Below are 97075 nucleotides of genomic sequence, written 5' to 3' on the forward strand. Positions count from 1 at the left end.
AGCGATGAGGCGACAGCGTTCATGGCCCTTGGCGAGAACTATGCCAGGCATGACACTGTGAAGCATTCCAGCCGCGAATATGTTCGTGACGCCGTTCATGTCAATTCGGTCGAAGGTTTCAATGCCCGCGTCCGCCGCACCATTGCCGGYGTCTTTCATCATATCAGCCCGCAGCACGCCGACCTGTATTTCCACGAGATCGGTTTCCGCTGGTCACAGCGCATTGTGACGGGCCAGGCTGTTCGGAAAACCCGAAATGGCAGGGAACGCATGAAAACCATGTGGTCGCGAGTGCCACCGGCGCTGCAATTGCTGCAAATCTTTCGCGCCGCGACCGGCCGTCAGCTGCGCAGAAGTCCGGATGGTGGGATCATCGTCAAATCAGCAGTCGCTGTCTTTGGTTGATAAGGGCCCGATACATTATGCGATCATTTTGGCCCAGAACAGGAACATATTGGCAACAGCGTGCCTCCTGTATACCAGACGAAGAAGAGGACTCTATTTCGTCCAAGTCCCGACGCAGGCGAGGGACGCCAGGACGCGCCGGAGTTCGTCGACACCCGATATCATGGCTTTCCGTTCCAGTTCTACCAGTTTGGTCCGGCGTCCGCGTCAAAGGTTCGAGCAGCACTTGCTCATCCTGGAAGGGCGGATCTACGAAGGCGAAAGGCGCCTTCGATCAATCGGACACAATCCTGTCGGTACGCCCGCAACGGCGAGATCGGTGCGCTTGGCATGACCGGCGTTGAAGGCGTCTAAAAAGTTGTCCCTCGTGGCCATAAAAACTCGGCCATCTGACGGAGATTGTCACTTTCGCGGATGCCGTTTTGGTAAAGGTTCAACAACCGCGCTGCCAGCATCTCGGCTTCATCGCTGGAACGATCCAGCTGACGTGAACGAATTAGTTCGCAAAATACGGGGTCTATGACTGTCCTGAGATCAGGGAGGATTGGGTCGGTTCGGCAACGTGCCATCGCTACCTCCACAAATTGGGTGAAGCGATGATCTTCAGTCGTCGGGGCAACAGAAGAACTCCATCTACCCAAAGGTAGATGGAGCCTCAACCTCGATCCGGAGGGAACCTGGATCATCGGCAACCATGCGAACGCATATGTGGTCGAAAGGTTCCCGCGTTGCGCGGCCGTGGTGCAGAAAATGGCGCGACAGGCGAGATCCAGCAGGTTGTAAAGCATTCAAGGCACGGGCTCAGGGGTGGACCCCAGAGCGCGAGTGGCTGGGACTGGGGCGTGCGCTCTGGGGTTCACTAGCCAATGACGGAGGGCTTCCGGTGCTTGGACCTTTGCGCGAACCCATAAGACCTAGGTCCGGGCACTTGCGCCATAGCCAATCGGGTTCCTAGATTGATCAAGCCCATGCTGTTCCCCAGCCGCCCCCCCTCGCTGGGTACCTTCTGCTATTGCGAAGTGGCCAGAACAGGAGGCTTCGGAAGAACGGTGGCGATCGACCCGCCACTGTCACTCAAAGCACCTCCAATAAGCAGGTAAGCAGTGATCACCACCATTGACAGAAATATGATCCCGACCGGTAGCCCTGTCGTAAATTTCCGCTCTGGCGCGCCGTGTGTGTGTCGTTCGTACATTCGCAAATCCTCAATCCTCCATCGGGCAACGACATCCAAGTGGTCCCTGCGGGCTGCAAGGGGCGCTCCGGCGCCGTTGCCCGCCCAAGGCAGTTAAGGGCTGTGCTGCTTGGGCTAATAAGAAAACTAACGCGACAGTACGGTGCGACAACGAACCTAAGACCTTTACGCTGGCAGTATGGGACTGAGGTCCCATGGCGGAACCTTTTCCTCCGCCCTACGATTTGGATACGCTCTTGATCGTCGACCCGATCGAGGCGCCTCTAGGCCCCGCTGTCATTAGTGTCCCCGCTAGATGTGGGGCCTACCGAGGCCGTTGATGCTCGCAATTCGGCCGGCTAGCAATAGTTGGGAGCCGGTTCGCCTCAGGTCCCGCTTCAGCGGGGCCTTTTTTTGCACGGTTTGAGTTCTAACGTGCGCCAACTCCGCAGATGGGCTGGCGGAGATCATTGCATTTTGGTTGCGGATGCGCGCATTTCACTGGCGGTGAAGTGCCTACTCATTCTGAGGAATCCAAGCGAATTTAGTCGCGGCATAAAGAGCGTCAAGGATGCCCCTTCCCCACGGGGGGAAGGGACAACGTTACCGGCGTTAGTCGATTACCCGAACGATCTTGCGGGTCCCTGGGTCTACCAGCACTGTGCGCTTGTCAATGACGACGTAACGGTACTGCATGTCGGGCGCTTCAATGGTATGCAGTTCCACCGTCTCTGGGATTGCCGAGCCGACATTCAGCTCCACTCCTGGAAGATTGATGGAGGAATTCGGCTTCTTCTTCACATATTCGCGAACGACCGTTTCCTGCTCTGGAGTAACAATGACCGTCTGAGCCAGGGCGAGGCTAGAAGTGCCAAGCACAAACAGCCCTGCGAGGGTTGAGCTTATAAGCTTTTTCATGTTCTTCTCCGGTTCGGATGTTGTTACCCACTCATCAAGGCGGGACTACTACCAACCGCGTTGCGCGATTTTCGTTCCGATGGTCAGACTTCGGTCGCATGGGGTCCGACCTTAGTCCTGTGGACCTTCCGGAAATGTTCCGACGGGACACCCGACGCGTACGACAACCCGATTGGAGCCCGCTATATCCTCAGCGACCCTGCGGATAAACTCGTCCGCGCCGGGGGCACTTAATTGGCCTTCGATCACGACGCTGTTTCCGAGCGCTCTGAAGCAGAGGCCTTGCGTATCAAATGGAGCTTCGGCCGCCAGCGCATACTTTAGGGAGGCGATAAGTCCCGAAGAATCGGCCCCCTGGCCGGCGCGGCAGTCAAATTCAGGTGGGATTAGGATCATCGCCAGAACTCCTTATCGAGTTCCAACCCGTCCATTCGAGCTTTGTTCCCGCGCGTTTGGTCGGCCGTTCGCCTATCGCGACTGCGCAAAGAAATGGCCGGGACCGACTGGGCCAAGCGAGTGTTCTCGAAGGGCTCCGTTGGATGAGAGCGCAAGCTCTCGGAACCGATCATCCGGTGTCGCGAAACACCCGCATAGGAACAACGGCCATCGATACGGAATGTTCGCTATGCATCCGACTGATAGCAACCGCTGGGGGGACATTTGCTCCCGCCACATCGCGTCTTCGAACAGGGCAGTCTCGTCGCTCAAGCCCATGCGGAACTGAGCGGTAATGTACCTGGCCAGACTGTCGGCTCGTTTTCCAGAGCGCGGGATACTACACCAGATGCACACTCGATCGACCCGTTGGAGTACATCGATCTCGTCCTCACTGATCCCGCCATTCACGCCCCTTGCGATCTTGTGCATCGAAACTTCGTGGTAGCTCTCGAGCTTCCGGGGTCACGTCCACCGCAGCCGATTTATAATAACCGATCATGTATTTCAGAGCGCCGCCTTGGTAACAGCTGATAATGCGCCTTGCGATCGCCTCTGCCGCCTCGCAATTCCGTGGCAGGCCAAGTCCACGTAGATCTGTTCGATCTGGTTCATTCATGAGGGAGAAGTACCTTTGAATTGGTCGTCGGAGACATCGCGCGACCTCCTGTATTTGGGGCGAAAGCGTGACGTCTTCCAGTCGTCGGGTCACTAAAAACTGCCCAGCGATAGGTGAAGTATGCGCCAATTAGGCAGCAAATCAGTTTAGACGCTAGCAGTTGCGGCCGTGAGCAGAACGGCGACGAAACCCAGTCTGTAACGGATCAGCGCTTTGAGCACCGGTCGAGGAACTCTGACGATAGATTTGCGGGAGAGAAACAAAACTCTGAAGAATGATCTTCCCTCCCACCTTTATTGATGCGGCGGTCCACTTCAACGCTCCCGGCCGCCCGCTTTCATCAGGCCGCTTTTCACCGCGGGGAGGTTTTGTTGATCGACGTCACAGCCAGGTTGGTGAGCTTGTTGTTGGTCGCCTTCTCCTGGTCGAGGATCTCGCTGAGAAGCTTGTGCGCCTCGTCATGGCCGAGGTCCTTGGCCCATTCACGAAGCGAGCCATAGCGAGCAATCTCGTAGTGTTCGACAGCCTGGCACGTTGCGAGAAGACCGGCGTCCAACGCAGTCCCTTCAGCCTGGTTCATCAAACCGTCGGCCTCCTTGATCAGACCCTCGATGGCGTCGCATTTTTCACCAGATGCCGTCTTGCCGATCGACTTGAAGACCTGCTCCAACTTCTTGATTTGGTCTTTCGTTTCCGAAAGGTGTTCCTCGGCCGCCTTCTTCAGTTCAGCGCTTTTTGCTGCCTTGGCTACCTTTGGAAGAGCTTTCGTGATGGCGGTCTCAGCGAAGTAGATGTCCTGTAGCGTGTGTTCGAAAACTTCAGCCAGCGATTTCATAAACTTTCTCCTTGGTAAACGTGCAGGGGAGAAAGTATCCAGCCGCGGAATCGTTCCAGCCCGCGCCTTTCAAACCCAGTCACGCGGACAATTGACGGTAAGAGATTCCGCATCGCGGTCGCGATCAAGGCGTTGAAAAGCGAAGGTCTTGAGCGACTTGTCCTGGCGTTCGAAGCGCACCTCAACATCGCCCAAAGGCGGGAGAGAGTCTGCGAGCCAGCGAAGAACAATACCGAGCCTTTGTGACAGCAATTTCCGGGGTGATCGACCCGCTCGCACTTGCGCTGCAAGCCTTTGCATTCGGGGTTTCCTTCGCCTCGGTAGCCTAGGCACGGCCTTGATGGCAGATTCGATTGAGCATAACCTGCCTGCCATATCTCGGCTCCTCTCGTGCAATTCGGCAAATCTGCCCGTAGTATTTCGGACGACGCAACCAGGCTTTCGCAAGGGCCAGTCGCCTCGGGATCCGCGCGCCTCAAACGTGCCAACCTTCTGAAAGTTCCTTGAAAAAACTGCTCCTACTTAAGGGAACACATCCCTTGTTGTGCCGTTCGGTCAGCGTAAGAGCCGGTGTATTGCCGGCGAAAGGAGAACAACCATGATCCTGAGATCTGCAGCTACTATCGCCCTTATCGCGGTGTTCGCCGCCCCTGCCGCTGCCCAGACGAATGTCGTGTGTGACGAAGCCTCGATCGTGAAGGCTGAACAGCAGATCGGGCAAATCTCCGACGGCGCAAAGAAGATCGAGTCCGCCAAGGAACTGGCCATGGCAAAAGACGCCATGACTGCCAATGACGTGGAAAAGTGCAAGTCGCACCTCGAAAATGCGATCAAGGGGATGGATGCCATGTAAGCCGGCGATGTGGCTCAATGGCGTCTGTTCTCACCAGTCGCAGCGCCAAGTTTCARAGCCTCCTACCCCGAACGAGTCGACACGTATTTCCTGAGAATTCGAAGGCACTGCGTGAACGGCAAAAACTCAGGAACTAAAAAACTCGAGCAAAGTTTGACCGGTAGTGCCCTCAACGGGCTGAAAACAAGGATGTAGACATTATGAAGAAACTGCTGCTCGCCGCGGTATTCCTCGGCGCATCGACCCTTGGCGCGCTCGCGCAGACTTCTACGCCTCCGGCCACGACCAACGGTGACACGCCGGCCGTCGCGACGCCGGACTCCAACAATCCCACCGCCCCGGTCGCCGGGGCAAACAGCTTCACCGAAGAACAGGCCAAAAAGCGCATCGTTGATGCCGGCTATACCGACGTTGCCGGCCTTAAACTCGATAGCGAGGGCGTCTGGCGAGGCAGCGCCATGAAGGGCGGAAAGTCTGTCCAGATCGCACTCGACTACCAGGGCAACGTGGTCGCCAACTAATCCCAGCAGCGAGGAACCCCCATGAAAACCGTTAGTGGACTTTTTGACGATTACTCCGATGCCCGTGCGGCTGTGAGCGCGCTGGAAGATCGCGGTGTGCCATCCGACGATATTAGCATCGTCTCCAACAATGTCGGTGACCGGTACTCCAAAGACAGCAATGCTGCCGAGGGCGCAGGCACAGGCGCAGGTCTCGGTGCTGCAGTTGGCGGCATCGGTGGTCTCTTGACCGGGCTTGGCGTCATGGCCATCCCCGGTGTCGGACCTGTGGTGGCGGCGGGCTGGCTTGCCGCCACGGCAGCAGGTGCCGCAGCTGGCGCTGTCGCCGGTGGCGCTGCGGGCGGACTGATCGGCGCCATGACCAAATCCGGCGTGCCAGAAGAACATGCCCATGTCTATGCCGAAGGCGTGCGCCGCGGCGGAGCTGTTGTTACCGCCCGGGTTGACGAGAGCCTCTACGCGGACGCCCAGGCCATCCTACACCGGGGCAGTTGGGTAGATCCCGAACAACGCCGCGCGGCTTACCTGGAACAGGGCTGGACACGCTTCGACGAAAAGCTCGCCCCCTACACTCCCGAGGAGATAGAGAAAGAACGTCTCCGCTACAGGCTTTGAAGGGAACCATGGGGCTGCAAAAGCGTTTACCATCCAGCCCCTAGAAACTTGATTTCGGCCCCGCTCGGGGCCGATTTTTATTACTGACTGCTGAGCGACCACTATCCTTTTCAAGCCCAAAATAGCCCATTACACCTGAACTATTCTTTGACCCTTAGAGGTGGCACTGCCAGACCCGGATTCAAAGGACCGGCTCATATCCGGGACCTAGGGGCGATCAACAAACTTGTTGAACCGGCTCAGGCTGCCATCGGCGACTATGTCCTGGTAGAGAAAAAACAATCGGTTGTGATCGAATATCTGGAAAAACTCCTCCCATGAAATTGGCTCCAAGTGGTCATCCCGTTCGCCGAAATCAATCCGTAAAATCCCACCGTCATCGGCGCCCTTCACGCGAGTTGGCCGCCCGTTGCGTGCCTCTGCCCAATGTCTAATCTCGTCATGATCTCGAGTCGTTTCAGCCTTGGTCATCAGCCTTCTCCTCTCGCACTCGTCGCTGTAGCTACCATTTCTTCCCATCCTCAATTTTTCATCCCTTCGACAAACCGCGTTAGTGCCGGCAGGCGCTGCTGCGATAAGCTCGTCTGTTGATCTGGAGTTCCGACAAAGTCGATCAGCACGACGGCTAAGGGGAACCAGAAGAGGAGCTCTGATCGATATTCTCTTGCGAGGCGGACGCTTGCGCTTTTTGGCCCAACGCCGTGCTCAGATCTCTGATTTGCTGCTCATCAAGCTTCTCGATGCCAACGTACATATTCTGGGCCTTCGAGGTCAGAATCAGTTCATCGAGCTTTGCCTGTACTGCCTTTCCATCGCGATTTTGAGAATTTTGAAGAACGAATACCATCAGGAACGTAATGATGGTCGTGCCCGTGTTGATCACGAGTTCCCACGTATCGCTGAAGCCGAAGAATGGCCCGGCCGCCGCCCAAGCGATAACAAGGACAACCGCGGCGGCGAACGTGGCCGGTTTGCCGGAAATATCAGCTACCCAAGTCGCAAATTTCGAAAAGACGCCGCGGTTTTCGCTCATGATCTCCCTCGCATTTTCCCAGCGGCGCAAACCCCGCAAAAGTTCGTCGTGTCTGGTCGCGCTTACCATTCTGGCCCACTTATGAGCGGCGTGGTGTCTTGTTCATAAGCGGCAGAGCGTGTCGCCAATTCCACAGAACCTGTGAGATCCGTTCCGGTTCCATGGGGGGCATCACACGTTCAAAACCACCGATCCATCCGAAGCTGGGAAGAACCGACGGTCCAGGTCGTCAATGGAGGCAGCCACCATGAACATCGTCGGGCAGCAGGTTTTTATCTGATGCGGGCGGCATAGTTGACAGTCGAGTGGGTCGCCGAAGGTGGCGGCGTGATTTCTGTCCGTCTGGAAAGCTCAACGGACAACCTGAGCGTTGAAGCCGCCGTGGCAAAGGCAAAGGCCTTGATGGTGCAGTGGCCACATTCGGAGAGTTCGGGACCCCCAAGGGCCGATAATTGCTGATCATTTATCGGATTGGCTCTTCTCCCGTCTACGCTTTTCAGTTTCTCTTTTCGATCGGGCTTGGCGACGCGCTGGTCGCAATTCTTCAAGTGTCGGAAACCACCAGCCCCGCTTGAGTTCAAAAGAGGTCGGTGGCGTCCTCTCGGGCCAAGTTCTTACCAATTCCTCGAGCGAACCCCGCCGCCAGGTGACCCAGACAAATTCATCACCAACATGGGAAGGAAAATAGAAATCACTGACCGTTTCGGCATCTGCCAACTCACCGTCGGACGCGGTGAAGAAGACCACTCCGACATGCGTTGCGATCGCGCGGTCGTAGGGCGGTCTGTGATCAAGGGGTATCGGATAGCGCTGCCTCCTTCTTTCCCTCGCCCTTGCCTTTAAATCTTCCTCCTCGTCGCTACCTTTGAGCGCGTCTCGACGGATCTTCCTTGCTTCGGGTTCGCAGCGCTCAGCCTCCGCTTCGATCTCTGGCCACCGTCGACGGAGTTCTGAGAGCGCACGATAGGGAACGGTCCAAAGGCGGCGGTCGGCGTCCCATCGAGCGAAGGGTATCTCGCGGATCTCGTCGATGATGAGCCGTGAAAAAGGCGTGCGGATTTCCAACGCCGCGGCGCCGGCCTCAAGATAGCGGCTCTCAATCGGTTCGAAGGTATAGGCGTCCCTGCCTTTTTCGTCGGCGAAAACATCCTGCTCCGCCTCCAACTCGGCGCGCCAGCGTGCGATCCGTCGCTCGGCCGTGCGGCCCGGTACAAACCAGGCCTTCAGTCGGTCGCTCCAGCGCGCACGCGGAAACGCCTCGCGAAACCGATCGACTGTGATGCGATCGTGTGGCAGGTCAGTAGTCGCACCCAACCGCGGGTCTGGCGACGCTTTGTCCTTCGTATCATGTTCAGCGTTCATGATGAATCACGCTGCTCGACTGAGCTTTCCGAGACGCTTAATTGCTTGTTCAAGGGAGCGCTCTCTGTCGCAGTAATCCTTCCATGCAGTGGTTTTCGCAAGCAGCGCCGGCACTGTGCGCACGGTGAATCGCATAGGGTCGAGATCGGATTTTACCTGTGTCCAGCCAAGAGGCATCGAGACCGGCGCGTCCGGCCGAACCCGCGGCGATAATGGAGCGACTGCCGTGGCCATCCGATCGTTTCGCAGATAGTCGAGAAAAATGTGCCGTTTTCGAAGGCTCTTCGTCATCTTGATCAGATAGAGATCAGGATTGTCTTCAGACATCTTCTGGCAAACGTCATGGGTGAACCCCTTGGCCTCGGCCCATGTGAGGGATATTGCGTCCTGGGATCTTGCATTGTCAGGCGATCGGTCATTGGAAATCCTCATATGACGATTACCCGTTAAACTCGCCGGTTGGTTTCAGGTTCCGGTTCAGAGCCTAGTTGTTGGAACAACGGTCATCCTCTGCGGTTGAATGGAACCAGGAGGACGAAGCCATGACGGATCAGACACAGGATGAAAGTGTTGATGAAGCACTGTCGTTATCCGGCACATCACTTGACCGGACTGATCGCGCGACCACGGACGGCGCCGATGTCCAACCCTACGAGGTCATCCGAGACGCCCAATTAGAGGCTTTGCGGACGGATCTGGTTCGGCTTCGCGCGGAACTCGCCGCCATCGCAGCCGCTAGTTCAAGGTTGGTCGTGCTAGAGGCAAACGCCACCGTCCAAGCGATCGAGAACAAGATCGGACGCCACATCGTTCCCGCAATCGTTGTGGCTGGTGTTGTCGGGTATCTCTGGACCGCGTTCGTGCGGCCCCGTTGAGCCATCGGGGTCGCACTGCACTGGCCAAAGCGGTTTTCGGCGCATCCATTTCGCGTGGCAAACGTTAGAAAGGAAAAGCGAGGGAAGTTGTCGATGGCCTTAAAGTCTACCGATCGGCAAATCGCCATCAGCGTTTGTGCGATCGCCGTGATTAGTCTATGCCTGCTCCGGTCAAACGAGCGCATTCTGCGCGCGAGACACGACGAACCTCAGAATCCCGGCGAAGGTGCCGACCAGGCTCGCGGCCGTGACGCCGATGTTCCCGAGGAAATCCCTCCAAAGGGGCTCTATGACGTGGCTTGCCGCGTCGTACACGAGGTGTCCAGTGACCGGGTCGCGTTCGTCGCGGCCGGGGTCACGTTTTATCTGCTTCTTGCGCTGTTTCCAGCATTGGGCGCGATCGTGGCCCTTTACGGATTGCTCGCCGATCCTGTCGATATAGCGCAGCACTTGAGAACGCTCGCCTATGTCCTTCCGCCGGGCGCCTTCGATATCGTCGCGGCCCAGGTCCGCGCACTCGTGCAGATGCGTGACTCGGCCTTGAGCCTTGCCTTTTTCATCAGCTTCGCGATTGCCATTTGGGGTGCCCGAAATGGTACTCTCGCGCTTTTCGACGCTATGAATGTCGCGTACCAGGAGGTCGAAAAGCGTGGGTTTGTCAGGCTCAACCTAATTGCCATCGCTTTTACGCTCTGCGCGATGATGGCACTCATCCTGATGATAGTCATCACGGCAGCGCTACCTACACTCATTCGAGGGGCCTTCCTTGATCCGACGAACGAAACCATGGTCCTTATCACTGGTTGGTCCCTCGTGATCGTCGCCGCATTGACGGGAGCGGCGGTCGTTTACCGTGTCGGTCCCAGTCGCCAGCCAGCGAAGCTGCGTTGGCTGACATGGGGATCGGTCTTCGCAACATCCGCGTGGATTGTGATGTCGCTGGGATATGCCTGGTATCTCAACAATCTTGCTGACTACACTGCCAGTTACGGTGCGTTAGGTGGCCTTGTCGGGTTCCTCATATGGCTCTGGTTATCGGTGACCCTGCTGATCGTGGGTGCAGAGCTCAATGCTGAACTTGAGCACCAAACTGCAAAGGACTCGACAACCGGGATGCCGCTTCCCATGGGCCTTCGCGGGGCCTATATGGCCGACACCATCGGCAAAGCAGCTGAATGACGGTTCGTCCTCGCTTCGTTTGTCCGCGCCACTCGGGGCTGAGCTTAACAGCACGCGTCCTTTTCGAGTCTCCCCTCTCGCGGGACAACTGACCTTCAAACAGATTCTTGCCTGGGTACGTGAATGGAGGCAGGTACCGCATGATCATGATTCGACGTCAACTTTCCGTGGCCCCTTGTCGCGGATCAACTTGGGGAGCAGGAAGGCGTTTTGCTTTGTTGCTTCCGGGTCTGGCCTTAAGGCGGGCGATCGGAGGACCGCCCGTTAAAAAGATTACGGATTTCGTTATTTGGCCAGGTGCCAAACCCCACCAACGCCATCGCCGTTGGTGTCACCGGTCTTTTTGTCTTCGGCATATGTGTATAGCGGCTTGCCGCCATAGGCCCACATTTCCTTGCCGTCTGCCGCCTTAACCAGAGACCATTCTCCTTCCGCCTTAGCCTTCGCGGCGGCGTGGAATGCCGGCCATTTCTTCAGGCAATCCTTGTCGCAGTTGGATTTGTCTTTGGCATCCTTGTCGAAAGTGTAGAGGGTCATCCCCTTTTCATTGGCCAAAGCCTTGCCCATCTTGGTGTCGACCATCTTAGCGGGCTCGGCTGCGAACGCAGACCCGCCCAAAACAGACACCAACCCGATCGCGATTAACAACGTTCTCATGACATTCTCCCGTTTCGGGAGTGCCGGCGGAATACCGGTAGCGCCCGATCCAACATAAAAACACCCAGACCTAGAAGAGGTTCCAGGGTGCTACGCACAATCGGAGCGATCGAAACGAGCTACAAGCAGCGTGAGTTATGCGACATGCCGCTTTCGGAGGGTACATTCTATTTCCAAGCGCGACATGCCAATGATTTCAATGGCGTCCCCTTGGAGATTTTGGCATGTCCCGACGCTATTCGCAGCTGAATCTGGCCGATCGACGCCGGCTATTCCATTTTGTTGAACGCAAACTGCCGATCAAAGAAATGGCGCGCGAACTCGGGCGTTGTCGCGGCTTCCGTAGTCGTTTCCTTCTTTGCGACGAATGCCGAACTGCATTCACAGCGCTCCAAACAGGAGAATAGCGCCATGTCAAATCGCCTCGTCTTCTCGCTTCTCATTGTTTCCTTGAGCATCTTGATGGTCTGGGCCTTCAGGCCCGCCCCGACCATCTTCACTGGACATGATGATACCCCCCCCAAAAACAGCCCAAGCCGAAAAAACAAACCGCATACCCAGTGACGCAGTCAAATACTAACCCACTCACCATGCAGTTGGACAGCCGAAGTAACCAGCCGTGGCGTGATAGATTTCCCAAATCGCGATGGTGATCGGAGCGCGCGCCGACAAAAAAGGCCGGGGCGAAACCGCACCGACCTTCCTCATCATCACCCTCTCACCAGTGCCAGTACATCCGTGGTCAAAGGCATCGGGCGATGGCGGCATTCGCGAGCGGCAGAAACTTTCCAGCGCTCATCAGCGATTGCCGATGGAAGGGATATAAGGGGCAATTGCGCTTAAAACAAGTCCAGCGCTCTAGATTCGCAATTTCTCATTGCGGCCTGCAGTAGAAGGGCGCATTGTCCATCCTTCGGTGGTCATTTAAAGGGCGCTGCCGCTCAGGCGATGCCTGGCCCCAAAGAAAGGAGGACATATGTCTTCCGTCCTACTTCCCTATTCATTGCCCGCAGACCTCCGGAAGATCAAAGAGACCCTGGCCTGTTCTGAGCTCATAACCTTGGGGAGCTCCCAGGGGTCTCCAGACGATCGACGCTCCGCGCGCATCATCCGCAACTTTCGCGCCGGGGTCACATATCCCTCGTTCGATAAGAAATAGGAGGCGGCAATGGTCTACTTAGCTCGACAACGTGTAGCCCTACTCCATTTTGCGATACAAGCTTCGCCTACCCTGGCAATAACGTTTATCGTCTACATGACGCTTCGAGATCTCTTCTGAGCCCATCTGGGTAAAGAACTGAAAAGGGCGGCTTCGGCCGCCCTGAACGGTTTAACGCTCCCCCTCGATGCAGTGTGTGTGTGTGTGTGTGTGTGGATGGCAGTCTAGCTAATCTTCCGATACTGGTCGGACTTTCCATCAGGAGCCATCACGTTCGAAAACAGAAAACTCGCCCTGCGGGCGGGTGGCTTGGCGGCGTCCGGTCGCAGTTCTAACGCTGGACTAACCCTACAGGGGTTTTGTCGTTTCGCTCCCGAAACATCCAGTGTCCCCAAAACAATTGGCGCAGGCGACCAGATCTTATCGAGGATCGCGAACAAACGGGGTGAAATGCAAGGGGATTCCACGAATAATGCGGCTGCAAAGCTCCCTCAATCGAAAGGGAGAGAACCCGCGACGGCGGTCTGGCTCTGAGGATTGCGCGAAAGGACCGAGGTGAGACCGTTGAACGGTGGCCCTTCGGGAACCGATGGCGCCGTCATCAGTTTGTCTTGCGCCCCTAACAGGAGATAGAAGCATGGCCAAAGACGACGATCCATATGCGGGCTCCACCGGCACACCCGACGAACCTCTCGCCGGCGTCCGCAAGGCTGCTCAAACGGCTACTGAAGCGGTGAGGCGAGAGACAAGCGCGGTAGCGACTGCAGCGGCAGAACATCCTCACACCGTAACCACTCTGGGAGTGCTTATTGGTGCCCTGGCCTTCACCATCGGCTACGTTTTGGGGAGGTCATCGGCCGATAGCGTACGGAGCTACTGGCGCTAACGGGGCCGGCGCGCGACTTTTAACGCTCGCGGATGCTGGGCGACCCCGGCTCGTCTGTCGCATCTAGCGAACTGGTCTTCGCGCAAAAGTCTGACATTCATTGCTGCACGGGCGGCAGACTACGGACAAGGCTTTGCTGTCCGTGCGCTCTGTCCGACGCCCCCTGAAGCAACAGCATCAACCACAACCTGTTTCGTCAGTGGCCCCGACTACCCTGCAAGCCGGCCGAAACGGTGCTCAGACGTCCGCCGCGATTAGAGCCTTAATGTGCCGCATGTCGGAGCCGCAGCGTCCGCCGACGACGCGCAGCTTGGGGAGCCGCTTTGCCATGTCGGCGCAAAGCGCGCCGAACTGCTGCGGATCGCCGCCATCGAGCTCGGTGGCTTCGTCCAGTTCGGCATGGCTGCGTCCGCGCATTGCATCCCACGTTGGTTGTCATATCATTCGAGCGTTTCAGCATGCGATCCATGGTGTCTGGATGTCGGCGAGTGGTGGCTACGGAGACGGATTTGGCAAGCGCCTTGGTGCGAAAGTAACTCTTCCTTTGGAACCAAAAGCTCACCGGTCGCTTCTTCTGTGGCAATCATTCACGAAGGAGAGTCAGAATGAACTCGCTTGCCGAACTGTTCGAACATACGCTTCAAGACGTTTATTACGCGGAAAACGCCATAACCAAGGCCCTCCCAAAAGTCGCCAAGGCCGCCAGGAGCTCGGAGCTGAAGAAGGCGGCGGAGGAGCATCTTTCCGAAACCGAGGACCAAATCAAGAAGCTCGATCAGGTGTTCAAGTCCATCGGGACGAAGCCCGCCGGCGAAAAGTGCGACGCTATCGAGGGGTTGCTCAAGGAAGCCGACGGACTGATGTCAGAGGCGAAGGGAACCGCGCGCGACGCAGGTCTGCTGGCCGCCTGCCAGGCCGTGGAACACTATGAAATCGCGCGTTACGGGTCGCTTCGTGAATGGGCGAAAGATCTCGGGCACGATGAGGCGCACACGCTCCTTTCCGAGATCCTTGACCAGGAAAAGGCAACGAACAACAAACTCACCAATCTGGCGGTCACAGCCATCAACAAGGGAACGTCCGCCAGAAAGGCTGCATAGGCCGATCTCCAGCCCCATGGCTGACGGAAGACCCGCCGTACGCTTCAGGCGCCTCGGCGGGTCCCAAAAATTGGAACCAGCCATCACGACGATTGCCCTCATGCATGACACCTGGCTTATCCAATCCGAGAGCGGCGTGGACACGGCCCCTTCGACCAAGTGTGTCCCGTGGAGTGGGTAGGGCTCGCGACCGAGAGAGGAGCGCCGCGGAAACGCTAGACGGAGATGCCAGACCCGGGGGATTTTGAGGCAGCAAGCTTTGCCTCGTCGGCGCGGACACGGTTCGCTCGGTTTTTTAACAATCAGAGAAAGCTTCCGGAACGGGGACCGAACATCCACAGGACGAAACGAAAAACTCTACTCAGTGATTAACACGCTCGGGGGAGGAACGAAATGGTGAATGGAAGCCATACTCACTGGCTCAGGCTCTCCACCAGCTGAGAGGCTCTCGCAGGGGGAGCCGGTCAGCCGGCGATGCGATGCACACGTTCTCTGCGAACTTGACAGACGGGCACGAACGGGCTCTTCGCCAACTGGATCATACTACCGAGCTCGACCAGGAGAAAATTGTAATGCAGATGCGCTGGTGGGCCGACCGAAGAGAAACCCTTGGCCATATTGGCAGCCAAGCTCTCGTAGTGCGTGGAGTTCTGTAACCGTTTCAACACCCTCGGCGACGACCTGCTTTCCCAGTGCATTTGCCATATCAAGGATGGCCTTCACAATAGAATGATCGGCTCTCGAGCCGGTCATCGCACGCACGAAGCACCCGTCGATCTTGATCTGGTCGTACGCAAATTCCTTCAGGTGTACGAGTGATGCAAAGCCAGTACCGAAATCGTCAAAAGCCACGATAAAACCGGCTGCACGCAGCGCCTCAAGCTGCGTGCCGATATAGCCGCCCTGCTCCGAAAGCATGACACCTTCCGTGACCTCGATCTGGATACGGCGAGACGACAGTCCTGCCGACCGCGTCGCGCCCAGGATTTCATCGACAAGGCAGCGGCCACCCGGAAACGCGATGAACTGCGACGATGAGACGTTGATCGCGATGTGCCCGAAATCGACGCCGGCCCTCTCCCACGCCGTGGCTTGTGCAACAGCGCACTGCAGCACAAAACTGCCGATGCGCCTGGAGAGTGCCGGGTCGTCCAGCGCCGGGGAAAAGGCAGCCGGACCGATTACCGATCCATCGGGCTTCTGGAGCCTCAGAAGCGCCTCAAAGCCGACCCGCCTTCCCGTATCGAGCGCAATCTTCGGCTGGTAATGGAGCGTGAAGAGCCCCTCCGCCAGCGCCTCTTCCGCGAGTGCTAGCACCGCCCTATCCCCTTTCACGCGATTGAGCCGTGCAGAGTCGAGCCGGGACAACAGATACCGGTCTTCAGATTGCAGGAGGCGTTCCACGGCGCAACGCGCCAGCCGGGCCAGCAAGCCGCGCACGTCGGTTCCGAGCCGTCGCGGCACCTGATCGAGAACACAGAGCGAGCCGAGCCGAATCCCCGGCTCGATCTCCAACGGCACGCCGGCATAAAAGCGGATCCTGGCACCTCCGGTGACGAAAGGGTTTTTGGCAAAGCGGGCATCGCGAGCGGCATCCGGCACGACGAAGGGCCGCGACGACTGGATTGTGTAGTCGCAGAAGGCATCCGCCCTGCGGGATCCGTCCCCTTCGATGCCTCGCTTCGACTTGAACCATTGGCGTTCACCATCAAGCAAGGTGATGAGGCCGATCGGCGTCTCGGCCGCGAGGCAGGCGGCATCGACCAGTGCATCGAGCACCGGATCAGGGCCGCATGACACAATGGACAACTCCCTCAGGCGTTTGAGGCGGGCCCCTTCTTCCAGTGGATAGGGTTCGGCCGCTTCCGCGGAGATCGCCTGACGAACAACGCACTCAAGCATGTGGCTACTCTCACTGTTGTTAGATTTCGCTCAGGCGATAGCCCACACCGCGGATCGTCTTGATGACCTCGCCGCTCGCGGCATCCAATTCCGCAAGTTTGCCGCGCAGCCGGTTGATATAGACGTCGATCGTCTTGTCGCGGGGGTCGTGTTCACGAAAGAGCGCCTGCCTTGCAATGGACGATTTCGGGCAATCCTCACCGGCCCTGTCGTGAAGGACACGCAGTATCCGTCCTTCGAGTGCGGTCAGCGGCCGACTGGCGCCTTCGAAATCCATCGATAGCCGTCCAATGTCGCAATAGATATTGCCGATCTTGAAAGCAAAGCTCTGCCGCGAAGCGTTGCGGCCCATACGCGCTTCGTGCAGGCGATGGACGCGGGCGCGTAGTTCCTTCACGCTGAACGGCTTCATCACGTAATCGTCGGCACCGACACTGATGGCATCCGCCCGGCTATCGGCGTCTCCAGCGCCCGAGATCATGACGATAGGGACATTGGAGCGTGAGCGCGCCTCGCGAAGCACTTCGAGCCCACTTCCGTCTTTCAAGTTGATGTCGATGAGGATGCAGTCATAGGCAGCGAGCTCGTTTGAATGAATGAAGCGGTTTGCCTGCCTCACGGATGCAAGGCAATCTAGCTGGTCCCGAGAATCCGACCAGTTCAGCCGCAACATATCAACGACGTCTCGCTGATCTTCGATGATCATAATATTCATGGTCTCTTCGAATGTTTGGTGGGGTGGCCCAAGCCTCCTTCCTGTGCGCCAGAGAGCGGGGATGGCATTGGGCGCAGCATTGGCTGCACGTTTCTGCAAACTTATATGGTTTCCGGGTTGAGACTTTCCAAGGTGGAAAACGGGGAGCTCATGCGTGCCAGCCGATTGACGAAGTTCGGCCTCAATTGTTTTACAAAGCAAAGATGTAGGTGCCCCGGATCGCGCTGAACGACGATACTGCCGATCACGACATCAAACCTGCCGAATACAAGGTAAGCGTGATCTGGAATCAGCGACTTTCCTATGCGCACCGTGGCTCCCCCCTCGCTGATCTCCACAATGAGGCAGCGAACGATCTGCGCCTTGCGCATCCATTTTCCGGTAAAGAACAGGTTGCAGAAGAGCGTGACGCTTCGCCGGTACCACTTGCGGCTGAAGTACTCGGATTCGACACGGCTGAGATAGGTCGTTCTCTTTGTCGGCTTCACAGGGCGACCTCGATGCTTGCCGCGATCCCCCTCCTCCGTCGGGATGCAGGAAACGCGGCAGTTGGATGCATCGATTAAAGCGACACACCGTTAAGCGACCGCGGCGCCAAATTTAAATAAGGTAAAAGTTAGCGACCGCTCATGGATTAGTGCAACGCTTGAGACTATCGAGGTTGAAATCAACGGCGGCTGAGGATGATGCAAATCATGCGATGGGAAAATGCAGATGCTGGCAAAGGCTTTCGCATCCTAATGACTGGCCTCAGGCAATGTGCAACGGATCGGTTTTCCGCTGGAGTGCTGGTTGGCGGCATCTCCGCTTTCGTCGTCGCCTGGCTCCCGGCAACGGCATGGCTCTGGGTCGTCGGCGCAACGCTGATCATCGCGTGGCGACTCGGTCAAGATGAGACCCTGCCTCGCGACGCACGCCGACAGTCGCAAGATCTCTATGGGAACCAGGCTCTGCTCGAGATCGCCGGCAAAGCAGCGAAGCTCGGCGGATGGGTTGTGCACCTGCCCGATCGGAGGATTGAATTGTCGGATGAAACCTGGGCGATCCACGACAGACCAAGCGGCAAGACCATCACCTTCGAGGAGGGGGTCGGCTATTTTGCGCCGGAATGGCGAGATGCCATCCTGCGGCACTTCGAAACCTGCGTTGCAACCGGTCTACCCTACGATATCGAGGTGAAGATCATCGATGGCACGGGCCGGCGGAAATGGGTTCGCGCAATCGGCGTGGCGATCCGCGACGGCATGGGCCACATCTCGCAAATACAGGGCGCCCTCCAGGATATCGATGAGCGTAAGCGGCTGGAGAATACCGCCAGGGATCTTGAGCGGCGCCTGGCCGAGTCGATGGAGAACATCAGCGATGCGTTTTTCCAGCTCGATACCGATTGGCGCTTCACCTACCTCAACCATCAGGCCGAACGTCTGCTCGCGCGCCCGCGATCGGCGCTTATGGGCCGCCTGATCTGGCAGGAGTTCCCAGAGGCCTCCTCGGGGATCATCCGGCAGCACTACGAGCGTGCCGTCCGCGAAAGCGAGACAGCCGATTTCGAAGTCCTTTACGAGTCCCTGAATGCCTGGTTCTCGGTCATCGCCTATCCGGGGCCGGGAGGGCTGACCGTCTATTTCCGGGATGTGACCAAGCGGCATGTGGCCGATCAGCACTTGCATCTGCTGGAAATGGCGATCTCGAGAATCGAGGACTTCGTCATGATAACGAAGGCCGCATCTCAGCCCGGGGGTGGGCAAACGATCGTCTACGTCAACGACGCCTTCGTCAGGATCACGGGCTATTCACGCCCTGACGCACTCGGCCGATCTCCCGGCTTTCTTCAGGGCCCCCGGACCGAACGCGCCACCATTGAAGCGATTGATCGCGCGATCACGCGGTCAAGGGCGATCCGCACTGAACTTCTGAACTACGCCAAGGACGGTCGCGAATACTGGGTGGACATGAGCATCGCACCCATTGTCGGTTCCGACGGATGCGCGAGCCATTTCGTCGCAACCGGTCGCGACATCACCGACAAAAAGCGAGCAGCGGAGCGGCTGACAGAAAGCGAGGAACGCTTCGCAATTGTCGCCAGGATGACGACGGACGCGGTCTGGGACTGGGACATTGCCACTGGCCGTGTGCAATGGAACAGCAACATCAAATCCGTCTTCGGGCACGACGACGTGCCGATCGAGGATGGTTTTCGGGAATGGGAATCCAAGATCCACCCGGACGACCGCGCACGTGTCGTGTCCACCGTGCTTGCCGCAATTGAAGATGGGGTCGACAAATGGCTGGAAGAGTACCGCTTCCGTCGCGGAACGGGGACATATGCCGAGGTTCTCGATCAGGGGCACATCATCCGCAATCCCGCAGGCATGGCAACCCGAATGGTCGGTGGTGTCCGCGATGTCACTGAGACACGGCTGAACGAGGCAAAACGGCTGCAGGCACAGCGGCTTGAAGCCATAGGCCAACTGACGGGCGGCGTCGCCCATGATTTCAACAACCTGTTGACAGTCATCATCGGGACAGCGGAGACGTTGGCCGACGAAGTCGCCGATCCGCGACTTTCTGCAATCGCACAGTTGAACCACAAGGCCTCGCGGCAAGGCGCTGCCCTCACACGCCAGCTCCTCAGTTTCGCGGGACGCCAACCACTCGAACCGGCGTCCCTGAACATCAACGGGACCATCCGGGCCATGGAGGGATTGCTGTCGACGGCTCTTGGCGAAACCATCATCCTCCACCTCGCGCTTGATCCGGCGGCAGGTCACGTCAGAGCGGATGCTGCGCAACTAGAAGCGTCCATCGTGAACATCTGCATCAACGCACGCGACGCAATGCCCGATGGCGGCAGGGTGACAATCTCGACGGCTCAAAGCGATGACGACGCGATGATCCGAATCTCCGATAACGGGTTCGGGATGGACGCGGAGACGCGGGCAAAGGCCTTTGAGCCGTTCTTCACAACGAAGCCCTTCGGCAAGGGCAGCGGGTTAGGTCTCAGCATGGTGTATGGCTTCGTGCGGCAATCAGGGGGCCGGATCGAAATTGAATCGGAAGCGGGCATGGGAACAACCATTTTCATGTCCTTTCCTCGACTGGCGTCTACGGAAATACCCGCGGAGCCTGTCTCGAACGGAGTGCTGGAGGGTGGCAGTGAGCGCATTCTCGTCGTGGAGGATGATCCAATGGTCCGTGAATTCGCCGCGGGCACACTCGTTTCGCTCGGTTATTCCGTCACATGCGCGGACGACGCAACGGAAGCATTGCAGCTACTCAAGACAGACGGACCGTTCGATTTGGTTTTCTCCGATGTGGTAATGCCCGGCCCAATTGACGGCGACGCTATGGCGGCCAAGATCATGAGGCTCTATCCGAACGTCCCGGTTGTCCTGGCGACCGGCTACGCGGATGTCGAACGCATCGGCGCCACGTCACGATTAAGGCCGCTTGCAAAACCCTATACGCGACGGCAGCTTGCTGAGACCTTGCGGGAGACGATCGGCGCGTCGCAAGACAATCGATGAGCGCCTGTGTCGCAGATTAGCCGAATGAAGAACGACCAAGGCCGTTTCGCAGGCAGCGCTGATTGCCGACCTCGTCAGGCGCAATCCGATCACCTGTTCCCCGTGGGCTCCGCCGGCAGCAGCCGCCATATGTCGATCGGTTTTGCCAGCAAGCGGTCGATCTGGCTTTTGAGCGGCTTCAAGTGCGGCATTTCCATGTGCGCGTCGAGATCTTCCTGGCTCTTCCAGTTCTCACAGAACGCGAAGACGCAAGGATCGATCGCATCAACATGAAGGTTGTAGTCTATGCAGCCGTGTTCGGCCCGGGTTGGCTCGACCTGATCGACGAGAAGCCGGAACAGTTCTTCTCGCATTTCCGGGCGGCCTGTCAGCGTTGCAATGAGCGAAACGGTCATGGCATCAGTTCCGCTTCTGGCTGAGCGCGACGGCGAGAATGATGATGCCGCCGCGGGCGATCAGTTGCTGGCTGAATTCGAGCCCCATCAGGATGAGACCGTTATTGATGAGACCGATCATCAGGGCGCCTACGATGGTGCCGATCACCGTTCCCTTGCCGCCGAAGAGGCTCGTGCCGCCAAGCACCGCGGCCGCGATAACCGAGAGTTCGTCGCCCTCGCCTAGCTGGAAACGGCCGGATTGCAGACGCCCCGCATAGAGCATGCCGGCGAGCGCTGCCGCGAGCGATGAGATGACCAGCACCTTGAACTTGATCGCCTTCGTGTCGATGCCGGAATAGCGCGCCGCCGTCTCGCCACCACCGGTCGCCAGCACCCGTCGGCCGAACCCCGAGCGCCGCAGCGCCACATGGCCGATGCCGCCGAGCAACGCCATCCAGAAGAGCAGCACTGGCACTGGCCCGAGATTGCCGCCGCCGAAGAGCCAGGAATAGCCGGGCGACAGGATCGGTACCGCCGCCGTCGCGGATATCCACATGGCAACGCCTTTGGCGATACCCATCATGGCAAGCGTGGTGAGGAAAGAGGGAATGCCAATGCGGGTGGTCAGCCATCCGTTGAACATGCCGACCGCAAGACCCGTGGCGATGCCGGCCCCGACGCCGACCACCGGCCCTCCGGCGGCGATCGCCATGGCCACGGTGACGGTCGAAAGGCCCGCGACTGCGCCGACGGAAAGGTCGATCTCACCGGCTGAGAGAACGAAGGTCATGGCGATCGCCATGACTGCGATCATCGCCGTCTGCCGTACGATGTTGAGCAGGTTGTTGGGATTGAGAAACCCCTTGTCGGCCAGCGTCACTGCGAAGACGAGGAAGATGACGACGAAGCCGATATAGATGATATTCTGGCGCCAGTTGGCGAAGAAGGCATTAGCCATTGGATACCTCTTGAACCGCAAGGGCTTTCTGGATTTCGATCTGCAGCCGCTGTTCGGCCGCCTGAAGACGGTGCTCAAGGTCATCAAAGGGTACCGCAGGGTCTTCCAGCGCCTCGCGCGCCAGGTCCTGGCGCACGCGCCCCTCGGACATGACGAGAATGCGATCGCAGGCGGTCAGGAGCTCCGAGAGTTCGGACGAGATCATGATGATGCCCTTGCCGGCGGCGGCAAGTTCGCGAACCAGACGGATGATCTCGGATTTCGAACCGATATCGATGCCTGCCGTCGGCTCGTCGAGGATGAGAATGTCCGGATTGGTCGCGAGCCACTTACCTATGACCACCTTCTGCTGGTTGCCGCCAGAAAGCGTCGAGACGGCGTGGTCGCGGCTCGCGGTTTTCACGCGCAGGCGCTCGATTTGCGCGTCGGTCAGGTCGTTTGCAGCCTTCGTATCAACGAGGCCGCCCGTGGAAAGCCGATCGATGACGGCGAGGATCATGTTGGAGGCAACCGAATGGGCGGGGATGATGCCCTGCGTGGCACGCGCCTCCGGTACCAGCGCGACGCCCGCGGCAATCGCGTCGCCCGGTCTACGGATCGAGACGGCGCGACCCTTGATGTATATCTCGCCATTGACGGCCGGATCGATGCCGGCGATCACCCGCGCAAGCGACGAACGGCCTGAGCCGAGCAGCCCTGCGAGCCCCAGGATTTCGCCGCGATGCAGCGTTAGGGAAATATTCTCCGGCTTTTGAAGGCCGCTGACATTCGCGAGTTCCAGCAGCACTTCGCCTTTGACGGTCTCGCCGCGCTCGACGTCCGACAGGCCTTTCGAGCGCCGGCCGACGATATGCTCGATCATCGTGTCGATCGGCAATTCATCAAGCGGGGCCGTGATGACGTGACGACCGTCGCGCAGGATCGTCGCGCGGTCGGCGATGCGAGCTATCTCGTCCATGCGGTGGCTGACATAGATGATCGCCACCCCCTTCCCCTTCAGTTTGCGCAGGAAACCGAAGAGCCGCTCGACATCGGAAACGGCAAGCGCCGTCGATGGTTCGTCCAAAATCAGCACCTTGGCGTCCTGCGAGATCGCCTTGGCGATCTCCGTCAACTGCTTCTGGCCGGCGCCGAGATCGCCGACCACGGCTTTCGGATCGACGAAGACGTCGAGCAGCGCGAAAATGTCCGCCGCGCGCCGCTCGGCTTCCCGGTCATCGATGAACCCCGTGCCATCACGGCATTCGCGCGTCAGGAAGATGTTCTGGGCGACCGTCAACGTCGGGACCAGGCTCATTTCCTGGTAGTTCATCGCGATGCCGGCAGCCCGCGACGCCTCCGGCGTATGCCTCGTCAGAGGCAGGCCGCCGACCTCGATTGCGCCCTGGTCGGGGCGATGCACGCCGTTCAGCACCTTGAGGATCGTCGACTTGCCGGCGCCATTGCCGCCAAGCAGCGCATGGACCTCGCCGGGCAGGACCTCCAAGGATACGCCGTCCAGCGCGCGTACCCCCCCGAAAGCCTTGGAAATGCCGGTCATGCGGACGGCAGCGACGCTTGCAATCATCCCACCTTCTCCCATTGTCCCGTCTCACCGGAGCGGATAAGGGCGTCAGCGACGAGTTCGGTCAAAAAGCCATCTTCGAAGTTGGGGCTCGGCTGCCGGTTCTTCGCGATAGCCGAGAAGAAATCGTAGCACTCGACGATCTTCGTCTCTGAATAACCGATGCCGAGACCGGGGATCGGCCAGAGGCCATCGCCATAGGGGTGCGCCGGGCCGGTGTAGACGGTGCGGAAGCCACGCGCATCTGCCGGATCGTCGGCAAACATCACCTGTAGCTCGTCGCGGCGCTCGTAGTTGAAGTGGATCGATCCCTTGGTGCCGTGAATTTCCAGGGTGATGAAGTTGTTGCGACCATAGGCGTTGCGGGTTGCTTCAAGGCTTCCGATCGCGCCGCCCTCGAACTTCAGCATCGAGACGACCTCGTCGTCGACATCCACCTCGCCGCGCTCGGCATCCGTGGCTTTTTCCGCCGCGCCAAGTTTGTCGATGCCTCCCTGCTGGAGCGGCCGCGTCTTGTTGTAGGTCGTGGTCAGGGCGTTTACCTCGGCGATCGGGCCGACGAGAAAGTGCGCAAGATCGACCACATGAGTGGCGATGTCGCCGATCGAGCCGGACCCGGCGATCTTCTTCTGGAAGCGCCAGGAGAGCGGTGAATCCGGGTCTGCCGACCAGTCCTGCAGATAGGTGCCGCGGAAATTCAGGATCCGGCCGATGCGCCCCTCTTCGATGTACTTCCTGGCAAGCGCCACCGCCGGCGTGCGGCGATAGTTGAAGGCGACCATGTGGATGACGCCCGCGGCCTTCACCGCATCGAGCATCGCCTTCGCCTCCTCGACGGTGCGGGCAAGCGGTTTCTCGCAGATGATGTGCTTGCCAGCCTTCGCCGCCTCGATGGCAATCTCGGCATGCACATTGTTCGGTGTGCAGATATCGACGACGTCGATGTCCGGCCGATTGACGACGGCCCGCCAGTCCGAGGACGCTTCCTCAAAGCCGTAACGCCGGCGCGCTTCCTCCGCCATGCCGTCTGTCACGTCGACGACGACCTTGCGATAGGGAATGGCCGGTGCGGGCCAGAAGAACATCGGCATGGAGGCATAGGCCATGGCATGCGCCTTGCCCATGAAGCCGCCGCCGATCATGGCGACGTTCATCACTTTGGTCATCAGTTGTCTCCTGAAAGAGGTCGGCTGCAGCGAGCCGCGTTCCATCTGCCGGCAGAAGCCGGATCATGTCGTTCGGCGCGGAGCACGGGGGTCGCGCCCCGCGCCTGTTCGGTCACTGTGCGAGGCTTGACTTGATGTTGTCCGTCGCCTCGGTGGAATAGACCGCCTTCCAGCCGTCGAGCAGCGTCTCCCGCGTCACCGGTAGAGCCGGCAGTGCGACGAAGGCGGGCGCCTGCTTACCAAGCAGCGCATAACCGGCAAGCTTGGCTTCCACCACACCGGCGTCGTAGGGCCGCTGCGCGCCGAGCCCCTTGACGAAACCGCCCTGCGCCATCGAGATCGCCACGTTCTCGCCGAGGTCGATCGTGGTAATGGCAAGATCGTCGCGGCCGGCAACGCGCGCTGCCGAGATCACGCCTTCGGCTGGCACGTCCCAAACCGCCCAGATGCCGTTAATGGCCGGGTTGGAGGTGAGGATGGCGGACGCCGCCTTTTCCGCGTCACCCGAGAAGTCCGGTCCGCCGATACCCTGCTCGGCCACAATCTTGATATTGGGGTAGTCGGACGCGATCGTTGCCTTGAACCCGTCGTAGCGCTGCCTGGTGACGAAGAAGTCGGCAGCATGGAAGACAACTCCGATATCCCCCTTCCCGTTCAGCGCCTTCGCCATGAGATGCGCCGCGGCGACGCCATTGCCGTAGTTGTCCGCCGACACGACTGAAACGTAGTCCTTCCCGGCCACAAAACCGCTCGGAACGTTGTCCATGAAGACGAGCTTGGTGCCAGCCTCTGCCGCTGCCCTATAGGCACCGGCGGTCGCTGTCGGGTCGGTCGGGATCGACACGATTATGCTCGGCTTCTGGGCCATAATGGTCTCGATGTCGGAGACCTGCTTTTCCGGCTTGAAGCCGGCATCGGTCACAGCCAGGACCTTGATGCCCATCGCGGCAAACTGCGTTTGCAGGCCGTTGATCTGAGCGCGCGACCAGTCGTTGCCGCCGTAGTGCATGACGATCGCAGCCGTTGCGTTCATCGCCTTGATCTTCGCCAACTCCTCCTCGGTCAGCGTCACATCGGAGGCGGGCGACGGGTCTTCACCTGAGGGCCCCTTGGACAGAACGGTCTTTTGAAGGTCAGCCAGAGCGGTGTCCGGATCGGCGAGGGCCGATCCGGCATGGGCAAGGGCGAACGCCAGTACGGCGGCCGTGCCCAACAGAATTCGTCTTTTCATCATCACTTTCTCCTCCCGAAAGTGGGGCTCCCGCCCCGGTGCCGGCCGTCAGGCCGATTTAAGATAGGCCATGCTCGCCTTTGCTCCCTCAAGCGGATCAGGCCAGGAATCGAGTTCGGTACAAACCCAGCCGGAAAAGCCGGCCTCCCGAAGGGCCGCGATGATGCCGTCCGTTGGAACGTCGCCACGGTCTATCGGTGTGAAGGCGAAGGGCTCTTTCTGGAACCCCTTCAGATGGACATAGGAGATGCGCGCCGCATGCTCGCGGACAAGCGCCGCCGGATCGCCGCCAGCAGCCGCGAGATGGGCCGTGTCCGGGCAGAAATCGATACCGGTAAGCGCGAAAATCTTGCGCACTTCCGCCGGTCCCTCGACAATCGTCGAAAGATGGGGGTGGTAGTGGGCGGTAAGGCCCCGCGCTTCGGCGATCTCCTTCACCCGGTCGAGCGCTGCCGCCAGCTTGTGATAGTCCGCCTCGCGGATGCCGTCGAAGCGCTTTGCACCCCCGCCGACGACGAGATGCGGCGCGCCCAGTTCGGCGGCGCGATCGGCAGCACGGACGACCCGGGCAAGCTCCTCCGGCAGAATATCGTCGAAGATGAAATTGCCACCGGCATAGGTCGCGACAAGCGCGAGACCGTTGTCGGCAAGCAGGGAACGCAAGTCCTCGATGCTGAAATCGAGAAGGTTGCCGTCGAAAAGCTCGACACCCTCGTAGCCCGCCTCCGCTATGTCGGCAAAGGCGCGGCTCATGTCGCCAAACGTCCGGTAGGCGAGATTGGTGATCGACGTGACGCCGACCGCGTCCCCGCCCAGGCTGCCCCAGCAATTCGCATGATAGGCGAGCTTGAAATCCGACATCGGCGCTTCCTCCCAGTGACCGTCGTTGCAGCTGGTCTTACGCCGAAGAAAATTCGATGTCAAATATTTACAGGCATAACTTGAATATCTTTTGCTGATTTAATGCAAAAGTATGATGTTGCCAGTCGAAAGAAGCCGCTTTATCAAGGGATGGAAGGCAAATTTGCCAGAAAGGAAGAGCCATGCCGACGACGGCGAGCGTGCAAACTGATGGGCATCCGCGCCGCAAAGGGCGACCGCGCGTCTCCGAAACCGCTGCACCCAGCCTTGTCGATATCCTCAACCTCGTCCGCACCGAACAGGCCACCACCCGCCAGGAGATCGAGCGGCGCAGCGAGCTTGGACGCGCCGTCGTCGCTGATCGGCTCGGAACGCTGTTGGAGCTCGGCCTCGTCGATGAAAGCGAGCTCGGTACCGCCACGGGTGGCCGGGCGCCGCGCCTTGTGCGGTTTTCGGCGGACCGCGGACGCATTCTTGTCGCCACGCTCGATCAGACCGCACTTGGCGTGGGCGTTGCCGATCTTGCCGGATCGCTGCTCATGGAACATCACGAAGCGACCGAACTCACCCAGCCGGTCTCAGCCCTTGCCGAACGGTTGGTGACACTCTTCCGCTGGATTCTCGAGCGGCAGTCAAATCCTCAACTTTACGGGATTTCCATTTCCGTCCCCGGCGCCGTGTCCGACGGCGGCGAGACACTCTTCCAGCGCGCCACACCTGGTGTCCTGCCGGGTTGGGAGAGCTTTCCGCTGGTCGAGACACTGGTGGCTGCCTTCAATGCTCCAGTCTGGCTTCGCTCCAGCGTCGAAACGATGACGATGGGCGAACTTCACGCCGGCGCCGGACGCAATCAGCGCACGATGCTGCTGGTGAAGGTCGGCAAACGCATCGGCGCCGGGCTGGCAAGCGACGGGACGCTGTTTCGCGGCGCTCAAGGCACCGTCGGCCTCATCGGCTCCATACCGGTGACGATAGGCGACAGGACCGGCACGCTGGAAGCAATGGCGGGATCGGACCACATCGCCCAGGATGGCAGGCTTGCGGCGGAGAACGGAGCGAGCCCGGTCCTCGCCGAGCTTGCGCGGCGCGGCGGCGACATCACGGCGCTGGAAGTCGCCCAGGCCGCACAGATGGGTGATGCCGCGGCAATCGAGATCCTGTCGCAGAGTGGCCGGCTGATCGGCCAGGTGGTCGCGACGCTCGCCAACATGCTCAATCCGGCGCTGATCGTTCTGTGTGGCTCGATCGCCCAGACCAACGACATTCTTCTCGCCTCGGCGCGCGAGGCAATTTACGGCGCCTGCCATCCGCTCGTCAGCCGCGATCTGCAGATCATCCGCTCCCAGATGGGTAGTTCATCGGGGCTCGTCGGGGCCGCCATCGTCGCGACCGAAGGCCTGTTCGCAGCCCCCATGCTGCGAGACTGGATCATGTCGGGCCATCCCCAGGCGCATCCGCTGTTCCAGCAGATGAAAAACGAAATCGCCCGACGGACGGTCATCAAGGGAGACAGTGTCCGGCCGCCGGACATGTGAGGAGGATGGAATGGCGATTACTGGTCTTGGCCCTCACGGCGAGCGCGCAGCAGCACCCGAACGGGTTCTGCTTCTGCCCGAGGACATGGAGCGGGCGCGCGCCGGCGGCTTCCGCGTCGCGATCGTGCTCCACACGCTTGAGAGCGACTGGGCCAAGCAGCAGCTTTCGGGCATCGTCGGCACGCTCGGCAATTGCGGGATCGCCGTCATCGACGTGGTCGATTGCGCCTTCGACCCGCAGGCGCAGATCGAAGCCCTTGAGCGCCTGATCCTCGAGGCGCCGGATGCAATCATATCGCTGCCCGTCGCCAACTCGAAAGTCGCGGGCTCGCATGCGCGCGTGTCGTCGGCCGGCATCAAGCTCGTCCTGCTCGACAACGTGCCGACCGGCCTGCTTCCGGGCAAGGACTATATCTCGCTGGTCTCGGCGGACAATTTCGGCCTCGGAAAGATCGCGGCCGAAGGATTGTCGCCGCATCTGCGCGAGGGTGCCGAGGTCGGCGTGCTCGGCTATGACGCCGATTTCTTCGCGACCAACGAACGCGAGATCGCTTTCGTGAAATGGATGCAGGTCAATCGCCCAGACGTTTCGCTGCGCGTGCAGCGTTTTCCGGCGCTGTCGGCGGTCACAGCAACCACGCGGACGCTTGCCGAAGCCCATCCGGAACTTGCCGGCCTCTTTGTCGTCTGGGATACGCCGGCAATGACCGCAGCCCGCGTCCTCGAAACAATGGGCCGTAAAATTTCGATGGCGACCGTGGATCTTGGCCAGGAGGCCACAATCGGGCTTGCGGCCAACGAGCCGCTTGTGGCCATTGCCGCCCAGCAGCCGTTCCGCCAGGGCGAAACCGCCGCGTCCATCACCGTCACCGCCCTCCTCGGCCGGCTTGCCCCGGCCTGGGTCGCCCTTCCAGGCCTCGCCGTGACCGCGCGCAATGTCGTGGAGTGCTTTCAGACCGTATGGCGCATGCCTGCGCCGCATGAAGTTCTCCGCACGCTCAGTCTCGTCGGCCGGAAGCGATCGGACCGGCATCGACCTTGAGAGCTTGCCCCTTGAAGGGTTGCAGTTTCCGGGAAAGGAACAATATTTAAGCGATGTCGAATGCTCTGCGCATCGCACGTGGCCGCTTCGGGAGAGTGGTGCTGCTGGATATGGATCGGCCCCTGGTGCGGCACGCGCACCCGCATTGCCATGTCCTGCTGAAGGTCGAGGGGGCCGACACGCAGTTTTCGGTGCGCGATCGGCTCGTCCCGCTGACAGACGAAAGTGCGGTTCTCATCAACGCCTGGGAACCGCACGCCTATGCGCACGACCAGATGCGTCCGAAGACGGTGATCCTTGCGCTTTACATCGAACCGCAGTGGCTCGGCCATTTCCGGCCGAATTGGGCGACGAGCCATGCCCCCGACTTCTTCGCCTCCAATGTGGGTTCGATCAGCCCCAATATCCGTTCGCGCACGCACGCGCTTTCGCAATCCATGGTGCACGAGCCCAACAGCGCCGAGGTCCACGAGGTGCTTCTGGGCGAACTGATGATCGCCGTTATCGAGCGTTTCGCCGACTGGCGCGCACTACCGAATTCGATCCGTGACCTCGCTTCGCGCCCGATGCTCGACTTCCGCATCCGCAAGGCCGTCGAGCGCATGAAGGCGACACCGGGCGAGATCTCCGATCTCGACCGTCTGGCGATCGACGTCGGCCTGTCGCGGGCGCATTTTTTCCGGCTGTTCGAAACATCGATGGGGGTGACGCCGCGCGTGTTCCTCAACGTGCAGCGGCTCGAGCGGGCGGTTACGGCCGTCGCCGACGGACCGCAGAGCTTCGCGGCGATCGGCGACCAGCTCGGCTTTTCCGTGCCGGCGCATTTTTCACGCTTCTTCCACGATCACGCCGGGTCGTCGCCCAGCATCTTTCGCAATGTCACCCGCCTCTCGGCCCCAGAATTTGAGACTCCTCGGTAAGACCTGATACGCCTCGGTATCGCCTGATCGCGCACCCACCTCCACTCTTTGCTCCACGGCACCTTCCACCAACGGGTGCGGGAGGAGAAAATGACGAGATTGGAAACGACGGGAGGCCTGATCGGCCGGACCGTCGAACGTGTCGAGGATGCCGGACTTCTGACCGGCCGCGGCCGCTACATCGACGACCTGCCGGTCCGGCGTGACACCGCGCATCTGGCGATCCTGCGCTCGCCCCATGGCCATGCCGGGATCAGTGCCATCAATACGCATGCCGCCCGCGCGCTGCCAGGCGTCATCGCCGTCATGACCGGCGCGGACGTGGCAAGGCTCACCCGCAGCATGACGGTCGGAGTAAAGGCCAATGTCGAATGCTGGCCGATTGCCCGCGATCGGGTGCGCTATGTCGGGGAGCCCGTTGCCCTTGTCGTCGCCGAAAACCGCTATGTCGCCGAAGACGCGCTCGACCTGATCGAGGTCGATTACGAGACGCTGGCCGCCGTCATCGATCCCGAGAAGGCGCTAGCGGCGGACGCACCGGTGCTGCATCCGTCGCTCGGCACCAACCTTATCAACGAGCGCGCCTTTCGTTATGGCGACCCGGAAAAAGCGTTCGCCGCGGCCGCCCACCGCGTTTCCATCCGCATCGACTATCCGCGCAATTCCTGCACGCCGATCGAGACCTACGGCGTCATCGCGGAATATGATCCAGGCGAGGACGCCTATGACGTCACGGCGAATTTTCAGGGGCCGTTCTCGATCCATGCGGTGATTTCCCGCGCCCTGAACGTGCCCGGCAACCGTATGCGACTGCGCACGCCGCCCGATTCCGGCGGCTCCTTCGGCATCAAGCAGGGCGTGTTTCCCTATGTCATCCTCGCGGCCGTTGCCGCACGCGTCTCCGCGCGGCCGGTAAAATGGATCGAGGACCGGCTCGAACACCTGACGGCATCCGTATCGGCGACCAACCGCGTCACGACGCTGGAGGCGGCCATCGCCGCCGATGGCCGCATCACCGCGCTTTCCTGGGATCAACTCGAAGACTGCGGCGCCCATCTGCGCGCGCCAGAGCCGGCAACGCTCTACCGCATGCACGGCAATATGACCGGCGCCTATGCGATCGAAAATGTCGCCATTCGCAACCGCGTCGTGCTCACCAACAAGACGCCGACCGGGCTGAACCGTGGTTTCGGCGGGCCGCAGATCTATTTCGCGCTTGAACGGCTGGTGCACAAGATCGGCGACGAACTACTCCTTGACCCGCTCGACGTCATTCGCCGCAACCTCGTACCGGCGGACGCCTTCCCTTACCGCACCGCGACCGGCGGGCTGCTCGATTCGGGCGACTACCGGGCAGCGCTCGATCGCGCCACCGCGGAAGGCGGCCTCGATGCGTTGCGGCGGCAGCGGGACGCAGCGCGCGCCGAAGGGCGGCTCTACGGCATCGGCTATGCGGCGGTGGTCGAGCCGAGCGTCTCCAACATGGGTTACATCACGACCGTGCTGACGCCTGAGGAGCGGGCAAAGGCCGGGCCGAAGAACGGCGCGCAGGCCGTCGCGACGGTCGCCATCGATCCGCTCGGTTCCGTCACCGTCAAGGTGGCCTCCGTGCCACAGGGACAGGGTCACCGCACCGTTCTGGCGCAGGTGGTTGCCGAGCGGCTCGGGCTTGCCATGGATAAGGTGCGCGTCAACACGGAACTCGACACGGAGCGCGACGCCTGGTCGATCGCGTCCGGCAATTATGCAAGCCGCTTCGCTCCCGCCGTCGCGGGCGCTGCAGCACTTGCGGCCGACCGCATCCGTGCCCGGCTCTCCACGATCGCAGCTCGCCAGCTCAACATCACGCCTGACCGCGTGGACTTCAGGGCCGGAACGCTGCTGGACCGCGACAATCCGGACAATTCGGTCTCCTTCGGGCGCGTCGCAGCCGCAAGCCACTGGGCGCCCGGCACCCTGCCCGAAGGTACCGACCAGACGATCCGCGAGACGGTCTTCTGGACACCGGACGAGCTTCAGGCCCCGACGGCTGCGGACGGCATCAACTCGTCGCTCTGTCACGGCTTCATCTTCGACTTCTGCGGCGTGGAAATCGACCGGAAGACCGGCCAGGTGCGTATCGACCGCTATGTGACGATGCACGACTGCGGCCGCGTCCTGCATCCTGGCATGGTCGACGGCCAGGTTCGCGGCGGCTTTGCGCAGGCAGTCGGCGCCGCGCTCTACGAGGAGTATGCCTATGGCGGCGACGGAAGCTTCCTGACCGGAACGCTCGCCGACTACCTGATCCCGACCGTCTTGGAGACGCCGGAACCGCTGATCCTCCATTACGAGACGCCCTCGCCCTTCACACCGCTCGGGGCCAAAGGCGTCGGCGAGGGCAATTGCATGTCGACGCCCGTCTGCATCGCCAACGCCGTCGCCGATGCGCTCGGCGTCGAGGACATCCGGCTGCCACTGTCACCAAGCCGGGTCAGCGAATGGCTCTATGGCGAAGAGCGACCGCCGTCGAAGCCGCTAGATCAGACCCCGGTCGCCACCGGCGCCTCAGGCGAGCGGATGCTGACCGGTTCGGGTTCGGCTGAGGTTACCGCCACCCGCGAATCGGTCTGGGCGATGCTGCTCGACCCGAACACGCTGAAGGCGATCATCCCCGGTGCGCACGAGGTCCGGAAAGTTTCCGACACGCATTTCCGCGCCGAGGTCACACTCGGCATCGGGCCGGTCAAGGGCCGCTACCGCGCCGACATCCGCCTGTCGGACATGGTCGAGCCGGAAACCGTTACGCTCTCCGGCGGCACGGAAGGCGCACTCGGCTCCGGCCGCGGTACGGGTCGCGTCACGCTGACCGAAACCACCACCGGCACCCGCATCGACTATCGCTACGAGGCGGCGATCGGCGGCAAGGTCGCCTCGGTCGGCGGGCGCCTACTCGACGGCGCGGCGCGCGTGGTGATCGGCCAGTTCTTCCAGGCGCTCGCCCGTCATGCCGGCGGGGGCGCGCCTCCCAGCGCCGCCGCCGGCTTCATCCAGCGACTCTTCAACCTCTGGAGGCGCCGATGAAACCCGCATCCTTCGATTTCCTCTGCCCGGAAACAACAGAGGAAGTACTTGCCGCGCTCGCCGAAGGTGGCGGCGAAGCGCGCGTGATCGCCGGCGGACAGTCGCTGGTGCCGATGCTCAATATGCGGCTCGCCCGCCCTGCCCTGCTCGTCGACATCATGCGACTTGAAGCATTGCACCGGATCGAGACATCGGGCGACGAAATCGTCGTCGGCGCGGCCGTGCGGCAGGCAGAACTGGAAGCTTGGCCAAGCCTTCTGCTCGACCTGCCGCTTCTGGCCGCCGCCTTCCCGTGGCTCGGGCATGTGCAGACGCGGGCTCGCGGCACGGTCTGCGGCTCGATCGCCCATGCCGACCCGAGCGCGGAGCTGCCGCTTTCCCTGGTGACGCTCGGCGGCGCGGTCAGCCTGCGCAGCCGCAAACAGAAGCGCAGGGTCAAGGCGGACGACTTCTTCGTCGGTATGATGGCCACCGACCTCGCCGAGGGCGAGATGATCGAAGCCGTACATTTCCCGAAGGCCCGGCGCGGCAGCGGCTACGCCTTCCGCGAGGTCGGCCGCCGGCATGGCGATTTCGCCATCGTCGCCTGCGCGGCCGTCGCCGATGACAGGGGCTCGCGGCTCGGCATTGCCGGCGTCGACGACCGGCCTCGCGTCTTCCCGCTGCCAGCGCTCGACGACGACCAGTTCGACGATGCCATCAACGACATCGCCTGGTCGCTGAACGCCCGCGACGACATTCACGCAAGCGCGCGCTACCGGCGCGAACTGGTCCGCAGCCTTGGCCGCGAGACCCTGAAGGAGGCAAGCCGATGCCGCGAATGAACGCTGCCCGGAAGCACCCGGTCGACTTCACCCTGAATGGCCGAACCGTCCGTGCAGAGGCTGAAAATCGCATGCTGCTCTCGGACCTGCTGCGCCACGAGATCGGGTTGACCGGCACCCACGTGGGCTGCGAACACGGCGTCTGCGGGGCCTGCACCGTGCAGATCGACGGAAGGCCGGCCCGCGCCTGCCTGACGCTCGCCCAGCAGGTGCGCGGCAGCGATGTGCGGACTGTGGAAGCGCTTTCGCCCGACCCGGCCGAACTCTCGCCGCTTCAGGCGGCCTTTCGCCGCCACCACGGCCTGCAATGCGGCTTCTGCACACCCGGCATCCTGATGTCGCTCGACGTCCTTTTGCGTGAGCGTCCCGACGCGGGCCGGGAAGACATTCGCGAGCACCTCTCCGGCCATCTCTGCCGGTGCACGGGCTACGCGACCATCGTCGAGGCGGCGCTCGCCGCCGCGGAGGAACAACGGAAGGAGGAGAAACCGAATGTTTGATCTTGGAACGAGCTTCCTCGCAAGCGTCGAGCGCGACCCGGACCGGCTCGCGATCGTCGACGGGGCGATGCGATTGAGCTATCGCGACTGGTACGGCAAGGTCTCGGCGCTTGCCGCAGCCCTCAACGAGACCGGCCTGAAGCGGGGCGACCATGTGCTCACCGTCATGCAGAACCGTTGGGAGAACGCGTCGCTGCACTGGGCCTGCCAATTCCTCGGCCTGATCGTCACGCCGCTCAACTGGCGGGCCAAGGCCGACGAGATCGACTTCGGCATCGCGGATGCCAGCGCAAAGGCCGTGTTCTACGAGGCCGCGACGGAAGAGGCCGTGCGCCTGTCGCGCCTCGCGCGGGACCTGCCGCAATTCTCCGCCGATGCGCTCGCCGGCATCATGGAAGGCAGCGCCCGCGATGCTGTGCCGATGGCGGACGCCGCGGACTGGTCGCTGATGCTCTATACATCAGGCACGACGTCGAAGCCGAAGGGGGTGCCTCGACGGCATCGGGCCGAGCGCGCCGGCGCCCTGGCCCACGTCGCGCAGAACCTCTACCGGCATGGCGAGCGCACACTTGGCGTCATGCCGCTGTATCACACGATGGGCGTGCGTTCGCTGATCGCGTCCGCGCTGATCGGCGGGACCTTCGTCTGCCTGCCGCGCTTCGACGTGGGAAAGGCGCTCGATCTCATCGATCGCGAGAAGATCACCAACCTCTATCTGGTGCCGACGCTCTACCACGATCTCGTGCATCACGAAGCCTTTTCGCCCGAGCGCGTCGCCTCCGTCCGCAAGCTCGGTTATGCCGGCGCTTCGATGACCGACGGGCTCCTGAAGAGACTTGATCAGACTTTCAAGCCCGAACTTTTCGTCAATCATTACGGCTCGTCGGAGATCTACACCTTCACGATCGAACAGATGGCGGCCGGCAAGCCCGGCTCGGCCGGTCGCGCCGGCATCAACCAGATGATCCGCGTCGTCAAACTGGGCAGCCGCAACCCGGACGAGCGGGCGGCCGTTGGCGAAGAAGGTGAAATCATTGCACTGATGAAGAGCGACGAGGCCTTCGAAGGCTACTGGAACCGGCCGGACGCGGATGCCAAGGCGCTTCACGGTGGCTGGTATTTCACCGGCGACACCGGCTTTGTCGACCCGGATGGCGATCTCTTCGTCACCGGGCGGGCGGACGACATGATCATCACCGGCGGCGAGAACGTTTCGCCGGTCGAGGTCGAAAGCTGTCTGTCGCTGCATGAGGGCGTTGCCGAAGTCGCCGTCGCCGGCCTGCCGGACGAGCGTTGGGGCAAGATCGTCGTCGCCTTCGTCAAGCGGCGCGGCACTGTTACGGCTGAGGAACTCGATCGCCATTGCCGCGAATCCGGCCTTGCCAACTTCCGCCGGCCGCGCCGGTTCGTCTTCGTCGAGGCTATCCCGAAATCCCCTGTCGGCAAGCTGCTGCGCCGCCTTCTGGTGGCCGGTGAGTACACCGAAGAACGCATTCCCGAACATCAGTGAGCGGCCAGAACGCCCCCAGACCCACGAAAGGAAAATCCATGACTGAACAAGCCGCATTCCAGGACCCACGCCTCGCAGAGCTCGACGGATTCACCGTCACGATCGATGCGGCGCGCCAGCGCGCCGACATCACGCTCGACCGCCCGCCCTACAACGTCGTCTCCATGGTGGCGCGCGATCAGTTGCGCCTGGTCTTCGAGGCCCTCGAGGAGGACGATCGCGTGCGCATCATCGTCGTTGCCGGCAAGGGCGAGCACTTCTCGTCCGGCGGCAACATCAAGGGCTTCCTCGAGGCAAGCCCGGAGCACGTCTCCCACCTCGCCTGGAACATCGCGGCACCGGCCCGCTGCTCCAAGCCGGTGATCGCTGCAAACCGCGGCTATTGCTTCGGCGTCGGCTTCGAACTGTCGCTCGCCTGCGACTTTCGCATTGCGACGGATACCACGCGCTACGCGCTGCCTGAGCAGAAGCTCGGTCAGATCCCGGGTTCCGGCGGCTCGGCCCGCTTGCAGAAGATGGTGGGCGTCACCCGCACCAAGAACATCGTGATGCGTTCGAAGCGGATCACCGGCCAGGAGGCTTACGACTGGGGCATCGCCTCGGAAATCGTTGCGGATGCCAATCTTGAAAAAGCCGTGGATGCGCTCGTCGAGGAACTGATCGGCTTTTCGCCGCTTGCCCAGCGCACCGCCAAGAAGCTCCTGAACGACACCGACGACGCGCTGCTGTCGACGGCCATCGAACTCGAGGGCCACTGCTACAGCCGGCTTCGCACATCGGAGGATTTCCGCGAAGGTGTGCTCGCCTTCCACGAAAAGCGCGCGCCGGCCTTCGTCGGGCGCTGAGGTATCGGCCGGGCGGGAACCCGACTGCATTTTCCGCGAGGAGGGAGCGGCCTCGGATCCGCTTCGGGAGGATTGAAAATGGACACGATACAGCAGACCACACAGGAAAGACGCCTTGTCGAACGGGGACCCGGCCTTGCGTCGGGTCTGCGCGACCTGCCGAAGCATCTCGGCATCAAGACGATGAGCGCAGGCCTCGTCGCCGCCATCTTCGGCTGCTCCGGCCCGGCTCTGATCGTCATCGGCGCAGCCGAGGCAGGCCATCTGTCCAATGGGCAGACTGTGGCCTGGCTCTTTGCGATCTACGTGCTTGGCGGGATCATCAGCCTTCTGCTTGCACTCTACTACAAGCTGCCGGTCAACGGCGCGTATTCGATCCCGGGGGCGGCCCTCGTCGCCGGATCGCTTGCGACCATTCCGTTCAACGAGGCTGTCGGCGCCTTCATCCTTGCGGGCGCGCTTGTCCTGCTGCTGGGTGTCACCGGGCTCATCGGCAAGGTGATGCGTTGGCTGCCGATGCCCATCGTCATGGCGATGATCGCCGGCGCCTTGATCCGCTTTGCGACAGGCGCCGTGACCGCGCTCGGCACGGCGCCGCTGATTGCCGGCTCAGCGATCCTCGCCTTCTTCGTCTCCATGCGTCTGTCGAAGACCATTCCGCCGGTGCTGGCGGCTCTCGTCGCCGGCCTGATCGCGGCGCTCGCGACCGGTGCGGTCGGAGGCGGGGCGGCCAACATCGCCTTCGCGGCGCCTGAATTCACGATGCCGGTGTTCTCCGTCGATGCCTTCTTCGCCATCGCCATCCCGCTCGCCCTCCTCGTGATTGGCGCCGAAAACGCGCAGGCGACCGGCGTGCTGATGGCCGAAGGCTACCGACCGCCAGTCAACGCGATGACCATCATTTCCGGCATCGGCGGTGTGGCGGCTGGCTTCCTCGGCGGCCACAATGCCAATATCGCGGGCCCGATGACAGCCATATGCTCGTCCGAGCAGGCCGGCGAGAACAAGGAGGGGCGCTATGCCGCGACGGTTGTCAACGGCGTGCTCTTCGCCGCCTTCGGCCTCCTTGCCGGCACCGCCGTTCCGATCGTGCTCAGCCTACCGTCGGCCCTCATCGGCACCGTCGCCGGCCTTGCGATGATCGGCGTGCTCCTGTCCGCCTTCCAGAACGCTTTCGGCAAGTCGCTCGGCAATCAGACCGGCGCGTTCGTGGCGCTTGCAGTCGCCATGTCGAACGTCTCGCTTCTCGGTATCAGCGCGCCCTTCTGGGCACTCGTCGCCGGCGTTATCATATCGGCCCTGGTCGAGGCCGGAACGCTCAAGGCAAAACAGGCTGCGTGACACCCATAGGTGAGCGGTCGCACGGAAAACACTGCCCCGGTGCATCCGCACTGGACCTTCCGGGGCAGTCCAATCTCGGCCATTGAGTGGGTTCTGACTGTTTAGTCCCGAGAGGACATCGACGAACGGGCCGCGCCGGCAGCATGCTCGCACGCCTAGCGGTCCAAGTCGCCTGAGCCTGTCCATTATGACGGCGAGGATTGCTGACCGCATCCCCAAGGGTTACGTTGGGCGTTGCTGGAACCATCGGACGATGATCGGGTCGGCAGTAGAACTGCAGGGTCAAGGCGGTAGTTCCAACCGCCGACATGATCGATGGCCCTGTGCGCAGCAGCGCCGTTCGAAACACGCAGGCGTTCCTATGTGCAACGAGTACGAGCAACAAATCGGCTACACCGAATACTGCAAGGTGATGCAGGATCTCGCACTTGGCATCCCGACGCATCAAACACAACTGGATATGCCGTCGGCCAACGGAATCAAGCCGGGCGATATGGCGCCCGTTATCAGAGCTGCGGGCGATCATATAGTGGAGCTGACGCAGATGAAATTCGGGTTTCCCCGAACCCGCACGCGCGGCCCCTTGTTCAACCTTCGATCGAAGGGAAAGCATTTCAGCGACAGCCATCGGTGTCTCGTTCCAGCCAGCGCGTTCTTTGAACATGCGGGGAGGAAACACCCGACGGCCAAACACCGTTTCACGCTGGTGAGCGCGCCGTTCATGGCGATTGCCGCAATCTGGAAGCCCAGCCAGAAGGGCCAGCCCGCAGCATTCACGATGTTGACAACGCAGCCGGGGCCGGATGTGGAGCCTTTTCACAATCGCCAGGTCGTTGTTCTTCATCCGATCGATTGGCAGGCATGGATCAACCTCACCAAACCTGAGGAAGAATTGTTGTGCCCACTCCCGGTCGGCTCGCTGAGGGTGGAGACCCGCGGGAACGGGTTGACTGGCTAGCTGCGCTCGAAGGAAATGAGCCGTGTGTCAGTACCGGAACGATACTCCCGTCTTAGTGCGGTTCAAATCTCCCCCGGTTTGCGCGTTCTAGCCAGTCTTTCGGGGCGCAACCCGAAAGACCAGCGGCGCGTCGTCATCGATACTTCTTTCGAGGGTCGGAAGGGGATTTCGGTAATCAGACTGAGGGATACGCTCGCGGTATGACCCATGACTTTGACCGTGCGCCAGACTTTCGAAGCCTTGAAATTCACTCCGGTGGCGCCAATATCCAACGTACTTCTTTTTCATCCGGTTTGAATGCGAAAGGAGGACATCATGATCAACCCGGAACTCGTTTGGATGACGCCGGTTACCGTCCAGTTGAAGGACGGAACGCGACAAATCTTCGCTTGTGTCAATGACGCACTAGATTTCCTCGAAGGCGATTGGACCATTGACCGAGGCAGAAAATTTAACCGAGCCGCTCAATCTTGCCGTCGCGCACTCAACCGTGCAACACCGGTCGCAATCGCGCGCGACGCCTTCATAGACGCTTGTCGAGACGCGGGCATGTCTGCGGATACCGCCGACCTGTTCGATAAGCAGGCCGGTACTGGCGGTCAACGCTCACTTGCCTAGATGGTTTTGGCCGGGGCAAACCCTGCCCCGGCCTTGGCACCGCGCCGCGCAACTGCAATCCCTCACCGCGGTTTCTCCCACTTTTGACCACCAGGGCAGCGTAGCGTTTGGCATTCGGACGATCCTGACAGGCGACATGCCTCGACAAGCGATTAGAGAAATATTCCCAGACACCGACGCGTCCATACCTTCAAGATGATTTGTCCCGAAACTATCGTTTCGCTCAGCGTACCACGTACGCGGACATTTGACTCTTGATCAGGATTCATTCGCGGCGGTTGTGATGCCACAAGAACTGCTGAAGGCGAGAAACCGCAAGAGTGGCCCGCACTGGTTCTTGCCGTGGCCCTTTTGTCGCCGAAACCGTGGCGAGCCTTGTTCTGGGTTTATGGCTGGCGGTGTCGCCTTAGATTTCGCTATCACGGCGAGCATCAGTCCATATGGACCCACGGTGTCCTCGGCCCGCCGGCCGCCGGAGTGTMGGTCCGGGCATACTGGGACAACCAGAAAAATCCGCACGCGCATATAGGGTCAATAGCAGGCAGTCATTGCCCGCCGCGCCGGCGGCGGGCAGGTCACCAATCTGCCAGGAGGATTCCGCTCGGTCCCGACGCTTCGGCGCAAGGCGATGTCGGCTCCTGGCATGGGAAGGCGGTTTGAACTTTATCGGCCCATCATACCGCTAAGGCCCTCTCGCGAACATCAGCGGTCAAGGGCGCAGCATGAACGCGATCCGACATTCCTCGCAGAGAACAAAAGGTCCGCTTAACGAAACGCCGGTCCTTGTCGCCGGTTTCCGGTTTGCTACCCTCCTTTCTTCTCTTTCGCTCTGGATTAGGCCGCTTTGCCGCCTTCGATCTGCTTCGAAGCCGGTTTCGTCGTCTCCGGCTGGATAGCGATCCGCCGCGGCTTCATCTGTTCGGGAACTTCCTTCTTGAGATCGATGACGAGCAGCCCGTTCTCGAGCTTTGCGCTTTCGACGATGACATGATCTGCGAGTTCAAAGCGGCGCACAAACGGCCTCAGAGCAACGCCTTGATGGAGGTACTGAGCCTCCCCGTTTTCCGTTTTCGCACCGTTGATCACCAGCTTGTTCGTCTCATGCGTGACCGTTAGCTCGTCCTCGGCAAAACCGGCGACCACGATTGCGATGCGGTACGCAGCCTCACCAAGCTTGACGATGTTGTAGGGCGGCCAATTGTCCGTATTCAGGCTGCTGTTCTCGAGCAGGTCGAAGATACGGTCGAAGCCGATGCTCGACCTAGCGAAGGGGGAAAAGTTCGTTCTCATAGCTACATCCTCAATAGAGCAACATAGGTACGAGGGAGCGCCAAGAAGCTTGGGCTCCCTGACTGGGATCGACCCACTGGGCGTCGACGATGATGAATTGGTGTTCGCGGCGCGGCGCGTCAAGAGGCGGCCAGTTCCGTGAGGTTTAAATAGTTCCATCAATTCATGCCGATAGCACTCGTAGGTGAAAGCGCCAGAAAACTGCGCTCCGCCTATCAAAACCAAAAAACAGTATGATGCTCTGTAGATTTCCGGGATCAATTTAAACTCAGGTCGATCCTCGCCCTTTGCCAACCGCAGGGAGACGACTTGTTTAAGACACATTCGGTCGATAGGCATTGCTGCATCGATCTTTGCTTGTTGAGCTTTGTTTTCTCGCTCTCTGCGTTCAAGCCGACCTTCCCTCTCAAAATCGATCTATCTGCCTCAGTAGTCATTTTGTCGGCAGGTGAACTCAATCCAAGATTTTGAAAAGGAATTGTCATGAACACTGGAACCGTAAAGTTTTTCAACAGCATCAAGGGCTTTGGTTTTATCGAACTGGAGAACGGCGGTTCGGACGTATTCGTCCATGCGTCTGCAGTCGAGCGGGCTGGCTTGCGTTCCCTCGTGGAAGGCCAGAAGGTTACCTTCGACATCGTTCGGGATGCGCGTTCGGGTAAGAACGCTGCCGACAACCTCGCAACTGCCTAACTCGCTTCTGGCCGTTGACCACGGATGTACTGGCAGTGGCCATTGAGGCGGTACTATGTAAGAAGGTCGGCTCCGCCCGGCCTTTTTCGTTGATTACACCGATTTTACAGAGCCATCTTGGCCTGACTGCGGCGAGGAAGGCGGTTCGACTGCACTGATCATGCGCTGGGCCAGCCGTGCCTCGCTGTGCCCAAGGCGCGATGTCGCTCCTCGCATACTCGCGAGCTCTCGGCCGCCTTGGCTCGGTGGAGCGCTGTCTTCAGACGCGCCTCGACGGGCGTACACGAGCGGCGCTGAATTGCTTGATCTAAACTCCCCCGCGCCCGCCTGCATTGCCTCTGCTCGCCTGGCAAGCAGTTCTTCAAGAAATCCTCCGCCCCATATTCGGATCGACGCCGGGCCGTGCCAGCTTGTGGCGGGCGTCACGCGCGAAACGACTTGGTTTCTGCCAGCATCCGCCTCGGAAAAGTCGCCGGGTTATGCGGCTCCCGTCGCGCGCCGATTAAATCTCGGTGCCCGCACATCGCCGCGCCGCACCATATGACAGCAGGCTGTCGCACCACGTTGCGGACCTGCAGCTGGTTCGCCTTTCTCACACCCAGCGGCGCATCCAGCACGACAAGCCTGGCGGAGGGAGCTATACCGAAAATCGAAGCTGTTACCCAGCCGTTTGAGGAACGGCATTTTGCCGATTTGAAGTGACCCCCTGCTAAGTTCGACGGGCCGCCTGATATCGAGACCGCCCGTCGTAACGCCAGCAAGGCGTGAGAGAGGAGGGATATAGCCCCCTCAGGTATCGTACCGCAAATCGAGCTCTCCCAGGGCAGACCGAACCTCATCGATCGAAACCGGCTCCGGCGTTCCCGGAACATGACGAAGAGCTGGCTTCGAATCTATCGCGTAGAAGTCCGAAGCCCATGCGGCGAGAATGGTTCTTTTGTCATCGACAGAAAGTACAGGATCCTTCACCACATCCATTGGACGTCGAAACGGCGACCAGTGAGAGGCGAGAACGTTCGGTCCGTTGTTCACGGCAGATGCGGCAATCTGCTCAAACATGTTATCCATGCTCGGTCACCTCAGCTCACGTGTGGATCCCGACTCCACCGCGGCTTACTCGCGATGATGGGGTCGGTTTCCGGCGCCAGCAGGTCGTGCTTTCGCGCGAAGGCAGCAAACAACCCACGCGCGGTCTCAGCTTCGATCTCGCCGCTCAGGGCAGCTCGACACGCCTTGAGCGCAACCGAATGCGGACCATCCCTTAACGATATCGGCCACTCGACCAGATGGCGGTAAGCGTCCATCACGCTTCGAACCTCCGTCGGAAATCCAAGGCCGACGAGAATACGAACAGGTGTCTCGAACATATCGGGTTTCATAACGCTCTCCTTTCCAACCCGGTGTGCTCATGGGCGCCATCGAAACGGCGCCCGTCTCCAATGTTTCGCTTAGGCGGCGCTCTGGGCTTCGATCTGCGGCGCTATGTCCGGGCGTCCAAGCGCGGAACCGTCAATGCTGACCTTGCGCGGTTTCAATGCCTCCGGGATTTCCCGAACGAGATCGATGGTCAGCAGGCCATTGCTTAATCCCGCTCCACTCACCCTGACATGGTCGGCAAGCTCGAAACGATGCTCGAACGGGCGCCCGGCGATACCGCGGTGCAGATAGGTTTCGGACGGAGAATCCTGCTTCTTGCCAATAACGGTGAGAAGATTGGTCTGGAACGTTATGTCGAGGTCGCCCTCCGCGAAGCCAGCAACCGCAATCGAGATGCGGTAGCTGTCGTCACCCGTCTTGACAATGTCATAGGGCGGCCAGTCGCTGGTCGAACGGTCGCGCTGGGCGTTTTCCAGAAGATTGAAGAGCCGGTCGAAGCCTACGCTCGATCGAAAGAGAGGCGTGTAGTCGTAAGATGTTGCCATAGCCATATCCTCCTGAAAGCAACATGGGTATGGAGCGCCGAAAGACGGCGCCCTCAGCATTGCCAGCCCTGTTGGTCAGCCGCTGGCGGCAAAAGATCTGGTATCTGAAAAATCCGGCTTCAAGTGCTGCCCTGAAGATTTTTTTGCAAATCTCAGTTCAGCTTGAACTCACCTTCAATGCGCCGCCATTCGTTCGGCCGGATCAGGTGCTGATGCGTATAGCGAACGGAATGCAGCGGTCCGTCGAGATTGGCCTGCCAGAAATCGAGGAATTTCTGCATTTCAGGAAAGTCGGGAGCGAGATCGTAATCCTGCCAGACATAGGTCTGTAACACGGATTCGAAATCGGGAATTCGGTAGAGAATATGCGCGGTGGTCAGTCCGTAGCCGCTTATTTGACGCTCGCAATCCGGTGAATATCGCATGCTTCATCTCCGTTTCTCAACAACGCTAAGGTGGCGCAATTGTTCACGATCAGCAACGGGATTTTAAACGTCTAGCATGGGTTTGTTGTTCGTTTACAGTATGTTAGCAGCCGCGCAATGCGAGTGCTGATTTTTTTGACTTCACCCCTTGAATTCGAAAAACCTCAAAACCAGATGATTTCGCGCAAGACGCTCGTTTGAGGTCTTGTACCCGTCCAGACTGGTCATCCGGTCCGGTGATGGGGAACATCGTCACTACTGTTTGTCCATTGGAGGAAAACATGTCTTTCCGACCGCTGCATGATCGCATTCTCGTCCGTCGGGTTGAATCGGAAGAAAAGACCAGGGGTGGGATCATCATCCCCGATACGGCGAAAGAGAAACCGCAGGAGGGCGAAGTTGTCGCTGTCGGCGCCGGCGCCCGCAACGATGCGGGTCAGATCCAGGCCCTCGACGTCAAGGCGGGCGACCGCATCCTGTTCGGCAAATGGTCCGGTACCGAGATCAAGGTCAACGGGGAAGATTTGCTGATCATGAAAGAAAGCGATGTCCTCGGTGTCATTGAAGCTCCGGCCGTGCGCAAGCAGGCGGCCTGAACCAACCAGCGACAAGTCCATCAGTCAGATAGCTGCCTATTGAGGAGTTACAGAAATGGCTGCGAAAGAAGTCAAATTCCACCTCGACGCCCGGGAACGCATGTTGCGTGGGGTCGATGTCCTTGCAAACGCCGTCAAGGTCACGCTCGGACCGAAGGGGCGCAATGTGGTCATCGACAAGTCGTTCGGCGCCCCGCGCATCACCAAAGATGGCGTGTCGGTTGCCAAGGAAATCGAGCTCGAAGACAAGTTCGAGAATATGGGTGCGCAGATGCTGCGCGAAGTCGCCTCCAAAACCAACGATCTCGCCGGTGACGGGACGACCACGGCCACCGTGCTGGCGCAGGCGATCGTCAAGGAAGGTGCCAAGGCGGTTGCTTCAGGCATGAACCCGATGGATCTGAAGCGGGGCATCGATCTTGCCGTTGACGCGATCGTGAATGAACTGAAGACCAACGCGCGAAAGATCTCCAACAACTCTGAGATTGCTCAAGTCGGGACGATCTCGGCAAACGGCGACGAAGAAATCGGCCGATATCTCGCCGAGGCGATGCAGAAGGTCGGCAATGAAGGCGTCATTACCGTCGAGGAGGCCAAGACGGCAGAGACCGAACTCGAGGTCGTCGAAGGCATGCAGTTCGACCGGGGATATCTTAGCCCCTATTTCGTGACGAATGCCGACAAGATGCGGACCGAGTTTGACGATCCTTACATCCTCATTCACGAGAAGAAGCTTTCCAACCTTCAGGCGATGCTGCCAGTGCTCGAAGCGGTAGTTCAGTCCAGCAAGCCGCTCCTCATCATCGCTGAAGATGTGGAGGGCGAAGCGCTCGCGACCCTCGTCGTCAACAAGCTGCGCGGCGGTCTGAAGGTCGCTGCGGTCAAGGCACCAGGCTTCGGTGATCGGCGCAAGGCCATGCTGGAGGACATCGCCGTTCTCACAGGAGGCACCGTTGTCTCTGACGACGTCGGCATCAAGCTCGAGAACGTCACTCTCGACATGCTCGGCCGGGCAAAGAAAGTTGCAATCGAGAAGGAGAACACGACCATCATCGACGGCGTCGGCGCCAAGGCCGATATCGACGGGCGCATCGCGCAGATCCGCGCCCAGATTGAAGAGACCACGTCCGACTACGACCGCGAAAAGCTGCAGGAGCGTCTTGCCAAGCTCGCCGGCGGCGTTGCGGTCATTCGCGTGGGCGGGTCGACTGAGGTGGAAGTGAAAGAAAAGAAAGACCGCGTCGACGATGCACTGCATGCCACCCGGGCAGCCGTTGAGGAAGGTATTCTTCCAGGCGGCGGTGTCGCGCTGCTGCGTTCCATCAAGGCGCTGGATCATGTGGAGACGGCCAATCAGGACCAAAAGGTCGGCATCGAGATTGTCCGGCGCGCCGTCGAGGCACCGGTTCGCCAGATCGCCGAGAATGCCGGTGCTGAAGGCTCCATCGTCGTCGGCAAGCTTCGCGAGAAGACGGACTTCTCCTACGGCTGGAACGCCCAGACGGGAGAATACGGTGACCTCTATGCTCAAGGGGTCATCGACCCGGCCAAGGTCGTTCGCACCGCACTTCAGGATGCGGCCTCTGTCGCAGGTCTCCTGGTGACGACCGAAGCCATGATCGCCGAGAAACCGAAGAAGGATACGTCTCCGCCTCTGCCCGCCGGACCAGGCATGGACTTCTAACGCGATTGTTCAGGCCCGTTCTCCCAAGGACGGGCCGGACGGGCTCCACCGATCGGCCCCGCCGGCTGGCAGGCTACCTAGCTCACAGGTTGGTGTTGGTGCCGCAGCTATTCAGTGAGGTAGATATGCACACGAAGATGTTTGACCGGCCAGTTTACCTGCGTGAAAGGAAGGATCTGGTCCTCGAAATCACGAACCTGGACGATGCGATCGATTTCCTTGAGGAACGGTCTAAAGGAGATCGCGACATCATCCACGACGCAACCCTGAAGACGTGCTACCTGGCGCATGACGGTCACAAGCCAGTCGAAGTTGCGCGAGATGCGCTTCGCTCCTTCGCGAAAAGGAAGGGCATACTCGTGAAGGCCCCCGCGGTGCTCCCCTGGATGATCAAGGCAAGGTCCGGTGGCGGTCGGATCTCACCGTGAACTAACCTTCCCGCGAGAGGCTGCGTTTGTGGCCTCTCACTGGCGTTTCCCGACGATGCCATTATACGACCCCAACCGCACAAACCGGAACTCGGCCGTCATCGATCGACCATCGATCCTGTCCGGCGCAATACGTCTACTTCCAACGGTTAGTGACGATATCTGCAGAGCAGCGTCAGCCTTTGAGGAAACGTGCGCGCACGCCCATTGCGCGAACTGGTGATGGAGCCACACAGACCCCTAAGCCCGCCGGAATGGCGGTAGTCCTCATGCCATTCAGCACCCGCCGGTCATCGACATGGCGGACACCTCGTGACTTGTTGGGAAAAAGCGGCTTAATCACGCGCCACTCGAAGTCGGTAGGCCGTATCGGCTCATGCAAAACCTGAATCACGTTTTCAACACTAACGGAGGGTGAGCGGTGCTCGATTATGAACATGGCTGCTAGACGAGGGGTCACAAGATCATCGAGCAGAAAGCCTCATTCCTCTCTGGCCCCTCGTGCCCAACTTATCTATAGCCTTTGGGCTGCGGACTACGGAATGCGCAACGCGGGCGATCTTACGACTGCCGCCAACCTTCATCCTACGATCTTGGTTGATGGACAATCCGCCGCGCGGGAACTCAGGCTCCCTCAAGCGACGGCAGCTTTTTCACTCACATCTGAGGAGCTTGAACGACTGTATTTCGATCATTCGACTACATCATCGCTGATGATCAGGGCCGTCTGACCAGCACCGTTAATGGGTTCACGGCGTAGTTTTTTGATGTGCGACTTTCTCGGCGTTTGGTTGTAGTTCCGAAATACTCCTACCGGCCGGCATAGCAAGATTTCCGAGCCGGCCGGCACTGATCGGTTCAATGGTCGGCCTATTCCCGTCTCTGTGATGTGGCGCAACGGTCGTGACTGACAGCGTCGGCAGCGTCGAACTGACCCTCGGCTTCTGGGCCCGTATCGTCGCTTGGTCCTGTTCTCAGTTCAGCGTTGCCTCGGCGCTGTCGCTTCGCGACACCTCGGCGAGTAGAACCAGTTCATCCACTTCTTCGAGAATATCGCCATGGCCGGCGGTCTGCTGCAGGTTGCCGCGTTCGGCGCAGCCACTGGGGCCGGCTGAACAAGCCTCACAGTATACATAGATAAAATTCGACCTCTCGCATCCGGATTCTTCGTAAAGCTTTGGCAATGCAGCTTGTCGCGAAGCAAAACACTTTATGTTAGGATTTCAACATGTCTGTTTGGCGTGGGAGGAAAATTTGTACGTCAAGACTTCCGTCAGATTTCATCGGGGTCTAGTGCTCGAATATCGGACATTCCGTGGATAGCAAGGGCCGCCCAATCTCCTAACTGCGATAATGGTCGCGCAGGCGGCATTAAGCTATTCTTTCCTGATTTCTGAGTGGCCGGCCATGAGTATCGGGCAGCACTGGCATAACCAGGGGCCGAAGAAGTGACTACCGATGGAGAACGCAGGCTGGCGGCAATTTTCATTGCCGATGTCGTGGCTACTCACGACTTGTAGAACTTAATGAGGCGGCAACGCTCGCGGCGGTCAAAGATTTGCGTCGAGCCTTGTTGGAGCTCTTGATCCACGAGATAATGCCGCCAGTGAACTACGCCCGAACATAAGCTTCGAAGTCCTCCTGAAAAAGGCTGCCATCGCAGATCCGGCTCTGCAGGCCATTTCGGAGATCGTGCACGACATCGACCTGAAGGACGCGAAGTTCGCCCGCAAAGAGACACACGGCATCGCCAACCTGATCGCCAGGATTTGCGCCGCCAACACTCAGGACGAGCAACGGATAGCCCAGGGCGGCCCGGTGTTCGACAACCTCTATCAGTACTTCCGCGCCACACGCGCATAGCACGGACATGAGCAGATGCGTGATACCCAAGCTCTCCACCATAGAGAGGCGATGCCGGCCGAGCTGCCCGCGCTTCGCTCGGACGCAGCAGGAGTCCGAAAACGTCAGGCGCAGATATGCCTAAGGCGCGAGACATTCCTCGCATATGCCACAAGCGTCGACGTCCATACGTGAGGCTGGGAACTGCTTTTGACAACACAGGCACGTCGCGGTGCTCCGTTCGTCACGCTTTATGGGCTTAGGCGGAATGATTTCGATTAGACGATCGGTAGGAAGTTTCAGTACCACTTGGTCCATCTCGAGGCTCCATGTCGAGGATGGAATATGAGATAGGAAGCACCGGAGCTTGTGCAAGAGACTCCTCTCAAAGAGTCTTCACTGACGCTTTCATCGGTCATCCACCAGTGAAAGGCTGATGCCAATCACAAGCCGAAGCACCCAGCGCGTTGGCGACCGTCTCGACGTTGATGACGCGGGCACGGTTCACTTCCCGAACAAAGCTGGCTATGTAATCGTCTGCCAGGTTCATCACGATGTCCTGCCCCGTGCCCTGTTGCACAACTTCCCCATCCCAGTAGCGCGCCACGGTCCCGGACGAGCGACAGACGTCGACGTGAGCGGCCAAAAGCTCACGAAATCCAAACAATATCGGGTAGCAGAAATGATCCAACCCCACCTCCTGCTCGTATCGAATGCTGATAAAAACAACGAGAGCAAACGAACCAGCCATGTTCCGAACTGCAATAACAATCGCAGCTTTGTTCGCGGCTACTGCTTCAGAGGCTGCCGCGGAGCGATACAAAGCAAACGAGATCGGGGGAGAGATCGTCGGCCGGCGTATCTTCCTTGAAGCCCCCCTCGGTGGGGAATTCCCGCTCAACTATCGAAGGAGCGGCAGTGTCGACGGTGACGGCGAAGCTTTAGGCCTCGGTAGGTTCGTCAAACCCAAAGACACCGGCACTTGGTGGATACAGTCTGACCGCCTCTGCCAGAGATTTCGCACCTGGTACGACGGGCGCTCCATGTGTTTCGAGCTATATCGCGTCGATGGAGAGAGACTGAAGTGGATCCGCGACGACGGAAAGACCGGCATAGCCCGAATAGGTCCTGAACTTTGAAGTGGCACCGGATACGGGAAATGGAATGGATGCTTATGCTTTGCAACGGATTTGAGAGAGGAGAAGCATGCACACCTTCAGTGTTTTTCTCACGGCAGTCGCTATGAACCTCGCATTTATCAAACCAGCGGCCGCCGAATCCTTTTCGCTTGAGGGTTTCTTTACGGGCAAGTCGATCGCGGAAGGTAGCTTTCACAGCATCACCGGGGTCAAGAAGTCATTCCAGGCTCAGTTGCTGGGCAAATGGGATGGTCGAACCCTGACGCTTAGGGAAGATTTCACGTTCGATGACGGCACTCGCGATCGCAAGACGTGGCGGTTCATCAAAGATGGACCCGGCACGTATTGGGGTATGCGCGAGGACGTGATCGGAAAGACCGAGGTGCGGATTAAGGATAACGTCGCACGCTTCAGCTATCTGGTCTTCCTGGACCCGGAAAACCGCAAGAACAAGGTGCGCTTTCACGACACAATGAGATTAAACAATGATGGCCGGGTACTCAACACCGCCTACGTGACGAAGATCGGACTTCCGGTTGCCTGGACACGTGTAGAGTTCAGGAGGCGGTGACGGATGGGCGGAGCATTTTGCAGAAGCGAATCCAGGTCATCCACCTCGACGCTCATCCTCTATGCGCTACCAGCGTTTCCGCTGGCGGCGCTCGCCTTGCCGCTTTTCGTGATTGTCCCAACGTTTTACTCCGAAGTGATCGGACTTCCTATCGCGGCGGTTGGCGGCGCACTTTTTGCCATTCGTGTTCTTGATGCGGCCAGCGATCCGATGTTCGGGTGGCTCGCCGACCGTTGGCCTGGGGCCTGCGGTCGCCGTCGCGGCTTTTTTGTGGCGTCGATCCCGCTGACTGCAAGTGCCGCGTTCATGCTTTTCTGGCCGCCCCAATCGGTCGGACTGGGCTATCTGGTTCTATGGGGCGGGCTTTTGTCACTTGGCTTTACCTGGACATCTCTTCCGTACACTGCCTGGGGCGCAGAACTTTCAAGCGACTATGCCGAGCGAACACGCATCGCCGCTTTCCGCGAAGGGACGACACTGATCGGCACCTTAGCGGCCATAAGCCTCCCTTTCGTTTTCAGGCCGACAGCCCGCACTGGTGCGGAGGGGCTAGAGACGATAGCCATCCTGGTCGCGGTGATGCTCCCGATCACAGGTCTTGCGGCGTTCGCCTTCGTTCCTGAACCGTTTAATCGGTCGAGGCGGGAGCCTGGATTGGTGCAAAGCCTCGTTTTCATGTCGAAGAACAGGCCCTTCCTGCGTCTCATCGCAGCTTTTCTTTTGAACGGCTTTGCCAACGCAATCCCAGCTACTTTGTTTCTTTACTTCGTCTCAGAGCGTCTCGGCGCACCGGATTGGCGCGGCCCGCTTCTCCTTCTCTACTTCGCATGCGCTGTCATCGGCGTACCGATCGCGTTGAAGACCGCAAGGCGGTGGGGCAAGCACAAGGCGTGGAGCAGCGCCATGATAGCGACGTGCGCCATATTCGCGCTATCTGGATTTCTCGGAGACGGCGATCTGGTTGCCTTCGGTGCGATATGCGTTTGTACCGGCCTTTTGCTCGGCTTCGACCTGGTCTTGCCGCCGTCCATGCAGGCAGACGTAATCGACAATGACACAGCAGTCACCGGCTCTCAGCGGACGGGCATGTATTTCGCCGCGTGGGCGCTTGCCACAAAGCTCTCGCTCGCGGCAGCCGTGGGGGCGGTATTTCCGTTGCTGAGTGTGTTTGACTTCGATCCAGCTCAAGAACGTTCGTCGCCCCACGCGCTCGAGGGACTTTCGATGCTTTACGCCTGGTTACCGATCGTTCCGAAACTCGCAGCAATCGGCCTCATGTGGCGTTTTCCGATCGATCGCGTGGCCCAACGAGACCTTCTTGGCCGCATTTGACGGTATTGAGCTCGTCTACGGCTGCCAGGTTGATGACACGTTTTCCCTATCGCCCACTGAGGTAGGTTTCCATGACTATCGGTCGCGATTTAATCAACAATCACGCCTTCCACGAGACGGATCGTCGAAAGGTGGCGTGGGTTACCGGCGCAAGCTCCGGGATCGGTAAATCGCTTGCAATTCGGTTGGCACTCGATGAGTGGACCGTAGCCGTGAGCGCACGCAACACCGCTGGGCTTGAGATGCTCGCAAAATCGCTGGAGAACAAGGTCCATTCTTTTCCCCTCGATGTGACCGACCGCGAAGCGACTGAAATCGCCGTACGCGACATTGAAATGCGCCTAGGGCCTATTTCCTTGGCGGTTTTCGGCGCGGGCACGTACCGGCGCGATAGCCTGTCGACCTTCGACGCCGCGGCCATCGGAGATATGGTCGGGCTCAACATCATGGGAACCGTGAACTGTTTGCAGGCAATTATGCCAGCGATGACAGCGCGCCGGTCGGGGCGGATCGCAGTAATGGCGTCCGTCGCGGGCTACACGGGCCTTCCTGGGGCCGCAGGCTACGGCGCGACGAAAGCCGCGTTGATCAACATGTGCGAAGCACTTTATCCCGAACTGGAAAGGCAGGGCGTTCAGATAACAATCATCAATCCAGGATTTGTCGATACGCCTTTGACCCGCCGGAATGACTTCCCAATGCCCTTCCTGATCTCGTCGGAAAGTGCGGCGGAATACATCAAGCGCGGGCTTGAGCGAGGACAGTTCGAGATCGCATTCCCTTGGAGGATGAAAGTGGTCTTGAAGCTATTGAAGGCCCTCCCTCCAAGCCTGCGGTTCGCCTTGACGCGCCGAATGTTGCGTCAGGACGAAACCTGACATCCGTCACTTGGATTCCAGCCGGAACTGGTAGACATCGATGGTACCGTTGCGAAAGCCGGCGGCGCAGTAGTGAAGGTAGTAGAGCCACAAGCGCTTGAATCGTTCGTCGAATGCAGCGGATTTAATTTTGTGCCAACTCTTGAGGAAAGCACCTTCCCACATGAGCAGGGTTTTTTCGTAGTCACGGCCGAAGGAAAATGCGTCCCGCACCAGCAAGCCAGAGAATACAGCCTCCCGCCTGAAAGCTGCCGCAGAAGGCAGCAAGCCACCGGGAAACACATGTGTTTGGATAAAGTCGGCGTTGCGCCGGTAACGCTCAAACCTTCTCTCATCGATCGTAATCACCTGGATCAGCGCTTGTCCGCCTGGAGCGAGGTTTGCTCGGAGCTGAGCGAAGTAAACCGGCCAATTCTCCTCTCCGACGGCTTCGAACATCTCTATGGAGACGATCTTGGTGAAGCATCCTTTGCAATCTCTATAGTCCTGCAGCCGCACCTCGGCCAACGGAGACAATCCCTTGTCTGCCAGCCGAGCTCTTGCAAAGTCGTCCTGTTCCTTCGACAAAGTCAGCCCGGTAATGCGACACCCCGTGCGCGAGGCAGCGTACTCCATAAACCCACCCCAGCCGCAACCGATCTCAAGAACATGGTCTTGCGGACCGATTCGAAGCTCTTTTAGGATCCTGTCGTACTTAGATTGCTGGGCCTCACCAAGTGACTGCCCTTCCCGCTCAAAGATAGCGGCAGAATACGTCATCGTCTCATCGAGCCATGCGCCGTAAAAACCGTTCCCGAGGTCGTAATGGAACGCGATATTTCGGCGGCTCCCGGCGCGGGAGTTTCGTCTGAACAGATGCCGGAGGTAAGCGAGGCGGCTTAGTAACGGGCGAGACGCGAGCGCGGGCTTGATGGTCTCGTCGTTGGCAAGCGCCAGATCCATGAGCGCGCCCAGGTCTGGCGTCTCCCAGTCCCCATCGAGATAGGATCGCGAAAACCCCAGGCTGCCGCTGGTTAGCATACGCCAGACCGGTCTTGCGTTCCTGAAGACGATCGCTGCAGTCGGACCAGGGACGTTCCCCTTGATCAAATGCACCGCCCCGCACGGGAACTCCGCGCGTAACTGCCCGCTTTTGATACGGGCAAGCCAACCGCATACTATTCTCTGCCACAGCGGGCGACCCGATATTGGCAACGCCGCACCCCGATCAAGCTCGCTCATGCCAAGGTGTCTTTCTGTTCAAAGCGGGAGACAATCGTTGTAGCGACCAGCAGGTCCGCCGGTTGATGACGATGCACGGGCATGCCCTTTAGCCAGATTTTGAGCGCCTCCCAATGGATCGCACCCATTACTTTTACAGTCATGAGGGGGTGTTTTAGGAACGTTAGAAAAAGCCTCTTATCCGAGATCTCTTCCCTTTCACCGGAAAATACAGCCGTGAGAAGTCGCCCGTCACGATCGTTTTCGGTTATGCCGACGAACACGGTTTCCCCCGGCGGCCTGAGGTTGAACTCGTAGCGGCAATCCATGGGTACAAACGGAGAAACGTAAAGTTCTTTGACGCACGACTGCCGGATCGCTCCGCCTTGGTCGTCGCTCACCGGAATGACATAGGTATGACGTTCGTGGAACGTGTTGCAGACCTCATAGAGAACGGCCCGGACTTGGCCATCGCTTGCCTCACAGTAAAAGACGGTCAAAGGGTTGAAGACGTAGCCGAGAATGCGGGGGTAACATAGTACACGGATACGCAGCTGCTTCGCGTCCACCCCGGCCTCAGAAAGCTGGCGTTCGACCCAACTGCGAAGCGCGCCTGCTTCACCATTGCCGTGATCGCTGTCGCGAAAGCTGAAAAGAGCCCAGCGATTATGGCTGAAAAGGCGCAGCTTGCGGTCTAAGGACTCCAACTCATCCAGATCGAGGAGCAGCGAAAAGACCCTGTAGGAAAGCCTATGCCGGCGGGGCCGAAACCGAACGTGCCACACTTGCCCGCTGTAAAGAGCCGACCTTGACATCATTGAGCCGCCGCGTAACCGATCTCCGAGGGGATCCGGTCAGAATCGTCACGGACCGCCCACGGACGCCGCATGCCGGAGATCGCCTCGGCAACCGCAAGCCCGGACTGCAAGCCGTCCTCATGGAATCCACTGCCGAAGTGCGCCCCGCAAAACCAGACACCGCCGCGTCCCTGGAGACGCCAAAGCTCCTTTTGAGACACCAAGGCTCGATGATCGAACAGAGGATGGTCATAATCGAATGTCGCGATTATCCGCTCACTGGCTATCTTTTGATGCGGGTTCAGCGTCACAAAAAGCGGTGTCGCCGGATCGATGCCTTGCAATCGGTTCATCCAATAGGTCACACAAAGCTGGCGCTCACCGCAATCGTCCGACGCGCCAATGTAGTTCCAGCTCGACCACACGTTTCGCCGTTTGGGCATCAATGAGGTATCTGTGTGCAGAACCACCTTATTGCTCGTGTAACCGATCGCCGACAACAGCTCTCTTTCACGTGCGTTAGGTTCCGCAAGCATCGCCAAAGCCCGGTCGGCGTGAGTTGCGATGACAACATCCGTGAACGTGTCACGATTGCCATCACGATCGGTTATGACCACGGTCCCCACCTCGCGGCGGATCTCCCGGACTGCCTTTCTTGTTCGAAGCTCGCCGGAATAGTCCGACATTAGCCTGTTAACATATTCTCGGCTTCCGCCGGTCACGGTTCGCCAGCGAGGCCTGTCCGTTAATGCAAGCAAACCATGACTGTCGCAGAACCGAATGAAGGCATGCAGGGGATAATCTCGCATGCGTGTGGTGGTTGTAGACCAAATCGCAGCGCCCATGGGAAGGAGATGATCGGTAATGAAAGCCTGGCTATAGCCATTCTCGTCAAGATACTGACCCAGTGTCTTGCCAGCCAGATTCCGGCAATTGAGGGCCTTGGGAGCGGCGCGATAGAAGCGCAAAATGTCTGACAATATTCTCCAAAAGCGCGGACGAAGTGCGTTCAACGGCTGAGCAAACAAGCCTGTCAATCCAGAGCCCGAGTATTCGAATGCCCCGCCATCCAACGACGCGGAGAACGACATGTTGGAGGCTTGGGTCGGGACGTTGAGGTGGTCGAACAGCGCTACGAGGTTGGGATAGTTGCGATCGTTATAAACAATGAACCCTGCGTCGACGGGAACCGGCCCAAAAGCCGTGGGGGCCACAACTGTATTGGCATGACCTCCGGGCTTGTCGCCGGCCTCGTATAGCACCACCTCCAAGCTCTTACCGAGTAGCCAGGCCGCGGACATCCCCGAAATACCGGCGCCAATCACAGCGACACGCCGTTGCCCGAATTCACCCCTCATACCCCGATCAAACCGCATGTCGTCCCTCATTTTGACCAACACCCACGAACGCACTACGAAAAAATCTCCCGATCGGATTGATCACCTTGCAAAATCTTGAGCAACAATGATCCAAGAAGCGGGAGGCATCGTAACTGGTGCCATGGAGACAATTCTTGCGATTTCGGCTACCGCTGTTCCAGATATCCCATTTGTTCGACCTGGGCATGAGCGCCTGGTCGGACTTGGGAGGGATAAGAAGCGTGGACGCATGATAGAGCCGGCCGAGGAACTGACTAAAGATCAAGCCTGCTCTCTGCTTGAGGCAGTTGGTCGCAAGCGAGATATCGAATCTTTCGAGGCGCTGTTCCGCTATTACGGCCCGCGCGTTAAGGCCTATATGGCGCGCCTGACGCGTGATCCAAACGTTGCAGAGGAATTGATGCAGGAAGTGATGATCACCGTTTGGAACAAGGCAGGCCAGTTCGAAGCGACACGTGGTAACGCAGGTACGTGGATCTTCACGATTGCCCGTAACCTTCGTATCGACGCCTACCGCAAGAACCGGAGGCCGGATTTCGACGTCAATGACCCCGCATTTGTGCCGGACGATGCAAAAAGCGCGGAGAACGAGCTGGCGGAACGCCAGGATGCGACCCGGTTGAAGGACGCCATGAAGGACTTGCCTCAGGAACAGATCCAATTATTGACGCTGTCGTTCTTCGACGATTGTTCTCACAGTGCGATTGCCACCAAGCTGAACCTGCCGCTGGGAACGGTGAAATCGAGAATCCGACTTGCCTTTGCGAGGCTTCGGACTGCGCTGGAGGACGGAAAATGAATATCCGTCATCATGTGAGCGACGAATTGCTGGTGGGATATGCATCCGGCACGCTTGAAGAGGGTTGGAGGCTTGCTGTTGCTACGCATCTTGCCCTGTGCCCGAACTGCCGTGCAAGGCTGACGCTGATGGAAGACGCCGCCGGAGAGCTGTTTGAGAGCATATCGCCAGTGCCAATCGAGGTCTCGTCGTTCAATCGGTTGAAAGAGCGCATACGAGCCGGGGAAGAAAACCGTAGCGTCTCGCCGAGGGAGCCAACGAAAGTAGTCAAAGTCGTTTCGCCACCAACCATCCCGGAGCCATTGAGATCCTATCTTGGAGGAGATCTGGCGGAGCTGAAATGGAAGTCCCTGGGACGTGGCGCGTATCATATTCCGATCGAGCTCGCCGATCGGTCGACAGCGGCGCGTCTGCTTCGCATACCTGCTGGAAAACCGGTGCCTGAACACAGTCACGGAGGTCGCGAGTTGACACTGGTGCTCAGTGGCAGTTTCAGTGACGGAGAGCTCTTGTTCGCCCGCGGCGATATTGAGGAGGCAGACACGAGCGTTCGACACCAGCCCCTGGCAACGCCTGAGCAAGATTGTATCTGTCTGGCAGTAACCGACGCGCCGCTCAGGTTCTCGAGCTGGTTCATGCGTTTGCTGCAGCCCGTGCTTCGGATCTGATCGGAGCGACCGATGACCTACGCGATATCCTACGTGGCGACAGCGATCGTGTTCCTCGGTTTGGACTTTTTGTGGCTGACTGGGTCGTCGAATTTCTATCGCAGCCGAATTGGAGAGCTTCTGCTCGGCCATCCAAATCTCATTGCCGCCGCTGCATTTTACCTCATTTATGTCACCGGTGTTTCATATTTTGCCGTCATACCTGCGCTCAGCTCCGGACGTTGGACGATGGCGCTTGTATCGGGCGCTCTGCTCGGCCTTGTCGCTTTCGGCACTTACGACATGACCAATCTGGCGACGATCAAGGGGTGGTCGTTGCAAGTCAGCTTGGTGGACATGGTGTGGGGCGTCTTCTTAACCACGGCATCCGCTCTCGCCGGATATTTTTCCGTTTCGACGGTACAAAAGTTGATGTGACCGACTTCTCCAGACCACTCTACCTCGGAGATTGAGGCGGCCAGAGCGGGATCAACTCATATCGCGCGAAGATAGAAAGCTTCGAAGACGTTCGGAACTCGGATTGCTCAAAACATCGCGAGGATCGCCCTGCTCTTCGATCACACCCTGGCTCAGAAAGATGACATGATTGCCAACGTCGCGGGCAAACGCCATTTCGTGGGTTACGACGATCATCGTTCTTCCCTCCTCGGCCAATCGCCGCATCACCCGAAGCACCTCGCCGACAAGTTCGGGATCAAGCGCCGAGGTTGGCTCGTCGAAAAGCATGATCTCCGGTTCCATTGCGAGCGCCCGGGCGATTGCTACTCGTTGCTGTTCTCCCCCTGAGAGAAAGGCCGGAAAGGCGTCCCGGCGATGCGATACACCGACTTTTTCCAAGTACGCATCGGCTCGCTCAGCGGCCTCGGCGCGGTTTATCCCCTGCACGCGCATTGGCCCCAGCATCACGTTCTCCTTCGCCGTCATGTGGCTCCACAGGTTAAACTGCTGAAAAACCATCGACAAACGGGAGCGCATCGAAGCGAGCCTCTTGGCGTCATGTACCATCAGGTCACCATTCGACGCCTTCCTCAGGTCAAGTTTTTCTCCCTGAAACCGGTAGCTGCCCTCGGACGGGTGCTCCAGGAAATTGAGGCATCGCAAGAACGTGCTTTTGCCGGAACCGGACGCGCCGATCATGGAAATCACATCTCCACGCCTCGCGCTGAGCGAGATGCCTTTGAGCACCTCGACAGTCCCGAACCTCTTTCGGATGTTGGTCACTTCGAGCATCGCCGTCATAGTCTGTCTCCGTGTCTTGGCGCTCATGGGCTTAAAAGTGGACCGTTGCGGAACACATCGTTGCCGGCGATCTTGCCGAGACGTTTGCCTCGCTCGGCAATGCGGCTGTCAGCGCGTGCGTAGAACACGCCTGATGTCTGGGCCTTTACGGCTGTCACCGTGCCTGAAAGCGGGTCGATGATCTCAGCGATCACATCACCAGCGCTTACGTGATGGCCAAGGTCGAGTGCGTAGCTCACCACCCCCGCAGACGGTGAAATGACAGCTTCTGAACCGGCAAGGGGCGTGGGCTCGCACAGTCTGGCGGGCGCTTTCCCCGCCGAACCCTTGACGACCCCTAGATCGCGAAGGAACTCGACGATCGCTTGCGCGTCGCTGCGGGCACGTCGCCTATCGACATCGCTTCGACCGCGCTGATGGCCGGCAACACGGAGCAGTCGGCACTTGCGGGGTAGACAAGCAGAGATCTGGCAGGCTTGATGAGGACAGGATAACGGGAGGCCGCGCGTACATGAACATAACCCTGCGGCAACTCAGGGCCTTCATCGCGGTGGCCGAACTCGGACAGTTCAACGTCGCCGCACGCAACCTCCATCTCACCCAGTCTGCGGTCAGCATCCTCATTCGGGATCTGGAACGGGAGATAGGCGTGCGGCTGTTCGACCGGCACACGCGCATGGTCTCCCTCACCCTGGTCGGCCAGGAGTTCCTGCCGCAGGCGCGCAAGATCATGAAGGACCTCGAGCTTGCCGTTGGCGACGTGCGCGACAACGCCTCCCTGAAGCGCGGCCAGGTGACGATCGCCGCTGCGATCGTGCTTGCCGCAACGGTGGTACCGCCGATCATCGCCAGGTTCCTGAACAAATATCCGGAAATCTCCGTCAACATTCGCGACATGCCTGAAGAGCAGATCACGCCGGCGCTCAAGCGCCATGAGGTCGATATCGCCGTCGGCACCCTTTCGGAGGAAGATCCCGAAATCGCCGCAACCCCGCTGCTGCGCGACAAGTTGATGCTCGTCTGTCGGGAAGATCACCGGTTTGCCAAGCGCAAATCCGTGCGCTGGGCCGAGCTCAAGGACGAGGCCCTCATCACGCTTGCCGCCTCCAATCCACTACGCAACATCGTTGAGCACAATCTTATCCGCGTCGTTCCGAACTACCGGCCAAAGTACGAAGTGCGCTTTTCGACGGCCGCCATCAGCATGATCGCCGCCGGAATGGGTGTCTCGATCCTACCGGAGAATTCCGGACAACTCGCCTCGGCCGTGGGCGTGACCACGGTCGATCTCATTGACCCGATCGTCATGCGCGACGTCTCGCTGCTTCAACGGCGCCATCACAGCCTTTCGCCCGCTGCCGAGCATCTGAAGGCGGCTTTCATTGCCAGCGTTGTAAGAGACGTGTGAGCGTCTCGACAAGGCTCGGGGACGCTCTACCAGCAATCTGAGCTGGGGGTCTTCTCATGTTTTAACCAATGCGAAAATCCGAACGCTGCTGCGAGGCTTACTTCATTGGATCGACTTTCGCATTCTCCACGGTGTCCGTTGCTCAAGGGCTGAGCGAGAAGGAGCGGGAGTAGCCGGGGCAGATTTGGTGGCGGCCCTTCCGGAGCCATCTAAGCCTGCGCATATGCGGGCGATGTGAGCCGTCGGCGATGGGTCAAGGATTCCGCCGTGGGCGCAAATCAGATTCGTTTCGGTCATGCCAAAGAAGCGCCTGCCCTCAGCCGAGCACGCCGACACGCTATCGCTGAATGCGTTGCGCTCGCTTGTGACGGGCCTGGTCAGTGAGGTCAGGGAGCTCTCCGCAGAAGTCACGAAGCTTCGCCCCGAGAACGCGGAGTTTCGCCAAGAGAATGCAGCACTGCGCCAGGAAAACACCCGCACGAAGGTGGAGAAGCAGCTCTTGCGCGACGAGATTGCCATACTGAAGAGCCTGCCGCCGCGGCCGCCGTTTCGCCCATCGGGCATGGAGAAGGCAACGGTTTTCAAACTGGATGATCCGCCGGCACCGGCCGAGTGTTGGCTGACACCGGACGGCAAGATGCTGCTTGCGCCGTTGCCTGCAGGAATTGAGCGTAAGCGCTCGAAACGCCGAACTCCCGGATGATGCGCTCCATCAGACTGGAGCCCTGTTGGGGTGCTGTATCCTTCGCGGCGACGCGGCATTCCACGCTCGCATGAGCAGATTAACGCAGAGGAAGGAGGATGGGTGCGACCGCCACTATGCAGGTAGTGGTGGGCCTGGCGTGCGACTGGACATCATTCCAGTCGATACATTCTGCGATCCTTCTGTAACGGGCGTCTCGTCAATCCCTTGTGCGCGTAATCCCTCGCCGAGTGCTTGCTTCTGTCGGCAGTCGGAGCTTTGCCGCTGCTCTATGGGGTCTGCTGAGGACCGGTTGGCCAATCTAAAACGGCGCAGTCACCGCGTGCTGCTGATCGCATAACGGCCTAACCCATCCATCGTCCCGGCGAAGGGACCTTGCTGCGGAGGGCTGATGGCTGCCCGTCCGAATACCTGTCTTGTCGTCTCCTGCGGTCAACCCGGCAGGGCGGACGCTCCCTTATGAGCAATGAAGTTGGTTCTGTCCCTGAGCATGCAATGCAACACCACCGCCAGCTTGCGCGCCAGCGCCACGCGCGCCTTTCTCGGACCGGCACGTCTGGCGACCGCCAGTGCCCAGCTCTTCAGGTCGGAACCTTTGACCGGTCGCGTCAGGATGACGTTGGCCGCCTCGTAGAGCACGGTTCGCACGCTGCCATCGCCGATCTTCGAAATGCGGCCGCTCTGATCGGTCTCGCCCGATTGATATTTCTTCGGCGTCAATCCGAAGTGTGGCCCGACCGCCCGCGAGGAGCGGAATCGCTCCGGTGCATCGACGGCCGCGACAAATGTCAGCGCCACCAGGACGCCAACGCCGGGCGTCGTCATCAACCGAAGTGCGTTGTCATCCTGGCGGGCGATGGCACGCAGCTTGCGCTCAAACCCTGCGAATTCGTGCACAAGCGCGTCGCGCACTTTGAGCAGTGCCGTAGCGATCGCTTCCAAGGTCGAATGGCCGGCAATCAGCGCGCGGATGCGCCCCGCGTAAGTGCGCCGCGTCGTCGGCCCTACCTTGAGGCCGAAGCCGCGCAGGATGCCCCGGATGCTCATCTCGATGTCGTGAAGCTTGCCCTGAATGAGCTTGCGCGCGGTCAGCAGCGCACGCACCTCCTGGGCGGCAAGCGATTTGCAGTGGACCGGTCGGAACCAGCCCAGCCGCATCAACTGCGCGATGCCGCGGGCGTCCTTCTTGTCGGTCTTGACCGGCATCGTCTTGAAGGCTGCACGCACGTGGCGCGTCTCGATCAGCTCGACGGAAAGACCTGCCTTCACCATCCCGGCATGGAGCCACTGCGACAACGGGCCGGCCTCCAGACCAATGCGCTCCATCGCCACGCCGTGCGCGCCGAACTAGGCGATTAGCGCATCGGGTTCGCTGAGCACCTTTGCTTCCCGCACAATGCGGCCATCCGCATCCACCACGCACACGCTTGAGTATTCCAATGATACGTCGATGCCGGCATACTCTTTCATGGTCGTCTCTCCGTGCTGCTATGGAGCAGGCCACTCCTGACTCCGCGACACCATCATTGTGAGGGACGACCACCCGCCCTTCAAACCTGGCGAGCCGAGTTCCGCCCGTTACACCATCTACTTGGCCCCGACCGTGAACATGCGCGCAACGAGCCTTTCCCAGGTTGATCTGCCTTTCGACTTTACGGTTGCTTCATGGGAGTTCGGTTGCATTTCTAGGGCATCAATGTTCCGGCGCAAGACGCTGTCGAACCGACGGTTGCCAGGATGGGTTCCCGTCTTTTCCGGAACGCCATGCGATGCGCTATTTTGCTTGCGGGAACAATTCTTTTAGGAACCACGCGGGGTCGCCTCTTTGGCTGCGCGCAAGCCCGACAAAGCGACACTTCACCTTTTCGAATAGGGCTGGAGGCAACGGGCCGTGGTAGCCGCTATCGGTGTCGAGCGGCCGGACGGCCGGGTCGGAGGGTGGCGTATGCGTGATCGGGAGGACGCGGACCACAGGCGTCACCGGAGAATCGAGAGCCGAAAACGGCAGGACGGTCTGAGCCGCCAACCACCGGGTCGTCATCCACAATCATCCACGCGAAATGCAGGCTAGTCCTGGTGAAACCCGGCACAGCAGTGATGATCTTCGGCGCGGCTAGGCGCGACATGCGTGCCGGATCGTGTCAGCGGGTTTCTGGGTCCGTCAGCGGCAGCAAGTGCGGCCTCCTGATCATTATGCCAAAGCCATCTCCGTCGCAGATGAAGTCTATCCCAGCCGCTTCAAATACCTGTCGCATCCGGTCTAAAGTGCGCGTTCGCAGCTGTTCACCTCGTTCTAAGCGACTTACTGTCTGGCTCGAAACGCCGGCAGCAGCGGCCAAATCCCGAATACCCCACCCCATGGCGGCTCGAGCGAGTCTGCACTGAACAGCATTCATTTCACAGCACTGCTGTGATTTGGCTTGCCCATCCCGCTCGACAACGATACCCTCCTAAGCTGCAATCGGCTGGCCCACGTGTTGGAGCACGCGAGACCAGCCTAACCACAATCTAGCTTATTGGAGCTTGGATCATGGCTGATTCTGAGACTAGCAGAACTTTGCCTGCAATTAAGCGTAGAAATAAGTGCGCGGACGATGGCGCCCCAAAAAACCTGCCCTACCGGATCGATCGTCGCAACCTTCTGTCTGTTGCCGGACAGCTGCTGAGCGCGCGTATTGCAGAACTTGACGGGCGCAGGGAGAACGGTCCGACGCCAGTTCGGGAACTGTGGCCTCGCTGGTACGCCTACCATCATCATTACGCCCGATCCGCGCGTCTCAGAAAAAGGCTTGCTTCGGACATGCTGCAAGCAGTCGGCGATTTGCCGATTTCTGAACTGGAAAGCGTTGACGACGGCTCCGTCGCGGTTCGGTCTTTGGCCGCCCTCCGTCGCTTTGCGCAGGTGGATGTCGGGCCCGGACAAACCGGCCTGTACGAGCGCCAGAAACGGTGGAAGGAAGCTGACCGACGCCTTGGTTACAGTCCAGTCGCCGCTCTGGAACAGGAACTTGCAGAACAGGCCGGGGTCCTGGGGCGGGTGCTGTTGATCGCGCCGGTCTCCTCGGCGCTCGAAGTCGCTGCAAAGCTTCACTGCCTGATCGTTTCACAGGATCCGGGCCTCAAACTCGAGGATGCCCCCTGGCCACAGCTCCGGACCCTGTTGAAGGACCTCATCCGGATCAACGGTGCGCGAGACGATCAGCACCTGTCACGAACGACTGACGACGCGGTCGGAACCCAGCCCGCAGTTTCACTCTGACGGGGAGATCTAGCAAAATGGACCTCGGCAAATCAACGGATGTGCGAGACGTTTTGAACCTGGCGACGCAATACAAAGCCGCCGCCGTCAAGCTGGGTGAGGCCCCATCCAGTCCCAACCATCTTCCGCAAAGGCTGCTGGCTCTTCATGCCATCGAGCTTTATCTCGATGCTCTTCTTCAGGCGAAAGGCCTCGATGGCGAGCCGATCCACAACTTCCAACATGACCTTGGCGAGCGGGCCCGAATAGCGGGGGCCGCAGGACTTGTCTTGCGCCAGCGCACGCTGGCGCACCTGGCAACGCTCTCCTCAGCTAAAGAGTATCTCATCGTCCGATATGCTCCTGAGCTGACGTCCACGCTCTCGCAGGTGAACCGGGTTCTGACGACGCTTGAGGAGGTTTCGCGGAAGGTCCCAAAAATGGTGAAGGCGACCAGGCCCCATAAGTGAACTTGATCGCTGGCGGCCAAAGGGATAGCGCGTTTTCCGAGTTGGACCCGCACTCGAAGGTATGTCAGACAGTGCTGCCCGAGATTTGCATTCATCGTTGACTGGATCTTATCAAAGAATGACTCGGAACAAATTCCCAAACTGGGAACTTTATGCTTGTTTCCAAATTGGGAATTCGTTAAATAGGGACTCAAGTGAACGTTATCGCTAAATCTGCGCTGGTCAGCTTTTGGAATAGCTTGCCGAAAGGCGTCCCCAGAGAGACCGCGCGAGCCGCAATGACGGAATGGTATACTACCGCATCGAAGGCGAGCTGGAATAATTTCAGCGAGTTAAAGAAGACATTTAACTCAGCTGATCTGGTGGCCGGCAACAAGGTTATCTTCGACGTCGGCGGCAACAAGTACCGCATTGTGGGGCTGGTCGCATTTCGGTCTAAGCGGATTTTCGTCCTGTTTGTCGGGACGCACGCCCAGTACGATGCGATCGACGTCAAAGAACTCTGACGTGAAAGGAAGTCGACATGTTGGATTTGAAAGGTTTTCGGACGCTTCAGAGTGAGGCCGAGTACAACGCCGCACTGAAGGAAGTTCGGCCATATTTCGAAGTCGAACCCGAAGAAGGCTCTGAGGAAGCTGCGCACTTTGACGCGCTCGTCCTTCTGATCGAACAGTACGAGGGCAAGCACTATCCAATCCCGACGGCGAGCCCCGTTGAGGTGGTCAAGTCGGTGATGGCTGCGAACAACTACACGCGCGCCGATCTCGTGGCGGTTATTGGTTCGAAAGCGCGGGCGGCCGATCTTCTGAACGGAAAACGGGAAATTAATCTGGATCAGATTAGAAAGCTCAGCAAAGAATGGAACATTCCGGCTGGTTCACTGATCGGCGAAGTCGCGGCCTAAGGATCTCGGCTAAGCTCGACCCATCAGCTCGATCGACCGGGCGAGCAACGTCGTTGATGCGCTCGATTACGACCCGAATCATTCACCCCCGACGATCGAATTCGCTCTTTCAGGTTCGAGTCAGGCCGGGCACCGTCCCGATCGCCAAACGCCTGGTGTCGGAGGTCTTGAAAACCAATTCAGCATTCCCAGATGATTTTCCATCTTCTTTCATCCGGTTAGATAGGAAGGAGGGAAACATGTATCTTCCGGAGATGCCATGGTCTGTGCCGTTGGAGGTAACATTCCAGAACGGCACCAATTGCAACTTTTCATCGGTCTTCGACGCGCTCGTTTTCCTGGAGAATGAGTGGCCGCGACGTCGCGGACGGCGCTACGAGCAAGCCGTCGAAGTCTGTCGGCGAGCCCTTAACCGAAGGACGCCGGTCGCGGTCGCGTGAAGCTTTCGTCGCTGCGTGTCTGGAGGCGGGCCGCCCAGCGAATGAGCTAGCCCACCTCACCAGGCCGGGAGGCAATGATAGGCGCGCTGCCGCATAATCTGGAGGGTGGATGCTCCGATGCTTGACCCCTTGGAAAGTGCCTGGACAAGCCCGACCGAGTTGAACTTTCTGCAAGCGGTCTTCGACCGGGTTTGCATATGGTGCCAGATTGATCGGCCCAGTGAGCGTGACGACCGCCTCGCGAATTACCTGCTGCATGAATATCGGGCTGGTAGTCGCGACGAAACAGCCCTTTTTGAAGCAGCAATGTGGCGCGAGGCGGGCCGTTCAAAGGCCGGCCCTATGCATGAGCACGACAAAGGGCTTATCGCGTACCTCAGCGGGCCGCCGCCGGCTCCGGTATCCTCCTCAGAACCCGAGGCCGCGGTTTCCTGCTAGCTCGGTAGATACTCACCACTCCAGGTCTCGCTGATCGTATCTGAGGCGATCAGCCGGTCGATCTCGGCGTCGGTGTAGTTCAGGGACCGGAGAACGGCGCGCGTGGACGCTCCGTACTTCTCCGCCGGCGCGACAGCGGTGACCTTGCCGACGGCTGGACGGATGGCGAATGGGTCGAGCTGTGTGACGGTGTGTCCGCTCGGATGCTTCGGGAAGATCGAGAAGGAATAGCTACCCCGGTCGATCCCGGGCGTGCCGTCAGCAATACGGGCACTGCGGCTGCGGATCGTTTCGATGTTCTCGCAGAGCGATACGCCGATATCGGCTTCGTGTAGGCGCTGCTGCCAGGCTTCCGCCGGCGCGGTCAGGAAAGCCCCTGCGAGATAGGCCTCGCGATCGGATACCGCCAATTTGACAATCCCACTGAGACCCTCGACCTTGCCGAAGCGCGGAAGGTCGGCTTCCGAGGCGCACAAAAGAAGGTGATCCCCCGATGCCGTCTCGTAGAGCCGCGACAGGGCATGATATCCCTTGGTCTCGCGGCCGGACGGCTCATCGAAGGGGCCACGCCCGGCATAATCGTAGCAGAAGGGTATCTGTGCGAGGCCGGTCAGCGCCGACAGCGAGGTGCGCGGGCGGCCGACGATCCCGGTTCGGGATTTCCGGTAGAGGGCGGCGGCAATGCCGAGCGCCGCGCCGAAGCCGCACATGACGTCGATGGTGCCGACATGGGCATGCTCCTCCGGCGTCTCCATCGAGCCGCCGAAACGCAGCATGATGCCGGTCGCCGACTGCACGAGGTCGTCATAGCCGAGATAGTCGGTGCGCGGGCCAGTGCGCACGCCGCCGAAGCAATCGAGCTGGCAGAAGATCGCTTGGCGGTTGAGCGCCCTCAGGCTTTCGGCATCGAGCCCCATCGCCTTGACCTGACGGTCAGTGGCATTCCAGACCACGACATCGACAGAGCGCACCAGTTCTTCGAAGATGACGCGGCCATCGGGCGAGCCGATGTTCAGCAACACGGACTGCTTTCCACGCATGTGCGACATGCCGAAGATCACGGTGTTCCAGCAGTCATAAAGTGGCTTGGCCGGGTCGATCTTGATAACCTCCGCACCGAAGCGGGCAAGATAGGCGACCGAATGTGGACCCGCGATCACGTTGCACAGATCGAGAACTTTTACGCCGTCCAGCCAGCCGCCGGGGGCGTCGGCCGTTGGCGCCGGCAATGACGGCCGCTCTATACCCGAAAGCATCGCCAGCGCGTCCTTAAAGGTCCCCCAGCGCCGCGGGTGCGGTGTCAGCATGGCTTCGGCGCTCTCTTGCAGCCAGGCCATCGGCCCCGGCTGGGTCATGCGACCGAGGATCGGATCGTCCACCTCAATCATGAGGCCGGCGGCCTTGGCATGATCGTCTGCGATCCATTCCTTCAACCAGCGCTGTGGCGCGCCCGGAAACAGCCCTTCCCCAAAGACACGTTCCCATTCGGCCGCCGTCTTGGTCAGGAAAACTTCCTTCATGCGGGCTGCGATCTTGTCGGCCCAGAATTTCGGGAGCGGATAGACGCCAAGCGAAACGTCCGACGACCATTGCGAGACCGGAAGATACGTATCTTCCTCCTCGCGCAGTCCCTCGGCCACCAGTTCATCGTATAGACCCAGGGCTTGCAGGCAGCGCTTCGCGTGGTTCTTGTGGCTGGGGCAGACGACATAGAACATCCGCCCGTCGGCGCACACATAGCTGCGATAGAAGGGATCGAGGAACTCCTGGAGCTCGTGATAGGACATGTCCATCGGCAGGCCCTCGCCGCGCCGGCGCTCGATCTCCCGCTCGCGCTGGGTCTGGTAGCGCAGCGGATAATCGTCAATCAGGATCGAATTGTAGGAGAGGCCTTCCATGACGGCGCTTGCCAGCGGCACTTCGATATGATCGCCGTGTCCCGTGCGCTCGCGCGCCTGAAGCGCCAGCACCGTTGCGGACGCCGCAAGCATCGTGCCATAGGCCGAAGAGAGCGGAAGCGGCGAGAAAGACGGGTTGATGCCCATCAGCACGCGATTGAGGCCCATATCCGTGAAGACGCCGGAGGACGCCGCAATTACCGGCTCGAAAGCCCTCCAGTCACGGCGAAGCTGATCGTCGGAGGCAAAGCCGGGGATCGACAGGGTGATTAGCTCCGGCCGCGCCTTGCGGAGCGCCGCAAAATCGATTCCGAGCCGGGCGAGCACGCCGGGGCGGAAGTTCTCAACGACAATATCTGCCTCGGCCACCAGCGCTTTTGCCTCATCCAGCCCCTCCTCCGTTTTGAGATCGAGGGTAACGATCAGCTTGTTGCGGTTGAGTATGGCGTTAGCGGGATTGTCCCAGAGCGGACCGCCGGGCGGGTCGACATGCACGACGGTCGCGCCCAGATCACCAAGGATCATGGCCACGGCCGGGCCGGCAATATATTGCCCGAAATCAACCACCCGAACGCCGGAAAGCGGAAGCGCGGAACGCGCGATCGATGTCATTGCTCTTTTCTCCCCAAGATTTTTCTATGCGCGCCGATCGGCGACGATCCAGCCGGCCGCCTTTTCGGCGATCATCAGCGTCGGCGCGTTGGTGTTACCGCTGGTGATCTTCGGCATGATGCCCGCATCGACGACGCGCAGGCCCTCAATGCCCCGCACCCTGAGGTGGCTGTCCACCACGGCCATCGGATCGTCGTCGCGGCCCATCTTCGTCGTCCCGACCGGATGAAAGATGGTGTTGGCGATATCGCCCGCGAGCCGCGCCAGTTCCTCGTCGCTCTGGAACTGCAAGCCGGGCTTCCATTCCTGCGGCTGGTATTTCGCGAGCTTCGGCTGCGATACGATCTTGCGCACTTGCCGGAGACTCTCGGCAGCGATGCGGCGATCCTCTTCGGTGCTGAGGTAGTTCGGCGCGATCGCCGGTGCGTCCGACACCTTGCCGGAACGAATGCGCACGCTTCCCACGCTGGTCGGATTAAGGTTGCAGACGCTTGCGGTGAAGGCGGGAATGCTGTGCAACGGCTCACCGAAGGCGTCGAGGCTGAGCGGCTGGACGTGATATTCCAGATTGGCATGGGCCTGGCCATCGTCCGACCGGGTGAAAGCTCCGAGCTGCGAGGGCGACATGCTCATCGGACCGCTGCGCTTCAGCACATATTCGAGCCCGATCCTAGCCTTGCCGAACAGGCTGTTGGCGAGCGTGTTCAGCGTCTTGGCATTGCCGACCTTGAAGACCGCGCGAATCTGCAGATGGTCCTGAAGATTTTCCCCGACACCTGGCAGGTCGTGCGCGACCTCGACACCATGGCGCTTCAGGAGAGGACCTGGCCCGATGCCCGACAATTGCAGGATCTGCGGCGAACCGATCGCGCCGGCGGAGAGGATGACCTCCCTGCGCGCACGAACCTGCGCACTGCGTCCCTGCCGCTGAAGCGTAACGCCAACGCAACGCTTGCGACCGGAACCCTCGGTTTCAAGAACCAGCCTTTCGACATGGGATTGCGTCCAAATCGTCAGGTTCGGGCGGTGTTTCGCCGGGCGCAAGAAAGCCTTGGAGGTATTCCAGCGCCAGCCGGAGCGTTGGTTGACCTCGAAATAGCCGACACCCTCATTGTCGCCGCTGTTGAAATCGTCGGAGCGCGGAATACCAGCCTGGACGGCGGCCTCGGCGAAGGATTCGAGGATGTCCCATTTGAGCCGCTGCTTCTCTATCCGCCATTCGCCACCGTGGCCGTGCATGTCGGAGAAGCGGCTGTTGCCGCCGGTCTTTGGGTCGGCGCCGTTGTCCAACCGATAATGATCCTCATGCGCCTTGAAATCGGGCAAGCAGCTCTGCCAGGACCAGGCGCTATCGCCGGTCGCCGCCGCCCAGCCGTCGAAGTCGCGCGCCTGGCCACGCATATAGATCATGCCGTTGATCGAGGAGCAGCCGCCGAGCGTCTTGCCGCGCGGATAGCGTAGCGACCGGCCGTTCAGACCAACATCAGGCTCAGTTTTATACAGCCAGTCGGTGCGCGGGTTTCCGATGCAATAGAGATAGCCGACTGGGATGTGAATCCAGTGATAGTCGTCCTTTCGGCCAGCTTCTAGCAGCAGCACGCGCATCGCTGGATCGCGGCTGAGGCGATTGGCGAGCAGACAGCCTGCGGAGCCTCCACCGACGATGATATAGTCAAAACTGTCGGCGGCGCGGTGAGAAGTGCGGCTGGTCATCGGCTTGCCCGCCTGCTGCGATGCAACACCGCACAATCATAAGCTTCGACGATTTGCCGTAGCATTTTAACCTCCTCCCAATCTCCATTTTCATGAATAACGGAGGATCGGGCTGGAAATCCAATGACAAATGACGCAAGGCATTATAAGTAAAATTAATATGATTCAGTCAATCGACCTGAGAAAATTGAGGGCTTTCGTCACCGTCGCGCGCGAGGGAAACGTTACGCGCGCCGCGGAGCAACTGCACGTCACCCAGCCCGCCGTCACACTGCAATTGAAACGCCTTGCCGCCGACACGGGGCTCACCTTGTTCCGCAGAACCTCCACGGGGCTGGAACTGACGCAGGAAGGAGCCCTGCTGGCAGCCAAGGCGGAGCAGGTGTTGATGGCATTGACAGATTTTGGGCAGACGGCCGGACATTTGGCGACGCGAGTGCGAGGGAAACTACGGATCGGCACGATCATCGACCCGGAGTTCACCCGGTTGGGTGCTTTTCTGAAGGCGCTGATCGAAAGCGGGCCAGGTATCGAAACCACACTGCGTCATGGAATGAGCGGCGACGTGCCGGAGGGCCTGAGGCGAAATGAACTCGATGCCGGTTTCTATCTCGGCGACCCAAGAGATTATGGTCCTTCCGCCGAGATTACCGGAGAAAGTGCCGCACCGCTTTTTCATGCCCGCGAGCTGGCGCAATTGACATATCGCGTCGTCGCTCCGCCATCGCTCGCCGGTTTCGTGCGTGGCGCAGATTGGACACAGCTTGCATCGCTTCCTTGGATCGGCACACCGCAGGCCTCGGTCCACAATCGATTGCTGTTGCGCCTATGTGCCGATTTAGGCGTCCGGCAAAATATAGTCGCCCAAGTGGATCAGGAGGCGTCCATGGTCGCCATGGTACGGACAGGGGTGGGCTTGAGCCTTTGCCGAGAGTCGATTGCGCTTCATGAACAACAGGCGCACGGCCTCGTGATTGCAGAAAACGTGAGGATCTCGACGACACTAAGTTTCCTCTGCTTGGAAGCTCGCCTCGGCGATCCCTCGATAATGGCTGCTTTTGATGCAATCAGACGAGTTTGGATGTAGTTCTTCGGTAAGCCCAGCGGAGCTGTGAAGTCCCTGAGCGAGGGTCATGCCCGGTGGCGAAAAAGCGCAAGCTGAAGGGCAACGCCGAGGCGATTGCGGGCTTCCCGCCGCAGCCGGACCTGATCGATGTCGTACGGCTGAACTGGGAAGGACCCTTCATTGGAGCAGATCCCAACTGCCGGCGAGAGCCCCCTCGGTCTCGCCATTGCATGAGGCTTCTGGTTTTGCGGCTGTCGATTTCTTAGCGCCTCTCAATCACTTCCCCCATACGCCCATCAGCATCCTGAGAAACCGCTCTGCCGCCGGCGACAACGTGCCGCCACGACGGCGAACCACACCGATTGTGCGTGATATTTCGGGATCGCCAATTGGGCGTGTGATCAAGAACGGATGGTCATCCTGCGGGGTCGCCATTCGTGGCAGGACCGAAATACCGAGGCCGGCCTCCACCAGCCCGAGGGAAGTGGACAGATGGGTCACCTCATAAAACCAGCGCAGCTTGATATTAGACTTTGCCAGCGCGGCGTCGAGCAGCGTTCTGTTGCCGCTTGATCGATGAACCGTGATCAAATGGTAGGGCTCCAATTCAGCCCAGCCGACCCATGGTTTGGCTGCGAGAGGGTGGTCCTTGCGCGCTGCAAGCACGAATGGGTCTTCCGCGAGACGCTCGAAGGTGAGGTCGGGATCCGACGTGCCCATAATATTAATGCCGAACTCCACCTCCCCCCGCGCCACGGCTTGAAGGCCTTCGGTCGCCGGCAGGTCGAGGATACGAAAGCGGATGTTCGGATACTCCTTATTAAATTGCCGAATGACGGTAGGGAGGAAGTAAAAAGCCGCAGTGGGTAGGCATGCGATCGTTACCAATCCACCTCGATTAGGCCCAACGTCACGGACAGCAAACAGAGAGCCATCGAATTCCTCCAGCATGCGTCGAACCAGGGGCACCAATTCTGTACCGAGAGCCGTCGCGGACACGTGCCTGGTCGTTCGCTCCAGGAGGGGTGCTCCGATCGCCTGCTCGAGCTTCTGAATCCGCCGGGTCAACGCGGGCTGTGACAGATGCAACGCATCGGCCGCGCGATGAAAGCTCTCTAACTCAACGACGATCAGGAACGCGCGGAGGTCGAGGATCTCACAATTGATGTTCATAATGCAATAATCCTCAGATTCTTAGCATTTAACAGATCAACGTTTGTTCCGATAATTGGATCAAAGAACGCCAATTGATACGGCGATGACATAATCCTTATGGAAGCACAAGCGATGAACGACCTGTTGGCGATCCCTTGCGTACTGATGAGAGGCGGAACCTCGAAAGGTCCCTTCTTTCTGGCATGCGATCTTCCGGTTGATACTCACGAACGCGACAAGATCCTGCTTTCAGTGATGGGTTCAGGTCATCCCCTGCAGATCGATGGCATCGGTGGCGGCAATCCCGTCACAAGCAAGGTGGCCATAGTTGGCCCCGCCAGCATTCCGGGCGCCGACGTGGATTATCTTTTTGCGCAGGTGCGGGTCGATCAACAGATCGTTGACACCTCCCCGAACTGCGGCAACATGCTCGCTGCGGTCGGCCCTTTCGCCATCGAGGCGGGGCTCGTTCCGGCTCGAGGGGAAACGACGCTCGTCCGGATCCACAATGTCAACACTGGCAAGATGATCGAAGCCGACGTTCCGACGCCGAATGGCAACGTCTCCTATCTCGGCGAAGCGGCGATCGACGGTGTTCCGGGCAACGCAGCGCCGATCGCGCTGACCTTCATGGACGCAGCCGGCGCGCGCACCGGACAGCTCTTTCCCACTGGCAAGCCGATCGATTCGATCGACGGTGTGGCTGTCACATGCATCGATTGCGCCATGCCGATGATCCTGATCGAGGCCGACTCGATCGGCGCTACCGGCTTTGAGTCAGCGGCTGAACTCAACGCCGATAGGAAGCTGCTTGACCGGTTGGAGAAGCTGCGCATCGCCGCCGGAGAACGGATGGGCCTTGGCGACGTGCGGAACCAGGTGACCCCGAAGCCCGTGCTCATTTCCCGGCCAAAGTCAGAAGGAGATGTCAACGTGCGCTATTTCATGCCGCATCAATGTCACCCTTCGCTTGCCACGACCGGGGCCGTGGGAATTGCCACCGCCTGCATCCATGAAGGCACCATTGCTTCCCTTCTCATCGGCACGCGCAAGCCGCCGGTGGTGCTTTCGATTGAGCACCCGAGCGGCCACCTGGACGTCAGGCTTCATGAAAGGGACGGCAAGGTCGTTGCCGGCATCCTTCGCACCGCTAGACGGTTGTTCGAAGGACATGTCTTCGCAAAACCTGTCACGCAACTGGGTTGCGCGGCATAATGATCGTGGCCGCCGGGAGGGCGCCACCAACAGGAGGAGAATATCATGCACAAGCTCATGCTCGCCCTCGCGGCAACCGTCGCCTCTGCCGGTTCGGCGTTGGCGGATCCCGTCCGCATCAGCGTCGGTTCTTACAATCTCAACAATCTTCCCTTTCCGGTTGCGCAGGGGCTCGGCCTTTATGAGAAGGAGGGCTTGGAGGTGACGGTAGAGAACTTTGCGTCGGGCGGCTCGAAGACGCTTCAGGCGCTTGTTGCCGGCTCGACGGATATCGCCGTCGGCTTCTACGACCACACCATCCAGATGCAATCTCAGAAGAAGTCCGTCGTGGCGTTTGTGCAGCTCGCACGCAATTCCGGGCTGGTGCTGGCTGGGGGCAAGGACAGCACGTTCGACCCGGCAAAGCCGGAAACGATCAAGGGCGCGAAAATCGGGATCACTTCGCCGGGCTCGTCTTCCGATTTCTTCGTCCGCTACTACCTGCAGCGCAACGGCTTGTCCGGGAACGACGTCTCGCTGATCGGCGTCGGCTCCGGGTCTGCGGCCGTGGCGGCCCTTGAACAGGGCAAGGTCGACCTCCTCGTCAACTACGACCCGGCAGCGACCTTCATCGAGGCCAAGGGCGTCGGCAAGATCCTGATCGACGGGCGCAGCGATGACGGTGCCAAGGCGATCTATGGCGGGATTTACCCAACCTCCGTCCTCTATGCCACGCAGAGCTATATCGAGGAAAATCCGGAGACCATCCAGAAGGTCACGAACGCGACGGTCACGGCGCTCGAGTGGATGAATAGCCACTCCGCGGAAGAGATCGTCGAAAAGCTGCCGAAGGAATTCATCTCCGGCGATCGTGACACCTACATCAAGGCGGTCGAGAACGCGAAGGCGATCTTCTCAAAGGACGGGCGCATCAACGAGGACGATATCAAGACTCCGCTCGCCGTCCTTAAGAGCTTCAACGAGAAAGTCGCTGCGGCTGAAATCGACCTTACGAAAACCTATACGAACGAGTTCGTCGGCAAGGTCCCGAACGTCGCCGCCAACTGACAGGAGGAGATCATGGCATTGGCCATAGTGAATACCGCACCCCCGACGGACAGTCTCGATCAAGCAAAGCCGATGGTTTCCATCGACTCGGTCACCATGGCCTTCGGAGCCTACGTGGCCGTGCAGGATGTGAACTTGAGTGTTTCCGATGGTGAGTTCCTCGCCATCGTTGGCCCCACGGGCTGCGGCAAGAGCACAATACTCAATGCGATTGCCGGCCTCCTGAAACCAGCGAGTGGCACCGTCTCAATTGATGGTCAGCCGGTGCGCGGGGTCCAGAACGACATCGGTTATCTGTTCCAGCAGGATGCGTTGCTTCCGTGGAAAACCGCGATCGAGAACGTGGAACTCGGCCCCATGTTCAAGGGTGTCGGCGCTGCCGAACGTCGCGAGCAATCGATGAGATGGCTGGCGAAAGTCGGCCTGAAGGGGTTCGAGCATCGCTATCCGCATCAGCTATCAGGGGGTCAGCGCAAGCGCGTGCAGATGGCCCAGGCGCTGATCACCGGCCCCAAGGTCATCCTGATGGACGAGCCCTTTTCCGCACTCGATATCCACACCCGTCACCTGATGCAGAACGAGCTGCTGCGGCTTTGGCAGGAGGAGCCGCGCGCCGTGGTGATGATCACACACGACCTTGAGGAGGCAATTGCCCTCGGTGATCGGGTCGTGGTGCTGGCCGCCGGACCACGCTCGCGTGTGATCGACAGCTTCCCCGTCGTTCTCGAACGCCCGCGCGATGTCGCCGAAATCAAGCTCGATCCACGCTTCATGGATCTTTATCGCAACATCTGGTCGTCCCTGCGCGGCGAAGTGGAGAAAAGCTATGAACGCCATGACTGAACGCCTCATCCAAGTCGTACTGCTGGTGGCAATTGTGGGCGGCTGGCAACTCGGTGTCACGGCCGGTTTCATCGATGTCTTCTTCTTCCCGGCTCCGGTCGACATCTTCAACCAGGTGGTATCCTGGTTGGTGGACGCCAGTTTTTATAGCCATGTGGCCATCACCTTGACCGAAACCGTGCTCGGCTATCTGGTTGGAACTGCACTTGGCGTGGCAGCAGGCGTCTGGCTCGGCCTCAGCAGCTCGGCCGCGCGCATTCTGGACCCTTTCATCAAGGGCTTGAACGCGATCCCCCGAGTCGTCCTTGCTCCTATCTTCGTACTCTGGCTGGGCCTCGGCCTCTGGTCCAAGGTGGCGCTCGCCGTGACCCTGGTGTTCTTCGTGACCTTCTTCAACGCCATGCAGGGCGTTCGCGAAGTCAACCCGGTGGTCCTGTCTAACGCCCGCATTCTCGGAGCCAAGCGGTCGGATCTTCTTCGCCACGTCTACTTCCCGGCCGCGGCAAGCTGGATTCTGTCTTCGTTGCGCACTTCCGTCGGCTTTGCCGTCGTCGGTGCGATCATCGGCGAGTATCTCGGCTCCTCCGCCGGGCTTGGCTATCTGATTGCTCAAGCCGAGGGCAATTTTGATGCGGTCGGCGTCTTCGCAGGCATCCTGATCCTGGCGATCTTTGTCCTGATTATCGACAGCATCCTGGACGTCGCCGAGAAGCATCTCATCAAGTGGCGACCGAGCGCTTCCGAACGGCCTGCGTGACGATCCTGAGCGGCAACTGAGAAGCCTAATAAGCGTTCTCCCTTTTAGCCAGAAGGGAGAACGCAGGCGTTCTGAGCACTCACTGGACGCAAAAGCCCCATACCGCCTGGATAGGCTTTCGGCATCGTACCGACCAAGTACCCGCTCCTGACGCTCCTAGGGCGTTCAGAACATAGGTGGCAACGCGAACGCTCCATTCGACGGCCGAAAACCGGCAGTCCGTATGTCTTCCTATCCCTCGCCCGCAACCTTTGAGGATCCTTGTGTGACACCCCGCAATGGCGCGCGCTGGTGATCGAGCAGTGCAAGAGCTTTGGTCTGCGGAACAGATCGCCGGTCGTCTGAAGATCTGCCGTTCTCAATCGTCCGAATGAAGCTAGTCTCCAGTCTTTGCCGCGGTGACCGTGAATTGCCTTACTTCAGCCGCCTCTCAAAAGCGGAGCGCAATTTTTTTGGGAAAGGCAGCTTACAGGATCGGACCAGCTATTCGGGATGCGAATACTGATCGTTTTCGCGCCGATAAAGTCGAGAAGCGACGCACCGTATATGCGACGCACCAACACCACAGCAGCCACCGATGATCGAGGCTCCGCTCTCCGCCCAAACACAGGCAAAGCTAGAATATCGGTCAGCTGAGAGGTCATCTCGAACGGAATGTAACGTTTCGTTTGCCGCTCCCCCTTCATCGGACCCGAATGCATTCGCATAAACACCTATATCAAGGGAAACGCCCAAATAGCCGAAAACCCCCGAGGCCTCCTCGACCGCTGCCTGCATAACTTCGGGACGGCTGCAATTGAAGAGGAGTGCCTGAGCTCCCGACCCGGCAATCCATCGCGCAGCATCGGCCAGGCACTCCCCGGAACGCAGGGCTGCCGGGCTTGGCTCCGTGCCTGGCCTGTCTTCAAGCGTGAAGGATATCCAGAACGGTTTACCGGTGCTCGCTATCGCCTGTTGGACTGACTCGGCTTCGGCCACGAGGCTCAGGGTTTCACCTAGCCACAGATCAACGTAGGGCGCGAGTTCTTCGACCAATACGCCAAGATAGTCCTGCACCCGCTCCGGTCTGAAGAGTTGCGGCTCGTACGAGCCAAAGATCGGAGGCAGAGATCCGGCGACGAGTACTTTGCGATCTCTCGCACTATCGGCTGCTGCGCGCGCCAGACTTCCAGCAAGAGCAATCAGCCTGCGGCCCTCTGCCCGAAAACTCTCCTCACCGATATGAAACGGCACCAATGCGTAACTATTGGTGGTGATGACATCGGCGCCCGCGACGATGAACTCCTCATGCACGCGCCTGACAACTTCCGGAGCCTCCATTAGCGCCAGCGCTGACCATTCGGGCTGCCTTAGGTCCGCTCCAAGTCGTACAAGTTCGCGGCTCATGCCGCCGTCGAGAATTCTAATGGGTTTCATGGCTTATACCTTTTTAGCCCGGCTCATCGCTTGATCACCGAAGACAATGCGAACGCTGTGAGGGTGTCTCGAACGCCCGGAAGTGCTGATATTTCCTGCCAGATTTCGCGGATGCGGTCGGTGGCGCTCGCTTCGACTCGTACGACGAGGTCAAACTCGCCGCTCATGACGTCGCAGGACACCACCTCCGGCAGTCGTTTGATCGCGTGGAGTACGTCACCGCCGCGCATGCGGTCGTGTCGATACACGAACATCATCGCGGTAACGGCTGCCGCGGGCGGCCTACCTTCGCCAGCGATGATCGTGTAGCCCTGAATAAGACCGTCCCGCTCTAACCGATCAATCCGCTGGCGCACGGCGTTGCGCGACAGATTGACCACCTCCGCCAACTCGGCGTGCGGGATTCGGGCATTTCGGGCCAGCTCGGTCAGGATGCGCTCATCTGCCCGGTCGAGAACCCGCTTCATGGCTGCAGCTCCTCGATAGATGCCTTGGCGGAGTGGAAGGCCTTGAAGGTGCCCGCTTCAAAATCCGTGAGTCTGCAATCTTTTCCAAACTCAGCAGCAGCAGCGGCCATCACGAAGGCCGGCAAGGCGCGCCATTCTGGTGCAGTCAAACGACGAACCTCTTCGTACCCGGCGAGCAAGGGGCGGACGAGCCTATTCTCCAGCATACCGTCCGCTCGCGCGGTCCAGCGCATCAAGACTTGCCCGAGTTCCGCGACCAGAAAGTCGTCGTGGCGCAATCGGAAATTAATGACGCCACTCACGGCCCCGCCGAGGAAGAAGACATTGTCCCGGTTGAGGGCTCCGTGCACCGGGCCTTTCGGAAGGCCTGAGCCCCCTTCATCGAAGGAACGCCTCAAGGTCTGGTGGATGCGCGCGACGCAGCCCCCCAGCGCCCGGCTCTTCTCAGGCGTGATCTCATTCGGTCGTGACCCCGGCATGAAGCCGACAACCGCAACGAGCTTGCCTGACACGGTGACCGTCGCTGCGCCGGCATCTGTTCGGAACGTCGTCGGACAGGGTACGCCTGCGGCAGAAAGGGTTTCCATTGTGCGAAAGGCACGCTCGAGATCGAAGGGATCGGCGCCGCTTTCGAACAATGTAACAATGAACTCACCGCGTTCTGAGCGGAAGAGAAAGGTCGTCTCGGCATCGCCGTCGGCAATGCCGATGACTGAGGTCAGACGTCCCAGGCGGTAGGCCGTGGCGATTTGGCGACACTCGACCTCCGTTAGATCTGTGAACACAGCCATTCTTCCGCTCCCTTCAGTGTCGCCTCGGCTCTCCAAAGATCGTGTCGATCTGTGCCGCAGACAGACCGCTGTCGCGCCCGACCACCTCGCGCAGCGACATCCGTTCAGCAAGTGCTGTACGGGCAAGGGATGCGGCCTTGGCATATCCGACCAATGGATTGAGGGCTGCGGCATGGACAAGCGAAGAGTCGTGAAGCGACCGGCAACGCTCTGCATCGGCCTCGATCCCTTCAATGCACCGGATACGCAGTGCGTCCATGCCTCTCGTCAGAAGCCGCATGGATTGGAGGATGTTGAGCACGATGACCGGCTCCATCGCATTCAACTGGAGTTGCCCGGCACTGGCTGCAAGTGTGACCGTGAGGTCATTGCCGATCACCTGGAAGCCGATCTGGTTCAGCATTTCGGGGATCACTGGATTGACCTTGCCCGGCATGATTGAAGAACCCGCCTGCATCGCCGGAAGCCGGATTTCGCCGAGACCAGCGCGCGGGCCGCTCGACAGAAGGCGTAGGTCGTTGCAGATCTTCGAAAGTTTCACCGAGATGCGCTTGAGCGCGCCCGAGATCGAAACGAAGGCGCCGGTGTCAGACGTCGCCTCGACGAGGTTGCGCGCGGGTCGAAGGGTGACGCCAGAGATGCGAGACAGATGCGCACACGCAGCAACCGAGAACTCCGCGGGCGCGTTGACGCCCGTACCGATCGCGGTGCCACCCAGATTGACTTCGCGCATCAGCTCGGCGGCGCTGAGAAATTGTGAGACGTCTTCTTCCAGCGTCTCTGCGAAGGCTTCAAACTCCTGCCCAAGGAACATCGGAACGGCATCCTGGAGCTGGGTCCTGCCAACTTTCAGGATGTCAGAGAAGGTTTCTCCCTTACATCGAAACGAGGCGGCCAAGGCCGAGAGAGCTGAAGTCAGTTTTTCGCCTTCCCGCAGCACCGTCAGCCGAATTGCGGTCGGATAGACGTCGTTTGTCGACTGGGAAAGGTTAACGTGGTCGTTTGGGTTGACCGCATCGTAGCTGCCGGGCTGCCGCCCCAAGTCCTGCAACGCAAGATTCGCGACTACTTCGTTGACGTTCATGTTGGTTGAGGTCCCCGCCCCGCCCTGCATCATGTCGACCGGAAAATGCGGCGAGAGGATTTCGCCCACAATCAGCCTGCTGGAGGCCCGTTCGATCGCCTGTGCGACGGAAGGAGAGAGAAGCCCCAGTTCAAGATTGGTTGTGGCGGCAGCCTGCTTCACCATTCCCAACGACTGCACGAACTCAGGAAAATCCTGGAGCCTGATCCCGGAGACGTCGAAGTTCTCCGTTGCACGCAGTGTGTGGATACCGATCAGGGCGTCTGCCGGAATCGGCCGGGGTCCGAGCAGGTCAGTTTCGACGCGTGTCTTTGCCATGATTTCCTCCGCAGTCCGGATCAGGCGGTGATAGCTTGGTCGAGGTCGGCAATAAGATCGTCGGTCGCTTCCAGACCGACCGACAGCCGGAACACCCCGTCCCCCGCGAAGCGACGGTAGTCAGCAAGCTGCTCCCCAGTGAGCCCGTAGGTCGATTTCATCATCTCTTGGGTGTCGAGCAGCACGACAATCGAGCGCTGATGTCCGAGGGAGAAGGCATAGTGAGCAACCTTGAGGCGCTCGGCGAGCCTCCGGGACATCGCCGCGGGATCTTGCACCTGGAAGGTCACTACCCCGCCGAACAGATCCATCTGGCGCTTTGCCAAGTCATGCTGCGGGTGGGAAGGCAGGCCGGGGTAGGCCACAGCCGCCACCGTCGGATGATCTTGGAGGAACGTCGCGATCTTTGCCGCGGAGTCAGAGATCGTCCGCATGCGCGGAAACAGCGTGTCGATGCCGCGCAGGATCAGCCAGGCGTTCATGGCCGGCATTGCCGCGCCGAGATATACGCCGGCGCGCGAGCGGACTTTCTCCACCAGTTCCTTGCGTCCGCAAACGACCCCACCCAATGCATCGCCGTGCCCGTTGATAAACTTCGTCAGGGAATGGATGACGAGATCGGCTCCAAGTGTCAGCGGCTGCGTGGCCACAGGAGTGGCCAGCGTTGAATCGACCGACATCAGAGCACCGTGCCTTTGCGCAAGGCCGGCGATGGCGGCAAGATCGGTCAGCCGCAGGATCGGATTGCACGGACTTTCGCAGTGGACGAGCCTGGTATTGGGCTGGAATGCGGCGGCGACCTCCTCGGCGCGCGACATGTTCACCGGCGTCACCTCAATGCCGTAGTCCGGCAATATGCGCCGGGCAAGTTCGTTGGCGCCGGCGTAGCAAACGTCGCTCACAATCAGGTGGTCGCCCTGCTTCAAGAAGGTAAGGAACGTTGCGCCAATTGCCGCAACGCCCGTTGCCGTGGCAACCGCGTCATCGGCGGCTTCGAGTGTGGCAAGCCGCTGCTCCAGCTGCCGCACCGTCGGATTGGTCCAGCGCGCGTAGAGGAACGGCAGCGCGGTCAGATCGTCGACCCCATCCGCGGAAAAAGCTCCGTCACCGGGTGTCAACACATTGTTGACGGACATGGAAACGTTGGGGGCGATGGCCTTCGTCGAGGGATCGATGACGAGCCCGCCGGTCAGAGCGAGGGTTTCGGGACTGAGACCCGTTGCTGCGCCGGGCATGCGCATATTCGCGTGCGGCTCGCGCTCCAAAAAGGCTGGGTGTCTTGTTACCATCTCAGTATCCTCCTGGGCACTCAGTCCCTGACTAGGGAAGGTGGCGTCGTTTTCGCCGCGCATCCCGGTGCTGCGTAAAACGGTCTAGTCGCGAGATCGGCGGATCAGACCAAAAGACCGGCATGCCGCAGGGCATGATCGATTTCCGCCTCCACAGCGGGGGTCACCGTCACGAGCGGCATGCGTACCTCCCGGTGCATGCGCCCCTGGCGCCAGAGGGCATATTTCGGACCCGCCGGGTTTGTTTCCAGGAAAAGCGCGCGGTGCAGTGGCATCAGGCGGTCGTGAAACTCGAGCGCACGACGGAAGTCACCCGCAAGGCACGCGGATTGGAACTCCGCACAAAGTCGCGGCGCGACATTTGCGGTCACGGATATGCAGCCGTGTCCACCATGCGCCATGTAGCCAATGGCTGTGCCGTCCTCGCCCGATAGCAGATTGAATTCTCGACCGCAGGCCATGCGTTCCAACGAAGGACGCAGGAGATTGGCGGTGGCGTCCTTGACGCCGATTATGTTTCGGCAATCCCGTGCCAGACGGGCAAGCGTTTCCACGGAGACGTCGATGACGCTGCGCGGCGGTATGTTGTATGCAATGATCGGAATGGACACCGCCGCGTCAATGGCGCGGAAATGCTGGTAGAGCCCCTCTTGCGTCGGTTTGTTGTAATAGGGCGCGACGATAAGCAAAGCATCGGCGCCCGCTGCCTGCGCGTGCCGTGAAAATTCGATCGCCTCGTCAGTGCTGTTGGATCCCGCGCCCGCGATCACCGGGATCCGTCCCCTTGCGATCTCCACAGTCAGTTCAACCACGCGCTTGTGCTCGGCGTGTGAAAGGGTCGGGCTCTCTCCGGTCGTTCCGCACGGGACGAGACCGTGGGTGCCTTCGGCAATCTGCCAAGCGACGAGCGATCGGAAGGCCTCTTCATCAACCTTCCCGTCTTGAAACGGCGTGACAAGCGCCGTGATCGATCCTTTAAACATCGCGATCTCCGTTTAACTTCTACCGGCGGCGTCAGCGCCGTATCGGCACCTGCATCTCGACGATGCGGAAGGCGCGCGTGATGATGAGGGTGAGGCAGACATAGAAGACGGTGACGACGACCAGAGGCTCGTAGACGAGCAGCGTGTCCTGCCTGATCTTGTAGGCGACGGCATAGAGATCCATCACGGTGACGGTGAAGGCGAGCGGTGTCGCCTTCAGCTGGAGCACCACCTCGCCGGCGATCGTCGGCAGGGCGATGCGGATCGCCCGTGGCAGCCATATTCGCCGCAAAAGGGTCCATCGCGTCATGCCGAAGGCGCGTCCGGCTTCCAGTTCTCCCTTTGGAACGGCGAGCAACGCGCCGCGCAGCACCTCCGCCTCGTAGGCCGCGTAATTCAGCGTGAAGCTCACCGCCGCGAAGAAGAAACCCTCGCGCACAATCGGCCAAAGGTAGCTTGAGCGCAGGCCGGGGATCATAGGCAGCAAAGACCCGACGCCGTAGTAGAGCAGCCACAATTGGATGAGCAGGGGCGTACCACGCAAGCACGTGCAGTAGGCTTTTGCGCACCATCGCAGCCAATGGGGACCGCTCACTTGCGCGAGCGCAAGGCCGATCGCCAGAACGAAGCCGAGACTGACCGAAATGAAGAGCAGAAGTATCGTCTGTAACGCGCCTGCGGCAATGAGCGGCCAATAATTGGAGACCCAAGAAAAATCCATTGTGCGTCTCCTCAGGCTGGTCTTGCCTGCCCGCGCCGGAAATGGGTCTCCAGGCTAGCGAACACGACATTGGAGGCGACCGTGATCGCCAGATAGATTGCGGCAGCGGCAAGGAAGAACAGGAAATAATGTTTGGTGTTTCCAGCGGCGAGACGTGTTGCAAGCGCCAGTTCCTGATAGCCGACAACGGCGATCAACGCACTGTCCTTGGTGACCGACATCCAGAGATTGGCCATGCCGGGGATTGCATTGGGCATTAACGCCGGCAGAACGATCCGGCGGAAGCGCAGCCAGGGTCGCATGCCGAAGGCGCTCGCGGCTTCGATCTGGCCCGCGGGAATGGCAAGGATTGCACCGCGCAGCACCTCGGTCATGTAGGCGCCCTGCACGACCCCGAGCACAAGAACAGCGGCGAGGAAGCCGTTGATTTCGATTGGCGGGAAGCCGAGTGCGGAAAGCAGCCTGTTGATGCCATCCGTCCCGGCATAATAGAGGCCAATGATCAGGATCAGTTCCGGGATGGCGCGCACGGCCGTCGTATAAAGATCAAGCAAGGTGGCGACAGCACGGCTCCCCTTGAGTTTGCCAGCCGCAGCCGCGAGCCCGATCAATATGCCGACCACATACGCTCCGAGCGAAATCATAACAGTCGAGGCCGCGCCCGAAAGCAGCACCCCACCCCATCCCGGTGGGCTGGGCGAAAGCAGTTCGAAAATGGATAAGCTTGTCTGCATGAACAACAGCTCCGCGGCGTCCGAGCAGGATCATTGGGCTCGAACGCTTTGTCGTTGAGAGGGTGCAATCGGCGGAACAGCGGGTCGCCTTGACGCCCGCTACGTCGGCTATTCGCCGTAGGGATCGAAGTTGAAATACTTCTTGGAAATCTCGGCGTATTTTCCGTTAGCTCGAATGGCTGCGATAGCGGCGTTCAACCTGGCGAGCAGCTCGACATCTTCTTTGCGCAATCCGCCGCCGATTCCTTGCCCCAGAACATCAGGGTCATCCTGGACATTACCCTTGTCCTCGCAACAATCCTTGCCAAAATCCGATCCAAGGAATGTCATCAGCGGAATGGAGTCGCCGAACACGTAGTCGACGCGGCCGACTGAGAGGTCCTGGAAAGCCTCATCCAGCGTGGCATATGTCTTCTCGTCGGCCACGCTCGCAAAGTGCTTCTTGTAGTATTCGGTCTGGACCGTGGATACCTGGATGGCAATCGTTTTGCCGGCGACGTCATTGGCGGTGGTACCGCTTATGCCGTCTTGTGCACCGATCAGTTTGCTTGGTGTGTTGTAGTACTTGTTCGTGAAGGCGATTGTTTTCTTGCGTTCATCCGTGATCGACATGGAAGACCAGATGACGTCGAATTTCTTTGACTGAAGACCGGGAATAAGCCCATCCCAAGACATGTCAACGACCGAGCAGCTTTCCTTCATTTCGGCACAGATCGCATCCATCAGATCGATTTCCCAGCCGATCCATTTGCCCGACGCGTCCTTGGTAAAGAACGGCGGATAGGCTTCGTTCATGATGCCGAAGCGCACTTCCGCACTCGCGCCGGCACCCGAGGCGAGAAGAGCTGCTCCGGCAATAAGGTAAATTGCGGTCTTCATGTCAGTTCCCTTTCGTTATTGGTTGGTGCACGGCCACGCTCAATGGCGTGACGAGCTCGTGAATTCGCGACACCGGGCGCTGATCGGAGCGCCAAAGATTTGCTCCGGTTTTCCCTCTTCCTCGACGCGGCCTTGATGCAGGAACATCACGTGGCTTGAGACGTCGCGCGCGAACTTCATCTCATGCGTTACGAGCAGCATCGTACGGCCCTCTTCCGCGAGATCTCGGATGACCTTGAGGACTTCACCAACGAGTTCGGGATCAAGAGCTGACGTCGGTTCGTCAAACAGCATCACCGACGGATCCACGCACAGTGCCCGCGCTATTGATGCGCGCTGCTGCTGCCCACCTGACATGAAGGCGGGGTAGACGTGGCGTTTTTCGTAGAGCCCAACTCTATGCAGCAGCGCTTCAGCTTTCTCGGTCGCCTGCCTGCGGCTCATCCCGAGCACGTGGACTGGCGCTTCGATGACATTCTCAAGGACAGTCATGTGTGCCCAAAGATTAAAGCTCTGGAAAACCATGCCGAGACCGGTCCGGATGCGCTCCACTTGCCGCCAGTTGGCAGGATGTACGCGACCGGCCGATCCAGTCTTCATCAGAACTTCCTCACCGTTGATGACGAAACGGCCGCGGTCCGGGACCTCCAGAAAGTTGATGCAGCGAAGGAAGGTGCTCTTGCCGGATCCTGACGACCCGATCAGCGAGACGACATCCCCCTTGCCCGCGGCAAGTGAAACGCCTTTCAGCACCTCGTGGGTTCCGTAACTCTTGTGTACGTCGTCGACGCGCAGTGCGCCTGAAATGCTGGCTGTCATTGGTTCCCCACTCTTCGTGGCTTGTTAGGGCGCAATTTAGCAATCGCTTGCGCGGCGTTGCCGCACAATCGTATCTTTTTGAGGATTTTTTCCGCGGCATGCCGCTGGCCGCCGCCGCTTTTCCGCGTCACTGCCCGTTAATGCAGATCACCTTGGGTTGGGTCATGTCCTCATAGGCAAAGCGCACGCCTTCGCGGCCCATGCTGCCGTGCTTGAAGCCTCCGAACGGCATGGCGTCAAACCGGTAGTCGGAGGAATCGTTGATCATGACTCCACCGGCCTCGATACCGGCTGCGGCCTCAAGGGCCACGGCAAGATTGTTGGTGAAGACGCCGGCGTGCAGGCTGTAGTCCGGTTCGTTCGCCAGTCGGATCGCGTCCGCAAGCGTCTCAAAGTGCTCGAGGATCGCAACTGGTGCGAAAACCTCCTCCTTCCAGAGACAATTGTCGCGCGGGACGCCTTCAAGCACGGTTGGGTGGTAGATGGCCCCTTCGCGGCGATGGCCGCAGAGTAGCTTTGCGCCAGCAGATAGAGCTCTTTCCACGGCCTTTTCGGTCCGTTCGGCCGCGGCGGCGGAAATCATGGGGCCGACATCGGTACTTTCAAGGCGCGGGTCTCCAGCACGAAGGCCGCTGGTGCCGGCGACAAATGCCCCTCGGAACTCTTCATAGCAGGCGGCTTGAACGAGAATGCGTTGCGTGCCGATGCAGTTCTGGCCGGCGGCCCAGTATGCGCCCGAAATGCAGCCATCCACCGCCTTTTGAACGTCGCTGTCCGCCATGACGATTACCGGAGCATTGCCGCCAAGGTCCATTGCGAGCTTTTTCAGACCGGCCGTACGCGTGATCGCCTCGCCGGTCGCAAAGCCACCGGTGAACGACACCATGCGGACATCGCGGGCTGAGACAATGGCGCGCCCGAGATCCGCGCCGCCGACAGCGACAGTGACGATGTCCTCCGGCAGGCCCGCTTCGATCAACGTCTCAACCAGCTTGAGGGCGGAGAGCGGGGCAAGCTCCGATGGCTTCAGAAGCACCGAATTGCCGCCCGCGATTGCCGGGCCAAGCTTGTGCGCAACCAGGTTCAACGGATCATTGTAGGGGGTGATGGCGGCAATGATTCCAAGCGGTTCGCGTGTGAACCAGCCTTGGCGCGCCTCGGAGCCCGCGTAGGCGTCGAACGGAATGATCTCGCCGGCGTTGCGCTTGGATTCCTCCGCAGAGAGCTTCAGCGTGTTCACGCAACGCGATGCCTCCTTGCGGGCCTGCGTAATCGTTTTGCCCGCCTCGCAGACAATCGTGCGAGCGAAATCCTCCAGTTGCTCCAAGACGAGCCGCGCTGCTCCTTCAAGAACGGCGGCCCGGCGGTGCCTGGGCAGCGTTCGCGACACCACCGCCCCCCGCTTGGCACGTTCAAGTAGGGCGACAACGTCATCGGACGTGCTGGCTCTGACGCTTCCGACAACTGTGCCGTCATAAGGATTGAAAACGTCGATCGATTCCGCAGTCGGGGTAACCTGAAGCTTGACGTTTGTCATTCCGCGGCCTCCTTGATCGAACCGGCCGAGGCTGAGCGGTGGATAGCAATGATATCCGAGAGAAGAGCATAAGCGGTCTCGATCCGGCCAGCTCCCGGACCCGTTACCGTTACTGAACCGAGCATCTCAGTGGTGAAGGAGACCGCGTTGATAGCGCCACTCACTCCCGCGAGCGGGTGCGCGAACGGCAGACGGCGCGGCGCGACCGATGCCTCGACGCTACCATTCTCGAGACGCGCTGCTGAACCGATCAGCTTCCACCGGTATCCCTCTTTGGCGGCTGCCTCGATGTCCACGGTGGTGAGCGCGGAAATTCCTTCACAAGAGACATCAGCCGGTTTGAGCACTGCGCCCAGCAGTTCATTTGCCAGAATGACTACCTTGAGACGAACGTCGTAGCCTTCAACATCAGCGGTCGGATCGGCCTCGGCGTAACCAAGCGCCTGCGCCTCTTGAACCGCCTCGGTAAAACCGAGTCCAGCCTCCATGCGACCGAGGACGAAGTTCGAGGTGCCGTTGAGGATGCCTTCAAATCCACCGAGGCCAGCCCCGGCAAGTGCGTTCTTCGCCAGGCGTATGACGGGTGTTCCGCTCATGACGGCCCCCTCATACTCGAAATGGACCCGGTTACGACCAGCCAGCGCCTTGAGGTCGGCGGCTGCAAGCGCCACCGGACCCTTATTGGTGGTTACAATATGCTTGCTGCTCTCGAGCGCCCAGCGGCAATGGGAAACGGCCGGCTCTCCGTCATGGGGGTTCGTGAATGTGGCTTCAACAACGATGTCTGCAGGCGCCTGGCGGATGACCCTTTCGTTGTCAGCTTCCGCGGATCCACCGGAAAGCCTGGCGAAACCGCCCCTCTCGAAATTGGTCTCGACGAGCATTCGTGCGTCAATGCCGTTTCGCGACACGACGGAGCCAAGGTTGAGATCGGTCACTGCGACAATGTTGAGCCGGAAGCCGAGTTCCGACTGCCAGAGGTCGTTTCGCTCGGCCACGAGCTGCGCGAGGGCGCGGTTCACTCCACCGAATCCGATAAGAGCTATGTTGTACTGTACCATGTCGGTTCCTCATCCTGGGCGATGAGAAGAGCATGCCGGCCGCCAATCCCAGCAGGAAGGTGCCGAAATGGCCAAAGATCTGGCCGCTTTGACAAGGGAGCGTGACAACTGCGCAAATGTGGCAGAAGCGTGGTAGTGCAGAGGCGGCCACGAAAATGCCTAGGATGAGAGAATGGAACCGATTGACGATTTCGATCGCAGGATTTTGAGCATCGTTCAGGTTGACTGCCAGATGAAGGCGGAGGCCATCGGCGACTTAGTAGGGCTGTCCGCATCAGCCGTGCAACGGCGCCTGAAACGGATGCGGGACTTAAACATCATTACCGCCGAGATTGCCCTCATCGACCGCAAGGTCGCCGGAAATCCGATGACGTTTATCGCCGGAATGGAGATTGAACGGGAGAACTACGACGCCCTGTCGAAGTTTCGCGTCTGGCTTGCCAAGCAGGAGCACATTCAGCAGGTCTACTACGTGACCGGTGCAGTGGACTTAATCGCCATCATTACTGCCCGGGATGTGGGTCAGTACGACGAGATCACGGCCAATTTGATGTCAGAAAACCCGCAGATCAAGCGCATCCACACCAATGTCGTGCTGAAAGACATTAAGCTCGGAATGTTCGTACCGGTCGAAGGCTAGTCCAAGCGCTCCCGCGTCCACAGGACGCAGGCCGCGGACGTATACGATTGTGAACGTGTCGAAGATCCGCCCGTTTACGGATGCTTTCGTACCCGGGCATCAGGATTTGATCCCGCTATTGCAACGCAAGGACGGTCAATGATGCGACGAGCGACGGCACCATGACGACGAAGCCGATCCTCATGAAGGCCCATGCTCCGATCTCCAGCCCCTCGCGGCGAAGTGCTGTAAGCCAGAGTATCGTGGCCAGCGAGCCGGTGACGCAAAGGTTTGGGCCGAGATCGACGCCGATCAGCACCCCGCCAGCGACCTTGTCGGAGACATCAGCCAGTTGAACGGCACTTCCAGCGACCAGCCCGGCCGGCAGGTTGTTTACGAGATTGGAAAGCAGAGCTACCAGCACGCCAGCGCCAGCGACAGACCAGGTCGGAGATGTCGAAGCATTCTGGGAAAGGTATTGCGAAAGATTGTTGATCAGTCCCGACTGGTTCAATGCCTCGACGACGATAAACAATCCGGCGACCAGCGGCAAAACGCTCCACGAAACCCCCTTTATCGTCCCCACAGGACTTTGCCGGGTGATGAGCAAGACCGCGGCCGTTGCCACGCACCCGGCAAGAAACGTTGGCAAACCGAGATCGAAATGCAGTACCGAGGCGGCAAGCAGGATGGCGGCCGTGCCACACAAGGCAAAGCCAGCCAGCTTCCCGCTCGCTGACAACGGCACAGCCTGTATATCGAAGGCAACGCTATCGGCTCTGATGACCGAGCGCTGGGTCCAGTACAATGCCAGGAACGTCACAAAAATGGACGCAATCGCAGGCAGACCAAAGATTGCGAGCCAGCGCGAAAGCGGCGGCATATTGCCGCCCCCGAAAATCACCAGATTGGCCGGATTTGAGATCGGAAAAACGAAGCTCGCTGCATTGGCGATGAAAGCACAGATGAGCAGATGTGGCATGGGATCGCGCACCTTGGCTGCCTTGCAGGCCGCATATACGGCTGGCGTCAAAACCACCGCCGTTGCGTCGTTCGACAGTAACGCAGTGACTATAACGCCGACGGCGAAAATCAGAACGAACAGCCTCCTAGACGAGCCCTTGGCACGTGTGGTCGTGATCGAAGCAAGCCAATCGAACAGTCCTTCCTGACGTGCGAGTTCGGAAAGTAGCATCATGCCGATCAGGAAAAGATAAACGTCGATACCCTTTGCGACACCGATCCACGCCTCGGCAGGGCCAATCAGACCAAGCCCTACGAGCAGCAGGGCGCCACCGACAGCCCATATCGCTTCCGGCCAGGCAAAGGGYCGGGTGATGACGCCGAGCGCAGTCAGTCCGGCTACACCCCAGGTCATGGCAAGTGCATTCATCGTATTTCCAAACCCAATTTCGGCCCTGATACCGACATACTCGCGGCATCCATATCGTTATTGTGCGGCGAAGCAATGATCTTCGGTTCAACAATGAAGGCTGCGACATCACACGCGGCAACGCCGTTCAGGCTTGGCGGACTGCGATCCAACGCCACGCGTCGATAGTCCGTACACCGGTCGCGGCGCCACCGAGAGTTTTAGCCACCCCATATCCTGAAGCAAACCGGGTCCTACAAGCAGGCAAGCAACGCCATCCAGGATACGCCGGAGATGGTCGCCAAGAACTGCGGTCGTTTCCTTACGCAGACAAAGCGGCGCTTGCTGCCAGGATTTTGAATCAGGTATCGGAAGCAGCATAGTCTCCGCAATCTTTCCCGACAATTTGATAGGTGTAGCACCTAGTGCTATATGAAGCGAAGTTCCATTGAGCAATCCCGGAGTCGCGGAAATTATCTGAATTTAAGATAACTGAAAATCAGATATAAATGAAGCCCCCATCTCAAGGCTGGTGGGAAAATCGTGGCCAAGACTCTCGGTACGGCACGGCATAGAGCGCTGATCGCGCTACTTATCGCAAAGCGTGAGGCCGCAGGACTCACGCAAACAGAACTTGCGGCAAAGTTGGGGGAGTATCAGTCCTTTGTGGCGCGCCTTGAAAGTGGCCAACGTCGCGTGGACGTCGTCGAGTTCCTGGAGTTCGCCGACCTCTTAGACTTCGACCCTCTCGACGCACTGGTTGAGCTCAAGCGCATCAAGGGATGACCGCAGTCATCGCCCCCTGATTGGCATTCCACTCGATACATTATGCGATACTAAGCGCACAGATCGGGAACATTGCATGATCGGTTCAAGTGGCGTGGGTCAAGAAGCGATCAGAGCCCGGCTTGCACACCGGACCCTGTACGCAATACGCAATCCCGAGGAACTTAAGTAGGGCTACGCCACCGCGATCTTCGGCGGCTGCCACGAGCCGTCGATGATCGCGTCCTTACCCCAATAGGCACGGATATAGAGCGAGAAGGCTCCGTCCGGCGCCGGAAGCCAGTTGCTCTCCTTGTCGGCGCCGGGGCTTTTCGCGCCGGCATAAAGGGTCAACGAGCCGTCGGCATTGCGCTTCAGGCTCTTGTTCTTGGTGCCGAGCGAGTAGCGCTTGAGATCGTTCGGATGGAAAAAATGCTCTGCGGTGTAGAGCGTCAGCGACCAGAACCCATTGACCGGCGGCTCCTCGCCGGCGGCAAAGGTGATCGCATAGGTCTTGGAGCCTTCGAGTTCCTTTCCGGCGTCGTCGTAGTCCGTGTAGAAATATTGGGTTTCGTTCGGCTTGTTGTCGAACATGTTGGATTTCGCCGTGCCGGTACGGTCGAAGTAATCGACACCCCACCGGGCATTGTTCAGCGAGCGGTTCCAGCCGTTGCCGGCGGGCACGCCGTTGTGCTCCCAGCGGTGGAAGAGCTGGATGACCTCCTTTTCGGTGGCGACTGCTTCCTCGACCAGCCGTTTCTTGAGTTCCGGGTCCTTGGATGCCGCATCGAGCAATTGCCGGAACTGGGCGTACATCGCCTCCTCACCCGCTTGCGGCGCGACGATCTCCAGAACCTCCGGAAGCTGATCGAAGAAGTTTTCGGGAATCACCCATTTCGTTTCGGCCTTGCCCTCCGACTTGGGGCCCGGGATGTCCGGCGCCTCGCTCCAGTCCACGGTTTTCATCGTGCCGTCGAATTTGGCGAGCGGATAGAAGACGATCTGGTCGATCTTTTCCTGGATGGCTGCCTTGTCCTCCGGCGTGTCGTCTTGGAAGACGCGCGGAATGCCGTTGGCGAGCGACGTTGGCGAGCGGAACACGCCGGTAATGCCCTTCGGGGTGTCGCCCTTCCAGTTCGGGCCGACCAGCAGGTAGAAGCCGGGCTTGCTGCCATAGGGTTTTCCGAGATCGGCGAACTGATCGGTCCTGGCATCATAAAGTGCATAGACCCAGAAACGGTCGCCGAAATCCGGCACCTGTGCCACGACGGGCTCTTTGTCGAGATCGAAGAAACCGAGGCCGTAGACGACGTCCTGGTTCGGGCAGGCGATGAAGGTCTGCGCCGGATCGATATAGTCGCTGAGCATCGCGACCTCGCTGAGCGGTGCGGCGGGGAGCACGCCATTGAGCTTGCCGGCGTGTGGTGCCTTCGTGATGGCTGTCCGGCGATTGATCATGTTCACCATCGGCCACGCCCAAATATAGGCCTGGCGAGCGACGATCGCGGCGTAGGCCGGCTGCATCTTGACGTCGCTGGATGGGTTGGCCAACTCGGCGAAGCTTCGAGACGCGGACGCCGGCGCGTCCTGCGCCTGGGCCTGGCCGGCGGAGGCGACCAGCGAGGCGGCAGGAAGCGTTGCGCCTGCGCCGAGTGCGGCCAGCGAAGCGACGCCAAGGCCACCCTTCATCATGTCGCGCCGGTTGATCTCCGGGCTCTTGCCTGATGTGGTTTTCATGGACAGTTCCTCAAAAAGTCACGGATTGGAATGAGAGAAGGGGCGCGCGTGACGCGCCACCCAACATCACTTCACCTTCACCAGATCATCCGGCTTCCAGGTCTGGTCGAAGAACTCCGTGCCGGTTCCGTAGAGCCGGACGGTGGCCAGGAAGTTGCGGTCGGGCACCGTCTGGATAAAGTTCGAGTCCGGTGCATCCGCGGGCTTGGTCCGGCCGAAATAGAGATCGACCGAGCCGTCGGCATTGGTCTTGACCTTGTTGAAGGCGTTGATCGACGGCAGCAACTGCTTCGTCTCGGGCATCGTGCCATCGGTGATGTTGTAGGCTGTGACCGCCCAGAAGAGTCTCGCCGGCGGGTTCGGCGGCAGGTGCAGCCTGTAGGCGTTGGAGCCGTTGAGGAAATCGCCGTCGGCATCCTTCAGCGCTGTCGGATATTTGGAGCCGGCGTCGAGCGTGCGCATCACCATGGCCGGCGCCGAGGAATAGGCGACCTGGAAATAGGTCGCGCGCTGGTTGACGTCGAGGTAGCTGTCCTGCAGCCATTCCGCCGTCGCTCCGCCCCAGACATTCTGGTACTGCCGGTCCTTGTAATACTTGTTGCGCTCGTCGGGACGGTCGGTCTGGCGCAGTGCCATAATCATCCTCGGCGCAGTCTCGACCGCCTTCTTCAGAAGTTCCTGCTGTTTCGTCGTCGGTTTGAACGGCTGGCCCTTGACGATACCGATCGAGGCGAGCACGCCACGAAGCTCCGGATCGATCGCCGAAACCGGCTCGTAGTCGACGAAGTCCTTGAGCTTGGTCCAGTAGGTGTTGTCGACCGGGTACATCATGTTGATGCGCTTGCCGGAGCCGTTCGGAAACTCCATCGGCTTGACGTCCTTCTCCGTTGCCGACAGCGGATAGATGCGGGTCTGCTCGGCCAGCTTGACGGCGGGCGCCGGATCGGGGCCGTTTTCGCCCTTGCTCATGATCGTGCGGAAGAACAGGAAGACATTGTAGGTGGGCGAGGTGAAGGTGAAATAGCCCTTTGGCACCTCGCCGTCGTAGCCCGGCGGCAACAGCAGGTAAAGGCCGCCACGCGCCCGGTCCGGGCCGACGGCGCCGACATCGGTGATCGTGCGCTGGAAGAAGTCGGTGAACATGCCGATGACGTTTGGCGGGGCGGCGATGACCAGCGGCCCGGTTTCCTTGAGGTCCAGGTAGTTCATCGAATAGATCACGTCGGCATTTGGCGTCGGCACCCAGGCGCGCGCATCCATCCGGTCCTTCCAGATCGGCAGCACATTGTAGCCCTTGCCGAATTCGGCCTCCGATCCGTCGCGCATGCCGATGACGTTCAGCGCCGGCTGCATGGTCATGTAGGCGTGAATGGCGCACTGGTAATAGAGTTCGTCGAGCAGGTTTTCGGCTTCCGTCTTGTCCAGCCACTTGCCGTTGTTGATCTGCTCGACCAGAGGCGGCGCGGCCGCCTGCTGTGCCAGGACCGAAGCGGTTGAAAGAAGAGACGTCGCTGCCGCGACCAGTAATATCGTTTTCAGTCTCATTATCATCTCTCCAAATATTAAGCGCATGAGCGCGGTTTAATCACTCAATCCGTCATAGCCGTCGTCCAACGTCCAACGTCCCACGCTGAGCCCGAAGGCGATCCGTGAAACGAGCTCGGCGATGCTTTGGGCGATGACCGGACGATCCGGCTCGTCATAGAGAAACCACAGGACCTGACCGTACTTGTCCGGAGGTTCGGGACGGAGATCGATGCAGTAGTGGTCGCCGCGCGGACTGCCGAAGAGCGGAAGCCAGCTTTCCGACCAAAACGGCTTTCCCGGACCCTTGCCACAAGCGCCGGCTGACGGAAGGGCCGTGTCGCGATATCTCAGACACAGGTCCTCCCAAGCGACGACGACGAGATCGAGCGGCAGCCAGCGCTGATTGAGGTATAGCGCGGGACTGCCTGCCGGCTGGCCATCGTGGGCGGCATACAATTGCCGGATCTCAGTTGGCAGCCTTCTCCCGAACCTGGCTTCGACACGCTGGATGGCTCCGGGATCCGCGCCTGCTCTCAAAAACGGCAGGCGATCCGGATGGTTGCCGACGACCCAGGCTTCAATGCGCTTCAGTGCCAGAACAGGTTCCAGTAGGCTCGGCATGGGGTATCCTCGGAGGCGCTAAACTCTCGGTTTCCCTGCAATCGGCTTTCGCGACCGAGAATAGGCCCCGCCCCTCTAGGCTCAAGACCATATCCGTGCCAAAACTTGACTGAGCGTGCCAATCTTGAGGTGAATTCAGGACGGATTCCCGATGCGTAATTCGACCATCGAGAGCACCCATTTTTCCAGCCAGGACTTTGACACCTGGCGCGAGAGCATCGATGTCGTCTTCGATGTCGAGCGACCTGAAGACAGCGACTCACCGTTCCACGCGAGCGTAGAGGCCTTCCAGTTGGGCGACATGGTCGTCACCGATGCCATGCTCGGCGCGCAACGCTACACGAGATCGGCTGCCAGAACCCGCAAAGACGGCATGGACCACTTTGTGCTGAATCTCTACCGGACTGGCGGGTGGAGAGCGGATACGACCGGTGGCGAGTTCGTCGGGACAGCGGGCCAGGTGTCCGTGCTCGATCTTTCCGCCGGCCTGATCAGTGACGAACCCGACTGCCATCTCGTCGCCCTGTTCCTTCCGAGGTCGCTTATCGAAGACCGACTTCCTAACCTGGGCGCGCTTCATGGATCAGCCCCGGTCGGCCCCCACTCTCTGCTTCTCGCCGAATACATCGACATGCTGGCCCGACGACTGCCAACCTTGCCCGTCGGCGATGAAACCGCTTTGGCAGAAGCCACATGCCAGATGCTAGCGGCTTGCCTCGCTCCCTCGCTTGTCAATGCGGAGGCTGCGCGCCCCGGCCTCGAGCTCGTGCTGCTGCGTCGCGCGAAACGCTATATCGAGGCTCACCTCGACGCCAGCACGCTAGACGTCGATGCGATTTGCAACATTGTTGGCGTGTCGCGCCGGACGCTTTACCGCTTGTTCGAATCGGAAGGTGGCGTGCTCCGTTACATCCAAAGCCGTCGACTCGAGCGGATCAGGTCGATTTTGGCCAACCCCAGCGATACGCGCCGCATCTCAGACATTGCGGCCGACTTCGGATTTTTGAGAGGCGATCATTTCGCGCGTGTCTTCAAGCAGCAGTTCGGGCAGAGCGCACGTGACCTTAGGCAATCGGTGAAATCAGACGGGCGAACGGATATGGGTCTGGCGGTGCAGGCCCCACACGCTGGATTCGACGATTGGATAAGGCAACTTCCGTCATAGGAGGTTGAACTATTTGCTGCTTGGCACGTTTCTCAGCGTCTGCGAGACGATTCCCTCGCCTTGAAGGGAATTGAACCGTCGACCCCGCCATTCTCGACTTGGGAATGAGTGGCCGCCCCGGTCTCCCTGGCGGCTCGCCTCACGCGAGCGTGTAGGCCGTCTTGACGGTTGTGTAGAATTCGGCGGCGTAGCGGCCCTGCTCGCGCGAGCCGTGGGACGAGCCTTTGCGGCCGCCGAAGGGCACGTGGAAATCGACGCCCGCGGTCGGCAGGTTGACCATCACCATGCCGGCTTCCGC

General features: G+C 59.8%; 91 protein-coding genes and 8 pseudogenes. 48 read left to right on the forward strand and 51 right to left on the reverse strand.

Annotated elements, in window-relative coordinates; genetic code table 11:
* Positions 1-405: transposase (locus AB4Z53_RS26490; protein WP_441598586.1), on the forward strand; the 405-nt coding region annotated here is incomplete at its 5' end.
* A gap of 1786 nt (positions 406-2191) precedes the next feature.
* Here AB4Z53_RS26490 and AB4Z53_RS26495 read toward each other — a convergent pair.
* Positions 2192-2497 (reverse strand): DUF1236 domain-containing protein, encoded by a 306-nt coding sequence (locus tag AB4Z53_RS26495; protein WP_441598588.1) that lies wholly within the window; start codon positions 2495-2497, stop codon positions 2192-2194.
* A 1406-nt stretch (positions 2498-3903) separates the two neighbouring features.
* Positions 3904-4386 carry a YciE/YciF ferroxidase family protein gene (locus AB4Z53_RS26500; RefSeq protein ID WP_441598590.1) on the reverse strand — a complete coding sequence of 161 codons (483 nt, stop codon included), beginning with the start codon at positions 4384-4386 and terminating at the stop codon, positions 3904-3906.
* A gap of 598 nt (positions 4387-4984) precedes the next feature.
* Between AB4Z53_RS26500 and AB4Z53_RS26505 the strand changes: the two genes are divergently transcribed.
* The 3 genes from AB4Z53_RS26505 (at position 4985) to AB4Z53_RS26515 (ending at position 6375) form a co-directional block, all read left to right on the forward strand.
* A complete protein-coding gene (locus tag AB4Z53_RS26505; protein ID WP_441598592.1) occupies positions 4985-5239 on the forward strand; it encodes a hypothetical protein in 255 nt (84 codons plus the stop codon).
* Positions 5240-5439: 200 nt separating this feature from the next.
* The gene (locus AB4Z53_RS26510; protein WP_441598593.1) at positions 5440-5760 is read left to right on the forward strand and encodes a PepSY domain-containing protein; all 321 of its coding nucleotides are present in this window, start codon (positions 5440-5442) and stop codon (positions 5758-5760) included.
* A 21-nt stretch (positions 5761-5781) separates the two neighbouring features.
* Positions 5782-6375, forward strand: a complete 594-nt coding sequence (locus AB4Z53_RS26515) for a general stress protein (RefSeq protein WP_441598595.1) — start codon at positions 5782-5784, stop codon at positions 6373-6375.
* Between the two features lie 207 nt (positions 6376-6582).
* Here the strand turns inward: AB4Z53_RS26515 and AB4Z53_RS26520 are convergent, their stop codons facing one another.
* The 4 genes and pseudogenes from AB4Z53_RS26520 to ligD form a co-directional block, all read right to left on the reverse strand.
* Positions 6583-6846, reverse strand: coding sequence for a hypothetical protein (locus AB4Z53_RS26520; RefSeq protein WP_441598597.1), 264 nt, complete (start codon positions 6844-6846; stop codon positions 6583-6585).
* A gap of 154 nt (positions 6847-7000) precedes the next feature.
* A complete protein-coding gene (locus AB4Z53_RS26525; protein WP_441598599.1) occupies positions 7001-7408 on the reverse strand; it encodes a low affinity iron permease family protein in 408 nt (135 codons plus the stop codon).
* A gap of 459 nt (positions 7409-7867) precedes the next feature.
* Complete coding sequence (locus AB4Z53_RS26530) at positions 7868-8770, reverse strand: hypothetical protein (RefSeq protein WP_441598601.1); 903 nt, start codon at positions 8768-8770, stop codon at positions 7868-7870.
* A 6-nt stretch (positions 8771-8776) separates the two neighbouring features.
* Positions 8777-9145, reverse strand: a pseudogene (ligD, locus tag AB4Z53_RS26535) (non-homologous end-joining DNA ligase LigD); the annotation flags it as partial.
* Positions 9146-9312: 167 nt separating this feature from the next.
* Between ligD and AB4Z53_RS26540 the strand changes: the two are divergent.
* Together AB4Z53_RS26540 and AB4Z53_RS26545 are read left to right on the forward strand one after the other, a co-directional pair.
* Positions 9313-9645 carry a hypothetical protein gene (locus AB4Z53_RS26540; RefSeq protein WP_441598603.1) on the forward strand — a complete coding sequence of 111 codons (333 nt, stop codon included), beginning with the start codon at positions 9313-9315 and terminating at the stop codon, positions 9643-9645.
* A gap of 93 nt (positions 9646-9738) precedes the next feature.
* Positions 9739-10824, forward strand: a complete 1086-nt coding sequence (locus tag AB4Z53_RS26545) for a YihY/virulence factor BrkB family protein (protein ID WP_441598605.1) — start codon at positions 9739-9741, stop codon at positions 10822-10824.
* Positions 10825-11109: 285 nt separating this feature from the next.
* On the opposite strand, the gene AB4Z53_RS26550 is transcribed toward AB4Z53_RS26545, so the two are convergent.
* Positions 11110-11481 (reverse strand): COG4315 family predicted lipoprotein, encoded by a 372-nt coding sequence (locus AB4Z53_RS26550; protein ID WP_441598607.1) that lies wholly within the window; start codon positions 11479-11481, stop codon positions 11110-11112.
* A 224-nt stretch (positions 11482-11705) separates the two neighbouring features.
* Here AB4Z53_RS26550 and AB4Z53_RS26555 point away from each other — a divergent pair.
* Positions 11706-11816 (forward strand): annotated as a pseudogene (locus AB4Z53_RS26555) (helix-turn-helix domain-containing protein); the annotation flags it as partial.
* Positions 11817-13763: 1947 nt separating this feature from the next.
* Here the strand turns inward: AB4Z53_RS26555 and AB4Z53_RS26560 are convergent.
* Entirely contained in the window at positions 13764-13943 is a 180-nt protein-coding gene (locus AB4Z53_RS26560; RefSeq protein WP_441598609.1) for a hypothetical protein, read from the reverse strand.
* A 188-nt stretch (positions 13944-14131) separates the two neighbouring features.
* Between AB4Z53_RS26560 and AB4Z53_RS26565 the strand changes: the two genes are divergently transcribed.
* Complete coding sequence (locus tag AB4Z53_RS26565; RefSeq protein ID WP_113541063.1) at positions 14132-14626, forward strand: ferritin-like domain-containing protein; 495 nt, start codon at positions 14132-14134, stop codon at positions 14624-14626.
* Between the two features lie 543 nt (positions 14627-15169).
* Here AB4Z53_RS26565 and AB4Z53_RS26570 read toward each other — a convergent pair.
* The 3 genes from AB4Z53_RS26570 to AB4Z53_RS26580 form a co-directional block, all read right to left on the reverse strand.
* On the reverse strand, positions 15170-16528 hold the full coding sequence (locus AB4Z53_RS26570) for a sensor domain-containing phosphodiesterase (protein WP_441598611.1): 1359 nt from the start codon (positions 16526-16528) through the stop codon (positions 15170-15172).
* Positions 16529-16547: 19 nt separating this feature from the next.
* A complete protein-coding gene (locus AB4Z53_RS26575; protein WP_441598613.1) occupies positions 16548-17243 on the reverse strand; it encodes a response regulator transcription factor in 696 nt (231 codons plus the stop codon).
* Positions 17244-17344: 101 nt separating this feature from the next.
* Complete coding sequence (locus AB4Z53_RS26580) at positions 17345-17731, reverse strand: hypothetical protein (protein WP_441598615.1); 387 nt, start codon at positions 17729-17731, stop codon at positions 17345-17347.
* Positions 17732-17926: 195 nt separating this feature from the next.
* Here AB4Z53_RS26580 and AB4Z53_RS26585 point away from each other — a divergent pair, with 195 nt between their 5' ends.
* A complete protein-coding gene (locus AB4Z53_RS26585) occupies positions 17927-20770 on the forward strand; it encodes a PAS domain S-box protein (protein ID WP_441598617.1) in 2844 nt (947 codons plus the stop codon).
* An 89-nt stretch (positions 20771-20859) separates the two neighbouring features.
* On the opposite strand, the gene AB4Z53_RS26590 is transcribed toward AB4Z53_RS26585, so the two are convergent.
* The 6 genes from AB4Z53_RS26590 to AB4Z53_RS26615 form a co-directional block, all read right to left on the reverse strand.
* Entirely contained in the window at positions 20860-21165 is a 306-nt protein-coding gene (locus AB4Z53_RS26590) for a putative quinol monooxygenase (RefSeq protein WP_441598619.1), read from the reverse strand.
* Positions 21166-21169: 4 nt separating this feature from the next.
* Positions 21170-22105: an ABC transporter permease gene (locus AB4Z53_RS26595; protein WP_441598621.1), complete on the reverse strand. Its 936-nt coding sequence runs from the start codon at positions 22103-22105 to the stop codon at positions 21170-21172.
* The gene (locus tag AB4Z53_RS26600; RefSeq protein WP_441598623.1) at positions 22098-23672 is read right to left on the reverse strand and encodes a sugar ABC transporter ATP-binding protein; all 1575 of its coding nucleotides are present in this window, start codon (positions 23670-23672) and stop codon (positions 22098-22100) included. Before AB4Z53_RS26600 ends, AB4Z53_RS26595 begins: the two co-directional genes overlap by 8 nt.
* Positions 23669-24835, reverse strand: a complete 1167-nt coding sequence (locus AB4Z53_RS26605) for a Gfo/Idh/MocA family protein (protein ID WP_441598625.1) — start codon at positions 24833-24835, stop codon at positions 23669-23671. The genes AB4Z53_RS26600 and AB4Z53_RS26605 overlap by 4 nt, the downstream gene beginning before the upstream one ends.
* A 112-nt stretch (positions 24836-24947) precedes the next feature.
* On the reverse strand, positions 24948-26069 hold the full coding sequence (locus tag AB4Z53_RS26610; protein ID WP_441598627.1) for a substrate-binding domain-containing protein: 1122 nt from the start codon (positions 26067-26069) through the stop codon (positions 24948-24950).
* 45 nt (positions 26070-26114) lie between these two features.
* Complete coding sequence (locus AB4Z53_RS26615; RefSeq protein WP_218685801.1) at positions 26115-26927, reverse strand: sugar phosphate isomerase/epimerase family protein; 813 nt, start codon at positions 26925-26927, stop codon at positions 26115-26117.
* A 182-nt stretch (positions 26928-27109) separates the two neighbouring features.
* On the opposite strand from AB4Z53_RS26615, the gene AB4Z53_RS26620 reads away from it, so the two are divergent.
* From AB4Z53_RS26620 to AB4Z53_RS26670, 11 genes are all read left to right on the forward strand, one after another.
* Complete coding sequence (locus AB4Z53_RS26620; RefSeq protein ID WP_441598629.1) at positions 27110-28462, forward strand: ROK family protein; 1353 nt, start codon at positions 27110-27112, stop codon at positions 28460-28462.
* A gap of 10 nt (positions 28463-28472) precedes the next feature.
* Positions 28473-29504, forward strand: a complete 1032-nt coding sequence (locus AB4Z53_RS26625) for a substrate-binding domain-containing protein (RefSeq protein WP_441598631.1) — start codon at positions 28473-28475, stop codon at positions 29502-29504.
* Between the two features lie 53 nt (positions 29505-29557).
* A complete protein-coding gene (locus AB4Z53_RS26630; protein ID WP_441598633.1) occupies positions 29558-30424 on the forward strand; it encodes a helix-turn-helix transcriptional regulator in 867 nt (288 codons plus the stop codon).
* 90 nt (positions 30425-30514) lie between these two features.
* Positions 30515-33487: a xanthine dehydrogenase family protein molybdopterin-binding subunit gene (locus tag AB4Z53_RS26635; protein ID WP_441598635.1), complete on the forward strand. Its 2973-nt coding sequence runs from the start codon at positions 30515-30517 to the stop codon at positions 33485-33487.
* Positions 33484-34311 (forward strand): FAD binding domain-containing protein, encoded by an 828-nt coding sequence (locus AB4Z53_RS26640; RefSeq protein WP_291159266.1) that lies wholly within the window; start codon positions 33484-33486, stop codon positions 34309-34311. The genes AB4Z53_RS26635 and AB4Z53_RS26640 overlap by 4 nt, the downstream gene beginning before the upstream one ends.
* Positions 34299-34811 carry a (2Fe-2S)-binding protein gene (locus AB4Z53_RS26645; protein ID WP_218685805.1) on the forward strand — a complete coding sequence of 171 codons (513 nt, stop codon included), beginning with the start codon at positions 34299-34301 and terminating at the stop codon, positions 34809-34811. Before AB4Z53_RS26640 ends, AB4Z53_RS26645 begins: the two co-directional genes overlap by 13 nt.
* Positions 34804-36321 (forward strand): AMP-binding protein, encoded by a 1518-nt coding sequence (locus AB4Z53_RS26650; protein ID WP_441598637.1) that lies wholly within the window; start codon positions 34804-34806, stop codon positions 36319-36321. Before AB4Z53_RS26645 ends, AB4Z53_RS26650 begins: the two co-directional genes overlap by 8 nt.
* 38 nt (positions 36322-36359) lie before the next feature.
* Complete coding sequence (locus AB4Z53_RS26655; protein WP_291159257.1) at positions 36360-37166, forward strand: enoyl-CoA hydratase/isomerase family protein; 807 nt, start codon at positions 36360-36362, stop codon at positions 37164-37166.
* A 78-nt stretch (positions 37167-37244) separates the two neighbouring features.
* Positions 37245-38507 carry a benzoate/H(+) symporter BenE family transporter gene (locus tag AB4Z53_RS26660; RefSeq protein ID WP_441598640.1) on the forward strand — a complete coding sequence of 421 codons (1263 nt, stop codon included), beginning with the start codon at positions 37245-37247 and terminating at the stop codon, positions 38505-38507.
* A 361-nt stretch (positions 38508-38868) separates the two neighbouring features.
* On the forward strand, positions 38869-39465 hold the full coding sequence (locus AB4Z53_RS26665; protein WP_441598642.1) for an SOS response-associated peptidase family protein: 597 nt from the start codon (positions 38869-38871) through the stop codon (positions 39463-39465).
* A 315-nt stretch (positions 39466-39780) separates the two neighbouring features.
* Positions 39781-40083: a DUF982 domain-containing protein gene (locus AB4Z53_RS26670; protein ID WP_226020812.1), complete on the forward strand. Its 303-nt coding sequence runs from the start codon at positions 39781-39783 to the stop codon at positions 40081-40083.
* 834 nt (positions 40084-40917) lie between these two features.
* Here AB4Z53_RS26670 and AB4Z53_RS26675 read toward each other — a convergent pair.
* Positions 40918-41373, reverse strand: a complete 456-nt coding sequence (locus tag AB4Z53_RS26675) for an Hsp20 family protein (protein WP_113541084.1) — start codon at positions 41371-41373, stop codon at positions 40918-40920.
* 483 nt (positions 41374-41856) lie between these two features.
* On the opposite strand from AB4Z53_RS26675, the gene AB4Z53_RS26680 reads away from it, so the two are divergent.
* Positions 41857-42066 carry a cold-shock protein gene (locus tag AB4Z53_RS26680; RefSeq protein ID WP_113541085.1) on the forward strand — a complete coding sequence of 70 codons (210 nt, stop codon included), beginning with the start codon at positions 41857-41859 and terminating at the stop codon, positions 42064-42066.
* A gap of 789 nt (positions 42067-42855) precedes the next feature.
* On the opposite strand, the gene AB4Z53_RS26685 is transcribed toward AB4Z53_RS26680, so the two are convergent.
* The 4 genes from AB4Z53_RS26685 to AB4Z53_RS26700 form a co-directional block, all read right to left on the reverse strand.
* On the reverse strand, positions 42856-43134 hold the full coding sequence (locus AB4Z53_RS26685) for a hypothetical protein (protein ID WP_113541086.1): 279 nt from the start codon (positions 43132-43134) through the stop codon (positions 42856-42858).
* 11 nt (positions 43135-43145) lie between these two features.
* Positions 43146-43445 (reverse strand): DUF982 domain-containing protein, encoded by a 300-nt coding sequence (locus tag AB4Z53_RS26690; protein ID WP_113541087.1) that lies wholly within the window; start codon positions 43443-43445, stop codon positions 43146-43148.
* A 69-nt stretch (positions 43446-43514) separates the two neighbouring features.
* Positions 43515-43988, reverse strand: a complete 474-nt coding sequence (locus AB4Z53_RS26695) for an Hsp20 family protein (protein WP_113541088.1) — start codon at positions 43986-43988, stop codon at positions 43515-43517.
* Positions 43989-44140: 152 nt separating this feature from the next.
* Positions 44141-44413, reverse strand: coding sequence for an usg protein (locus tag AB4Z53_RS26700; protein ID WP_113541089.1), 273 nt, complete (start codon positions 44411-44413; stop codon positions 44141-44143).
* 281 nt (positions 44414-44694) lie between these two features.
* Here AB4Z53_RS26700 and groES point away from each other — a divergent pair, with 281 nt between their 5' ends.
* From groES to AB4Z53_RS26720, 4 genes are all read left to right on the forward strand, one after another.
* Positions 44695-45009: a co-chaperone GroES gene (gene groES / locus AB4Z53_RS26705; RefSeq protein WP_113541090.1), complete on the forward strand. Its 315-nt coding sequence runs from the start codon at positions 44695-44697 to the stop codon at positions 45007-45009.
* A gap of 55 nt (positions 45010-45064) precedes the next feature.
* Positions 45065-46693, forward strand: a complete 1629-nt coding sequence (groL, locus tag AB4Z53_RS26710) for a chaperonin GroEL (RefSeq protein ID WP_113541091.1) — start codon at positions 45065-45067, stop codon at positions 46691-46693.
* 125 nt (positions 46694-46818) lie between these two features.
* Positions 46819-47121, forward strand: coding sequence for a DUF982 domain-containing protein (locus tag AB4Z53_RS26715; RefSeq protein WP_113541092.1), 303 nt, complete (start codon positions 46819-46821; stop codon positions 47119-47121).
* Between the two features lie 1641 nt (positions 47122-48762).
* Complete coding sequence (locus AB4Z53_RS26720) at positions 48763-48984, forward strand: chromate resistance protein ChrB domain-containing protein (protein ID WP_291157211.1); 222 nt, start codon at positions 48763-48765, stop codon at positions 48982-48984.
* Between the two features lie 430 nt (positions 48985-49414).
* On the opposite strand, the pseudogene AB4Z53_RS26725 reads toward AB4Z53_RS26720, so the two are convergent.
* Positions 49415-49561 (reverse strand): annotated as a pseudogene (locus AB4Z53_RS26725) (proline/glycine betaine ABC transporter ATP-binding protein); the annotation flags it as partial.
* 151 nt (positions 49562-49712) lie between these two features.
* Here AB4Z53_RS26725 and AB4Z53_RS26730 point away from each other — a divergent pair.
* The 4 genes from AB4Z53_RS26730 to AB4Z53_RS26745 all read left to right on the forward strand — a co-directional run bounded on the left by AB4Z53_RS26730 (position 49713) and on the right by AB4Z53_RS26745 (position 52883).
* A complete protein-coding gene (locus AB4Z53_RS26730) occupies positions 49713-50102 on the forward strand; it encodes a hypothetical protein (RefSeq protein WP_113541096.1) in 390 nt (129 codons plus the stop codon).
* A 67-nt stretch (positions 50103-50169) separates the two neighbouring features.
* Positions 50170-50673, forward strand: a complete 504-nt coding sequence (locus AB4Z53_RS26735; protein ID WP_441598646.1) for a DUF3833 family protein — start codon at positions 50170-50172, stop codon at positions 50671-50673.
* Positions 50674-50676: 3 nt separating this feature from the next.
* Positions 50677-52005, forward strand: a complete 1329-nt coding sequence (locus AB4Z53_RS26740; protein ID WP_291157189.1) for an MFS transporter — start codon at positions 50677-50679, stop codon at positions 52003-52005.
* A 71-nt stretch (positions 52006-52076) separates the two neighbouring features.
* Positions 52077-52883 carry an SDR family NAD(P)-dependent oxidoreductase gene (locus AB4Z53_RS26745; RefSeq protein ID WP_441598648.1) on the forward strand — a complete coding sequence of 269 codons (807 nt, stop codon included), beginning with the start codon at positions 52077-52079 and terminating at the stop codon, positions 52881-52883.
* A gap of 6 nt (positions 52884-52889) precedes the next feature.
* Here the strand turns inward: AB4Z53_RS26745 and AB4Z53_RS26750 are convergent, their stop codons facing one another.
* Genes AB4Z53_RS26750 through AB4Z53_RS26760 form a run of 3 tightly spaced genes read right to left on the reverse strand, consistent with a single transcriptional unit; the run spans position 52890 to position 56268 of the window.
* The gene (locus AB4Z53_RS26750; RefSeq protein ID WP_441598650.1) at positions 52890-54104 is read right to left on the reverse strand and encodes a class I SAM-dependent methyltransferase; all 1215 of its coding nucleotides are present in this window, start codon (positions 54102-54104) and stop codon (positions 52890-52892) included.
* Complete coding sequence (locus AB4Z53_RS26755; protein WP_441598652.1) at positions 54101-54901, reverse strand: DUF1365 domain-containing protein; 801 nt, start codon at positions 54899-54901, stop codon at positions 54101-54103. Before AB4Z53_RS26755 ends, AB4Z53_RS26750 begins: the two co-directional genes overlap by 4 nt.
* A complete protein-coding gene (locus tag AB4Z53_RS26760) occupies positions 54898-56268 on the reverse strand; it encodes an NAD(P)/FAD-dependent oxidoreductase (protein ID WP_441598654.1) in 1371 nt (456 codons plus the stop codon). Before AB4Z53_RS26760 ends, AB4Z53_RS26755 begins: the two co-directional genes overlap by 4 nt.
* A 76-nt stretch (positions 56269-56344) precedes the next feature.
* Between AB4Z53_RS26760 and AB4Z53_RS26765 the strand changes: the two genes are divergently transcribed.
* The 3 genes from AB4Z53_RS26765 to AB4Z53_RS26775 are packed head-to-tail and all read left to right on the forward strand — an operon-like array spanning position 56345 to position 58143.
* Positions 56345-57058, forward strand: a complete 714-nt coding sequence (locus AB4Z53_RS26765) for a sigma-70 family RNA polymerase sigma factor (RefSeq protein WP_441598656.1) — start codon at positions 56345-56347, stop codon at positions 57056-57058.
* Positions 57055-57726 (forward strand): ChrR family anti-sigma-E factor, encoded by a 672-nt coding sequence (locus tag AB4Z53_RS26770; protein WP_291157179.1) that lies wholly within the window; start codon positions 57055-57057, stop codon positions 57724-57726. Before AB4Z53_RS26765 ends, AB4Z53_RS26770 begins: the two co-directional genes overlap by 4 nt.
* A gap of 12 nt (positions 57727-57738) precedes the next feature.
* Entirely contained in the window at positions 57739-58143 is a 405-nt protein-coding gene (locus AB4Z53_RS26775; protein WP_441598658.1) for a DUF2177 family protein, read from the forward strand.
* Positions 58144-58194: 51 nt separating this feature from the next.
* On the opposite strand, the gene AB4Z53_RS26780 is transcribed toward AB4Z53_RS26775, so the two are convergent.
* The gene (locus AB4Z53_RS26780) at positions 58195-58965 is read right to left on the reverse strand and encodes an ABC transporter ATP-binding protein (protein ID WP_291157174.1); all 771 of its coding nucleotides are present in this window, start codon (positions 58963-58965) and stop codon (positions 58195-58197) included.
* Between the two features lie 23 nt (positions 58966-58988).
* A complete protein-coding gene (locus tag AB4Z53_RS26785) occupies positions 58989-59204 on the reverse strand; it encodes a hypothetical protein (RefSeq protein ID WP_441598660.1) in 216 nt (71 codons plus the stop codon).
* Between the two features lie 272 nt (positions 59205-59476).
* Here AB4Z53_RS26785 and AB4Z53_RS26790 point away from each other — a divergent pair, with 272 nt between their 5' ends.
* Entirely contained in the window at positions 59477-60373 is an 897-nt protein-coding gene (locus tag AB4Z53_RS26790; protein ID WP_441598662.1) for a LysR family transcriptional regulator, read from the forward strand.
* Between the two features lie 295 nt (positions 60374-60668).
* Positions 60669-60950, forward strand: a pseudogene (locus AB4Z53_RS26795) (IS66 family transposase); the annotation flags it as partial.
* 558 nt (positions 60951-61508) lie between these two features.
* Here AB4Z53_RS26795 and AB4Z53_RS26800 read toward each other — a convergent pair.
* The 3 genes and pseudogenes from AB4Z53_RS26800 to AB4Z53_RS26810 form a co-directional block, all read right to left on the reverse strand.
* Positions 61509-62546: pseudogene (locus tag AB4Z53_RS26800) on the reverse strand (IS110 family transposase).
* Positions 62547-62850: 304 nt separating this feature from the next.
* A pseudogene (locus tag AB4Z53_RS26805) lies at positions 62851-63054 on the reverse strand (hypothetical protein); the annotation flags it as partial.
* Positions 63055-63217: 163 nt separating this feature from the next.
* A complete protein-coding gene (locus tag AB4Z53_RS26810) occupies positions 63218-63472 on the reverse strand; it encodes a helix-turn-helix domain-containing protein (protein ID WP_291160406.1) in 255 nt (84 codons plus the stop codon).
* Positions 63473-63606: 134 nt separating this feature from the next.
* On the opposite strand from AB4Z53_RS26810, the gene AB4Z53_RS26815 reads away from it, so the two are divergent.
* From AB4Z53_RS26815 to AB4Z53_RS26835, 5 genes and pseudogenes are all read left to right on the forward strand, one after another.
* Complete coding sequence (locus AB4Z53_RS26815) at positions 63607-64335, forward strand: hypothetical protein (protein WP_441598664.1); 729 nt, start codon at positions 63607-63609, stop codon at positions 64333-64335.
* A gap of 17 nt (positions 64336-64352) precedes the next feature.
* Positions 64353-64784, forward strand: coding sequence for a hypothetical protein (locus AB4Z53_RS26820; RefSeq protein WP_113535766.1), 432 nt, complete (start codon positions 64353-64355; stop codon positions 64782-64784).
* Between the two features lie 194 nt (positions 64785-64978).
* A complete protein-coding gene (locus tag AB4Z53_RS26825; RefSeq protein WP_113535767.1) occupies positions 64979-65290 on the forward strand; it encodes a type II toxin-antitoxin system HigB family toxin in 312 nt (103 codons plus the stop codon).
* A 17-nt stretch (positions 65291-65307) separates the two neighbouring features.
* Positions 65308-65688: a helix-turn-helix domain-containing protein gene (locus AB4Z53_RS26830; RefSeq protein ID WP_113535768.1), complete on the forward strand. Its 381-nt coding sequence runs from the start codon at positions 65308-65310 to the stop codon at positions 65686-65688.
* A 239-nt stretch (positions 65689-65927) separates the two neighbouring features.
* Positions 65928-66225: pseudogene (locus tag AB4Z53_RS26835) on the forward strand (DUF982 domain-containing protein).
* A gap of 337 nt (positions 66226-66562) precedes the next feature.
* Here AB4Z53_RS26835 and AB4Z53_RS26840 read toward each other — a convergent pair.
* Entirely contained in the window at positions 66563-69076 is a 2514-nt protein-coding gene (locus AB4Z53_RS26840; protein WP_291160414.1) for a CoA transferase, read from the reverse strand.
* Positions 69077-69100: 24 nt separating this feature from the next.
* Positions 69101-70789 carry a GMC family oxidoreductase gene (locus AB4Z53_RS26845; RefSeq protein ID WP_113535923.1) on the reverse strand — a complete coding sequence of 563 codons (1689 nt, stop codon included), beginning with the start codon at positions 70787-70789 and terminating at the stop codon, positions 69101-69103.
* Between the two features lie 130 nt (positions 70790-70919).
* Here AB4Z53_RS26845 and AB4Z53_RS26850 point away from each other — a divergent pair, with 130 nt between their 5' ends.
* Positions 70920-71876 carry a LysR family transcriptional regulator gene (locus tag AB4Z53_RS26850; protein ID WP_441598668.1) on the forward strand — a complete coding sequence of 319 codons (957 nt, stop codon included), beginning with the start codon at positions 70920-70922 and terminating at the stop codon, positions 71874-71876.
* A 255-nt stretch (positions 71877-72131) separates the two neighbouring features.
* Here the strand turns inward: AB4Z53_RS26850 and AB4Z53_RS26855 are convergent, their stop codons facing one another.
* Entirely contained in the window at positions 72132-73028 is an 897-nt protein-coding gene (locus AB4Z53_RS26855) for a LysR family transcriptional regulator (RefSeq protein ID WP_113535782.1), read from the reverse strand.
* Positions 73029-73142: 114 nt separating this feature from the next.
* Between AB4Z53_RS26855 and AB4Z53_RS26860 the strand changes: the two genes are divergently transcribed.
* The 4 genes from AB4Z53_RS26860 to AB4Z53_RS26875 are packed head-to-tail and all read left to right on the forward strand — an operon-like array spanning position 73143 to position 76872.
* The gene (locus AB4Z53_RS26860) at positions 73143-74225 is read left to right on the forward strand and encodes a 4-oxalomesaconate tautomerase (protein ID WP_113535783.1); all 1083 of its coding nucleotides are present in this window, start codon (positions 73143-73145) and stop codon (positions 74223-74225) included.
* 45 nt (positions 74226-74270) lie between these two features.
* Positions 74271-75272 carry an ABC transporter substrate-binding protein gene (locus tag AB4Z53_RS26865; RefSeq protein ID WP_441598671.1) on the forward strand — a complete coding sequence of 334 codons (1002 nt, stop codon included), beginning with the start codon at positions 74271-74273 and terminating at the stop codon, positions 75270-75272.
* Positions 75273-75284: 12 nt separating this feature from the next.
* The gene (locus AB4Z53_RS26870) at positions 75285-76115 is read left to right on the forward strand and encodes an ABC transporter ATP-binding protein (RefSeq protein ID WP_441598673.1); all 831 of its coding nucleotides are present in this window, start codon (positions 75285-75287) and stop codon (positions 76113-76115) included.
* Positions 76099-76872, forward strand: a complete 774-nt coding sequence (locus AB4Z53_RS26875) for an ABC transporter permease (protein ID WP_113535786.1) — start codon at positions 76099-76101, stop codon at positions 76870-76872. Before AB4Z53_RS26870 ends, AB4Z53_RS26875 begins: the two co-directional genes overlap by 17 nt.
* A 483-nt stretch (positions 76873-77355) precedes the next feature.
* On the opposite strand, the gene AB4Z53_RS26880 is transcribed toward AB4Z53_RS26875, so the two are convergent.
* The 12 genes from AB4Z53_RS26880 to AB4Z53_RS26935 all read right to left on the reverse strand — a co-directional run bounded on the left by AB4Z53_RS26880 (position 77356) and on the right by AB4Z53_RS26935 (position 88971).
* Complete coding sequence (locus AB4Z53_RS26880; RefSeq protein WP_441598675.1) at positions 77356-78288, reverse strand: homocysteine S-methyltransferase family protein; 933 nt, start codon at positions 78286-78288, stop codon at positions 77356-77358.
* A 23-nt stretch (positions 78289-78311) separates the two neighbouring features.
* The gene (locus tag AB4Z53_RS26885) at positions 78312-78755 is read right to left on the reverse strand and encodes an Lrp/AsnC family transcriptional regulator (protein WP_113535788.1); all 444 of its coding nucleotides are present in this window, start codon (positions 78753-78755) and stop codon (positions 78312-78314) included.
* A complete protein-coding gene (locus AB4Z53_RS26890; RefSeq protein WP_441598677.1) occupies positions 78752-79582 on the reverse strand; it encodes a phosphotransferase in 831 nt (276 codons plus the stop codon). The genes AB4Z53_RS26885 and AB4Z53_RS26890 overlap by 4 nt, the downstream gene beginning before the upstream one ends.
* A complete protein-coding gene (locus AB4Z53_RS26895; protein ID WP_441598679.1) occupies positions 79560-80948 on the reverse strand; it encodes an aspartate ammonia-lyase in 1389 nt (462 codons plus the stop codon). Before AB4Z53_RS26895 ends, AB4Z53_RS26890 begins: the two co-directional genes overlap by 23 nt.
* A gap of 20 nt (positions 80949-80968) precedes the next feature.
* A complete protein-coding gene (locus AB4Z53_RS26900; protein WP_441598701.1) occupies positions 80969-82189 on the reverse strand; it encodes a trans-sulfuration enzyme family protein in 1221 nt (406 codons plus the stop codon).
* Positions 82190-82341: 152 nt separating this feature from the next.
* Positions 82342-83220 (reverse strand): 4-hydroxy-tetrahydrodipicolinate synthase, encoded by an 879-nt coding sequence (dapA, locus tag AB4Z53_RS26905; RefSeq protein ID WP_441598681.1) that lies wholly within the window; start codon positions 83218-83220, stop codon positions 82342-82344.
* A 31-nt stretch (positions 83221-83251) separates the two neighbouring features.
* Complete coding sequence (locus AB4Z53_RS26910) at positions 83252-83941, reverse strand: ABC transporter permease (RefSeq protein ID WP_291162298.1); 690 nt, start codon at positions 83939-83941, stop codon at positions 83252-83254.
* An 11-nt stretch (positions 83942-83952) separates the two neighbouring features.
* The gene (locus AB4Z53_RS26915) at positions 83953-84675 is read right to left on the reverse strand and encodes an ABC transporter permease subunit (protein WP_113535794.1); all 723 of its coding nucleotides are present in this window, start codon (positions 84673-84675) and stop codon (positions 83953-83955) included.
* A gap of 108 nt (positions 84676-84783) precedes the next feature.
* On the reverse strand, positions 84784-85554 hold the full coding sequence (locus AB4Z53_RS26920; RefSeq protein ID WP_058328397.1) for a transporter substrate-binding domain-containing protein: 771 nt from the start codon (positions 85552-85554) through the stop codon (positions 84784-84786).
* Positions 85555-85593: 39 nt separating this feature from the next.
* Positions 85594-86373, reverse strand: coding sequence for an ABC transporter ATP-binding protein (locus tag AB4Z53_RS26925; protein WP_113535795.1), 780 nt, complete (start codon positions 86371-86373; stop codon positions 85594-85596).
* A gap of 127 nt (positions 86374-86500) precedes the next feature.
* The gene (locus tag AB4Z53_RS26930) at positions 86501-87910 is read right to left on the reverse strand and encodes an aldehyde dehydrogenase family protein (protein ID WP_441598685.1); all 1410 of its coding nucleotides are present in this window, start codon (positions 87908-87910) and stop codon (positions 86501-86503) included.
* Positions 87907-88971 (reverse strand): homoserine dehydrogenase, encoded by a 1065-nt coding sequence (locus tag AB4Z53_RS26935; RefSeq protein ID WP_441598687.1) that lies wholly within the window; start codon positions 88969-88971, stop codon positions 87907-87909. Before AB4Z53_RS26935 ends, AB4Z53_RS26930 begins: the two co-directional genes overlap by 4 nt.
* Before the next feature lie 172 nt (positions 88972-89143).
* Here AB4Z53_RS26935 and AB4Z53_RS26940 point away from each other — a divergent pair, with 172 nt between their 5' ends.
* Positions 89144-89611 (forward strand): Lrp/AsnC family transcriptional regulator, encoded by a 468-nt coding sequence (locus AB4Z53_RS26940; protein WP_441598689.1) that lies wholly within the window; start codon positions 89144-89146, stop codon positions 89609-89611.
* A 115-nt stretch (positions 89612-89726) separates the two neighbouring features.
* On the opposite strand, the gene AB4Z53_RS26945 is transcribed toward AB4Z53_RS26940, so the two are convergent.
* The gene (locus AB4Z53_RS26945) at positions 89727-90983 is read right to left on the reverse strand and encodes an arsenic transporter (RefSeq protein ID WP_441598691.1); all 1257 of its coding nucleotides are present in this window, start codon (positions 90981-90983) and stop codon (positions 89727-89729) included.
* 128 nt (positions 90984-91111) lie between these two features.
* On the opposite strand from AB4Z53_RS26945, the pseudogene AB4Z53_RS26950 reads away from it, so the two are divergent.
* Together AB4Z53_RS26950 and AB4Z53_RS26955 are read left to right on the forward strand one after the other, a co-directional pair.
* Positions 91112-91345, forward strand: a pseudogene (locus AB4Z53_RS26950) (hypothetical protein); the annotation flags it as partial.
* A gap of 160 nt (positions 91346-91505) precedes the next feature.
* On the forward strand, positions 91506-91748 hold the full coding sequence (locus tag AB4Z53_RS26955; protein ID WP_113535802.1) for a helix-turn-helix domain-containing protein: 243 nt from the start codon (positions 91506-91508) through the stop codon (positions 91746-91748).
* A gap of 174 nt (positions 91749-91922) precedes the next feature.
* On the opposite strand, the gene AB4Z53_RS26960 is transcribed toward AB4Z53_RS26955, so the two are convergent.
* The 3 genes from AB4Z53_RS26960 to AB4Z53_RS26970 form a co-directional block, all read right to left on the reverse strand.
* Positions 91923-93464 (reverse strand): DUF1254 domain-containing protein, encoded by a 1542-nt coding sequence (locus tag AB4Z53_RS26960; RefSeq protein WP_441598693.1) that lies wholly within the window; start codon positions 93462-93464, stop codon positions 91923-91925.
* Between the two features lie 66 nt (positions 93465-93530).
* A complete protein-coding gene (locus AB4Z53_RS26965) occupies positions 93531-95009 on the reverse strand; it encodes a DUF1254 domain-containing protein (protein WP_441598695.1) in 1479 nt (492 codons plus the stop codon).
* Between the two features lie 36 nt (positions 95010-95045).
* Positions 95046-95612 (reverse strand): SMI1/KNR4 family protein, encoded by a 567-nt coding sequence (locus AB4Z53_RS26970; RefSeq protein ID WP_441598697.1) that lies wholly within the window; start codon positions 95610-95612, stop codon positions 95046-95048.
* Between the two features lie 151 nt (positions 95613-95763).
* Here AB4Z53_RS26970 and AB4Z53_RS26975 point away from each other — a divergent pair, with 151 nt between their 5' ends.
* The gene (locus tag AB4Z53_RS26975; protein WP_441598699.1) at positions 95764-96777 is read left to right on the forward strand and encodes a helix-turn-helix domain-containing protein; all 1014 of its coding nucleotides are present in this window, start codon (positions 95764-95766) and stop codon (positions 96775-96777) included.
* A gap of 139 nt (positions 96778-96916) precedes the next feature.
* Here the strand turns inward: AB4Z53_RS26975 and AB4Z53_RS26980 are convergent.
* The coding region (locus AB4Z53_RS26980) for an aldehyde dehydrogenase family protein (protein WP_441597761.1) at positions 96917-97075 on the reverse strand (159 nt) is incomplete at its 5' end.

It is taken from the genome of Ensifer sp. 2TAB8 (assembly GCF_052115125.1).
In the GTDB taxonomy this organism is placed as follows: Bacteria; Pseudomonadota; Alphaproteobacteria; order Rhizobiales; family Rhizobiaceae; genus Ensifer.

Coding starts and splice junctions, on each gene's coding strand:
- AB4Z53_RS26495 (WP_441598588.1), bottom strand. CDS start 2,497: ATGAAAAAGCTTATAAGCTCAACCCTCGCAGGGCTGTTTGTGCTTGGC.
- AB4Z53_RS26500 (WP_441598590.1), bottom strand. CDS start 4,386: ATGAAATCGCTGGCTGAAGTTTTCGAACACACGCTACAGGACATCTAC.
- AB4Z53_RS26505 (WP_441598592.1), top strand. CDS start 4,985: ATGATCCTGAGATCTGCAGCTACTATCGCCCTTATCGCGGTGTTCGCC.
- AB4Z53_RS26510 (WP_441598593.1), top strand. CDS start 5,440: ATGAAGAAACTGCTGCTCGCCGCGGTATTCCTCGGCGCATCGACCCTT.
- AB4Z53_RS26515 (WP_441598595.1), top strand. CDS start 5,782: ATGAAAACCGTTAGTGGACTTTTTGACGATTACTCCGATGCCCGTGCG.
- AB4Z53_RS26520 (WP_441598597.1), bottom strand. CDS start 6,846: ATGACCAAGGCTGAAACGACTCGAGATCATGACGAGATTAGACATTGG.
- AB4Z53_RS26525 (WP_441598599.1), bottom strand. CDS start 7,408: ATGAGCGAAAACCGCGGCGTCTTTTCGAAATTTGCGACTTGGGTAGCT.
- AB4Z53_RS26530 (WP_441598601.1), bottom strand. CDS start 8,770: ATGAACGCTGAACATGATACGAAGGACAAAGCGTCGCCAGACCCGCGG.
- AB4Z53_RS26540 (WP_441598603.1), top strand. CDS start 9,313: ATGACGGATCAGACACAGGATGAAAGTGTTGATGAAGCACTGTCGTTA.
- AB4Z53_RS26545 (WP_441598605.1), top strand. CDS start 9,739: ATGGCCTTAAAGTCTACCGATCGGCAAATCGCCATCAGCGTTTGTGCG.
- AB4Z53_RS26550 (WP_441598607.1), bottom strand. CDS start 11,481: ATGAGAACGTTGTTAATCGCGATCGGGTTGGTGTCTGTTTTGGGCGGG.
- AB4Z53_RS26560 (WP_441598609.1), bottom strand. CDS start 13,943: ATGCGCGGACGCAGCCATGCCGAACTGGACGAAGCCACCGAGCTCGAT.
- AB4Z53_RS26565 (WP_113541063.1), top strand. CDS start 14,132: ATGAACTCGCTTGCCGAACTGTTCGAACATACGCTTCAAGACGTTTAT.
- AB4Z53_RS26570 (WP_441598611.1), bottom strand. CDS start 16,528: ATGCTTGAGTGCGTTGTTCGTCAGGCGATCTCCGCGGAAGCGGCCGAA.
- AB4Z53_RS26575 (WP_441598613.1), bottom strand. CDS start 17,243: ATGAATATTATGATCATCGAAGATCAGCGAGACGTCGTTGATATGTTG.
- AB4Z53_RS26585 (WP_441598617.1), top strand. CDS start 17,927: ATGATGCAAATCATGCGATGGGAAAATGCAGATGCTGGCAAAGGCTTT.
- AB4Z53_RS26590 (WP_441598619.1), bottom strand. CDS start 21,165: ATGACCGTTTCGCTCATTGCAACGCTGACAGGCCGCCCGGAAATGCGA.
- AB4Z53_RS26595 (WP_441598621.1), bottom strand. CDS start 22,105: ATGGCTAATGCCTTCTTCGCCAACTGGCGCCAGAATATCATCTATATC.
- AB4Z53_RS26600 (WP_441598623.1), bottom strand. CDS start 23,672: ATGATTGCAAGCGTCGCTGCCGTCCGCATGACCGGCATTTCCAAGGCT.
- AB4Z53_RS26605 (WP_441598625.1), bottom strand. CDS start 24,835: ATGACCAAAGTGATGAACGTCGCCATGATCGGCGGCGGCTTCATGGGC.
- AB4Z53_RS26610 (WP_441598627.1), bottom strand. CDS start 26,069: ATGATGAAAAGACGAATTCTGTTGGGCACGGCCGCCGTACTGGCGTTC.
- AB4Z53_RS26615 (WP_218685801.1), bottom strand. CDS start 26,927: ATGTCGGATTTCAAGCTCGCCTATCATGCGAATTGCTGGGGCAGCCTG.
- AB4Z53_RS26620 (WP_441598629.1), top strand. CDS start 27,110: ATGCCGACGACGGCGAGCGTGCAAACTGATGGGCATCCGCGCCGCAAA.
- AB4Z53_RS26625 (WP_441598631.1), top strand. CDS start 28,473: ATGGCGATTACTGGTCTTGGCCCTCACGGCGAGCGCGCAGCAGCACCC.
- AB4Z53_RS26630 (WP_441598633.1), top strand. CDS start 29,558: ATGTCGAATGCTCTGCGCATCGCACGTGGCCGCTTCGGGAGAGTGGTG.
- AB4Z53_RS26635 (WP_441598635.1), top strand. CDS start 30,515: ATGACGAGATTGGAAACGACGGGAGGCCTGATCGGCCGGACCGTCGAA.
- AB4Z53_RS26640 (WP_291159266.1), top strand. CDS start 33,484: ATGAAACCCGCATCCTTCGATTTCCTCTGCCCGGAAACAACAGAGGAA.
- AB4Z53_RS26645 (WP_218685805.1), top strand. CDS start 34,299: ATGCCGCGAATGAACGCTGCCCGGAAGCACCCGGTCGACTTCACCCTG.
- AB4Z53_RS26650 (WP_441598637.1), top strand. CDS start 34,804: ATGTTTGATCTTGGAACGAGCTTCCTCGCAAGCGTCGAGCGCGACCCG.
- AB4Z53_RS26655 (WP_291159257.1), top strand. CDS start 36,360: ATGACTGAACAAGCCGCATTCCAGGACCCACGCCTCGCAGAGCTCGAC.
- AB4Z53_RS26660 (WP_441598640.1), top strand. CDS start 37,245: ATGGACACGATACAGCAGACCACACAGGAAAGACGCCTTGTCGAACGG.
- AB4Z53_RS26665 (WP_441598642.1), top strand. CDS start 38,869: ATGTGCAACGAGTACGAGCAACAAATCGGCTACACCGAATACTGCAAG.
- AB4Z53_RS26670 (WP_226020812.1), top strand. CDS start 39,781: ATGATCAACCCGGAACTCGTTTGGATGACGCCGGTTACCGTCCAGTTG.
- AB4Z53_RS26675 (WP_113541084.1), bottom strand. CDS start 41,373: ATGAGAACGAACTTTTCCCCCTTCGCTAGGTCGAGCATCGGCTTCGAC.
- AB4Z53_RS26680 (WP_113541085.1), top strand. CDS start 41,857: ATGAACACTGGAACCGTAAAGTTTTTCAACAGCATCAAGGGCTTTGGT.
- AB4Z53_RS26685 (WP_113541086.1), bottom strand. CDS start 43,134: ATGGATAACATGTTTGAGCAGATTGCCGCATCTGCCGTGAACAACGGA.
- AB4Z53_RS26690 (WP_113541087.1), bottom strand. CDS start 43,445: ATGAAACCCGATATGTTCGAGACACCTGTTCGTATTCTCGTCGGCCTT.
- AB4Z53_RS26695 (WP_113541088.1), bottom strand. CDS start 43,988: ATGGCAACATCTTACGACTACACGCCTCTCTTTCGATCGAGCGTAGGC.
- AB4Z53_RS26700 (WP_113541089.1), bottom strand. CDS start 44,413: ATGCGATATTCACCGGATTGCGAGCGTCAAATAAGCGGCTACGGACTG.
- groES (WP_113541090.1), top strand. CDS start 44,695: ATGTCTTTCCGACCGCTGCATGATCGCATTCTCGTCCGTCGGGTTGAA.
- groL (WP_113541091.1), top strand. CDS start 45,065: ATGGCTGCGAAAGAAGTCAAATTCCACCTCGACGCCCGGGAACGCATG.
- AB4Z53_RS26715 (WP_113541092.1), top strand. CDS start 46,819: ATGCACACGAAGATGTTTGACCGGCCAGTTTACCTGCGTGAAAGGAAG.
- AB4Z53_RS26730 (WP_113541096.1), top strand. CDS start 49,713: ATGTTCCGAACTGCAATAACAATCGCAGCTTTGTTCGCGGCTACTGCT.
- AB4Z53_RS26735 (WP_441598646.1), top strand. CDS start 50,170: ATGCACACCTTCAGTGTTTTTCTCACGGCAGTCGCTATGAACCTCGCA.
- AB4Z53_RS26740 (WP_291157189.1), top strand. CDS start 50,677: ATGGGCGGAGCATTTTGCAGAAGCGAATCCAGGTCATCCACCTCGACG.
- AB4Z53_RS26745 (WP_441598648.1), top strand. CDS start 52,077: ATGACTATCGGTCGCGATTTAATCAACAATCACGCCTTCCACGAGACG.
- AB4Z53_RS26750 (WP_441598650.1), bottom strand. CDS start 54,104: ATGAGCGAGCTTGATCGGGGTGCGGCGTTGCCAATATCGGGTCGCCCG.
- AB4Z53_RS26755 (WP_441598652.1), bottom strand. CDS start 54,901: ATGATGTCAAGGTCGGCTCTTTACAGCGGGCAAGTGTGGCACGTTCGG.
- AB4Z53_RS26760 (WP_441598654.1), bottom strand. CDS start 56,268: ATGAGGGACGACATGCGGTTTGATCGGGGTATGAGGGGTGAATTCGGG.
- AB4Z53_RS26765 (WP_441598656.1), top strand. CDS start 56,345: ATGATCCAAGAAGCGGGAGGCATCGTAACTGGTGCCATGGAGACAATT.
- AB4Z53_RS26770 (WP_291157179.1), top strand. CDS start 57,055: ATGAATATCCGTCATCATGTGAGCGACGAATTGCTGGTGGGATATGCA.
- AB4Z53_RS26775 (WP_441598658.1), top strand. CDS start 57,739: ATGACCTACGCGATATCCTACGTGGCGACAGCGATCGTGTTCCTCGGT.
- AB4Z53_RS26780 (WP_291157174.1), bottom strand. CDS start 58,965: ATGACGGCGATGCTCGAAGTGACCAACATCCGAAAGAGGTTCGGGACT.
- AB4Z53_RS26790 (WP_441598662.1), top strand. CDS start 59,477: ATGAACATAACCCTGCGGCAACTCAGGGCCTTCATCGCGGTGGCCGAA.
- AB4Z53_RS26810 (WP_291160406.1), bottom strand. CDS start 63,472: ATGAATGCTGTTCAGTGCAGACTCGCTCGAGCCGCCATGGGGTGGGGT.
- AB4Z53_RS26815 (WP_441598664.1), top strand. CDS start 63,607: ATGGCTGATTCTGAGACTAGCAGAACTTTGCCTGCAATTAAGCGTAGA.
- AB4Z53_RS26820 (WP_113535766.1), top strand. CDS start 64,353: ATGGACCTCGGCAAATCAACGGATGTGCGAGACGTTTTGAACCTGGCG.
- AB4Z53_RS26830 (WP_113535768.1), top strand. CDS start 65,308: ATGTTGGATTTGAAAGGTTTTCGGACGCTTCAGAGTGAGGCCGAGTAC.
- AB4Z53_RS26840 (WP_291160414.1), bottom strand. CDS start 69,076: ATGACATCGATCGCGCGTTCCGCGCTTCCGCTTTCCGGCGTTCGGGTG.
- AB4Z53_RS26845 (WP_113535923.1), bottom strand. CDS start 70,789: ATGACCAGCCGCACTTCTCACCGCGCCGCCGACAGTTTTGACTATATC.
- AB4Z53_RS26850 (WP_441598668.1), top strand. CDS start 70,920: ATGACGCAAGGCATTATAAGTAAAATTAATATGATTCAGTCAATCGAC.
- AB4Z53_RS26855 (WP_113535782.1), bottom strand. CDS start 73,028: ATGAACATCAATTGTGAGATCCTCGACCTCCGCGCGTTCCTGATCGTC.
- AB4Z53_RS26860 (WP_113535783.1), top strand. CDS start 73,143: ATGAACGACCTGTTGGCGATCCCTTGCGTACTGATGAGAGGCGGAACC.
- AB4Z53_RS26865 (WP_441598671.1), top strand. CDS start 74,271: ATGCACAAGCTCATGCTCGCCCTCGCGGCAACCGTCGCCTCTGCCGGT.
- AB4Z53_RS26870 (WP_441598673.1), top strand. CDS start 75,285: ATGGCATTGGCCATAGTGAATACCGCACCCCCGACGGACAGTCTCGAT.
- AB4Z53_RS26875 (WP_113535786.1), top strand. CDS start 76,099: ATGAACGCCATGACTGAACGCCTCATCCAAGTCGTACTGCTGGTGGCA.
- AB4Z53_RS26880 (WP_441598675.1), bottom strand. CDS start 78,288: ATGAAACCCATTAGAATTCTCGACGGCGGCATGAGCCGCGAACTTGTA.
- AB4Z53_RS26885 (WP_113535788.1), bottom strand. CDS start 78,755: ATGAAGCGGGTTCTCGACCGGGCAGATGAGCGCATCCTGACCGAGCTG.
- AB4Z53_RS26895 (WP_441598679.1), bottom strand. CDS start 80,948: ATGGCAAAGACACGCGTCGAAACTGACCTGCTCGGACCCCGGCCGATT.
- AB4Z53_RS26900 (WP_441598701.1), bottom strand. CDS start 82,189: ATGCGCATGCCCGGCGCAGCAACGGGTCTCAGTCCCGAAACCCTCGCT.
- dapA (WP_441598681.1), bottom strand. CDS start 83,220: ATGTTTAAAGGATCGATCACGGCGCTTGTCACGCCGTTTCAAGACGGG.
- AB4Z53_RS26910 (WP_291162298.1), bottom strand. CDS start 83,941: ATGGATTTTTCTTGGGTCTCCAATTATTGGCCGCTCATTGCCGCAGGC.
- AB4Z53_RS26915 (WP_113535794.1), bottom strand. CDS start 84,675: ATGCAGACAAGCTTATCCATTTTCGAACTGCTTTCGCCCAGCCCACCG.
- AB4Z53_RS26920 (WP_058328397.1), bottom strand. CDS start 85,554: ATGAAGACCGCAATTTACCTTATTGCCGGAGCAGCTCTTCTCGCCTCG.
- AB4Z53_RS26925 (WP_113535795.1), bottom strand. CDS start 86,373: ATGACAGCCAGCATTTCAGGCGCACTGCGCGTCGACGACGTACACAAG.
- AB4Z53_RS26930 (WP_441598685.1), bottom strand. CDS start 87,910: ATGACAAACGTCAAGCTTCAGGTTACCCCGACTGCGGAATCGATCGAC.
- AB4Z53_RS26935 (WP_441598687.1), bottom strand. CDS start 88,971: ATGGTACAGTACAACATAGCTCTTATCGGATTCGGTGGAGTGAACCGC.
- AB4Z53_RS26940 (WP_441598689.1), top strand. CDS start 89,144: ATGGAACCGATTGACGATTTCGATCGCAGGATTTTGAGCATCGTTCAG.
- AB4Z53_RS26960 (WP_441598693.1), bottom strand. CDS start 93,464: ATGAAAACCACATCAGGCAAGAGCCCGGAGATCAACCGGCGCGACATG.
- AB4Z53_RS26965 (WP_441598695.1), bottom strand. CDS start 95,009: ATGAGACTGAAAACGATATTACTGGTCGCGGCAGCGACGTCTCTTCTT.
- AB4Z53_RS26970 (WP_441598697.1), bottom strand. CDS start 95,612: ATGCCGAGCCTACTGGAACCTGTTCTGGCACTGAAGCGCATTGAAGCC.
- AB4Z53_RS26975 (WP_441598699.1), top strand. CDS start 95,764: ATGCGTAATTCGACCATCGAGAGCACCCATTTTTCCAGCCAGGACTTT.